This window comes from Cypionkella psychrotolerans, from assembly GCF_001294535.1.
Classification (GTDB): Bacteria; Pseudomonadota; Alphaproteobacteria; order Rhodobacterales; family Rhodobacteraceae; genus Cypionkella; species Cypionkella psychrotolerans.
On the sequence record NZ_LGIC01000088.1, the window covers coordinates 1 to 112,754 of the forward strand.

104 protein-coding genes, 1 tRNA gene and 1 pseudogene (1 of these 106 running past the window's edge) are annotated in these 112,754 nt (G+C 60.2%); 50 read left to right on the forward strand and 56 right to left on the reverse strand.

The window, feature by feature from the left end:
* Nucleotides 1–555: pseudogene (locus tag AKV04_RS27370) on the reverse strand (transposase); the annotation flags it as partial.
* 53 nt (nt 556–608) lie between these two features.
* Entirely contained in the window at nt 609–809 is a 201-nt protein-coding gene (locus AKV04_RS26360; protein ID WP_156317769.1) for a hypothetical protein, read from the reverse strand.
* A 217-nt stretch (nt 810–1,026) separates the two neighbouring features.
* On the opposite strand from AKV04_RS26360, the gene AKV04_RS26365 reads away from it, so the two are divergent.
* From AKV04_RS26365 to AKV04_RS22590, 5 genes are all read left to right on the forward strand, one after another.
* On the forward strand, nt 1,027–1,197 hold the full coding sequence (locus tag AKV04_RS26365; RefSeq protein ID WP_156317771.1) for a hypothetical protein: 171 nt from the start codon (nt 1,027–1,029) through the stop codon (nt 1,195–1,197).
* 100 nt (nt 1,198–1,297) lie between these two features.
* Nucleotides 1,298–1,843, forward strand: a complete 546-nt coding sequence (locus AKV04_RS22575) for a hypothetical protein (RefSeq protein ID WP_054008670.1) — start codon at nt 1,298–1,300, stop codon at nt 1,841–1,843.
* A gap of 22 nt (nt 1,844–1,865) precedes the next feature.
* Nucleotides 1,866–2,471, forward strand: coding sequence for a hypothetical protein (locus tag AKV04_RS22580; protein ID WP_156317773.1), 606 nt, complete (start codon nt 1,866–1,868; stop codon nt 2,469–2,471).
* On the forward strand, nt 2,468–2,749 hold the full coding sequence (locus AKV04_RS22585) for a hypothetical protein (RefSeq protein ID WP_054008672.1): 282 nt from the start codon (nt 2,468–2,470) through the stop codon (nt 2,747–2,749). The genes AKV04_RS22580 and AKV04_RS22585 overlap by 4 nt, the downstream gene beginning before the upstream one ends.
* A gap of 111 nt (nt 2,750–2,860) precedes the next feature.
* The gene (locus tag AKV04_RS22590) at nt 2,861–3,058 is read left to right on the forward strand and encodes a hypothetical protein (RefSeq protein WP_054008673.1); all 198 of its coding nucleotides are present in this window, start codon (nt 2,861–2,863) and stop codon (nt 3,056–3,058) included.
* Here AKV04_RS22590 and AKV04_RS22595 read toward each other — a convergent pair.
* On the reverse strand, nt 3,040–4,359 hold the full coding sequence (locus tag AKV04_RS22595; RefSeq protein ID WP_328287165.1) for a tyrosine-type recombinase/integrase: 1,320 nt from the start codon (nt 4,357–4,359) through the stop codon (nt 3,040–3,042). The two genes, AKV04_RS22590 and AKV04_RS22595, sit on opposite strands and share 19 nt — an antisense overlap.
* Nucleotides 4,360–4,441: 82 nt before the next feature.
* Nucleotides 4,442–4,525 (reverse strand) — tRNA-Tyr (locus tag AKV04_RS22600).
* Between the two features lie 131 nt (nt 4,526–4,656).
* Between AKV04_RS22600 and rlmB the strand changes: the two genes are divergently transcribed.
* Nucleotides 4,657–5,442 (forward strand): 23S rRNA (guanosine(2251)-2'-O)-methyltransferase RlmB, encoded by a 786-nt coding sequence (gene rlmB, locus AKV04_RS22605; protein ID WP_054008674.1) that lies wholly within the window; start codon nt 4,657–4,659, stop codon nt 5,440–5,442.
* Between the two features lie 303 nt (nt 5,443–5,745).
* Nucleotides 5,746–6,180 carry a CoA-binding protein gene (locus AKV04_RS22610; RefSeq protein ID WP_054008675.1) on the forward strand — a complete coding sequence of 145 codons (435 nt, stop codon included), beginning with the start codon at nt 5,746–5,748 and terminating at the stop codon, nt 6,178–6,180.
* Nucleotides 6,181–6,214: 34 nt separating this feature from the next.
* Here the strand turns inward: AKV04_RS22610 and AKV04_RS22615 are convergent, their stop codons facing one another.
* From AKV04_RS22615 to AKV04_RS22625, 3 genes are all read right to left on the reverse strand, one after another.
* A complete protein-coding gene (locus tag AKV04_RS22615) occupies nt 6,215–6,469 on the reverse strand; it encodes an Ada metal-binding domain-containing protein (RefSeq protein ID WP_054008676.1) in 255 nt (84 codons plus the stop codon).
* A complete protein-coding gene (locus tag AKV04_RS22620; protein WP_054008677.1) occupies nt 6,460–7,332 on the reverse strand; it encodes a DMT family transporter in 873 nt (290 codons plus the stop codon). The genes AKV04_RS22615 and AKV04_RS22620 overlap by 10 nt, the downstream gene beginning before the upstream one ends.
* A 79-nt stretch (nt 7,333–7,411) precedes the next feature.
* Entirely contained in the window at nt 7,412–7,804 is a 393-nt protein-coding gene (locus tag AKV04_RS22625) for a DUF2147 domain-containing protein (protein WP_054008678.1), read from the reverse strand.
* Nucleotides 7,805–7,936: 132 nt separating this feature from the next.
* Between AKV04_RS22625 and hisA the strand changes: the two genes are divergently transcribed.
* From hisA to AKV04_RS22640, 3 genes are all read left to right on the forward strand, one after another.
* Nucleotides 7,937–8,656, forward strand: coding sequence for a 1-(5-phosphoribosyl)-5-[(5-phosphoribosylamino)methylideneamino]imidazole-4-carboxamide isomerase (hisA, locus tag AKV04_RS22630; RefSeq protein ID WP_054008679.1), 720 nt, complete (start codon nt 7,937–7,939; stop codon nt 8,654–8,656).
* A 93-nt stretch (nt 8,657–8,749) separates the two neighbouring features.
* Nucleotides 8,750–9,511, forward strand: a complete 762-nt coding sequence (gene hisF / locus AKV04_RS22635) for an imidazole glycerol phosphate synthase subunit HisF (protein WP_054008680.1) — start codon at nt 8,750–8,752, stop codon at nt 9,509–9,511.
* Nucleotides 9,508–9,816: a phosphoribosyl-ATP diphosphatase gene (locus AKV04_RS22640; protein ID WP_054008681.1), complete on the forward strand. Its 309-nt coding sequence runs from the start codon at nt 9,508–9,510 to the stop codon at nt 9,814–9,816. The genes hisF and AKV04_RS22640 overlap by 4 nt, the downstream gene beginning before the upstream one ends.
* 152 nt (nt 9,817–9,968) lie before the next feature.
* Here AKV04_RS22640 and AKV04_RS22645 read toward each other — a convergent pair whose 3' ends face one another.
* The 3 genes from AKV04_RS22645 to hisB all read right to left on the reverse strand — a co-directional run bounded on the left by AKV04_RS22645 (nt 9,969) and on the right by hisB (nt 12,193).
* Nucleotides 9,969–10,874 carry a glutaminase gene (locus tag AKV04_RS22645; RefSeq protein WP_054008682.1) on the reverse strand — a complete coding sequence of 302 codons (906 nt, stop codon included), beginning with the start codon at nt 10,872–10,874 and terminating at the stop codon, nt 9,969–9,971.
* Between the two features lie 3 nt (nt 10,875–10,877).
* Nucleotides 10,878–11,516, reverse strand: coding sequence for an imidazole glycerol phosphate synthase subunit HisH (gene hisH, locus AKV04_RS22650; protein ID WP_054008683.1), 639 nt, complete (start codon nt 11,514–11,516; stop codon nt 10,878–10,880).
* A gap of 89 nt (nt 11,517–11,605) precedes the next feature.
* Complete coding sequence (gene hisB / locus AKV04_RS22655; protein WP_054008684.1) at nt 11,606–12,193, reverse strand: imidazoleglycerol-phosphate dehydratase HisB; 588 nt, start codon at nt 12,191–12,193, stop codon at nt 11,606–11,608.
* A 128-nt stretch (nt 12,194–12,321) separates the two neighbouring features.
* Between hisB and AKV04_RS22660 the strand changes: the two genes are divergently transcribed.
* On the forward strand, nt 12,322–13,695 hold the full coding sequence (locus AKV04_RS22660; protein ID WP_054008685.1) for a phosphohexomutase domain-containing protein: 1,374 nt from the start codon (nt 12,322–12,324) through the stop codon (nt 13,693–13,695).
* Between the two features lie 122 nt (nt 13,696–13,817).
* On the opposite strand, the gene AKV04_RS22665 is transcribed toward AKV04_RS22660, so the two are convergent.
* Nucleotides 13,818–15,341, reverse strand: coding sequence for a UxaA family hydrolase (locus AKV04_RS22665; protein WP_054008686.1), 1,524 nt, complete (start codon nt 15,339–15,341; stop codon nt 13,818–13,820).
* A 52-nt stretch (nt 15,342–15,393) separates the two neighbouring features.
* On the opposite strand from AKV04_RS22665, the gene AKV04_RS22670 reads away from it, so the two are divergent.
* Complete coding sequence (locus tag AKV04_RS22670) at nt 15,394–16,125, forward strand: GntR family transcriptional regulator (protein ID WP_054008687.1); 732 nt, start codon at nt 15,394–15,396, stop codon at nt 16,123–16,125.
* 112 nt (nt 16,126–16,237) lie between these two features.
* Here AKV04_RS22670 and AKV04_RS22675 read toward each other — a convergent pair whose 3' ends face one another.
* Entirely contained in the window at nt 16,238–17,257 is a 1,020-nt protein-coding gene (locus AKV04_RS22675) for an aldo/keto reductase (RefSeq protein WP_054008814.1), read from the reverse strand.
* A 93-nt stretch (nt 17,258–17,350) separates the two neighbouring features.
* Between AKV04_RS22675 and AKV04_RS22680 the strand changes: the two genes are divergently transcribed.
* The 4 genes from AKV04_RS22680 to AKV04_RS22695 are packed head-to-tail and all read left to right on the forward strand — an operon-like array spanning nt 17,351 to nt 21,280.
* Nucleotides 17,351–18,160, forward strand: a complete 810-nt coding sequence (locus AKV04_RS22680) for a BtpA/SgcQ family protein (RefSeq protein ID WP_054008688.1) — start codon at nt 17,351–17,353, stop codon at nt 18,158–18,160.
* The gene (locus AKV04_RS22685; protein ID WP_235815743.1) at nt 18,160–19,245 is read left to right on the forward strand and encodes a M42 family metallopeptidase; all 1,086 of its coding nucleotides are present in this window, start codon (nt 18,160–18,162) and stop codon (nt 19,243–19,245) included. Before AKV04_RS22680 ends, AKV04_RS22685 begins: the two co-directional genes overlap by 1 nt.
* Complete coding sequence (locus AKV04_RS22690; protein WP_054008690.1) at nt 19,242–20,735, forward strand: FGGY-family carbohydrate kinase; 1,494 nt, start codon at nt 19,242–19,244, stop codon at nt 20,733–20,735. Before AKV04_RS22685 ends, AKV04_RS22690 begins: the two co-directional genes overlap by 4 nt.
* Nucleotides 20,732–21,280, forward strand: coding sequence for a phosphoheptose isomerase family protein (locus tag AKV04_RS22695; RefSeq protein WP_202905672.1), 549 nt, complete (start codon nt 20,732–20,734; stop codon nt 21,278–21,280). The genes AKV04_RS22690 and AKV04_RS22695 overlap by 4 nt, the downstream gene beginning before the upstream one ends.
* 225 nt (nt 21,281–21,505) lie before the next feature.
* Here AKV04_RS22695 and AKV04_RS22700 read toward each other — a convergent pair whose 3' ends face one another.
* Genes AKV04_RS22700 through AKV04_RS22710 form a run of 3 tightly spaced genes read right to left on the reverse strand, consistent with a single transcriptional unit; the run spans nt 21,506 to nt 23,996 of the window.
* Complete coding sequence (locus tag AKV04_RS22700) at nt 21,506–22,441, reverse strand: ribokinase (protein ID WP_054008691.1); 936 nt, start codon at nt 22,439–22,441, stop codon at nt 21,506–21,508.
* Nucleotide 22,442: 1 nt separating this feature from the next.
* Nucleotides 22,443–22,898, reverse strand: a complete 456-nt coding sequence (locus AKV04_RS22705) for an RbsD/FucU family protein (RefSeq protein WP_054008692.1) — start codon at nt 22,896–22,898, stop codon at nt 22,443–22,445.
* A gap of 45 nt (nt 22,899–22,943) precedes the next feature.
* A complete protein-coding gene (locus tag AKV04_RS22710; RefSeq protein WP_054008693.1) occupies nt 22,944–23,996 on the reverse strand; it encodes an ABC transporter ATP-binding protein in 1,053 nt (350 codons plus the stop codon).
* Nucleotides 23,997–24,263: 267 nt separating this feature from the next.
* Here AKV04_RS22710 and AKV04_RS22715 point away from each other — a divergent pair, with 267 nt between their 5' ends.
* The 4 genes from AKV04_RS22715 (at nt 24,264) to AKV04_RS22730 (ending at nt 28,534) form a co-directional block, all read left to right on the forward strand.
* Nucleotides 24,264–25,901, forward strand: coding sequence for an extracellular solute-binding protein (locus tag AKV04_RS22715; RefSeq protein ID WP_054008694.1), 1,638 nt, complete (start codon nt 24,264–24,266; stop codon nt 25,899–25,901).
* Nucleotides 25,902–26,028: 127 nt separating this feature from the next.
* Nucleotides 26,029–27,135, forward strand: a complete 1,107-nt coding sequence (locus AKV04_RS22720) for a carbohydrate ABC transporter permease (protein WP_054008695.1) — start codon at nt 26,029–26,031, stop codon at nt 27,133–27,135.
* Nucleotides 27,132–28,079 carry a carbohydrate ABC transporter permease gene (locus AKV04_RS22725; protein WP_235815744.1) on the forward strand — a complete coding sequence of 316 codons (948 nt, stop codon included), beginning with the start codon at nt 27,132–27,134 and terminating at the stop codon, nt 28,077–28,079. Before AKV04_RS22720 ends, AKV04_RS22725 begins: the two co-directional genes overlap by 4 nt.
* Nucleotides 28,079–28,534, forward strand: a complete 456-nt coding sequence (locus tag AKV04_RS22730; RefSeq protein WP_054008696.1) for an RbsD/FucU family protein — start codon at nt 28,079–28,081, stop codon at nt 28,532–28,534. The genes AKV04_RS22725 and AKV04_RS22730 overlap by 1 nt, the downstream gene beginning before the upstream one ends.
* Here the strand turns inward: AKV04_RS22730 and AKV04_RS22735 are convergent.
* From AKV04_RS22735 to AKV04_RS22760, 6 genes are all read right to left on the reverse strand, one after another.
* Complete coding sequence (locus tag AKV04_RS22735; protein ID WP_054008697.1) at nt 28,531–29,346, reverse strand: ATP-binding cassette domain-containing protein; 816 nt, start codon at nt 29,344–29,346, stop codon at nt 28,531–28,533. The genes AKV04_RS22730 and AKV04_RS22735 overlap by 4 nt on opposite strands.
* Nucleotides 29,339–30,208, reverse strand: coding sequence for an ABC transporter ATP-binding protein (locus tag AKV04_RS22740; RefSeq protein ID WP_054008698.1), 870 nt, complete (start codon nt 30,206–30,208; stop codon nt 29,339–29,341). Before AKV04_RS22740 ends, AKV04_RS22735 begins: the two co-directional genes overlap by 8 nt.
* On the reverse strand, nt 30,205–31,056 hold the full coding sequence (locus AKV04_RS22745; RefSeq protein WP_054008699.1) for an ABC transporter permease: 852 nt from the start codon (nt 31,054–31,056) through the stop codon (nt 30,205–30,207). Before AKV04_RS22745 ends, AKV04_RS22740 begins: the two co-directional genes overlap by 4 nt.
* Nucleotides 31,049–32,059: an ABC transporter permease gene (locus tag AKV04_RS22750; RefSeq protein WP_054008700.1), complete on the reverse strand. Its 1,011-nt coding sequence runs from the start codon at nt 32,057–32,059 to the stop codon at nt 31,049–31,051. Before AKV04_RS22750 ends, AKV04_RS22745 begins: the two co-directional genes overlap by 8 nt.
* Nucleotides 32,060–32,193: 134 nt before the next feature.
* The gene (locus tag AKV04_RS22755) at nt 32,194–33,714 is read right to left on the reverse strand and encodes an ABC transporter substrate-binding protein (protein WP_054008701.1); all 1,521 of its coding nucleotides are present in this window, start codon (nt 33,712–33,714) and stop codon (nt 32,194–32,196) included.
* Nucleotides 33,715–33,747: 33 nt separating this feature from the next.
* On the reverse strand, nt 33,748–35,313 hold the full coding sequence (locus AKV04_RS22760) for a phytoene desaturase family protein (RefSeq protein WP_054008702.1): 1,566 nt from the start codon (nt 35,311–35,313) through the stop codon (nt 33,748–33,750).
* 99 nt (nt 35,314–35,412) lie between these two features.
* Between AKV04_RS22760 and AKV04_RS22765 the strand changes: the two genes are divergently transcribed.
* From AKV04_RS22765 to AKV04_RS22815, 11 genes are all read left to right on the forward strand, one after another.
* Nucleotides 35,413–36,201, forward strand: a complete 789-nt coding sequence (locus AKV04_RS22765; RefSeq protein WP_054008703.1) for a cyclase family protein — start codon at nt 35,413–35,415, stop codon at nt 36,199–36,201.
* 3 nt (nt 36,202–36,204) lie between these two features.
* A complete protein-coding gene (locus tag AKV04_RS22770) occupies nt 36,205–37,776 on the forward strand; it encodes a phytoene desaturase family protein (protein WP_054008704.1) in 1,572 nt (523 codons plus the stop codon).
* Complete coding sequence (locus tag AKV04_RS22775; RefSeq protein ID WP_054008705.1) at nt 37,773–38,243, forward strand: MarR family winged helix-turn-helix transcriptional regulator; 471 nt, start codon at nt 37,773–37,775, stop codon at nt 38,241–38,243. The genes AKV04_RS22770 and AKV04_RS22775 overlap by 4 nt, the downstream gene beginning before the upstream one ends.
* Nucleotides 38,244–40,388, forward strand: coding sequence for a thiamine pyrophosphate-dependent enzyme (locus AKV04_RS22780; protein ID WP_054008706.1), 2,145 nt, complete (start codon nt 38,244–38,246; stop codon nt 40,386–40,388).
* The gene (locus AKV04_RS22785) at nt 40,385–41,911 is read left to right on the forward strand and encodes an indolepyruvate oxidoreductase subunit beta family protein (RefSeq protein ID WP_054008707.1); all 1,527 of its coding nucleotides are present in this window, start codon (nt 40,385–40,387) and stop codon (nt 41,909–41,911) included. The genes AKV04_RS22780 and AKV04_RS22785 overlap by 4 nt, the downstream gene beginning before the upstream one ends.
* Nucleotides 41,912–42,422: 511 nt before the next feature.
* Nucleotides 42,423–43,391, forward strand: coding sequence for a galactofuranose ABC transporter, galactofuranose-binding protein YtfQ (gene ytfQ, locus AKV04_RS22790; protein ID WP_156317775.1), 969 nt, complete (start codon nt 42,423–42,425; stop codon nt 43,389–43,391).
* Between the two features lie 100 nt (nt 43,392–43,491).
* On the forward strand, nt 43,492–45,027 hold the full coding sequence (locus AKV04_RS22795; RefSeq protein ID WP_054008708.1) for a sugar ABC transporter ATP-binding protein: 1,536 nt from the start codon (nt 43,492–43,494) through the stop codon (nt 45,025–45,027).
* Nucleotides 45,024–46,022, forward strand: coding sequence for an ABC transporter permease (locus AKV04_RS22800; RefSeq protein ID WP_054008709.1), 999 nt, complete (start codon nt 45,024–45,026; stop codon nt 46,020–46,022). The genes AKV04_RS22795 and AKV04_RS22800 overlap by 4 nt, the downstream gene beginning before the upstream one ends.
* Nucleotides 46,019–46,996: a galactofuranose ABC transporter, permease protein YjfF gene (gene yjfF, locus AKV04_RS22805; RefSeq protein WP_054008710.1), complete on the forward strand. Its 978-nt coding sequence runs from the start codon at nt 46,019–46,021 to the stop codon at nt 46,994–46,996. The genes AKV04_RS22800 and yjfF overlap by 4 nt, the downstream gene beginning before the upstream one ends.
* 1 nt (nt 46,997) lies before the next feature.
* Nucleotides 46,998–47,732, forward strand: coding sequence for a FadR/GntR family transcriptional regulator (locus AKV04_RS22810; protein WP_054008711.1), 735 nt, complete (start codon nt 46,998–47,000; stop codon nt 47,730–47,732).
* A gap of 3 nt (nt 47,733–47,735) precedes the next feature.
* Complete coding sequence (locus AKV04_RS22815; RefSeq protein WP_054008712.1) at nt 47,736–48,716, forward strand: aldose epimerase family protein; 981 nt, start codon at nt 47,736–47,738, stop codon at nt 48,714–48,716.
* Here the strand turns inward: AKV04_RS22815 and AKV04_RS22820 are convergent.
* The 5 genes from AKV04_RS22820 to AKV04_RS22840 all read right to left on the reverse strand — a co-directional run bounded on the left by AKV04_RS22820 (nt 48,713) and on the right by AKV04_RS22840 (nt 54,994).
* A complete protein-coding gene (locus AKV04_RS22820) occupies nt 48,713–50,284 on the reverse strand; it encodes a CRTAC1 family protein (RefSeq protein WP_054008713.1) in 1,572 nt (523 codons plus the stop codon). The two genes, AKV04_RS22815 and AKV04_RS22820, sit on opposite strands and share 4 nt — an antisense overlap.
* A 3-nt stretch (nt 50,285–50,287) precedes the next feature.
* Nucleotides 50,288–51,586 carry a vanadium-dependent haloperoxidase gene (locus AKV04_RS22825; RefSeq protein ID WP_054008714.1) on the reverse strand — a complete coding sequence of 433 codons (1,299 nt, stop codon included), beginning with the start codon at nt 51,584–51,586 and terminating at the stop codon, nt 50,288–50,290.
* A 63-nt stretch (nt 51,587–51,649) separates the two neighbouring features.
* Nucleotides 51,650–52,408 carry an ATP-binding cassette domain-containing protein gene (locus AKV04_RS22830; RefSeq protein WP_054008715.1) on the reverse strand — a complete coding sequence of 253 codons (759 nt, stop codon included), beginning with the start codon at nt 52,406–52,408 and terminating at the stop codon, nt 51,650–51,652.
* Between the two features lie 11 nt (nt 52,409–52,419).
* Complete coding sequence (locus AKV04_RS22835; protein WP_054008716.1) at nt 52,420–53,775, reverse strand: sugar ABC transporter permease; 1,356 nt, start codon at nt 53,773–53,775, stop codon at nt 52,420–52,422.
* A gap of 193 nt (nt 53,776–53,968) precedes the next feature.
* Nucleotides 53,969–54,994 carry a substrate-binding domain-containing protein gene (locus AKV04_RS22840; RefSeq protein WP_054008717.1) on the reverse strand — a complete coding sequence of 342 codons (1,026 nt, stop codon included), beginning with the start codon at nt 54,992–54,994 and terminating at the stop codon, nt 53,969–53,971.
* A gap of 213 nt (nt 54,995–55,207) precedes the next feature.
* Here AKV04_RS22840 and AKV04_RS22845 point away from each other — a divergent pair, with 213 nt between their 5' ends.
* Nucleotides 55,208–56,485 (forward strand): ROK family transcriptional regulator, encoded by a 1,278-nt coding sequence (locus AKV04_RS22845; RefSeq protein ID WP_054008718.1) that lies wholly within the window; start codon nt 55,208–55,210, stop codon nt 56,483–56,485.
* 84 nt (nt 56,486–56,569) lie between these two features.
* On the opposite strand, the gene AKV04_RS22850 is transcribed toward AKV04_RS22845, so the two are convergent.
* Nucleotides 56,570–57,508: an NAD(P)-dependent oxidoreductase gene (locus AKV04_RS22850; RefSeq protein ID WP_268871819.1), complete on the reverse strand. Its 939-nt coding sequence runs from the start codon at nt 57,506–57,508 to the stop codon at nt 56,570–56,572.
* An 86-nt stretch (nt 57,509–57,594) separates the two neighbouring features.
* Entirely contained in the window at nt 57,595–57,753 is a 159-nt protein-coding gene (locus tag AKV04_RS26370; RefSeq protein WP_156317777.1) for a hypothetical protein, read from the reverse strand.
* Between the two features lie 300 nt (nt 57,754–58,053).
* On the opposite strand from AKV04_RS26370, the gene AKV04_RS22855 reads away from it, so the two are divergent.
* Entirely contained in the window at nt 58,054–58,518 is a 465-nt protein-coding gene (locus AKV04_RS22855; RefSeq protein WP_054008720.1) for an RrF2 family transcriptional regulator, read from the forward strand.
* Nucleotides 58,519–58,530: 12 nt separating this feature from the next.
* Here AKV04_RS22855 and AKV04_RS22860 read toward each other — a convergent pair whose 3' ends face one another.
* The 5 genes from AKV04_RS22860 to AKV04_RS22880 form a co-directional block, all read right to left on the reverse strand.
* Nucleotides 58,531–60,594 (reverse strand): oxidoreductase, encoded by a 2,064-nt coding sequence (locus AKV04_RS22860; RefSeq protein WP_054008721.1) that lies wholly within the window; start codon nt 60,592–60,594, stop codon nt 58,531–58,533.
* Between the two features lie 90 nt (nt 60,595–60,684).
* Entirely contained in the window at nt 60,685–61,629 is a 945-nt protein-coding gene (locus AKV04_RS22865) for a LysR substrate-binding domain-containing protein (protein WP_054008722.1), read from the reverse strand.
* A gap of 63 nt (nt 61,630–61,692) precedes the next feature.
* Nucleotides 61,693–62,364: a DUF1028 domain-containing protein gene (locus AKV04_RS22870; protein WP_054008723.1), complete on the reverse strand. Its 672-nt coding sequence runs from the start codon at nt 62,362–62,364 to the stop codon at nt 61,693–61,695.
* 90 nt (nt 62,365–62,454) lie between these two features.
* Nucleotides 62,455–62,871, reverse strand: coding sequence for a RidA family protein (locus tag AKV04_RS22875; protein WP_054008724.1), 417 nt, complete (start codon nt 62,869–62,871; stop codon nt 62,455–62,457).
* A 30-nt stretch (nt 62,872–62,901) separates the two neighbouring features.
* Nucleotides 62,902–64,035, reverse strand: coding sequence for an aromatic ring-hydroxylating oxygenase subunit alpha (locus tag AKV04_RS22880; RefSeq protein ID WP_054008725.1), 1,134 nt, complete (start codon nt 64,033–64,035; stop codon nt 62,902–62,904).
* Between the two features lie 237 nt (nt 64,036–64,272).
* Between AKV04_RS22880 and AKV04_RS22885 the strand changes: the two genes are divergently transcribed.
* On the forward strand, nt 64,273–65,490 hold the full coding sequence (locus AKV04_RS22885; RefSeq protein ID WP_054008726.1) for a flavin-containing monooxygenase: 1,218 nt from the start codon (nt 64,273–64,275) through the stop codon (nt 65,488–65,490).
* Nucleotides 65,491–65,564: 74 nt separating this feature from the next.
* Here the strand turns inward: AKV04_RS22885 and AKV04_RS22890 are convergent, their stop codons facing one another.
* The 3 genes from AKV04_RS22890 to AKV04_RS22900 all read right to left on the reverse strand — a co-directional run bounded on the left by AKV04_RS22890 (nt 65,565) and on the right by AKV04_RS22900 (nt 70,225).
* Nucleotides 65,565–66,914: an SPFH domain-containing protein gene (locus tag AKV04_RS22890; RefSeq protein WP_082351811.1), complete on the reverse strand. Its 1,350-nt coding sequence runs from the start codon at nt 66,912–66,914 to the stop codon at nt 65,565–65,567.
* A gap of 114 nt (nt 66,915–67,028) precedes the next feature.
* Complete coding sequence (locus AKV04_RS22895) at nt 67,029–68,048, reverse strand: ACP S-malonyltransferase (protein ID WP_054008727.1); 1,020 nt, start codon at nt 68,046–68,048, stop codon at nt 67,029–67,031.
* Nucleotides 68,045–70,225, reverse strand: a complete 2,181-nt coding sequence (locus AKV04_RS22900; protein ID WP_054008728.1) for a dehydrogenase E1 component subunit alpha/beta — start codon at nt 70,223–70,225, stop codon at nt 68,045–68,047. Before AKV04_RS22900 ends, AKV04_RS22895 begins: the two co-directional genes overlap by 4 nt.
* Before the next feature lie 202 nt (nt 70,226–70,427).
* On the opposite strand from AKV04_RS22900, the gene tpa reads away from it, so the two are divergent.
* The 10 genes from tpa to AKV04_RS22955 all read left to right on the forward strand — a co-directional run bounded on the left by tpa (nt 70,428) and on the right by AKV04_RS22955 (nt 85,424).
* Entirely contained in the window at nt 70,428–71,810 is a 1,383-nt protein-coding gene (gene tpa, locus AKV04_RS22905) for a hypotaurine--pyruvate aminotransferase Tpa (protein WP_054008729.1), read from the forward strand.
* A gap of 522 nt (nt 71,811–72,332) precedes the next feature.
* Entirely contained in the window at nt 72,333–73,793 is a 1,461-nt protein-coding gene (pdxR, locus tag AKV04_RS22915) for a MocR-like pyridoxine biosynthesis transcription factor PdxR (protein ID WP_054008731.1), read from the forward strand.
* Nucleotides 73,794–73,983: 190 nt separating this feature from the next.
* The gene (gene xsc, locus AKV04_RS22920; RefSeq protein WP_054008732.1) at nt 73,984–75,756 is read left to right on the forward strand and encodes a sulfoacetaldehyde acetyltransferase; all 1,773 of its coding nucleotides are present in this window, start codon (nt 73,984–73,986) and stop codon (nt 75,754–75,756) included.
* Nucleotides 75,756–76,496, forward strand: coding sequence for a sulfite exporter TauE/SafE family protein (locus tag AKV04_RS22925; protein ID WP_054008733.1), 741 nt, complete (start codon nt 75,756–75,758; stop codon nt 76,494–76,496). Before xsc ends, AKV04_RS22925 begins: the two co-directional genes overlap by 1 nt.
* A 1-nt stretch (nt 76,497) precedes the next feature.
* Complete coding sequence (locus AKV04_RS22930; RefSeq protein WP_054008734.1) at nt 76,498–77,568, forward strand: acetate/propionate family kinase; 1,071 nt, start codon at nt 76,498–76,500, stop codon at nt 77,566–77,568.
* A 148-nt stretch (nt 77,569–77,716) separates the two neighbouring features.
* Nucleotides 77,717–80,500 (forward strand): molybdopterin-dependent oxidoreductase, encoded by a 2,784-nt coding sequence (locus AKV04_RS22935; protein WP_054008735.1) that lies wholly within the window; start codon nt 77,717–77,719, stop codon nt 80,498–80,500.
* Nucleotides 80,497–81,234, forward strand: a complete 738-nt coding sequence (locus tag AKV04_RS22940; RefSeq protein WP_054008736.1) for a 4Fe-4S dicluster domain-containing protein — start codon at nt 80,497–80,499, stop codon at nt 81,232–81,234. The genes AKV04_RS22935 and AKV04_RS22940 overlap by 4 nt, the downstream gene beginning before the upstream one ends.
* Entirely contained in the window at nt 81,234–82,103 is an 870-nt protein-coding gene (locus AKV04_RS22945; protein WP_054008737.1) for a dimethyl sulfoxide reductase anchor subunit family protein, read from the forward strand. Before AKV04_RS22940 ends, AKV04_RS22945 begins: the two co-directional genes overlap by 1 nt.
* 8 nt (nt 82,104–82,111) lie before the next feature.
* The gene (locus AKV04_RS22950; protein WP_054008738.1) at nt 82,112–82,984 is read left to right on the forward strand and encodes a choline/ethanolamine kinase family protein; all 873 of its coding nucleotides are present in this window, start codon (nt 82,112–82,114) and stop codon (nt 82,982–82,984) included.
* Nucleotides 82,985–82,991: 7 nt separating this feature from the next.
* On the forward strand, nt 82,992–85,424 hold the full coding sequence (locus AKV04_RS22955) for a GcvT family protein (protein WP_054008818.1): 2,433 nt from the start codon (nt 82,992–82,994) through the stop codon (nt 85,422–85,424).
* A gap of 2 nt (nt 85,425–85,426) precedes the next feature.
* On the opposite strand, the gene AKV04_RS22960 is transcribed toward AKV04_RS22955, so the two are convergent.
* The 11 genes from AKV04_RS22960 to AKV04_RS23010 all read right to left on the reverse strand — a co-directional run bounded on the left by AKV04_RS22960 (nt 85,427) and on the right by AKV04_RS23010 (nt 95,793).
* A complete protein-coding gene (locus tag AKV04_RS22960) occupies nt 85,427–85,741 on the reverse strand; it encodes an L-rhamnose mutarotase (RefSeq protein WP_054008739.1) in 315 nt (104 codons plus the stop codon).
* Nucleotides 85,742–85,743: 2 nt separating this feature from the next.
* On the reverse strand, nt 85,744–86,553 hold the full coding sequence (locus tag AKV04_RS22965; RefSeq protein WP_054008740.1) for a sugar phosphate isomerase/epimerase family protein: 810 nt from the start codon (nt 86,551–86,553) through the stop codon (nt 85,744–85,746).
* Between the two features lies 1 nt (nt 86,554).
* A complete protein-coding gene (locus AKV04_RS22970; RefSeq protein WP_054008741.1) occupies nt 86,555–87,604 on the reverse strand; it encodes a Gfo/Idh/MocA family protein in 1,050 nt (349 codons plus the stop codon).
* 1 nt (nt 87,605) lies between these two features.
* Nucleotides 87,606–88,322 carry a FadR/GntR family transcriptional regulator gene (locus AKV04_RS22975; RefSeq protein WP_054008742.1) on the reverse strand — a complete coding sequence of 239 codons (717 nt, stop codon included), beginning with the start codon at nt 88,320–88,322 and terminating at the stop codon, nt 87,606–87,608.
* A complete protein-coding gene (locus tag AKV04_RS22980; RefSeq protein WP_054008743.1) occupies nt 88,319–89,278 on the reverse strand; it encodes an ABC transporter permease in 960 nt (319 codons plus the stop codon). The genes AKV04_RS22975 and AKV04_RS22980 overlap by 4 nt, the downstream gene beginning before the upstream one ends.
* Nucleotides 89,275–90,291, reverse strand: a complete 1,017-nt coding sequence (locus AKV04_RS22985; protein ID WP_054008744.1) for an ABC transporter permease — start codon at nt 90,289–90,291, stop codon at nt 89,275–89,277. The genes AKV04_RS22980 and AKV04_RS22985 overlap by 4 nt, the downstream gene beginning before the upstream one ends.
* Complete coding sequence (locus AKV04_RS22990; RefSeq protein ID WP_054008745.1) at nt 90,291–91,790, reverse strand: sugar ABC transporter ATP-binding protein; 1,500 nt, start codon at nt 91,788–91,790, stop codon at nt 90,291–90,293. Before AKV04_RS22990 ends, AKV04_RS22985 begins: the two co-directional genes overlap by 1 nt.
* Before the next feature lie 57 nt (nt 91,791–91,847).
* Complete coding sequence (locus tag AKV04_RS22995; RefSeq protein ID WP_054008746.1) at nt 91,848–92,888, reverse strand: rhamnose ABC transporter substrate-binding protein; 1,041 nt, start codon at nt 92,886–92,888, stop codon at nt 91,848–91,850.
* 66 nt (nt 92,889–92,954) lie between these two features.
* Nucleotides 92,955–93,908 (reverse strand): C-terminal binding protein, encoded by a 954-nt coding sequence (locus AKV04_RS23000; RefSeq protein ID WP_054008747.1) that lies wholly within the window; start codon nt 93,906–93,908, stop codon nt 92,955–92,957.
* A complete protein-coding gene (locus AKV04_RS23005; RefSeq protein ID WP_054008748.1) occupies nt 93,905–94,669 on the reverse strand; it encodes an acetoacetate decarboxylase family protein in 765 nt (254 codons plus the stop codon). Before AKV04_RS23005 ends, AKV04_RS23000 begins: the two co-directional genes overlap by 4 nt.
* Nucleotides 94,666–95,793, reverse strand: coding sequence for a mandelate racemase/muconate lactonizing enzyme family protein (locus AKV04_RS23010; protein WP_054008749.1), 1,128 nt, complete (start codon nt 95,791–95,793; stop codon nt 94,666–94,668). The genes AKV04_RS23005 and AKV04_RS23010 overlap by 4 nt, the downstream gene beginning before the upstream one ends.
* A gap of 110 nt (nt 95,794–95,903) precedes the next feature.
* Between AKV04_RS23010 and AKV04_RS23015 the strand changes: the two genes are divergently transcribed.
* The 4 genes from AKV04_RS23015 to AKV04_RS23030 are packed head-to-tail and all read left to right on the forward strand — an operon-like array spanning nt 95,904 to nt 99,175.
* Nucleotides 95,904–96,665, forward strand: a complete 762-nt coding sequence (locus AKV04_RS23015) for an SDR family oxidoreductase (protein WP_054008750.1) — start codon at nt 95,904–95,906, stop codon at nt 96,663–96,665.
* A 35-nt stretch (nt 96,666–96,700) separates the two neighbouring features.
* Nucleotides 96,701–97,435, forward strand: a complete 735-nt coding sequence (locus tag AKV04_RS23020) for an SDR family oxidoreductase (protein ID WP_054008751.1) — start codon at nt 96,701–96,703, stop codon at nt 97,433–97,435.
* Nucleotides 97,436–97,444: 9 nt separating this feature from the next.
* Nucleotides 97,445–98,284 (forward strand): fumarylacetoacetate hydrolase family protein, encoded by an 840-nt coding sequence (locus tag AKV04_RS23025; RefSeq protein ID WP_054008752.1) that lies wholly within the window; start codon nt 97,445–97,447, stop codon nt 98,282–98,284.
* 51 nt (nt 98,285–98,335) lie between these two features.
* A complete protein-coding gene (locus AKV04_RS23030; RefSeq protein ID WP_054008753.1) occupies nt 98,336–99,175 on the forward strand; it encodes an amidohydrolase family protein in 840 nt (279 codons plus the stop codon).
* Between the two features lie 83 nt (nt 99,176–99,258).
* On the opposite strand, the gene melA (AKV04_RS23035) is transcribed toward AKV04_RS23030, so the two are convergent.
* The 6 genes from melA (AKV04_RS23035) to AKV04_RS23060 all read right to left on the reverse strand — a co-directional run bounded on the left by melA (AKV04_RS23035) (nt 99,259) and on the right by AKV04_RS23060 (nt 108,053).
* Entirely contained in the window at nt 99,259–100,752 is a 1,494-nt protein-coding gene (melA, locus tag AKV04_RS23035) for an alpha-glucosidase/alpha-galactosidase (protein WP_054008754.1), read from the reverse strand.
* Between the two features lies 1 nt (nt 100,753).
* On the reverse strand, nt 100,754–102,121 hold the full coding sequence (melA, locus tag AKV04_RS23040) for an alpha-glucosidase/alpha-galactosidase (protein ID WP_054008819.1): 1,368 nt from the start codon (nt 102,119–102,121) through the stop codon (nt 100,754–100,756).
* Between the two features lie 7 nt (nt 102,122–102,128).
* Nucleotides 102,129–103,742, reverse strand: a complete 1,614-nt coding sequence (locus tag AKV04_RS23045; protein ID WP_054008755.1) for an ABC transporter ATP-binding protein — start codon at nt 103,740–103,742, stop codon at nt 102,129–102,131.
* Between the two features lie 9 nt (nt 103,743–103,751).
* The gene (locus AKV04_RS23050) at nt 103,752–104,882 is read right to left on the reverse strand and encodes an ABC transporter permease (RefSeq protein WP_082351812.1); all 1,131 of its coding nucleotides are present in this window, start codon (nt 104,880–104,882) and stop codon (nt 103,752–103,754) included.
* Nucleotides 104,879–105,907, reverse strand: coding sequence for an ABC transporter permease (locus AKV04_RS23055; RefSeq protein WP_054008756.1), 1,029 nt, complete (start codon nt 105,905–105,907; stop codon nt 104,879–104,881). The genes AKV04_RS23050 and AKV04_RS23055 overlap by 4 nt, the downstream gene beginning before the upstream one ends.
* A 73-nt stretch (nt 105,908–105,980) precedes the next feature.
* Nucleotides 105,981–108,053 (reverse strand): ABC transporter substrate-binding protein, encoded by a 2,073-nt coding sequence (locus tag AKV04_RS23060; RefSeq protein ID WP_054008757.1) that lies wholly within the window; start codon nt 108,051–108,053, stop codon nt 105,981–105,983.
* Nucleotides 108,054–108,246: 193 nt separating this feature from the next.
* Here AKV04_RS23060 and AKV04_RS23065 point away from each other — a divergent pair, with 193 nt between their 5' ends.
* Nucleotides 108,247–109,161, forward strand: coding sequence for a helix-turn-helix domain-containing protein (locus AKV04_RS23065; protein ID WP_082351813.1), 915 nt, complete (start codon nt 108,247–108,249; stop codon nt 109,159–109,161).
* Between the two features lie 89 nt (nt 109,162–109,250).
* Complete coding sequence (locus AKV04_RS23070; protein ID WP_054008759.1) at nt 109,251–110,669, forward strand: trehalase family glycosidase; 1,419 nt, start codon at nt 109,251–109,253, stop codon at nt 110,667–110,669.
* Nucleotides 110,670–110,809: 140 nt separating this feature from the next.
* Here the strand turns inward: AKV04_RS23070 and AKV04_RS23075 are convergent, their stop codons facing one another.
* The 3 genes from AKV04_RS23075 to AKV04_RS23085 form a co-directional block, all read right to left on the reverse strand.
* On the reverse strand, nt 110,810–111,811 hold the full coding sequence (locus AKV04_RS23075; RefSeq protein WP_054008821.1) for an Lnb N-terminal periplasmic domain-containing protein: 1,002 nt from the start codon (nt 111,809–111,811) through the stop codon (nt 110,810–110,812).
* Nucleotides 111,812–111,901: 90 nt separating this feature from the next.
* Nucleotides 111,902–112,183: a YiaA/YiaB family inner membrane protein gene (locus tag AKV04_RS23080; RefSeq protein WP_054008760.1), complete on the reverse strand. Its 282-nt coding sequence runs from the start codon at nt 112,181–112,183 to the stop codon at nt 111,902–111,904.
* 45 nt (nt 112,184–112,228) lie between these two features.
* Nucleotides 112,229–112,754: the 3' portion of a PspA/IM30 family protein gene (locus AKV04_RS23085; RefSeq protein ID WP_054008761.1), read on the reverse strand. It continues 143 nt past the right edge of the window; 526 of the gene's 669 nt are visible here — the last part of the coding sequence; its start codon lies off the right edge, out of view — the gene reads right to left on this strand; the stop codon is at nt 112,229–112,231.

Sequence of the window (112,754 nt, forward strand, 5' to 3'; positions counted from 1 at the left end):
CCCTTATCCCTGCTAGACGCGCCAAACGCCAAGCCCTGTTGGGGCTGATGTCTTCGCCCATGTCGCACAGATCATCATGCAACTTGCGGTATCCATAGACCTCGCCGCTGTCATCCCAAGCCTGCTTCAACAGCACCGTTTGGCGCTGATCCTCCAGCGCACGCTGACAAAAAGGTTCACGCAGCCATGCATAGAAGCCGCTCGGATGAACGGCCAGCATCCGGCACATAGCCCTGACGGCAAAGATTGGCCGGTGTTCGGCGATAAACGCATACCTCACCGGGATTCCCTGGCGAAGTATGCGGTCGCCTTTTTTAGGATGTCCCGTTCCTCCGTGACCCGCAGCAGATCTCGCTTCAACCGGCGGATCTCATCAGCTTGCGCATCGACCTCTTGGATCACCTTTGCGGGCCGCGAAAACTGCTTCTGCCATGTGTAGATCGACTTGGTGCTGACCCCCAATCGCTCGGCCACCTCGCGCACCGGGTAGCCCCGATCCTCGACCTGTGCGACCGCATCGCGCTTGAACTCATCTGTGAATTTGTTCGTGGACATATCGTCCTCCTTGCTTCCAAAATTACCAAGCAAGGCGTCTACAAATCTAGGGGCTATTCAAATTGGCTTGCGCGAATCTTGCCGCTACAATCCAGACCGGCCCCCGAAAGTCGGTATTCTTCCATGTAACCGGCACCCAAAATTCGCTCAACAGTGGCACCGGAAGGATCAACGGCTTGGTGTTGCTGCGTAACGCAGGCAGCAAGAAGTGGAAAAAGCAGGGCGACCGGGCAGAGGTAAAGTTTCGGCTTCATGGTATCTCCAACGTGCATGTTCTTCACTCTGTCACCAAAAGCCTTGCACCGAAAGTGGCTAGATAGCTGTTTCCGGCCCATCCCGTTCAAGTGGTAAGTAAGTGCTTATTCACTATAAGTATTTGATATAATTGAAAAATTTATGAAGAATGACTCTTGCGCACAGATTCCCGGTCTGTTTAGATTCAGGCATCGAACAGCACAAGGAACCGAACCGATGCCGAACTTCATTCCCGACGCCACCTATGACCGCCTTCTGCCTGATCTGCGCGAAGCCGCCTTGTCAGGCGACTGGCGCAGCGCCCTAGCCGAAGTGCTTGGGGCCGCCGACGTGCTGCCCGAGGTTTGCCGGGGTGATTTTGTGGAGGGTGTGCGGCTGGTGGCTTAGTTGACGTAACGTCATATGCTGTCCGGTGCATTTGATCCTTGCATATGGTAACTAAACGTGTTACCAATTAAGTGACCGATACCAAAGCAAGGCGAACCAAATGGCACTTACCCCGGCTGACAAGCAACGTCGTTACAGGGAGCGCGTGCGCAAACAAGAGACGCAAGAAAGTCTGAACACTACTGAACCCTTCAAAGAGCCTTTCTTTGAGTTCTGGGGTTATGGTGCAGATTGGAGTGCGTTTGAACTTCCACTTGCCTTGGCTGGCATCGTCGCGCCGGATTTTAAGGATGATCGTGGACCGAAGGACTTTGTGCTGCCTCACGCTACCGATGGCCTGACCGCCCCATTTGATCCCAACGATCCCTTTGATCGTCGGTCTGTTGTTTCCGGGCAGGGTTCGCTTGGCCGGGCGGAAGTCATGATTGATTGCCTTTTGGACGCGGCGGTTGCGCTATCCGGGGCTGTCCAGAGCTACAAGACGCGCGAGATCATGAAGCGCCTTGCAGAAATCGAGGCTTCCGACCTGTCGGATACCGAAGCGAAGAAGTCCGCGCTTAAAGAGGCTGCAAGGCTGCAAAAGATGCTGGACCAGCTTGAAAAGCAGGTTCGCTGGACCTTCCCGCAATGGAAGGTGACGGGCTGAAAAACGCCTAAAGAGAAGGACAGTGGCGGCGGCGCTCAAACTCATCCGCCACTGTCCAAAAACTACCGTCATCCACAGAAGGATTAAAAAGATGACCGCACTTGTTGATGTTACCACGACCACTACCCCGGCGGCAACCTTGTCGCTTGTTGAGCGTATCAAGGGCTATCTTGACACCTATAATCAGGCTGCCGCTGACGCTGATGCTGAGTATCGGCGCGAAGATCCCGACGCCCCCCCTGCACCTGTTTACGGCATCGCAGATGTGGTAAAGGGTGTGTCCGCCTCTGACATCCGCAACGGCTTGGGCTTGGATGGGCATGATGCGATGGAGTGCATTGTGGATGAAATCATGCGCGAGATCGCAGGTGACGAATATGACCCGTGGCCCGAGTTGACGAAGCAAGAATTGCGCTTCCTCATTGGTGAGAGGAGGAGCAGTTTACAGTGTCCCTATCGCCTCTTCACCGCAGCTTGGTTTGATGAACAAAAGCCTCTGACCTTTGCAGAGAGGGTTCTGGCGGATCGCCACCGCGCATGGCTGGAAAAGGATAGCTACGATAAGCGCAAGCGGCTGGCAAAGGCGCAAGCTGAGGTTGCCAAGCTGACCGGAACGGCCGCGTCATGAGCAGCACCAGCAGCCAGACCGTTGCCGCAGCGGATACCTTCGCGTTTTTCCTCTATGATGGCAGGCCGCGCGCACAACCCAACAGTGGCGGGATTATTTTCAGGCACCCCATCGTCCGTATCGGCTTCGAGGGCAAATTTACCATCAAGCGCGACACCATCACCGTTACTTTCGGTTCAAAGAAGAAGACGACCCAGCTTGGTGGAATGGACCCGCTCAACCTTGCTGAAATGCTGATGTCTGAACTGATGCGCGAAGTTCACGCAGACGCTGCCTAACCCTTACCACGACAAGCGGGCATCTTCGGATGCCCGTTTTTCTTTCCCATCCCAACAAACAGATTCAGCCAGCGACACTAAAGACTTAGGGTAACAACCCTGAGTATCAAAATGCCTGCAACCGCCACCCCGTCCGATCTGCAAAGACTACGCGCAGCACTCGCTAAAGTCGCCAAGCTGGTGATCGTGGACCCGGCTTTCTCGCCAATCTTCGCGCGTCTGGAACAAGAGATTGCACTCGCTGAGGCCGAGGGTGATCTGATCAGCCGCGCCCGAGCCGTGGCAGCGCGTCACAGCGCTATGGCTTGAATTAGCGTGTGGAGGTGTTCCAGATCAGCGCCTTCACCATAGCGTTCGCGGGTGAGCCGGTGGCCCATAAGGTCGCGCCGTATCCGTTCATCTACACCGACTTTCAACATGCGATCTTCAAACGAGTGCCGAAGTGAATAGAGGCTATGCGCTGCTGTTTCGCGCAGACCGTTCGCGGTCAGATAGTCACTGATCGCTTTTGATAGCCCTTCGCTTTCCCGGTAACGCGGAAAGCCATCGGGGAAGGCGCGCAACGCCTCTAGGCTGACACCGACAAGCGGTATCTTGCGCCGCGCATGTTTGGTTTTCAGTTTCCGACCATCCGGCTCAATGCTGATATACGGCACGTTGGAACTGAGATTGATCGTGCTTGCGGTCAGGGCGCAAATTTCCGAAGGCCGCGCGCCGGTGTTCACCATGACAAGCAAGACTGCGCGCGCTTCGGCGTCTAGCCCATCTAGCGCGCCACGTTTCAACAGCTTGTTTTTGATCCAGTCCAGAGAGAAGGGCGGGCGGGTGTTCTTTTCGCCTTCCTCTAAGCGCAACCCGCCAAGAGGTAGCGTAAGCCCGAGGCGCTTTTCTTCGTTGACCAGTTTCAGCACCTTGCCGAAGTGATCCATATTCTTGTTGACGGTGGTAGGGTTCAAATCTTCGGTTTCGATCCGTTCAAGCCACCAGTCGCGAAACGCGCGGACATCATCGCGGCTGATCTCGCCAATCGCCTTATCACCGACAACGGCAATGAAGTCGCGGATGGCCTGCTTGATCGGGCTTTTCCATTTTTTGACCTGCGCTTCTGACTTCCCGAGCGTTTTGGCCTTCGCCAGCGTCCAAAACAGTTCCAGCGCACGGGAAACCTTGATCGGCGGTTCTGCTATGGTGCCTAAGACCGCCGCCGCTTCGATCAGGTGAAGTTCATTGCCAAGAGTCTGCACGGCTTCAACCCGCTGCAAAAGTTCATGGCGTTCCAGCTTGGCAACGCGGGCCGCTGGCATGTAGCGAAAGCCACGCACGGCAGCGAGTTCCTTAGCCGCCTCAAACCGAGATTCGGCATCGGTGCTGTCACCAGCCAATCGCGCTTCCCAAGCCTCGATCATCTGCGCCCAAGCCATTGGCGCTTTTGCCTTGGCAACTGACTCGCTGTCGGTGTGAAGGCTTATCCAAACGGTTTCGCGCGCCTCTACCGGCTGGTAGCGCCGGGGAACACGTTTCACGAGTTGGTATATCTTGCCGCGTTGTTTGATGTTCATGCTGGAATGATGCACCGGAATCGCTTCAAAGCCAAGCTGAGCGCATAGCATTTTGTGTAGTAAAATGTGCAGCACTTTTGAACAAAACAAAAGGCAGTTTTTTGCAAAACTGCCGTAAGTCCTTGAAATCATTTGGTGGGCGATCTTGGAATCGAACCAAGCATGAGTCGCCTCGGCGGAGTTACAGTCCGCTGCCGCACCTTGCAGCATATCGCCCACTGCGGCGGTGATTACCGAAGCCCCAAGCGGGCGTCAAGGGCGGAAAGCGGGATTTCTGAAAGCTTTCGCCTTGCGCCCAAACCGCGCAACCCGCATTGTCGCGACCGCATGATATGGGGCTGATACGCGATGTCGGGTGATAAAAAACCAACTTGGGTTGTGGACAAAGAACGCAACCGCCGGGCTGAGGCGCGCGAAACCGTCTGGCTGTTCGGCCTGCACGCGGTGCGTGACGCGCTGATGAACCCCGCGCGCGAGAAAATCCGTCTGGTTGTCACCAAGAACGCGCTCGACAAGTTGGAGGAAGCGGTGGCTTTCGCCAAGATGGAGCCTGAACTTTCCGATCCGCGCAGTTTCTCGGTGCCGATCGACGAAGGCTCGGTGCACCAAGGCGCGGCACTTGAAGTCAAAGCGCTGAACTGGGGCAAACTGGCCGATGTGGCGATTTCGGGGGCAGGTGAGCCGCTGATCGTGCTTCTGGACCGCGTCACCGATCCGCATAACGTCGGCGCGATCCTGCGCTCGGCCGAGGTGTTTGGCGCGCGTGCCGTCGTCGCCCCCCGCCACCATTCCGCCCCGGAAACCGGTGCTTTGGCCAAAACCGCCAGCGGCGCTTTGGAGCGTCAGCCTTACCTAAAAGTCACCAACTTGGCCGAAGCGATGGTTGAGCTGAAAGCCATGGGTTACACTCTGGTCGGCCTTGATGGTGATGGCACGGTGGAGTTGTCCGAAGCGATGGCCTCCGTCGGCAAGCGCCCCGTCGCCTTGGTCTTGGGTGCCGAAGGCCCCGGCCTGCGTGAGAAAACCCGCGAAACCTGCGATATGATCGCCCGCATTCCGTTCGTGGGGGAATTTGGCAGCCTCAACGTCTCGAACGCAGCAGCGGTGGGCCTCTACGCTGCCGCCACTCGCTAAACTTTATCTAAATTGTTATCCTCTGCGCGTAAATATCCTTGGGTGCGTAGAAGTTTGCTCCGAAGGAGCGAAGAAACGTCGTAGCGGCGGGCTAGCCGCTCAGGCTTTGCCGCAGCTGCATCATCACAAATGCGCGACCGCCTCTTAAATCCGGCGCTGTGGTATCCATATCATCATGACGCGAGCCGGAACTCTCGCGGTGCCTGTTTACTGTCCCTCGTTCCACACCTTGACGTCCGGCCCACGGGTTGATCCTGTGCCCCGGACGTCTTTTTATTCACAGCCTACACTCTGGAGCCTGCCATGCTGCACAGCACCGATGCCGAAATCCGCGATATCTTAAGCACAGTGCAGACCATCGCCGTCGTTGGCTGGTCGCCGAACCCCGACCGCCCGAGCCATGGCGTGGCGCGGTTTTTGGCGCAGCAGGGCTATCGGGTGATCCCGGTCAATCCGGGGCAGGCGGGACAGGTGGCCTTGGGTGAAGTGGTCCGTGCCAGCCTGTCCGAGATCGAAGGCGGTGTGGATATGGTCGATATCTTCCGCCGCTCGGAAGAAGCGGGTGCGGTGGTGGATCAGGCTTTGGCAGCTTTTCCCAACCTCAAAGCCGTCTGGATGCAGCTAGGCGTGACAGATGCCGAGGCCGCCAAGCGCGCCGAAGCCCGCGGGGTAACAGCGATCATGAACCGCTGCCCCGCCATCGAAATTCCCCGCCTCGGCATCGCGCGAAAATCTTAACAAGCGGTAAACGCCCGACCGTAACCTATTGATTTTATATAGGAGCAGCCTCTGTCCACGCGTGGACATCCCGTGCCGCACAGCGCTTGCACCGCCGATAGCCGCCGGCCTCAGCCTGCTCTGCGGCTGCAAAAACCCGCAAATTCTTCCGCAGCGGCGGGCGCGAGGGGCAGCCGAAATCACAATAAATCCCGGTGCTCGCCACCCCATAAAACCCCGCCCGCGCGACCTTGCCCAGCAAATCCTGCCAGTCCTGATCCAAAGCCTCGCATCCGCCCGTCAAAGCCATTTCAAAACCCGCCCATCCAATGCCACCAATCCCGCCGCGATCAATCCAAACCCGGCCAACTGCCGCCCCGAGATCGCATCCCCTAGAAACACCGCCCCCAGCAGGCAAGCCGACACCGGCACCAAAAACGTCACCAGCATCAGATTGGTCGGCCCGGCTGACGCCAGCAGACGGAAATAAATCAGATAGGCCAGCGCCGTGGAAAACGCCGCAATCGCCAGCACAGCCGCGATGACGGGAAGCCCCGGCACCGGCAGGCTCCACGGTCGATCCACCACCAGCCAGATCGGCAGCAACAGCACCGCCGCCGAAATCACCTGCCCGAAAGCCGTCGCCAGTGGCGGCACCCCTAAGCTTCGAAACCGCCGCCCCCAAATCCCCGCCAGCCCATAAGAAAACGCCGCCCCCAGACAAGCAAGACTGGCCCAGAGATCGCCCACAGCCGCCCCGCCCATCATCACCACCACGCCGGCAAAGCCGCAAGCCAGCCCTGCGGCCTTCGGAACAGTGATCTTCTCATCGGTCAACAGATGCGCCAACAGGACGCCCCAGAGCGGCGTGGTGGCGTTCAGGATCGAGGCCATCCCGCCACTGATCCGCCCCTGTGCCAGCACAAACAGCGTGAACGGGATCGCATTGTTCAGCAGCCCCATCACTGCAAGCGCCCGCCACACCGGAACGCCTTTCGGAAACGCTGTGCCACTGACCCACAAAGCCAGCGCGAGAAAGCCGGTGCCAAGCCCAACCCGCCCCCACACGACACTCAACGTCGGCAGGCCGTGCAGTGCGATCGCCACAAAGAAAAACGACCCGCCCCACAGCAGGGACAGGATCGCCAGACGAAACCAATCTTTAGCGGACATTGCAGGCTCCCTTCACAGGTCGCCAGATAAACCGGACCGCCCCAGAAAAGCGACCCGCTTTATGCTATTTCTTCCGCAGCTACTTCACCCGGGTCCAAGTGCCGCCATCGCGGCAAATCCCGAACACGCAACCCCGCACCGCCAGCTTGTTACCCGCCAGCATCATGTCCGAATTATAGGTCTTGTCGCGGTCCGGCGACCAGATCTGGCCATCGTCGTAAAGCCCGTCCGAGTAGGCGACCATATCCCAGACGATCTTCTTGCCGACGTTCTCACTGGCTTTTTCTTTGCCATCCGCGCCAAACGCCTTGATCAACGTGCCACAAAACGTCGCGCCACAGGGCTTGATCTGCACATAACCGAAATTGCCATTGTCATCGGGCTTGGTTTTCCAAATCCCCTCCACCGGGTCGGCGAAAGCCGCGCTTGCGCCAAAGGTCAGCGTGGCGGCGAGTATCAGTTTCTTCAGCATGGTTTCCTCCCTCAAGGTCTTTCACAGGTTTGCGCGCAATCTTGGGCAAATCAACACTGACGTGGGGTCGCGCGGGTCTTGGCAATCGCGTCCGAGCACCCTAAAGCCTGCGGCAGAGATACGGAGGCTGTGATGATCCTATACCCGGCGATTGATCTGAAAGACGGCCAATGCGTGCGGCTGCTGCGCGGTGAGATGTCAGAGGCCACGGTGTTTGGCGATGACCCGGCGGCGCAGGCGCTGAAGTTTCAGGACGCGGGCTGCGCATGGCTGCATCTGGTCGATCTGAACGGCGCGTTTGCCGGGGCTCCGGTCAATGCGGCGGCGGTTGAGGCGATCTTGGCCCGCGTGCGCGTGCCTGCGCAGTTGGGCGGCGGTATCCGCGACATGGCGACGATTGCGATGTGGCTGGAAAAGGGCCTGTCGAGGGTGATTTTGGGCACGGTGGCGGTGGAAAATCCGGCGCTGGTGCGTGTGGCGGCAAAGGCGTTCCCCGGTCAGGTTGCGGTGGGGATCGACGCCCGCAAAGGCTTCGTGGCGACCAAAGGCTGGGCGGTCGAAACCACAGTGAAAGTCACTGACCTCGCCCGCAGTTTTGAAGATGCTGGCGTCGCTGCGATCATCTACACCGACATCGACCGTGACGGCGCGATGCAGGGCCCGAACATCGAGGCGACCGAGGCTTTAGCACGGGCCGTCAGCATCCCGGTGATCGCGAGCGGGGGCGTCAGCCGGATGGAGGACTTGATCGCTTTGCGTGATACGGGTGTTATCGCGGGTGCGATCTCGGGGCGGGCGCTGTATGACGGGGCGATTGATCTGACCGCCGCGCTGAAGGTTCTGAGCCACTAGGTCATCCTCTGTGCTCAAATATCCTCAGGGTGAGGCGAAGCCGAGGGAGCGAGCCCCCTTTCGCCGCGCCGTCGCAAGCGATAAGGTCAAATCATGCTGAAAACCCGCCTGATCCCCTGCCTTGATGTCGCCGATGGCCGCGTGGTCAAGGGGGTGAATTTTGTCTCCCTGCGCGACGCGGGCGATCCGGTGGAAGCCGCGCGCGCCTATGATGCGGCGGGGGCGGATGAGCTGTGTTTTCTCGACATCCACGCGACGCACGAAAATCGCGGCACCATGTTTGATCTGGTGACGCGGACGGCTGAGGCTTGCTTCATGCCGCTGACCGTGGGCGGCGGGGTGCGCACGCATGAAGACGTGCGGGCGTTGCTGTTGGCGGGGGCGGATAAGGTGTCGTTCAACTCGGCAGCGGTGGCGAACCCGGATGTGGTGGCCGAGGCGGCGGATCGGTTTGGGTCGCAGTGCATCGTGGTGGCGATTGATGCCAAGACCGTCAGCCCCGGCAAATGGGAGATTTTCACCCATGGCGGGCGTAACGCCACCGGGATTGATGCGGTGGAATTTGCGCGGTTGGTGGTGGCGAAGGGGGCGGGGGAAATCCTGCTGACCTCGATGGACCGCGATGGCACGCGGGCGGGGTTCAATCTGGGCCTGACGCGGGCGGTGTCGGATGCGGTCACGGTGCCGGTGATTGCCTCGGGCGGAGTGGGGACATTGGAGCATCTGGTGGAGGGTGTCACCAAGGGCGGTGCTTCGGCAGTGCTGGCGGCGTCGATCTTTCATTTCGGCGAGTTTTCGATTGGCGAGGCGAAGCAGTACATGGCTGCGGCGGGTATTCCGATGAGGTTGGCATGAGCGCGCTGGAGCGGTTGAGCGAGACGATTTTAACCCGCAGATCGGCGGACCCGGAGAGTTCTTGGACAGCGAAATTGCTGGCCAAGGGACCGGAGAAATGCGCTGAGAAGTTCGGGGAAGAAGCCATTGAGGCGATTATTGAGGCGGTGAAGGGGGACCGCGTCAAGCTGACCTCGGAGGCGGCGGATGTGGTCTATCATTTGCTGGTGATGTTGGCGGCGCGGGACGTTTCGTTGGGGGATGTTCTGGCGGAATTGGAGCGGCGCGAGGGGGTTTCGGGGATTGTGGAGAAGGCGGCTCGGTAGGTGGTCCCGAGTTGGGACCGTGAGGGGTATTGAACAATATCAATGCGTTGTATTTTCGATTTAGAGATTTTTAACGATTGCGCTGGGTGAGGTGGTGGAGCCTCCGGCGGGGATATTTAGGCCAAGATGAAATTGTTAAGGGGGTTGCGGGTTTAGCCGAATACCGACCAACCCATGCCGCGCGCCAGTTTTTCCACCGCGATGGAGCCGAGTTTGGAGTTGCCATAGTCGTTCAGACCCGGCGACCAGACCGCGATTGAGGCTTTGCCGGGGGCGATCGCCAGAATACCGCCGCCGACCCCGGATTTGCCGGGAAGGCCGACGCGATAGGCGAATTCGCCCGAGGCGTCGTAGTGGCCGCAGGTCATCATCAACGCGTTGATGCGGCGGATGCGGGCGATTGAGACGAGGCGAGGGCAACCGGGCGCACCGAGCAGGAAGCGGCCCGCGCGGGCGAGTTGGGCGGTGGTCATCTCAACCGCGCATTGGTGGACATAGGTGCCGATGGCAAGCGCGGTTGGATTGCGCAGATTGCCCATCGCGGCCATGAACGAGGCGAGGGCGATGTTGCGATGCGCGGTGGCTTGTTCGGAGGCCGCCACCGCTTTGTTGATGCTGATCGTTTCATCCTCGGCGGCGGCTTGGATGAAACGGAGGAGTTCAGCCAGAACTTCGCGCGGTTGGCGACCTTGCAGAATAGCATCGGTGACGGCGATGGCCCCGGCGTTGACGAACGGATTGCGCGGGATGCCGTTTTCTTGCTCCAACTGCAGGATCGAGTTGAAGGCGAGGCCAGATGGCTCGCGGCCAACCCGCGTCCAGATTTGATCGCCCAAGCGCCCCAAGGCGATGGCGAGGGTGAAGACCTTGGAGATTGACTGGATCGAGAACGGTGTCGCGGCGTCGCCTGCGGTGAGGGTTTCGCCTGAAGGCAATGCCACCGCGATGCCAAATTGCTGCGGGTCGATTTTCGCCAGTTCGGGGATGTAGTTGGCGACTGTGCCGCGATCTGTGGCATCGTGCATCTCGGCGGCGATCTGGTCGAGCAGAGCCTGCATCACTTACGGCTTCCAGCGCAGGAAATTGCCGATCAGGCGCAGGCCAGTGGCTTGGCTTTTCTCGGGGTGGAACTGCATCCCCAGCATGGTGTCGCGGCCGATGATCGCGGTGATGTCGCCCGCGTAATCAACATGGGCGAGTCGTTCGCCGGGGTTTTCAACGCGGAAATGGTAGGAGTGGACGAAATAGGCGTGGTCGCCGGTTTTGATTCCTTCGAGCACCGGGTGCGGGTGGTCGATGATCAGGTCGTTCCAGCCCATATGCGGGACCTTTAGGCTCGGATCGCTGGGGGTGATTTTCACCACTTCGCCCGGAATCCACGCGAAGCCCTTGGTGTCTTCGTATTCGCGGCCCCATGTGGCCATCATCTGCATGCCGACACAGATGCCCAAGAACGGACGGGCGCGGCGTGTGACGGCTTCCTCAATGGCCTCAAACAGCCCGCCGTAAGTGCCCAAGGCGCGGCGGCAGGCGGGGAAGGCGCCGTCACCAGGCAGCACGATCCGGTCGGCGCGGGCGACATCCTCGGGGCGGGAGGAGACCAGCACTTCGCCCGCATCGGTTTCCAGCGCCATGCGTTGGAACGCCTTTTCAGCCGAGTGCAGGTTGCCGGAATCGTAGTCTACGAGGACGGTGAGCATTTTGACGGGCCTTGGGTTGCTGGGGCGTCGGATGCCTCCGGCGGGGATATTTGAGCGCAGAGGATGGGTTGAGCGGCAAAAAGCAGGGGCTAGAGTGCGCCTTTGGTGGAAGGCAGGACGCCTGCCATGCGGGGGTCGGGTTCGACGGCTTCGCGTAAGGCCCGCGCGACGGATTTGAAGGCGGCTTCGGCGATGTGGTGGCTGTTGATGCCGTGGATCAGATCGACATGCAGGGTGATGCCGCCGTGGGTGGCGAGGGCTTGGAAGAATTCGCGCACCAGTTCGGTGTCAAACGTGCCGATTTTGGCGGCGGTGAAGGCGATATTCCAGACGAGGAAGGGGCGTGCGGAGAGGTCTAACGCGCAGGCGACTTGGGTGTCGTCCATCGCCAGCTGGAAATGGCCGTAGCGGCGTATGCCTTTCTTGTCGCCCAAAGCGCGGGTCAGGGCTTGGCCGAGGGCGATGCCGACGTCTTCGACGGTATGGTGATCGTCGATGTGCAGATCGCCCGTGGCCTGAACGGTGAGGTCGATCAGCGAATGGCGGGCGAGTTGATCGAGCATGTGGTCGAAGAAGCCGACGCCGGTTTTGATCTTGGCTTGGCCGGAACCGTCGAGGTTGATGGCGACTTCGATCTTGGTCTCATTGGTGTTGCGGGTGATCTCGGCTGTGCGCATCGGCGGCTCCGGTGTCAGGGTTGCGGCCTTATAGGGCGGGGGGGGCGGTTTGGAAAGGCTTTGGCTGCTGGACCTTTGGCGCAGGCCGCCTATTGTGGCGCGGATATTTGGCGGCAATCTGGTGAGACATGACAACTTATACCTGCTTCAAGGCCTATGACATTCGCGGCAAGCTCGGCGACGAGCTAAATGCAGATATTGCGCGGCGGATCGGACGGGCGTTTGCCGAGGGCTTGGGGGCAAAGCGCGTGGTGCTGGGGCAGGATTGCCGGGCGTCCTCGGCGGAACTGGCGCAGGCTGTGGCCGAGGGGCTGGTGGCGGCGGGGGGCGAGGTGATGGATCTGGGCCTGTGCGGCACCGAGGAGATGTATTTTGCCACCACGGCGCTGGAGGCGGATGGTGGCATCGAGGTGACGGCCTCGCACAATCCGATGGATTACAATGGCATGAAGATGGTGCGGCGGGGGTCTGCGCCGTTGGATGCTGCGACTGGGCTGGCGCGGATCAAGGCTTTGGCGGAGAGCGGGGCATTTGCTGAGGCGTTGCCTGCGGGGCGTGTGGTCGATGCTAGCGGGACTCGGGCGGGGTTTGTCGAGCGCGTGTTGTCGTTTGTTGATGTGGGCGCGCTGCGACCTTTGAAGATCGTGGTGAACGCGGGCAATGGCGCGGCGGGGCCGACGTTTGATGCGATTGCTGAGGCTTTGGCGGCGGCGGGGGCTCCGCTGGAGTTTGTGCGAATGCATCATCAGCCGGACGGCAGTTTTCCGAACGGCATCCCGAACCCGTTGTTGCCGGAAAACCAACCGGTGACGGCGGCGGCGGTCGTTGCGGCGGGGGCGGATATGGGCGTGGCTTGGGATGGCGATTTCGACCGTTGCTTCTTGTTCGATGCGAGCGGTGGCTTTGTGGCCGGGGAATATCTCGTCGGGTTGTTGGCGGAAGTGTTTTTGGCGAAAGAGCCGGGGGCCGTGATCATCCATGACCCGCGGGTGATCTGGAACACGCAGGATGTGGTGGCGCGGGCGGGCGGGACCACGGTAGCGGCACCGACAGGGCACGCGTTTCTGAAGCAGGCGTTGCGCGATACCGGGGCGATTTATGGCGGCGAGATGTCGGCGCACCACTATTTCCGCGATTTCATGGCCTGCGATTCTGGGATGATCCCGTGGCTGTTGGTGGCGGAGCTGATGGGGCGGTCGGGGCTTTCGCTCGCCGATCTGCTGGCGGCGCGGCGGGCGGCGTTTCCGTCTTCGGGTGAGATCAACTTTCGGGTCAAGGACGCCAAGGCCACGGTGGCGCGGATCGAGGCGGTTTATGCGCCGCAAGCGGTCGGGCGGCAGGATATCGACGGGTTGTCGCTGGAGTTTGGCGATTGGCGGTTCAATTTGCGGTCTTCCAACACCGAGCCGTTGCTGCGGCTGAACGTGGAATCGCACGGGCGGCTGGATCTGGTAGAAAAGGCCGTGGCGGAGATTTCGGCTTTGATCGGGTCGGTGGGCTGAGATGCCGGATGCCTCCGGCTAGCCGGAATGCTTTAGCATTCCGGACTGGATATTTGGGCCAAGATGAAAGCCCCGAAGGGATTTTCTCTTTCTTAAATACTCCCGCCAGAGGCTCTTTCTTGTTACATCACCGCACCGATTTGCCATGGCACGAACTCGGCCCCACCAAAGCCGAGGTCTTCCGAGAAGGTGCGCTGTCCTGACGCCACAGCGATGACTTTCTCAAGGATTTCAGCACCTTTCGCGGCGATGCTCACACCGTTTGTGAGGATGTCGCCGCAGTTGATGTCCATATCTTCGGCCATGCGGGCATACATTTCACTGTTGGTCGCAAGCTTGATGCAGGGGCTGGGTTTATAGCCGGAGACTGAGCCGCGTCCGGTGGTGAAGATGATCATCGTGGCCCCGGAGGCGATTTGTCCGGTGACGGAACAGGGATCATAGCCGGGGCTGTCCATATAGGTGAAGCCGGGGGTGGTGATCGGTTCGGCGAATTTATAGACGCCGACGAGGGGGGCTGTGCCGCCTTTGGCGACGGCGCCGAGGGATTTCTCCAGGATCGTGGTCAAGCCGCCCTTTTTGTTGCCGGGGGAAGGGTTGTTGTCCATCTCGCCGCCGTTGCGGGCGGTGTAATCTTCCCACCACTGGATGCGTTCCAGCAGTTTCTCGCCAACCTCTTTCGAGACGGCGCGGCGGGTCAGCAGGTGTTCGGCACCGTAAATCTCGGGGGTTTCTGACAGGATTGTAGTGCCGCCCATCTGCACCAGCAAGTCGGACATATGTCCAAGTGCCGGATTGGCGGTGATGCCGGAATAACCGTCCGAGCCGCCGCATTGCAACCCGATGATCAGCTTGGAGACTGGCGCAGGGGCGCGGCCGGTATGGCTGGCGACCTCGGCCATCTCGCGCAGAACCTTCAGTCCCGCGGCAATCGTGGCGCGGGTGCCGCCGGTTTGCTGGATGGTCATGTAGCGGAAATTGCCATCGGGGCGCAGGCGGCCTTGGCCGACGAGGTCTGGCACCTGCATCACTTCGCAGCCCAACCCCACCAGCAGGATGCCGCCGAAATTGGCGTTGCGGGCGTAGCCTTTAAGGGTGCGCATCAGGGTGTCGTAGCCCTCATTCACGCCAGACATGCCACATCCGGTATTGTGCACGATGGGCACAAAGCCGTCGATATTCGGCATTGCCGACAGCACCGGGTCTTTCTCGGCGGCTTCGGCGATAAAGCGGGCGACCGAGCCGGAGCAGTTCACCGAGGTGAGGATGCCGATGTAATTGCGGGTGCCGACTTGGCCATCGGCGCGGTGGTAGCCCAAGAATTCACGCGGCGGCAAAGCGGGCAGCGGGTGGCTTTCGCTGCCGATGGCGTAATCGTCGGTATGTGGCCCCATGCCGAGATTGTGGCTGTGAATATGCGCGCCGGGGGGGATATCGACCAAGGCTTGACCGATGATCTGGCCGTAGCGGATCACCTGCTCGCCCGCAGCAATCGGGCGGGTGGCGATTTTGTGGCCACGGGGAATCGCTTGGGTGGTGGCAATCTCCAGCCCGCCCGGCTGCGCCCCTGCGGGCAGATCGACCAAGGCGATCACCAGATTATCGGCTGGATTTAACCGTATCACACTTTGATTGCTTTGTAACATTTTGCTGTCGCCTTTGCTTGATCCCGAGGCTTGGCTCGGCTAACATGTTAGCATGTTACAGCTCGATGACGCCTTCTCACAAGACCCGATCGCGGATAATCCCCGCTTGCAACCGCTTGAAGCGTTCTCTGGATCGCTGGGCGCGAAGGTCTATCAAACGCTGCGGCAGGCGATTTTATCGCTGAGTTACCGCCCCGGTGAAATTCTGCGCAAGCCCGAGATTTGCGCGGAATTGGGGGTGTCGCGCAGCCCGGTGTCGGATGCGGTGGCGCGGCTGGCGGGGGAAGGGCTGGTCGATGTGGTGCCGCAAGCGGGCACCTATGTGGCGCGATTCTCGATGGCCGAAATCCGCGAGGGCGCGTTTCTGCGTGAGGCGATTGAGTTGCAGGCGATCGAGCTGGTGGCCGACAGCATAAGCGATGAGCAGTTGGTGACCTTGCGGCGCAATATCACCGTGCAGGCGGCGCTGCTGGCCGATGGCGATTTTCCGGGGTTTTATCAACTCGATGGCGAGATGCACGAGTTGATCCGCAGCTTTACCGGCTTTCGCAAGCTGTCGGCGGTGGCAGAAACCGCTTGGGTGCATGTCGAACGCGCGCGGCGGTTGGTGCTGCCGGTGGATGGGAGGGTGGCGGCGACTTTGGAAGAGCACCGCGCGATTCTGTCGGCATTGGAGGCGCGTGATCCGCAGGCAGCGCGGGCGGCGATGCGGCTGCATTTGCGGAAATTGGTGACCTATCTGGAGCCATTGGAGCGCAGCCACCCGGAGTTGTTTAATCCTTAACGCGCGATCTCGCTGCGGGCGTGGGACCGGGGGCACCCCCCCGCGTGGCGCAGGGCCGCTTTCCCCGCGGGATATTTGTGCATAGAGGATGAAGTTTTTAGGTAGATTTTAGTCAAACCGGAGCGTCCGGGTGCAGCAGGCCTTGTGCCTTCAGATCGGCCCAGAGAGCGGGCGGAATCTCGGTCTGTGCTGCGGTGACGTTGCTGTCCATTTCGGCCACACCCTGACCGCCGGGGATGTTTGAGATCACCGCTGGATGGAGCAAAGGAAACTGAAAGGCGGCATCGACGAGGCGGACGCCATGGGTTTGGCAGGCGGCTTGCAGGGCGGTGACGCGGGCGAGAATGTGGTCTGGCGCGGGGTCGTAGTTATAGAACGCGCCGGGTTTTGGCCCGGTGGCGAGGATGCCGGAGTTGTAGGGGCCTCCGATGATGATACCGACGCCGCGTTTTGTGGCGAGCGGCAGGAAGCTCGCGAGGGGGGCTTGTTCGAGCAGCGTATAGCGGCCCGCGAGCAGGAACAGGTCGAAATCGCCGCGCTCGAGCAGCCATTGGCAGGGTTGCCATTCGTTGACGCCCGCGCCGAAGGCTTTGATCACGCCTTGGTCACGCAATTCGATCAGGGCGCGGTAGCCGCCGGACATGAACTCGGACAGTTTGGCGTCAAGACCGGATTGCGAGCGATGGTTGGTGACGTCGAGATCATGGGCGTAGAGCACGTCGATGCGGTCCAGTCCCGTGCGTTCGAGCGAGGCGTCAAGCGAGCGCATCACGCCGTCATAGCTGTAATCGTAGACCTCATTGCGCGCGGGCACCTCGAACCATTTGCCCATACCGTCACGCTGATCGGGCGGGCAGGGGCGCAGATGGCGGCCGATTTTGGTTGAGATAACATAGCTGTCACGGGGCTTGCTGCGCAGGAAATGGTTCAGCCGGGTCTCGGACAGGCCCAGACCGTATAGGGGTGCGGTGTCGAAGTAGCGCACGCCAGCCTCCCAAGCGCGGGTCAGCACGGCTTGGGCGTCGGCTTCGGAAATCGCGCGGTAGAGGTTGCCGATTGGCGCGGCACCAAAGCCTAGTTCGGTGAAGTTCAACCCGCCATTGCCCAAACGATCCCAGTGTCTGATCCGCATCTTCGTCCCCTCAATTTTCACTGACATGCTAGTATGTTCTGCCTTCCCGGCCAATGGCTTTCGCGCTAGCCTTTGCAAAACGGGAGGGTTTTTATGACACGCTTTGCGCAGGTGTTTGGGGCGAAGAAGCCGGTGATTGCGATGGTGCATCTGGGGGCAATGCCAGGAACGCCGCTGCATGATCCCGAGGCCGGGGTGGAGGGGATCATCGCCGGGGCCTTGGCGGATTTGGCGGCGCTGCAGGCGGCGGGCTTTGATGCGGTGATGTTTGGCAATGAGAATGACCGACCCTATGAATTGAAGGTCGATCAGGCCAGCACGGTGACGATGGGCTATGTGATAGGCCGCCTGCACAGCCAGATCACGGTGCCGTTTGGGGTGAATGTTTTGTGGGACCCGATGGCGACGATGGCTTTGGCGGCGGCGACGGGGGCGGCTTTCGTGCGGGAGATTTTCACCGGCACTTATGCCAGCGATATGGGGGTTTGGGCACCGGATGCCGGGGCGGCTTTGCGCTATGGTCAGCGGATTGGCGCGGGCGGTGTGGCGAAATTGTATAACGTTTCGGCAGAGTTCGCTGGATCTTTGGATCCGCGCAGCTTGCCGGATCGGGCGCGTTCGGCGGTGTTTTCTTCGATCCCCGACGCGGTGCTGGTGTCGGGAGCGATCACTGGCGAAGCTGCGAAGATGGTCGATCTGGAGGCGGTGAAGCGGGTATTGCCCAATACGCCCGTGCTCGCGAATACGGGCGTCAAGCATGACACCGTGGCAGAGGTGCTGCGGGTGGCGGATGGTTGCATCGTCGGCTCGGCGTTGAAGCAGGGCGGCGATACTTGGGCGGCGGTGGACCCTGCGCGGGCGCGGGATTTCATGGACCGCGTGCGCGCGGTGCGGGGGGCATGATGCGGGCGCTTTTGACCGAATTGATGCTGGTCCCCGGTCTGTCGGGCTATGAGGAGCGGGTGGCGGGCTGCATCGGGCGGCATCTCGATGGCTTGGGGATCGCGCATCGCAGCGACCGTTTGGGCAATCTGATCGCGACCTTGCCGGGTGATCCGGAGGCACCCTCGGTGATGGTGTTCACCCATATGGATCAGTTGGGCTTTATTATCCGCAAGGTCGAGGAGTCTGGCCTGATCCGGCTGGAGAGATTGGGCGGAGTGCCGGAACGCGCTTTGGCCGCGCAGGCGGTGCTGATCTGCACCGAACAGGGCGATCTGCCGGGGCTGATTGCCAACAAAAGCCACCACGCCACGACACCGGACGAAAAATACCGGGTGGTGCCCTATGCGGAACTTTACGTCGATGCGGGTTTCGCCAGCCGTGCCGAAGCCGAGGCGGCAGGGGTGAAAATTGGCTGCCCGGTGGTCTATCTGCCGCGCGTGATTGACCTCGCGGGCGAGCGTTTGGCGGGCACCTCGGTCGATGATCGCGCGGGCTGTGCGGCGCTGATTGATCTGGGGCGACGTCTGGTGGGGCGGAAATCAGGCCCGACGGTGCATCTGGTCTGGTCGGTGCAAGAGGAATACAACCTGCGCGGCGTGTTGCCTGCGGCGACCGCCTGCGCGCCGGATATTGCCCTGCAGATTGATCTGCTGCTGGCCTGTGACACCCCGGATATGACCCAGCGCGGCGAAGTGACTTTGGGCGGAGGGCCGGGAATTTCGCTGTATTCTTTCCACGGACGCGGCACCTTGAACGGGGTTATTCCGCATCCAGCATTGGTGAAGCTGTTCGAGGCTGCGGCCGAGGCGCGCGGACTGCCGCTGCAACGCTCGGCCCATACCGGGGCGCTGACCGATCTGTCTTATATTCAGTTCATGGGGACCGAAGGGGTTGCCTGTTTGGATGTGGGATTTCCGATGCGTTACAGTCACTCCGCTCTGGAAGTGCTGGATATGGCTGATCTTTCGGGGATGGTCGACTTGTTGGAACAAGCTTTGTCGCAGATTGGTCCGGGCTTTGATCTGAGCCGGAGGCCGCGATGAGCTACACCCTCGGCGTCGACATTGGCACGTTTGAGACCAAAGGCGTGCTGGTAGATGCCTCGGGTGTCATCGTCGCACAAGCCACGCGGTCGCATAAAATGCTGGTGCCGCAGTCTGGCTGGGCGGAGCATCGCGCTGAAGAAGATTGGTGGGGTGATTTTGTTTTTGTTACCAAGGTGTTGTTGGTAGAATCTCAGGTAAAACCTGAAGACATTGTGGCGGTGGCCTGCTCGGCCATTGGCCCCTGTATGCTGCCGGTGGACGCGTCAGGCAAGCCTTTGATGAATGGCGTGCTCTACGGCGTGGACACGCGGGCGGCGGCGCAGATCACCGAGCTGACCGAAAAGATTGGTGCTGATCTGATCATGGCGCGCTGCGGCAATGCACTGACCTCGCAATCGGTGGGGCCGAAGATTTTGTGGCTGAAACAAGAGCGCCCCGAGATTTACGCCCAAACCGCGATGGTGCTGTCGGCGACGCCATATCTGACATGGAAGCTGACCGGGGACTATGTGATCGACCATTATACGGCGGCGAATTTCTCGCCACTGTATGATGTGAACCGCTTGGCTTGGACGGATGAACTCGCCGCCGATATCCTGCCGTTGAACCGCCTGCCGCGTCTTGCGTGGAGCACCGAAATTGCGGGCCATGTGACGGCGCAAGCGGCGGCGGAAACCGGGTTGGCCGTGGGGACGCCGGTGACAGTTGGCACGATTGATGCGGCGGCAGAGGCGGTTTCGGTGGGGGTGAAAGACCCGGGCGAAATGATGATGATGTATGGCTCGACCATCTTCATCATCCAACTCACGGCGCTTCCAGTGCGCGACCCTCGGATGTGGTACGCGCCGTGGCTTTATCCCGGCCAGCACGCGTCGATGGCGGGGTTAGCTACCTCGGGCACACTGACGCATTGGTTTCGCGATCAGTTTGCCCGCGACTTGGGTGAGAGGGCGTTTGGGATTTTGGCGCGCGAGGCGGCGGCCAGCCCGAAAGGGGCGAAGGGGCTGCTGTGCCTGCCGTATTTCTCAGGGGAACGCACGCCGATTCATGATCCGCAGGCGGTGGGGGCGTTCTTTGGGCTAAACCTGACTCATAGCCGAGGCGATCTGTTCCGCGCGGTGTTGGAGGGGATCGCGTCGGGGACGGCGCATGTGATGGAGGTGTGTCGCGAATTGGGGGCGGAACCTGTGCGGGTGCTCGCGGTCGGCGGTGGCACCAAGAATGCGGTCTGGATGCAGGCCACCTCCGATCTGGGCGGGGTGCCGCAGATTGTGGCGGAAAAGACCATCGGCGCGAGTTATGGCGATGCGTTTTTAGCGGCGGTGGCGGTGGGGCGAGTGTTGCCGGAGGAAATCGCTGAGTGGAACCCGGTTGCGCGGGTGGTGCAGCCTTTGGCCGAAGCGGTCTATGCGCGGCAATATCCGTTGTGGAAGCGGCTCTATCAGCAAACTCGCGATATTGCGCAGGAATTGGGGGGCGGGGCGTGAAGGACTTGATGCGGGGGGCGCTGGCGGAATTGGCGGCGGTGGCGGATCGGGTGAATCAGGTGGCGGTGGAGGCGGCTTGCGCGCGGATTTTGGGCGCGCGCCGGGTGATGCTCTATGGCTGCGGGCGTGAGGGGCTGATGATGCGGGCGCTGGCGATGCGGCTGTATCATCTCGGGGTGGCGGTCTCGATGCAGGGCGACCTGACCGCGCCGCCTTTGGGGGTGGGGGATTTGTTTTTCGCCGCTTGTGGGCCGGGGGAGCTATCGACTGTCACGGCTTTGGCGGGAGTGGCGCGGGCGGCTGGGGCGGGGGTTTTGATGGTGACAGCGGAGGCTTCGGGGGCCTCGCTCGCGCTGGCGGATCAGGTTTTGGTGATTCCGGCGCAGACGATGGCGCGGGATGTAGGCGGGGATTCGGTGCTGCCGATGGGGTCGCTGTTTGAGGGGGCGATGTTTTTGGTGTTTGAAATTATGGTGCTGCGGCTGCGGCAGATGAAAGGTGAGGCTGCGGAAGCGATGCGGGCGCGGCATACCAATATGGAGTGATGTCCACGCGTGGACAGTGTCGGCATCTTAGGGAAATCAATAGGTTAGAGTGGTGTTATTCACCCTTCGTTAACCTGTGCTCCGGGGGGCAGATTTCAAGTCGGATCGGCTTTGATAGGTGGTGGACCCTCCGGGGGGAGTATTTCAAAAAGAGCAAATATGGGTTCTTTGCATTGCTCTTTTTGAAATACTCCCGCGCGGCGCGCTCCTGCGCCAGCCAAAGGATCAGGCGTTTTTCGCCAGCAGTGCGTCGATCTCGGCGCGGGACGGCATCGAAGGGGCTGTGCCTGCGCGGGTGACCGAAATCCCTGCCGTGGCGCAGCCGAAACGCACCGCTTCCACCATGTCGCGGCCTTCTGACAGGGCGACTGCAAAGCCGCCGTTGAAGGCGTCGCCTGCGCCGGTGGTTTCCACGACTTTGCCTGCCGACATCACGGGGACGTGGACGGAGCGGGTGCGGTCGCGGTAGAGCGCGCCTTTGTCACCGAGAGTCATCACCACGGCACCGACGCCGCGGCCCAGCAAAGCGTCGGCCGCGATTTCCGCTTCGGAAATCGTTGTCACAGGGAGCCCCGTCAGGGCCTCGGTCTCGGTTTCATTCGGGGTGACGTAATCGCAGAGGGCCAGAATGTCATCGCCCAAGGTCGCTGCGGGGGCGGGGTTGAGGATGGTGGTGACGCCAGCGGCACGGGCGATTTCCAGCGCGCGTTTGGCGGCGGGGATCGGTTGTTCCAACTGCGTCACGAAGATCGCGGCAGAGCGGATCAGATCGGCTTTTTCTTCAACGTCTTGCACCGAGACGCGGCCAGCGGCACCGGGGGATACGATGATGGCGTTGTTGCCAGTGGCTTCTTCGATGAAGATATAGGCCGCCCCGGTGTAGCTTTCGGCGTCGATTTTTACTTCCGGGATCACGCCCGCCTTCGCCCAGGTGGAGCGCGCGATTTCGGCGAAGGCGTCATCGCCGAGGCGGGTGATGAAATGGGTTTTACCGCCCGCCATCGCGGCAGCGACGGCTTGGTTGGAGCCTTTTCCGCCCGGCCCCAAGACGAAGGAATTGCCCAAGATCGTCTCGCCCATTTTGGGCTGACGGGCGGCGCGATAGGCGGTGTCGGCAACGAAAATGCCAAGGATAACAATCGGTTTTGCGGCTTTATTCATCTCATTTGACCTCTGGCGGGATCACGCCTTTACGGAACATGAAGCAGCCGTAGAAGCGGCGCTCTCCGGTTTGGATCACCGCATAGGCCTCGCGGGCGATGTCGTAGAAGGCGAAACGCTCGATGGAGATCATCGGGCGATCAGAGCCTTCGGCGGCGTTGATTTCGGCTTGGACCTCGGCTTGCACCGCGGGGATTTCATCGGGGCTGCCTACGACTTCCATGCGGCCCGCGAAATCGGCCACGAAAGTGTCGAGCGGATAGACCGAGAGGATCGCTTGGGCCGCTTCGGCGCAGGTAAGGTTTTCCATCCTGAGCAGTTTGCCCGTGACCGTGGCGCGGGCCACCGAATCCGACGGGAAATTGGTATCAGCCAAGATCAGCACATCGCCGTGGCCCATCGCGCGCAGGCAATGCAGCACTTCCGCGTTCAAGCGCGGGTCAATTCCTTTGAGCATGGTGCCCTCCCTTTTGCGGCTAATGTGCTGGATTTCCGCGAAGGGTCAAGCCAGCCTTTGCCCGCTGGCTTTGTCGAAGATATGCGATTGGGTGGCGTCGGGGGCGAGGGTGATGCTTTCGCCGGGGCGGAAGCTGACACGCTCGCGGAATACGGCGGTGACTTCGCGGCTTGGGGTTCGCACGACGACATGGGTTTCTGAGCCTGTGGGTTCCACCACGGCGATGGTGCCTTTCAGACCTTCACTGCCTGCGGTGAAGGTCTCGGGACGCACACCGTAGACGATCTTTTGGCCCTCGGTCGCGGTCGATCCGGGCGGCAAAGCCAGTCGCGCGCCGTCCACATCAACCATGCCGCCTTTCACCACACCGTCGATCAGGTTCATCGAGGGTGAGCCGATGAAAGAGGCGACGAAGATATTGGCGGGACGGTCGTAAAGTTCCAAGGGTGCGCCGACTTGTTCGATGCGGCCGCCCTGCATGACGACGATTTTATCGGCCATGGTCATCGCTTCGATCTGATCGTGGGTCACATAGACAGTGGTGGTTTTCAGGCGCTGGTGCAGTTCTTTGATCTCGGTCCGCATTTGCACCCGCAGTTTGGCGTCGAGGTTGGAGAGCGGCTCGTCAAACAGGAACACTTTGGGGTCACGCACGATGGCGCGGCCCATGGCGACACGCTGGCGCTGCCCACCCGAAAGCGCGCGTGGGAAGCGGTCGAGATAGGGGGTGAGGCCAAGAATTTCGCCCGCCCGCTCGACCTTCTGGCGAATCGCACCGGCCTCCATACCGCGCATTTTCAGCGCAAAGCCCATGTTGGCGGCGACGGTTTTATGCGGGTAAAGCGCGTAGTTCTGGAACACCATGGCGATGTCGCGCTCGGACGGCGGCAGGTTGTTGACGCGGGCGGTGCCGATGCTGATATCGCCTGCCGAAATCTCCTCCAGCCCCGCTAGCATGCGTAAAAGCGTGGACTTGCCGCAGCCGGAGGGGCCGACGAGCACCACGAACTCGCCATCCTTGATATCCAAGTTCAGGCCATGAATCACCTGCACCCCGCCATAAGCCTTGCGCAGATCGCGGATTGTGACTTCAGCCATGTGGTTCCCCCTCGTTGTTGCCGCAAGAATAGTCACGCCGGGGGGCGCTGTCTATCTGCTGATCATACTAACATGTTAGAATCTTGACAGGGGCATTGCCACAGGCCAAGCTAAGGCCAAGGAAGGTGTTTGCGGTGGGAGGGGAGGCCTGCATGCAGGGTGTGCCGGACGGGCCACCGGGTTCCAAAAGTTTAGCGGTTCCAAAGTTTCGACAGATAACAGCTCGGCGGTCTTTGACCGCGCAAGGGCAAAAAGGGAGGAGACGTCTTGAAAGTAGAACTTTATCAGGCCGCAGTTCAGGCCACGCTCAGCCGCCGTCGCATGTTGCAAGGGGCGACGGCGCTGACCGCACTCGCGGTGATGCCGAAGGTGATGGGCTATGGCCCCGCCATGGCACAAGATTCGGTGCGCGCACAGATTTTGCAAATTCCGGGTGTGGGCAAAGGCTCGCCCACCGATGCGGATTGGCAGAAGGTCGGCGAGATGTGTCTGGCTGAGACCAAGGCCAATGTGGCCGAGGGCGAGTTTGCAGGCGTCGAGCTGGCGTTCTTCGGCATCAATAACAACGGCTTGCACAACATCCTGTTCCGGGGCCTGTTGAAGGGCTGGGAGGCTTACACTGGCGCCAAGATCAACTGGATTGACCTTGCGCAGGCTGATTATAACCCGCGTCTGCAGCAAAGTATCGCCACCGGAACGGTCGATTTCGACATTCTCGCGATGGGTGCGCCGCTGGAGGGCGATACCGCCAGCAAAGGCCTGCTGGATGAGATGCCGGATTGGGTCAAGACCCAGATCGACATGGATGATTATGTGAACTACCTGAAGGCTCCGGTTGGGACATGGGATGGCAAGACCTACCGGATCTCGATCGACGGTGACTGCCATACCTTCGCCTATCGGACCGATTATTTCGGTGAGGGCGCTATTTCTGGCATGGCTGAGCCGCCGAAGACCTGGCAAGAGGTCAACGCCTATTCCAAGGCGATCGTCGGCAAGACCGATCCGCTGACCGGGCAGCCAGCGATTGGCTATCTGGACCCGTTGAAGGGCTGGGGCGGCTTTGGCTTCTACTTCCTTGAGAACCGCGCGGCGGCTTATGTGAAGCATCCGTCCGATCCGGCTTGGCTGTTCGATCCTGAAACGATGAAACCGCGCGTCAACAATCCGGGTTGGGTGCAGGCCATTCAAGACGTGATGGACCTGATCGCAACCCCGGGTGCTTATCCGGCAGACCAGATCAACGCCGATCCGGGCACTACAGCGTTCTCGCAATTCCTTGCCGGCACCGGGTCCAGCCTGATGTGGTGGGGCGATGTGGGGTCCAACGCGCGCACGTCGGATACTTCGGTGGTCGGTGACGTGGTGGGCTTTGGCATCAACCGCGGTTCCGACAAGGTCTATAACGCCAAAACCTCGGCTTGGGAGGAGACCTATAACGAGTCGCCGAACATGGCCTTCCTCGGTTGGGGCGTCTATGTGACCAACCGCGTCTCGGCGGATGAGAAAAAGCGCAAGGCGGCGTGGTCGGCGGCGGCGCATCTGGGTGGCAAGGATATTTCGCTGTGGATGGCGGCCTATCCTTCGGGCTTCCAACCCTACCGCAACAGCCAGTTCCAATACGACGAATGGGTGGCCGCAGGCTATGACAAGGCGTTCATCGAGGATTACCTCGGCTCGAACCTTGACAGCTATAACCACCCCAACGCCGCGATTGAACCGCGTATCCCCGGCATCTTCCAATACTATTCGGTCGCCGAGGATGAACTCGCCAAGGGCTATTCCGGCCAATACAAATCGGCACAGGAAACCGCTGATGCGATTGCGGCGGCTTGGGAGAAAATCACCGACCAGATCGGCCGTGACAGCCAGATTGCGCTGTATAAGGCCAGCTTGGGGATGTGATTTCGGCGTGGTGGTGGGGTGAAACCCTCACCCTACGATAATCGCATAGGGATTTTTAACCTTATGCTGGCATGACTGAGGGTGCGCATGGCTTGCGCACCCTAATTTTCCCAAGCGGGGCGATGCGGTGAGCAGTTCAGGCGATCTTCTACACGTTGTCAGCAATGACAATATCTCGGATCAGCGTCGCGCGCTGGGGCGGGGCATCATCTGGGGCTCGGCGGCGTTGATGGCGCTGGTGGCTTTGGTGCAGCTTTTGCAGGTGCAGGGTCTGCATGACTTCGGCCTGACGAGTTGGCGGCCAACGCTTTACGCTTATATCTTCTGGGCGATTTGCCTCAGCTGGGGGCAGGTTTTGCTGCATGGTGAGCATGGCAAGCGTACTTTGTTCGTGCTGCCTGCGGCGTTGTTTGTGATCTCGCTGACGGTGTTTCCGTTGCTGTTCGGCTTGGTGATTGCGTTTTCCGATTGGAACCTATCGAGCCCGGATGGCCGGCATTTTAACGGACTGACCAATGTGCGGCAGATGTGGGCCGATCCGTTCTACTGGAACGCGCTACTGAACATGGTCTGGTATGTGCTTGCGATCCTTGTGGAATATGCGATTGCCTTCGGGCTGGCTTTGGCTTTGAACGCCGAGATCCGGGCGCGGAAGTTCTTCCGGGTGGCGTTTCTGCTGCCGTTGATGCTGAGCCCCGTGGCGGTCAGTTGGATGATCGGCAAGTCGATGCTGGAGGCGCGGTTTGGCCCGGTCGCGCGGTTGGCGCGGTTTCTGGGCTGGGAGACGCCGTCGTTCTTTGGCACCCCCGGCGTGGCTAAGGCAACGATCATGCTGATGGATGCGTGGACCTTCATTCCGTTTATGATGATCATGATTTTGGCGGGCTTGCAGGCGATCCCGAAAGAGTTGAACGAGGCGGCCAAGGTCGATGGCGCGAATGGCTGGCGGGCGTTTTGGGAGGTCACGTTCCCGATGATGCTGCCAGTGTCGATCACCGCCATCCTGATCCGGATTATCTTCAAGCTGAAGCTGGCCGATATCGTGATTGCAGTCACGTCCGGTGGGCCGGGCGGGGCGACCGATACGGTGACTTCGTTCATTTTCCGTGAGTATAGGGACCGCTCGAACGTCGGCTACGGCACGCTTCTGGCGATGTTCTATTTGGTGCTGATCATCATCGTGATGACGATTTTGATGAAGCTTGCGGATCGGTTTGCGAGGCCCCGGACATGAGTAAAGCTGGCATGAGTGAGGCCAATATGAACGGGCAGATTTTCAAGGATTCGGCCGCCGACCGCAGCTTTCGCCCAAAATGGTTCACCGGGCGGCTGTTCGTTTATGGCCTGCTGATCCTGTGGGCATTTATCTGTTTATTTCCAATCTATTGGACGCTGACCACCAGCTTCAAAATGGCCCCCGACGTGATGAAGGGCAATCTGATACCGTGGCTTGATTTCACTCCGAAATGGCTGGGTTGGAAGTCTTTGGGTCTGTCGCCCGATACGATTGGCGCCGATAGCACGGTGCGCGATGAGTTTATGAAGCGCTTCACCAATTCGGCGATCACCTCGGTGACATCCTCGGTTCTGGCGGTGATGCTGGGGTCGCTGGCGGCTTATGGGTTGAGCCGCTTTAACTATAAATTCCTGTGGATGGGCAATAGCGACATTTCATTCTTTTTCCTAAGCCAGTTGATCCTGCCGCCGGTAGTTTTGGCGCTGCCGATGCTGGTGCTGTATAAAGAACTGGCGCTGCTGGATACGCGCATCGGCTTGATTTTGCTCTATACCCTGTCGGTGCTGCCGATCGTGATCTGGATCATGCGCGACCAGTTTTCCTCTATTCCGACCGAGTTGGAGGAGGCGGCATTGGTCGATGGCCTGTCGATCTGGGGCGCGTTTATCACCATCATTCTGCCGATTGCATTGCCGGGGATGGTGGCGGCGTTCATTCTGTCACTGGTGCTGACGTGGAACGAGTATTTCTTCGCGGCGCTGCTGACCTCAACCCATGCCAACACTTTGCCGGTGATGGTGGCCTCGCAAACCGGGTCACAGGGGATTTCGTGGTGGTCGATGGCGGCGCTGTCGTGGGCCGCGATCTTGCCGCTTATTGTGATCGGCGTGGTGCTGGAGCGCTATATTATCAAGGGCATGGCGGCTGGGGCGATTAAGTAATGCTCAAAGGCATTGATCGACATCTGTCGGCGGAACTGGTGCATGTGCTGATGCTGATGGGGCATGGTGACGCGCTGGTGATCTGCGATGTGAACCATCCGGCGGCGACGATTGCGGCGAAGACCACGCATGGCCGGGTGGTGGATATGGTCGGCTGTGATATTCCGATAGGGCTGGCCGCGATCCTGACACTGATGCCGCTGGATACATTTGTGGATACGCCTGTCGCGCGGATGCAGGTGGTCGGCGATGCGGGGGCTGAGATGCCGATATTCGGGTTGGTGCAGGGCGTGATTGACGCCGCCGAGGGGCGAGCGGTGCCGATGCAAGCGCTGGAGCGGTTTGCGTTTTATGAGGCCGCCGGGCGCGCCTTTGCCATCGTGCGCACCTCTGATCCGGGGCCCTATGGTTGCTTTATCCTGAAGAAGGGCGTGGTGGATTTGGCGCGGCTTTAGACCCAGATTTGGTTAGGGTCGGGCAGTGGGATCGCGTCTAGCAGATCGCGGGTATAAGCTGCTTGCGGGTTAGCGAACAGCTCGGCGGTGGCGGCATTTTCCACGATCTGACCTTGGTGCAGCACGAGGATGCGGGTGCAGAGACGGCGGATCACGCTTAGGTCGTGGCTGATGAAAGCCAGTGTCAGGCCAAGATCTTTCACCAAGGATTCCAGCAGGTTGAGAATTTGTGCTTGGCTGGAAACATCAAGGCCAGAGACGATCTCATCCGCCAGAATGAACTCGGGTTTCAACGCAATGGCGCGGGCGATGCCGATGCGCTGGCGTTGACCACCCGAGAGTTCATGCGGGAAGCGCGCGGCGAAAGCGCGGGGCAGGCCGACGTGATCAAGCGCCTCAAAAGCCCGCTGTTTGGGATTGTTAAAGTCGTGCAAAGACAGCGGGGCGGCGATGATTTGGCCGATACGGTGGCGCGGATTGAGGCTGCTCATCGGGTCTTGGAAGATCATCTGAAAGCGGCGGCGCAGCGGGCGTAAGTCACGTTCGGTGAGGTGGGTGATATCTTGGCCGTCGAACTTTATCGTGCCGCCCGAGGGCTCTAGCAGGCGCACCAAAGCGCGGCCAAGCGTGGATTTGCCGGAACCGGAACCGCCGACGATGCCAAGGATTTCGCCTTTTGGGATGCTGAAGCTGAGCCCCTTGAGGATTTCGAGCCGGGGTGCCGCCCCGACCAGCGGTTTTTGTGTCATATCGGCCAGTGACAGCCGCAAATTATCAATTTGGTAAAGGTTTGGGGGGTAGATTTCAGACATGCGCGCTCCGATCTGCGGCTTCGACTTCGGCGCGGGTGGCTGCGATCACGGCATCGGACACCGGGGTCAGGCTGCCGTCGGGGTCGGTGTATTTGGGAGTCGCGGCCAGCAGAGCGCGGGAATAGGGGTGTTTGGGGGCATGAAAGAATTCAGGGATCGTGCTGTCTTCCAGCACATAGCCCGCATAAAGCACCGACAGGCTTTGGCACACCTTGGAGACCACGCCCAGATCATGGGTGACAAACAGCAAAGCGGTGCCGTGGCGGGCCTGCATCGCGGCGATCAACTTCAGGATTTGCTTTTGCACGGTGACATCAAGGGCTGTGGTCGGCTCATCGGCGATGATCAGTTTGGGTTCGGCAGCAAAGGCGGATGCGATCAGGATGCGTTGCCGCATCCCGCCGGAAAGTTCATGCGGATAGCTGCGCATCACCCGCTCGGGGTCGGGGATTTGCACCTCGGCCAAAAGATCACGGGCGCGTTTTTCGGCATCGGCGCGGCTCCAGTGCAGGATATCGACCAGACGGTTGGTGATCTGCGGCCCGATGCGGCGCGACGGGTTCAGCGCGGTCAGCGGGTCTTGCGGAATCAACGCACATTTCGCCCCGATCAAAGTGCGGCGCTGTGCGGCGGGCAGGGCGAGCAGATCGGTGCCGTCAAGGATGATTTGCCCGCCGGTGATCTCTACCGATTGCGGCAGGGTGCCAAGAATAGCTTTGCCGATCATCGACTTACCCGCGCCGGACTCGCCGACCAGACCGCGCACCTCGCCGGCGGCCACCTCCAGCGACACCCGGCGCAGGATTTGATCGGGCCGGCCTTTCAGGCGGGCCGAGAGATTGCGGATCGAAAGGTAGCTCATCGCAGCACCGGATCGAAGCGGTCTTTCAGCCCTTCGCCCAGTTGCGAAAAGCTTAATACGGTCAGGAACAACGTGATCAGCGGGAACACCAGAACCCACCAGGCCTGGTGGATGCTGGCGCGACCTTCGGCGATCATGCCGCCCCAGGTGGGGTCATCGGTGGAGATGGACAGGTTGACGAACGACAGGATGGCTTCGACGATGATGGAAATCCCCATTTCAAGCGTAAGCAGAACGACGATGGTGGGCAGCACGTTGGGCAGAATCTCGGTGACCATGGTCGACAGCCGGGTGCGGCCCGCGACTTGGGCGGAGGCGACGTAATCCATCGCACCTTGGGTCATCGCTTCGGCCCGGATCACGCGGGCGAAGCGGGTCCAATCGATCACCACGATGGCGATGATGATCGAGGTCAGGCTGGGGCCAAGTACAGCGATGAGCAGGATCGAGAACAGAACCGGCGGGAAGGCCATCCAGATATCAATCGCGCGGCTGATCAGGATATCGACCCAACCGCGCAGAAATCCGGCGAGCAGGCCCATGGTGGCGCCGATGATGCAGGTGATTGTTCCGGCTGTCAGAGCCACGGTCAGGGCCAGTCGCGCGCCATAGAGGATGCGGCTGAGCACGTCGCGGCCTAGGGAGTCAGTGCCGAGAAGATAGCCAGGCTCGTGCCCCTGCAGCCAGAACGGCGGCAACTGACCTAGGAACAGGTCTTGGGCGAGCGGGTCTTTCGGCGCGATCAGCGGCGCGCAGATGGCGGCAAGCGTCAGCAGGGTTAGCCATGTGGCTGACAAAACCAGCCGCGCGGGCAGTTTGCGCCTGATCGCGCTGCGTCCGTCAAGCATGGCGCAACCTCGGGTTCAAAGCGGCATAAGTCAGGTCTACCAATAGGTTAACTCCGGTGAAGATCACCGCGAACAGGATGACGATGCCTTGGATCAGCGGCAGATCGCGGTTGATCACCGCATCAATCGCCATATTGCCGAGGCCCTCGTAGGAAAACAGCCGCTCGATGATAACCGTGCCACCGATCAAGAAGGTGAACTGCACGCCGACCAGCGTCAGGGTCGGCAGGATGGCATTCGGCAGCGCCTCGCGCAGGATGACATGGGTTTCTGAATAGCCCTTGGTGCGGGCAAGGGTGACGTAATCCAAATGCATGGTCTCTTTAAGCGATTGTTTAAGAAGTTGGCTGATGATGGCCGCAAGGGGAATCGCAAGGGCCAGGGCCGGCATGAACATATGGGCTGCGATATCCAGCCATAGATCGAAGCGCAGGCGCAGTAGGGATTCGGTCAGGTAGAAATTTGTGCTGAACGGCAGGGGGAGTGAGGGGGTGACGCGGCCCGAGATGTGAAAGATCGGGATCAGCACGCCGAAGGCAAGGATCAGGATCAGCCCCCAAAGGAAATCGGGCACCGACAGCGCCATGCCATTGCCGATGTCTATCGCGGCTTCGGTTTTGCTGCCGCGCAGGCGGGTGCCTGTCAGCGCCATGAAACCGCCGATGATGATGGCGATGATCAGCGCCATCACCGAAAGCTCTAAAGTCGCGGGGAGGCGGCTGAGCACCAGCTGCAACACCGGTTGTTTGGTGGTGATCGAGGTGCCAAAATCACCTTGCACCACACCGGACAACCAGATCAGAAATTGCTGCGGGATGGATTTATCCAGCCCGTAAAGCGCTGTCAGCCGGGCGACATCTGCCTCGGTCGCGCCGGGGGGAAGCATCATGGCGATCGGGTTGCCGGGCACCACGCGGATGACGAAAAACACGATCACTGCCACGCCTGCCAGCGTGATCAGGGTGGTGCATAATCGCAGAAGCACCGATTGGAGAAATTGCATAGGCGGGGGCTTCCTAGGTGGTCGTGCAGGGATCAAACGGTTTCGACTGCTTTTTCAGGAACGGAACTATCCCGTAGGGGGACTGGGGGACGCGAAGTCCCCCAGCCGTTGACAGGAAAGTTAAGCGAAATCAGCTACGCCCGCTTCATCAGATAGGGCAGCAGCGCCCCAGAGGCATGTGGCGTCACGACAACGCCCTTGGCCGACAGGATCGGCTGCACATATTGCAGCAGCGGGATCACCAGCGCGTTCTCGGCGATGAAAGCGTCGACCTTTTTCCAGCCGTCGATGCGCTTTGCCTCATCCTTTTCGCCCCAGAGCGGGCCGATCATGTCGATCAGATCCTTGCCATCCCAGACCGAATGTGGGCTTGGGCCGAACATCGCAAACCCGGTTGAAGTGGTCGGATCGCCTACCGAATTGCCCCAGTTGTAGAAGGCGGCGGGGGCGAGTTGGTCTGCGGCGCGCAGTTCATAGTGCTTGGCGATCTCGTAGACCTCGATCTCGGCCTCAATGCCAACCTTGCGCCACAACCCGACGATGGCTTGGATCATCTCATAGTCTTTGGGTTTGAAGCCCTTGGTGGTTTGAATTTTGAATTTCACCGGATTATCAATGGAATAACCCGAGTCCGCCAACAGTTTCACCGCCAGATCAGGATCGTAGGGTACCTTGATGCTGGCATCATAGGCGTCGTATTGCGGGGTTTCCAGCGTATCAATCGCCACGCCGTAACCCTTGAGCAGACGGTCGATGATGGTCTGTTTGTCGATGGCATGGGCGGCGGCTTTGCGCACATTCGGGTCCAGCATCACCTCGATATCGTTGAGGAAAATCATGCCGATGTCGGAAATTGGTGTTGCGGTTCCGGTCAGCGTGGCCTTCAGGCGGTCATATTCCTCGTATGGCACCTCCAAAGTGACATGGGAATTGCCGGATTCGACCTCGGCCACGCGGGCGGCGGCGTCGGTGACGAATTTGATCGTAACGGTTTCAAACTCCGGCTTGCCGCCCCAGTAATTCGCGTTGGCTTTCAGCCGCACGAAGGCGTCGCGCTCAAATTTCTCCACCATATAGGGGCCAGAGCCGATCGGGGCAGCCTCAAAGCCTTCGGCGCCAACCTTGGTGTAATAGGCTTTCGGCAGCACATAACCGGTCAGGAAATACATCCATTTGAAGATGGTGGGGTCGAATTGCGCGACATCGGCCAGCACTTTGTTGCCCTCAACGCGGTGATTGGTCAGCGTGCCCCAGACAAACTGGATCGGGCTGCCAGTGGCCGGATCGGCGACACGGGCAAGGCTCCACGCCACATCTTCCGCGGTGAGGGGCGAGCCATCATGCCATGTCACGCCGTCGCGGACGGTCATCCAGACTTGGGTTTTGTCGTCATTCCAGCCCCATTCAGTCAGAATGCCGGGGGCTGGTTTCAGATCGGGTTGTTGCAGAATGTATTGGTCAAACACCGACTGATAGATGCCCTGAATCGTCGGATTAACCGCCGAAGGCCCGGTCGTCGGATCCCAGGCGGGCAGGTTGACGTTATAGGCGATCACCAGTTCTGCGATGGCCTGCGCACGAAGCGGCAGGCTGAAGGCCGCAAGCGCGACACTCGCGGCGGAGAGTTGTAAAAGCGCACGACGGTTGAGTTTCATAGCAATTCCCTGAGGTTATGGATGAAGCCGGGGTTATTTCCCGGTCAGTTTTTGGGCGAGAAGATAGCCAGATCCGGCCCCCAGACCCGCACCGGGCCAAACGGCGGCTCCGGTCAGGTGCAGGTTTCGGATCGGAGTGGAGCCGTCCGCAAACCCACGCACCGGGCGGAACAGAAAGTTCTGCGCAAGGTGGTGGCTGCCGCAAATCTGATCGCCGCCGACCAGATTGGGGTTGTCGGATTCAAGTTCGGTCGGCGGCACGACGCGCAGACCGAGGATTTTGGCCCGGGTGCCTGGGGCGTAGGTCTCCAGAATATCCAGCGCGCGTTGGGCGAAGGGTTCGGCGGCCTGCGGCCAATCCGTAGCGCTGATTTCGCCTTTGGCGTCACCTTTGATTGCGCCCGGTGCCATGCGGATTTGCAACCAAAGCGTGTGCTTGCCCTCAGGCGCGCGGCTTGGGTCAACGCTGGTGGGTTGGCCGACAACGATAATCGGCTCGTCCGGCAACAGGCCCGCTTTGGCCTGCTGATAGGTGCGCGCCATTTGATCAAGGCTGGGGGAAAGATGCACATAAGCGAATGATTTCAGATCATTGCCAGATTTCCAATCGGGTAAATCGGACAAAGCCAGATGGATCATCATCGTGCCGGGGGCGTGGGTGAAGGCGGTCAGGTTGGCGTCAAAATCGCTGGTGGTCCCGGTCAGACGTGGCAGGGCACGCGGCGCAACATTGGCGATCACGGCGCGGCGGGCGGTGATTTCGCGGCCATCCGCCAGCACGATTCCGGTGGCTTTGCCGTTGGTGTGCAGGATGCGGTTGACGGTTTGGTTGGTTTCAATATGCCCGCCGCGCGCGGTGATCGCGGCAACCAGCGCGCGGATGATCGTATCCGAGCCACCCTTGCCCAAAACCATGCCAAAAGCTTGGCCCGCCATGCCCTCCAAATAGGGAAACAGCGCGCCGCCCGCGACATCGGGGGCGAAATCGAGATGCATGCCCCATGCGCCGAGCATCGCCTGGACTTTGGGCGACTCAAAGGTCTGCGTCAGCCATTGGCGGGGCGATTGCAGCAGGAACCTGGTCACGTCCAGTGTGCCACCAAGGCCTTTGGTGCGGAGTGTTTTGAACACGAAATATGCAAGCGCATGTAATTTCATCCGTGCGCCAAGAAGGCCAAACAGATGTGGGGCTTCAGACGCGAAACCTTCCGTCAGCCGCGTCCAAGTGGCAGCATCCGCTTGCGACAGCTTTGCAATGCGGGCGCGGGTGGCGGCGGCATCGGTGGAGACGCCGCACCATGTGCCGTCGGGGAATACAGAGGAGAAGGGGCTGGCAACAGGCGCAAATTCCAACCCATGTTGTGCCAATTCCGCGCCATAGACCTTCATAAAGGGTGATCCGGCAAACAGAGACAGGTTCATCGCCGCCCAGTCATGCTGAAATCCCGGCAGCGTATAGGCGCCGGATTTCACCGCTCCGCCTGCAACTGCAGCCTGTTCAAACACGGCCACTTTCCAGCCGGAAGCGGACAGATGCAGGGCAGAGGCAAGGCTATTATGGCCCGCGCCGATGAAGACCGCGTCGTAGCGTTCGGACATATTTCGCTCCGGTTGACTTAAGGATATTTGCAAATGCATTTAATTCTGTCTAGTCTTATTCCGTAAGGCGGGACAGCCGCCGCAATCAGGGAGATAGCGATGAGTTCAGCTGATGTGTTGGCCGGTCTGGCCGGAATGCTCGCCTCGGGCGGGGTGGAAGTGGTCGATTGCACTGGGGTGCTGGGGCCGAACACGCCGCTGTTGAAGCTGCCGCCCGATTTCGCCAAGGACACGCCCGCGATCGAGATTCACCGGATTTCGGAATACGACGCCGATGGCCCGTTCTGGGCGTGGAACTGGTTGAAGGTTGGTGAACATTCCGGCACGCATTTTGATGCGCCGCACCATTGGATCACTGGCAAGGATTATGCTGACGGTTATACCGACACGTTGCCAGTGCAGCGCTTGGTTGCTCCCGTTAACGTTTTGGATTTTGCGGCGGAATGTGGGGCGAACCCGGATTTCCTGCTGACGATTGAACATGTGAAGGCGTGGGAAGCCAAGCATGGCGCGATTGGCGCGGGCGAATGGGTGGTTTTGCGCTCGGATTGGGACAAGCGCAGCCATGACGAAGCGCTGTTCCTGAACGCCAATGAAACCGGACCACACACGCCGGGGCCAACCGCTGAAGTGATTGAGTATCTGATTTCAAAGGGAATTGTCGGCTGGGGCAGCCAGTGCATCGGCACCGATGCGGGGCAGGCAGGCGGGATGACTCCACCGTTCCCGGCGCATAATCTGCTGCACAAGAACAACTGCTATGGTCTGGCGTCCTTGGCCAATCTGGACCGGCTGCCTGCCAAGGGGGCGATCCTGATTGCGGCACCGCTGAAGATTGAGAACGGCACTGGCTCGCCCATTCGGGCCTTGGCGCTGGTGGCGCGTTAAGCAATGGCCGCCGATCTGGGGAAATTCGATCACGTCATCATCGGCTCGGGCATCAACGGGCTGGTGGCGGCCAGCATGCTGGCGCTGAAGGGCGCGCGCGTGCTGGTGTTGGAGCGGGAAGACCGGATCGGCGGCTGTCTTTTGACCGAGGAAGTGACCCTGCTGGGGTTCCGCCACGACGTGATGGCGGCGACCTTTGTGTTGTTCATGACCTCGTCTGCGGGGGCTGCTTTGGGACCGCATCTGGCGCGGCATGGCTTTGAATATTGCCATTCGCCGCATCCAACGGCGGTGCTGCGACCGGATGGGACAGCGCTGGTTTTGACGATGGATGCGGCGAAGAATGTGCGTTCTTTCAATGCCTTGTCGGCGGGAGATGGCGATCAGCATGCGCGGGATGTTGGTGGCATTGCAGCCGATGCGCCGTTCCTGTTCGCGCTGTTGGGTGGGAATCTATGGTCTTGGGCCACAGCGAAACTGCTGTTTGGGCAGGTGAGAAAGCGCGGATTGCGCGGCCTTGCGGCCTGGATGGGGAGTGCTTTGACCCCGGCGCGGGGTTGGTTGCAGAGCAATTATCAAAGCCCGCTGGTGCAGGCGTTGTGGGCGCCTTGGGTGTTGCATTGTGGGTTAACGCCAGAGTCCACCTATTCGGCGCAGATGGGCAAAGTGATTGCTTTCGCGCTGGAAGCGGCGGGCGCGCCGATCTCGAAAGGCGGGGCGGGGCAGGCCGCTTTGGCGTTTCGGCGGTTGATTGAGGCGCATGGTGGGGTGATCCGTACGGGCACTGACGTTGAGAAAATCACCACGCACGATGGTCGGGTGACGGGGGTGCGGCTGGCAGGCGGCGAGGCGATTGCTTGCGCGTCTGTGCTGGCTTCGGTCGCGCCGGATCAGCTTTACGGGCGGTTTCTGGATGTGAACCTGCCGGAAGAACAGGCGGCGGTGCGGCAGTTCCGGCATGGGCGTGGCAACTTCCAGTTGCATTATGCACTGGATCGGCATCCTGAATGGTTAACGGCTGGCTTGGATGATGTGGCGCTGATCCATCTGGCGGATGGTGTGGATTCGGTGTCGAAATCCGCCAATGAGGCCGAGCGCGGGATGCTGCCCGCCACCCCCACGATCTGCGTAGGGCAACCGCATCGGTTGGATCCAAGCCGCTGTCCTGAAGGCAAGGCAATCTTGTGGTTGCAGATCCCCGATGCGCCACGCGTGATCAAGGGTGACGCAAGCGGTGAGATTGCAACGCAGGATTGGGAGGGCGCGCGGGAAGCGTTTGCGGACAGGATTGAAGTGATTTTATCACGCCATATCAAAGATTTCGACAAGATCAAACTGGCGCGGAAAGCCTATTCCCCCGCTGATTTGGAGAGGATGAATTGCAACCTTGTCGGCGGCGACCCCTATGGCGGGGCGTGCAGCATTGATCAGTTTTTCATCTGGCGGCCGTTTGCCCATTCGACGAATGGCACAGGCCCGGTGCGCGGGTTGATCCATATTGGTGCCTCGACCCATCCGGGGCCGGGCTTGGGTGGTGGCTCGGGATTTAACGCGGCAAAGAGGTTGGGCGCATGAACGATGAAACCCCCGCAGTGCCGCGTTTGGGTGAGATTGGCTTAACTAATTTCGCCCCCTATCTGATGAACCGCATCATGGGGCGCTACAACGCCAGCTTGCGCGATGAGATGGCCGATCTGGGGCTTTCCACGCCGAAGATGCGCGCGCTGGCGGTGCTTTCGGTGGTTGAAGGCCCGCTGATCCGGGAGCTCGCGATCTATACGGTGGTGGATCCCTCCACCCTCAGCCGCAGTTTGGACCAGTTGCAGGCGGATGGGCTGATCCGGCGGGAGATCGACAGTGCGGACAGCCGCGCGGTGCGGGTGTTCGTCACCGAGACAGGGCGCAGCACGTTTGAGTCGCTCTGGCCGCATATGGCGAAGGCGCAGGCGCGGATGTTCAGGGGAATCCCCGAGGCTGAACGGCAGGCCTTCACCGCTACCCTTCAGAAAATGCTGACAAATATCAGAAAGCACGAGATTTAGATGGCAGAGCGTTCGTTCAAAGCCGAAGTCGAAGACCTGCGTTTGGGCGCGGGCGAAACCTTCACCGGCGAGGGGATTTTGGCGCTGACCAAGGCGCTTTTGGAAAACGGCGTCGCCTATGTCGGCGGCTATCAGGGCGCGCCGATCTCGCATCTGATGGATGTTTTGGCCGATGCGCAGGATTTGTTGGGTGAACTCGGCGTGCGGTTTGAAGCCAATGCCAATGAAGCGGCGGCGGCGGCGATGCTGGCGGCGTCGGTGCATTATCCGATGCGCGGCGCGGTGACGTTCAAGGGTTCGGTCGGGGTGAATGTGGCCTCGGATGCTTTGGCGAATTTGGCGTCATCGGGGGTGACCGGCGGCGCTTTGGTGATTGTCGGCGAGGATTACGGCGAGGGTTCCAGCATTATGCAGGAGCGCACCCATGCTTTTGCGATGAAATCACAGTTTTGGCTGCTGGATCCGCGCCCGAACCTGCCCAGCATAGTGCAGGCGGTTTCCGACGGGTTTGAGCTGTCGGAAGTCAGCAATACGCCTGTCATGTTGATGGTCCGTATCCGGTCGTGCCACGTCACCGGATCGTTTCAAACCCGCGACAACCAGCGCCCGAAGCTGACGGTAAAAGACGCCTTGTCGAACCCACGCAGCGATTTCGCGCGGGTGGTTTTGCCGCCGATGTCTTTCGCGCATGAGCAGGATAAGGTGAAAAGCCGCTGGCCTGCGGCGGAGAAATTCATCCGTGAGCGGGGGCTGAATGAGGTGTTTGGTCCGAAATCCGACTTTGGCATCGTGGTGCAGGGCGGGATGTATAACGGGCTGATTCGGGCGTTGCAGCGGCTTGGCTTGGCGGATATTTACGGCGACAGCCAAGTGCCGATCTATGTGCTGAACGTGACTTACCCATTGATTTCCGGGGAGTTTCTGGAATTCTGTGCTGGCAAGGATAATGTGTTGGTGATCGAGGAGGGCCAGCCGGAGTTTATCGAAACCCAGCTGGGAAGCTTCCTCTATCGGGCGGAATCGGCGGTGAAATTGCACGGTAAAGGGCTGTTTCCTCTGGCCGGGGAATACACGGGCGCTGTGATGCTGGAGGCGGTGACGGGCTTTCTGAAAACTGCCGCCCCCGCGATGCTGGCAGCAGTCGTGCGCGCCCCAAATATCGACCGTCCCGCGATTCCTGACCTGTCAAAAACCGTGCCGATCCGTCCGCCGGGGTTCTGCACCGGTTGCCCGGAACGCCCGATCTTCTCGGCGATGAAGCTGGTGGAAAAGGAACTCGGCAAGCACCAGATTGCTGCCGATATTGGCTGCCATTTGTTCGCGAGCCTGCCACCGTTTGAGATTGGCGGGGCGACGATGGGCTATGGTCTTGGCCCTGCGGCGAATGCGGCCTTTGATGGCGGTGGCGAGCGGCGTCCGATTGCGATCATCGGCGACGGCGGGTTTTGGCACAACGGATTGAGCTCGTCGTTTACCAATATGGCGTTCAATAAATCCGATGGCGTGGCGATTGTGGTCGACAATTTCTACTCGGCGGCGACGGGCGGGCAGGATGTTATGTCCAGCCGCGCGGACAATGCGACCAAGGCGACGAAGAACCCGATTTCCAAGGCTTTGGCCGGCATCGGGATTGAGTGGGTCCGCCAGATTGACCACACTTATGACGTCAAAAAGATGCGCGATACGATCCGCGAGGCGCTGACCACAGATGCGCCGGGGCCGAAGGTGATCGTGGCCTCAAGCGAGTGTATGCTGAACAAACAGCGCCGCGAAAAGCCGCTGCGGGCGGCGGCGATCAAATCAGGCCGACGGGTGGAAAGCCCACGTTTTGGCATTGATGAGGCGGTGTGTACTGGCGATCACGCCTGTATCCGGCTGTCGGGCTGCCCGTCTTTGTCGTTGAAAAAGCTTGATGATCCGCTGCGTGATGATCCGGTGGCCTCGATTGACCAATCCTGCGTCGGCTGTGGCAACTGCGGTGAAGTGGCCGATGCGGCGGTACTGTGCCCCAGCTTTTATCGCGCCGATGTGGTGCATAATCCAAGCGCGTTTGAGCGGCGTTTGGCCGGATTTCGCGGCAGGATGATCGGCTGGCTGCAACGGCGACGCGATGCGAAACGCTTGGTATTCGGGGGGGCGGCATGAGTTTGCATCAGGCGATTCCAGCGGGCGGCAAGGGTATGGACGGCGTTATCAAACTTGCCCTTTTGGCGGTGGGCGGGCAGGGCGGCGGCGTACTGACGGGCTGGATCGAGGCGGTGGCGCGGGCAAATGGCTATGTCTGTCAGGCGACTTCGGTGGCTGGGGTGGCGCAGCGGACGGGCGCTACGGTTTACTATGTTGAGATGGCCCCCACTGGCCCGCGTGCGCCAGTGTTCTCGCTGATGCCAGCGGCGGGCGATGTCGATATCATGGTGACGGCCGAGATGATGGAGGCTGGCCGCTCGATCATGCGCGGCTTTGTGACCCCGGATCGCACGACTCTGATCACCTCGACGCATCGGGCCTTGGCGGTCTCGGAAAAGATGGTGCCGGGGGATGGCATTGCGTCGTCTGAAGAGGTGATTGCGGCGGCGGAAGTGGCAGCGCGCAGGTTTATCGCTGCGGATTTCGATGCATTGGCGATCGCGCAGGGCTCGGTGATTTCGGCGAGCCTGTTTGGCGCGCTGGCAGGGGCCGAGGTGCTGCCGTTCGCGCGTGAAGCGTTTGAGGCGGCGATCAAATCGGGGGGTAAGGGGGCCGAGGCGTCTTTGCGGGCGTTTGCGGCCGGCTATGCGGCGGCGCAGGGGCCGATTGCGATGCCGGTTGTTGCGGTGGCGATTGCGGCGGCTCCGATTGGGTCGGCGCGGTTGCTGGCGGCCTGGCAGGCACTGGTGGATCGGGCGGGGCGGATGCCAGAAGCGGTTGCCGAGATGGCGGTTTTGGGCCTGCGCAAAGTCGTGGAGTTTCAGGATCTCCCCTATGGCGCGGTCTACTTGGATCGGGTGGAGGCGGTACTGGCGCGGGACAGAAGCCCGTTTGAACTCTCAAAGCAGGCGGCGAAGTATATCGCCAATGCAATGGCCTATGATGATGTGATCCGGGTGGCTGACCTCAAAACTCGCGCCGGGCGGGCGGAGCGGATTGCGCTTGAGATGGGGGCGAAGGCTGGCAATGTGGTGCAGCTGACCGAGTTTCTGCATCCTCGGGCCGAGGAGATTGTCGGGCTGTTTCCTTCGAGACTTGGGGCGAAACTGGAGGCCAGTCCGGTTTGGATGGCGCGGCTGGATCGTTGGTTCAACAAGGGGCGCCGGATGCGGACGGATAGTCTGCGGGCCTATCTGATGCTGTATGTTTTGGGCGGGATGAAACGGCGGCGGTTGGGGTCGCTGCGGCACGCGCAGGAAGTGGCGCATCTGGAGCACTGGTTGGCGGTGGCTTTGGGGTATTTGCCTGTGAATTATGATCTCGCGGTCGAGGTGATCCGGTGTCGGCGGCTGGTGAAGGGCTATTCGGACACCCATGCGCGTGGGCTTTCCAAGTTTGATCGGGTTCTGGATGGTATCGCTTTGGTGGCGGGCAGACCCGATGCGGCGGATTGGGCGCGGCGGTTGCGGGAGGCGGCTTTGATGGATGAAGAGGGCAAGGCTTTGGATGGGGCTTTGGAGACGGTTCGGAGCTTTGTTTAAGGCGGTCCCAACTCGGGACCCTATTTAATTTATTAATTACAATGTGTTGATGGTGCGCGGTAAAGGGATTTTTAACCTTTGGGCGGCTGAAAGCTAGGGAGCCTCCGGCGGGAGTATTTTGAAAAGAGCAACTGATGGGGCAGTCCCTTGGAATTGCTCTTTCCTAAATACTCCCGCCGGAGGCTTCTGATTTTAAGGCGGCCAAGCACGCTCTCAGAATGAAATCATTTTTCAGAATGAAGGAATCTCGTGGCTTTCGGTGATTCTCTTGCTTGACTCCGGCATGGCATATGCGGAGCTCGCTGCGCTGCGGCTGGAAAATGCTGCGGATGCGCCCGCTGTCGCCGCGTTTAAGCTTCTGTGATTTCGCAACAGGTTAGCTTCACGGATCGCCCAAAATATCGGCAAAAACATCCCTCAAACTTCGTATTTTACATATAGTAATACTTTTGCTAGCCTTGTCTCAGGCCGGTGAGGGAAGACACCTGCCACAAAATCCTAGGGAGGGATCATGTCCATTATCAAAAAACTCGCGCTGGCCGCGGGTGTCAGCGCCCTATTGTCTTCGGCGGCCTATGCCGACCTGTCGGGCAAAGTGATCGGCTTTTCGCAGATTGGCTCGGAATCGGGCTGGCGGGCGGCGGAGACGTCGGTGACCAAATCCGAGGCTGAAAAGCTGGGGATTGATCTGAAATTCGCCGATGCGCAGCAGAAACAAGAGAACCAAATCAAGGCGATCCGGGGCTTTATCGCGCAGGGCGTTGCGGCGATTCTGGTGGCTCCGGTGGTCTCAACCGGCTGGGAAGAAGTGCTGACCGAGGCGAAGGAAGCCAATATTCCGGTCATCCTGCTCGACCGTGGTATTGATGCGCCGCAGGATCTGTATCTGACCTCGGTGGCGTCGGATCAGGTTAAGGAAGGTCATGTGGCGGGCGATTGGCTGGTGAAAACCGTCGCCGACAAAGACTGTAAAATCGTGGAACTTCAAGGCACTGTCGGCTCATCGCCTGCGATCAACCGCAAAAAAGGCTTCGAAGATGCGCTGGCGGGCCATGCGAACCTTTCGATCATCCGCAGCCAAACTGGCGATTTCACCCGCGCCAAAGGCAAGGAAGTGATGGAAGGTTTCCTGAAAGCCGAAGACGGCGGAAAGGGCATCTGCGCGGTTTATGCGCATAACGACGATATGGCAGTTGGGGCGATTCAGGCGATCAAAGACGCGGGCCTGAAGCCGGGGACCGATATTCTGGTGGTGTCGATCGACGGCGTGCCGGATATTTTCCAAGCGTTTGTGGCGGGCGAAGCCAATGCGACGGTCGAGCTGACGCCGAACATGGCGGGCCCGGCGTTTGCGGCGCTGGACGCTTATCTGACTGCGGGCACAGTGCCCGAGAAGTTCATCATCACCGAGTCGAAGCTGTATACGCCTGCGGATGATGCGCAGGGCGAATACGACCGCCGCAAAGGTCTGGGCTATTAAGCTGAGGTAAGCTGACAGCGTCGGCCGGAGCGATCTGGCCGGCGTTGCTTTATCTGGGCTTTCGCGCAGAGTGGGGGGCAGGGTTTTGAGGAGCAGGTCTATGGTGGAGGGCGCAGAGCCAGTCGTGCAAGCGCGCGGCATTGTGAAGATTTTCGGCCAGCATCGGGCTTTGGACGGCGTTGATTTTGAAGTGCGCCCCGGTGAGGTTCATGCACTGCTGGGTGAGAATGGCGCCGGAAAGTCTACACTTATCAAGATCTTGACCGGAGCCTATCAGCCGGATGGCGGCGAGGTTTTGCTGGAAGGCGCGCCTGTGCGGTTCTCGGACCCGCTGGATGCGCAGCGCCATGGCATCGGTACAGTATACCAAGAAGTGAACCTGTTGCCGAACCGGTCGGTGGCTGAAAATCTTTTTCTCGGCCATCAGCCGACGCGGTTTGGCATCGTGCAGCGTAAGGTGATTGAGGCGCGGGCGCGGGATTTGCTAGCGGGTTACGGTTTGGAAATCGACGTGAAGGCGGAACTCGGCAGCTATTCGGTGGCGGTGCAGCAAATCGTGGCGATTGCGCGGGCGGTGGAATTGTCGGGCAAGGTTCTGGTGCTGGATGAGCCGACCGCGAGCCTAGACCGCAATGAAGTGGCGAAAATGTTTGAGGTGGTCGGGCGTCTGAAGGCGCGCGGGCTTGGCATTATCTTCATCACGCATTTTCTCGATCAGGTGTTTGAGATTGCCGACCGGGTGACGATCCTGCGCAATGGCCGTCTGATCGGCACCAAAGTGCTGTCGGAGGTGACGGCGACGGATGTGGTGCGGATGATGCTGGGCAAGGATCTGGCGTTTGATCATGGCGGTGTCGGCGTGGCGGAAGCTATGCAAGGTCCGGTGCGGGTGGAGTTTAAGTCTTTGGGGCGGCAGGGAAAAGTGGCTCCTTTTAGCCTGGCTTTGCATGAGGGCGAGGTTGTTGGGGTGGCGGGATTGTTGGGGTCTGGCCGTACTGAGATGGCGCGGTTGATGTTTGGGGTGGACCCGGCGGATTGCGGCGAGATTTCGGTGGGCGGGCGGGTTGTGAATATCCGCAACCCGGCGCAAGCGGTGGCGGCGGGGTTCGGGTTTTGCCCGGAGGACCGCAAGCTGGATGGAATTTTCGGCGATTTGTCGGTGCGCGAGAATATCATTATCGCGTTGCAGGCGAAATTGGGCTGGTTCCGGGCGCTGAACCGCGATGAGCAGATCGAGATTGCCGGCAATTATGCCGAGGCGTTGGATATTCGGGCGGCAAACCATGAGATGCCGGTGAAGCTTTTGTCGGGAGGCAATCAGCAGAAAGTGATCCTTGCGCGCTGGCTGGCGATTGACCCGAATTTCCTGATATTGGACGAACCGACGCGGGGGATCGACGTGGGAGCCCATGCCGAAATTGTGCGCACAATCAATCGGTTGCGCGAAGAAGGGTTGGCTTTGCTGGTGATCTCATCCGAGTTGGACGAGGTGGTGGCCTATTCCAACCGCATCGTGGTGATGCGGGACCGCGAGATGGTGGCGGAACTCAGCGGCGCCGATATTGCGCCCTCGGTGATTGTGGCGGCGATTGCGGATAATCCTGGAGCCAAAGTTACGGCGGAGGTGGGGGCATGAGGCGGATCGACTGGCGGGGCGCGCTGCTGCGGCCGCAATTTATGGCGCTGGCGGCGGTGTTGGGGATCAACTGGCTGCTGTTTCCGGGGTTTTTCGACATCACTTTGCAGGATGGCCGGCTGTTTGGCAGCGTGATTGACGTGCTGAACCGCGGCGCTCCGGTGGCGATTTTGGCGATTGGCATGACGGCGGTGATCGCGACCAAGGGCGTTGATCTGTCGGTCGGTGCGGTGATGGCGATTGCAGGCGCAGTTGCGGCGGTGCTGGTGACGGGCGGGTCGTCGGCGATTGTGGCGGTGGGTGCTGCGCTATTGGTGGGGCTTTTGTGTGGGCTCTGGAACGGGATATTGGTGACCTATCTCGAAATCCAACCAATCATCGCGACGCTGGTGTTGATGGTGGCGGGGCGCGGATTGGCGCAGCTGGTGACGGAAGGGTCGATCGTGACATTCTCCGACCCCGTGCTGATTTTCATCGGCACGGGGTCGCTGTTCGGGATGCCGATGCCGATTGTGATCGCTGCGGTTTTGGCGATTGGGGCGACGCTGATCGTGCGCAAAACCGCGTTGGGATTGTTGATTGAGGCGGTGGGGGTGAACCGCTCGGCTGCCAGATTTTCGGGCATTTCCAGTGGCTTGCTGCTGGTGGTGGTCTATACGTTTGCCGGGTTTTGTGCGGCCACTTCGGGGCTGATCGTGGCGGGGGATATTCGCGGCGCGGATGCCAATAACGCCGGGTTGTGGCTGGAGTTGGATGCTATTTTGGCTGTGGTGATCGGCGGCACCTCGCTGCTGGGGGGGCGGTTTTCGATCCCGATGTCGGTGGTGGGGGCCTTGATCATTCAGGCGATGAACACCGGGATTTTGATTTCGGGCTTCTCGCCAGAGTTCAATCTGGTGGTGAAATCCGGCGTGATCATTCTGATTTTGGTGTTGCAAGCGCCGATGACCAGCCAATGGCTGCGCAAGCGCATGTCGGAAGGGAAAGCCCAATGAACCGCGCTTTACGGCCTTTGGTGGCCACAACGGCGATCTTTGCGCTGGCCTATCTTGCCGCCGTTATCCAGTTTCCGGCGATGCTGTCGACGCGGGTGCTGGGCAATTTCCTGACCGATAATGCCTTTCTGGGCATCGCGGCGGTGGGGATGACCTTTGTGATCATCTCGGGGGGGATTGACCTTTCTGTGGGTGCGGTGATTGGCTTCACCACGGTGCTGAATGCGGTGTTGATCATGTGGCTGGGGCTGCATCCGCTGTTGGCTTTTGCGATTTCGCTGATGGTGGCGGCGGCGTTTGGCGCGGTGATGGGGGCGGCTATTCACTATCTGAAGGTGCCGTCGTTTATCGTAACATTGGCGGGGATGTTTCTGGCGCGCGGCGGCGCATCCGTGCTTTCCTCCGACAGCATTGGCATCAAGCATGAGCTTTATACTACGATATCAAAAAGCTACATCCTGTTGCCCGGTGGCGGGCGGCTGACGGTGATCGGGATGATCATGCTGTTGGTGTTCGTATTCGGCATCATCTTGGCACATCGCACGCGGTTTGGCTCGTATGTCTACGCGCTTGGTGGGTCGGAGGTTTCGGCAGGATTGATGGGCGTTCCGGTCGCGCGCACTACGATTTTGATCTACACGTTGTCGGCAACTTTGGCGGGGCTCGCGGGGATTGTGTTCTCGCTCTACACCTCGGCGGGCTATTCGCTGTCGGCTTTGGGGGTGGAGTTGGACGCCATCGCGGCGGTGGTGATTGGGGGTACCTTGCTGACCGGGGGCTACGGGTTCATTGCGGGCACGTTTATAGGGGTGATGTTGCAGGGGTTGGTGCAAACCTACATTGTGTTCGACGGCAGCCTGTCGAGTTGGTGGACTAAAATCGTGATCGGCGGCTTGCTTTTCCTGTTCATTTTGTTGCAAAGGCTGGTGTTCTCGGCGGCATCTCCGCGCAGGAAAGTGTTTTGGAAAACCTAGCATGAGCGAACCCGGCAGCCTTGTCCGCGCGCTGTCTGGGCGGCAGGTGGCACGCAATTTTCATTCCTATGTGATCAGCGAAGTCGGCATCGGCATCGCTTCGGGGCGGCTTGCGGTGGGCTCGATCCTGCCGAATGATGCCGAAATGATGGACACCTACAACGTCTCGCGCACGGTTTTGCGTGAGGCGCTCAAGACGCTGGAGGCCAAGGGATTGGTCGAGGCGCGCGCCAAGGTCGGCACGCGGGTGCTGCCCCGCAGCCGGTGGAATCTTTATGATCGTCAAGTGCTTGGCTGGATTCAAGAGGCGGGGCCGGGGTTGGTTTTTCTGCAATCCTATGTCGAGTTGCGCGAGATGATTGAGATGCAAACCGCGCGATTGGCGGCGCAGAGGCGCTCTGCCGAGCAGGTGCGGATGCTTTTGTACTGGCTGAACCAGCGCAGCATGACGGCGGCCTTGGCCGAGCCTTTCGCGCTGGCGGAGTTTGAATTTCACCGGATGCTTTGTGAGGCGAGCCAGAATCCGTTTCTGCGCGCGGCCTCGGCTTTGGTGGAATTCGGCGTGGTGCAGGCGATTGCGCCGCAACTGCGGGCGGGGCTGGCAGATTTTGCTGTGGCAAAAGCGGCGATGTATCAGGCTTTGGCCGATGCGGTGGGGCTTGGCGCGGCCGACGCGGCAGGCGCGGCGATGGCGGATATTCTGGCGGTAGATCGGGTTTGGATTTTGGGGGCTTGAAGAATGGATGCGGAGGTTTTCATAATCAGCGATGGGGCGGATTGTTCAGCGGTTTTAAGCTCTTATGGGGCAAGGCTGATGCAGTTGTGGGTTCCTGGGCGGGGCGGCGCTTTGGCTGACATTGTGCTGGGGCATGATGATGTGCAGGGCTATCTCGACCATCCGGGGACGTATTTTGGCGCGACCTGCGGGCGCTATGCCAACCGGATTGCGGGCGGGCGGTTTGCGTGGGCGGGCGGCGTGGTGCAGCTCGACTGCAACGAGGGCGTTAACCATTTGCACGGCGGCGCGCTTGGGTTTGATAAGCGGGCGTGGGAGGTGCTGCGGGCGGATGCGCGGGGCGTGACGTTTGGACTACATTCGCCTGATGGTGAGATGGGGTTTCCGGGCGCTTTGGAGGTTGAGGTGCGGTACGAGTTTACCGCGCCGGGGCGGTTGCAGATTGTGATGCTGGCGTGGGCGGCGGCGGATACCGTGGTTAATCTGGTCAACCACGCCTATTTCAACATGGCGGGGCAGGGCAGTGGGGCGGCGGATGGCCAGCTGTTGCAGATCGGCGCGGATTGGTATTTGCCCGTCGATGCTGCGTTGCTGCCGTTGGGTGCGCCTGTCGACGTGGCGGGAACACCGTTTGATTTCAGAGAGTTACGAGCGATTGGCGCGGATGTGCCTGCGGGTGGGTTTGATCACAACTTTTGTCTGAAGGACGGGGCGGGGCCCGCGGTGGTGGCGGTTGATCCGGTGTCGGGGCGGGGGATGCGGCTGTTTACCAATCAGCCGGGCGTGCAGCTTTACACTGGATCTTATCTGCCGGAGGGGCTGCCGGGCAAAGTGGGTGCTGCTTATGGCGCGCGGGCCGGGTTTACGCTGGAGACGCAAGTTTGGCCGGATAGCCCGAACCATGCCGCGTATCCCTCGGCCGTGGTGAAGGCCGGAGGGGTTGATCGGCATGAGATGGCGTTTGAATTCTTCGTGGCCGATTAGGGCTTTTGCAAGTGATACGCTGCGTTGGCGTTAAGCATTTCCCACGCGCCTGTCGTGCCATCCGGCCAGATCACCCGGACCTCGGCCTGCGCCAGATCGCCTAGACCGAAATGGCGGGGGCCGAGATTGCCGCCGGCTTGACCGCCACCGATGGTGATTTCACGGCGCTGGATATGGTCGGGCATCTTCACCTCGACCCAAGCGCCGATGGCATCGGTGTTGGGGGCAGTTTGAGTGAGCGTCAAATCAAGCCAGTGGTTGGGGGATTTGGTGGTGTTGCGCCAGATTTGCGCAGGCTCGCGGCGGTTAACCACGACCAGATCGACCAGGCCATCGGCGTTCAGATCGGCGAGGGCGGCACCGCGCGACAGGCCGGTTGCAGCAACGCCCGCGCGGTCACCGGATTCTTCAAACGTGCCATCGGCGCGTTGTAGCAGCAGGTTGTTGGGATCCTTTAGAGCGAAATCCGGCATCGCATCGACGTTGCCTTTGGCGATAAACAGGTCGGCGAGGCCGTCATTGTTGACGTCTTCAAACTGGGCGTGCCAGCCAGTTGAGGGGTTGAGATCGTCTCCGGTATAGGGGCGTTGCGCGATGGCGTGTTTGGGATAGGCCACGTCTTTAAAGGTGGCTTTGGGGGCGCCGTCGGATGGGATTTCTGTCAATGTTTGCAGCTTGTTATCGGCCATTGAGGTGACGAAATACTCTGGGTATCCGTCGAAGTTCAGATCGTAGCTGGCGAGCCCCATGCCCCAGATGCGCAGGCGTTTCCAACCTTCTTTCTCGGTGTAAAGCACGGGTTCCTTGCCGGGGTCGATGTGCCAGAGTTGCTCTTGCCCGCCTTTGTAATATTCGCGGTCGTTGGCGACGCGCAAGCTGGGGGTGCCGGAGCGGTTCCAGTCGGAGAACAGCATCGACAGCGCGCAGAAGCTGCGTTTGAGCGGGGTGGGCGGGGCGAATTTTTGGCCGTCGGGGCGGTGTAGCCAGTTGTCGGTGCAGGAGCCCCAAGGGAACATGTCTTGGGTGACGTCGATGTAGTTACCGATGGCCAAGGTGGGCCAGGATTGGTCTTTTTCCCAAGTGGCGGCGAAGGCGGCGGACCAGGCTTTGCCGCCATCGAAGCCCCAAGCCTCATTCGCGCGTTCAAATTTGCAGTTGCCGAGGCCCTTCATCACTTCGTTTTCGCCTTGGCGCAGCAGGACGATGTCGGGGATGGTGTCGCTGTCGATGTCGATGGGATAGGCACCGAGGACGTCCGTGCGCTCTAAACCGCTTGGGGTTTCGGTAAAGCTAAGATCGCCGCCGTTTTCGCTTTGGTTGACGAACAGTTTCGCCGGATTGGCGCCGCCTGCGATGATCAGATCGGGGCGGGAGTCGGCGTTGCAGTCGAAGGTTGAGACGCCGCCGCCGACCATATATTCCCAATCGCCTGCGTAGATATGATTGACGCCTGCGGTGGCGGTTTGTTCGGTGAAGCTGGGGACCAAGGGTGCGGGTGGTGGCGGTGGGGTGGTTTCGGCGTAAGCCGCGAGGGGCAGCAGCGTGAGGGCGAGGCTTGCGATTTTCATGGATCAGGCCAGTGTTTTCAAGGCGTTGATGAAACCGCCGACTTCGACGCCCTGGCGCAGACCGTTCTCGTTTGCAGCGCGGAAATGGATGCCGCCGTAGAGGCGGGAGATTGCGGCCTCGGCGGCAGCGCTTTGGAAATCGGCGAAATGGCGCGGTTTGATGCCGTCATCGGCGTGGGTGGCATCGTCAAACGCGAAGTTCTCACTGAACACCGCTGTCAGCACCTCGGCGGCGGCACCCGATTGGGTGGAATGGCCCGAGGGATATTCGGCGAAGGGCGGGGTAATCAGCAAAGGCTCCCAGGTTTTATCAATCACCCGCTTGATATAGGTGACCGGGCGGATGCGGTTATAGTGGATTTTGTCGGCCCAGCAGGCGATGAAAGCGTCGTTCACCACCATGCCGACACGGGCCAAAGCGTCGGCGGCGTGCAGGGCATCGGGGCTGTCGCGGTGCAGGATTTGCAGGGTGATCGAGATCCAATGGCCGGGCGGGGTGGGCGACAGCATCGGGTCATCCGACCAGAACCGCGCGATGGCTTTCTGCTCATCCGTCAGGGTTTTCGAGGTGTCGTAGACCTCCATCGCCTGTTTGTAGAACTCGGAAGTGTGGTCTTCGGAATAGGCGGGTGGATCACCTGCGGTGCAGGGTTTATCCACCGGCATCGCGAAGGGGCGGTTTTTGCCCCATTCGGGCAATAAGGGGGCTTGTTGTTGGACGATCAGGCTGGTGGGCACCCAGAACTCGGGGCCTTTTTGCAGGGTCCATTGCATCGGGAATCCCATGTTTTTCACATCATGGCCGCCGTCTGATTTACTATATTCCTCAATATGTTGTGCTACGGCGAGGCCATAGGCGGCAGAGCGGGCGGCGACATCCTCGGCGACGCCTTCGTGCAATTTTGCGCCCAGTTTGTCGCGCATCGCGGCCATGGCGCGTTGGCCGGTGGGGCCGGTGTTGCCGAAGAAGGTCTCGACGGCTTCGGACATCACAGCGTGCAGAACGAAGGATTCGTCGTAAGTGCCTTCGGGACGGGCTGGCAGGGCGGTGAGGCCGTTGATCTGGCCGGCAAGGCTGGTGGCCCCGGTGGCCGAGGCGAGGGATTCGTAGGCAGCGACACCTAGATAACCGAAGGCGCGGGCGGCGACTGGGGGGGTGTAGGTGGCGGTATGGCGGACCAGTTCCAGCACCAGTTTGTACCATGTCAGCAGGGTATCGCTGGGACTGGTGGCCGCGTTCAAGGGCAAAGCCGGAAGGGCGAAAGCGGCCCCGGTCAGGGCGAGGAAATGACGGCGCTGCATGGGGGCTCCTGATCGGGGATCGTGATAGAGAAAGGGCGCGAGGTTGCCCCCGCGCCCGAAGTTTCAGACAGCTTGCGGCGGTTTTTTGCCCATGATGATCATGCCAAGGATGTCTTCGTCGGTGACTTCATTGACGTTCACCGTGCCGACGCGATGGCCGTTTTTCATCACCACGGCGCGGTCGCACAGATCCATCACGGCGTGAATGTCGTGTTCGATCAAGAAGATACCGAGGCCTTGCTTCTTCAGTTCTTGGATCAACTCGGCCACCATCTGGGTTTCTTGCGGGCCCAAAGCGGCGGTGGGTTCATCCATGATCAGGATTTTGGCGTTGAAATACACCGCGCGGGCGATGGCGACGGATTGGCGTTGGCCACCCGACAGGGCGCTGACTGGCACGTTGAACTTGCGGAAGTTCGGGTTGAGGCGTGCCATGATCTTGCGGGTTTCAGCCTCCATCGCGCTGTCGTCGAGAAAGCCGCCAGCGCCAACAATTTCGCGACCCAGAAACAAGTTCGAGGCAGCGTTGAGGTTATCGGCCAGCGCGAGGGTCTGGTAGATCGTCTCGATATTATACTCACGGGCGTCGCGGGGGTTGTTGATGTCAACCTTCGCGCCGTTGATGTAAATCTCGCCCGCGTCGGCTTTATACGCGCCCGAGAGACACTTGATCAGCGTCGATTTTCCCGCGCCATTGTGGCCCAAGAGCCCTACGACTTCGCCGGGATGCAGATCAATCGAGACATGATCAACGGCCTTGATGCCGCCGAACGCGATGGAAATGTCGCGCATCTCGACCAGAGGAGTGCCTGTGTTTGCCATGGTGTCACCCCTCACTTGGTTTTCTTGCGATACAGATTGTCGAGATAGACGGCCAGAACCAGCGCCACGCCGACGGCGATCATCCGGTACGATCCATCGCCGTAACCGATCAGCACCATGCCGGTTTGCAAGCTTTGCATCACCAAAGCGCCGATGATCGCGCCGTAGATGGTGCCGACACCGCCCGCAAGCGAGGTGCCGCCGACGACCGCCGAGGCGATGACGTACAATTCATCCAGCGTTCCCAAGGCGTTGGTGGCGGCGTTGAGACGGGCCGAAGCCACGACGGCGGCGAGGCCCGAGAGCAGGCCCATCAGCGAGAAGATCTTCAGCGTCATCCATTTGGTGTTGATGCCAGACAAAGCTGCGGCCTCGGGGTTGCCACCGATGGCGAAGACGTAGCGGCCAAAGCGGGTGCGGGTCATCAGGATGGTCATCAGGATGCCGACGACGATCAGGATCAGCACCGGGATCGCAAAGCCGGTCGAGATTTGCAGACCACCCTCGGGGACGACCACGTCGGGGTTGGCTTTGACATAGGCGTCGACAATGCCTTTCGGCCAAGTGTAGGCGTTAACCACCAGAACAGCGCCGATCAGCACGCCGCAGCCGAGCAGCGCCAAGACGCCTTCGGCCCACATCGGGCGCTGTGGGAAGCCGTGTTTGGTGCGGGTTTTGCGGCCGGCTTGGATGATCCAGAGTACGGCGATGCAGCCGAGGATACCGACGATCCAGCTGCCAACCGCGCCGACGGAGCCACTCGGGCCACCGCCGAGCAGGGCGAAGGTGGTGTCGACCGGTGCGATGGTTTTGCCGTCAGCAGTCAGGAAGGCAGCACCACGCCAGACCAACATGCCACCCAAGGTGACGATGAACGAGGGGATCGCGCGGTAGGCGATCAGCCAGCCGTGGAATGCGCCGATCAGCGCGCCCAGAACGATGCCGATCAGGGCGGTGATGATCCAGATCACCGGGCTGCCAAGCCCGAGCATCGGCGGCAGAATGTTGACCTGCACGATGCCCATGACCATGCCGGTGACACCGACAATGGAACCGACCGAGAGGTCAATGTTGCGGGTGATGATCACCAGCACCATCCCCGTCGCCATGATCCCGGTCATCGAGGTTTGCACCGACAGGTTCCACAGGTTGCGCGGGGTGATGAACAGGCCCGCGCCCATGTTCAGGCCGTTGCCGCTGAAAAGGCCCGCAATAATCGGATAAAAGTGAAACGCCGACCAGATCAGCAGCAGTGCGCCGACCATGCCAAGCATCCGGGTGTCAAGTTCGGTGTCGCGGATAAAACGCGCGATGGGGCCAAGTTTGGCATCGCTGCCCTGAGGGGCGTGGGTGGGGGTGTCTGTCATATCCTCGTCCGGCTTGTGAGAGGGGGGGCGACGCGGGCTGCCAAATCTGGCTTTGACCCTTTGCAAATAGCCCTTGATCAGGCTGCGGCTTTGCGTCTTGGGAAAAGCCCGGCGTCAGCACAAAGTCTGACGCCGGACCGTTAGTTTCGTGCGTTGGCAGACCCGCATTGCGCAGATCTGCCTGTTGCGCCGCTTATTGGCAGGCAGCAACGCCTTCCATAGCGCCTTCGCAGGCTTCGGCTTTCGAGATATGGCCGCCGTCGATTGCGAGGTTCAGCGTGTCTTTGGTGATCGCGGTCGGGGTCAGCAGGATCGCGTTCATCTCGACATGCTTCTCGCCGTCGCTGAACTTGGTAGCACCAGCAATCGCGTCAATCGCGGTGCCGCCAGCCAGTTGAGCCGCGATTTCGCCAGCCGCTTTGCCGAGTTGACGCGAGTCTTTCCAAACCGAAACGGTCTGGGTGCCACGTGCCACACGATTGATTGCTGCCAAATCGCCGTCTTGGCCGCCCAACGGAACCACAAGACCCTGTGCCGCCAAAGCAGCAGATGCGCCGCCCGCCATACCGTCGTTTTCAGCCAGAACGGCATCAACGGCGTTGTTGTTGGCGGTCAGGATTTGCTCCATATTCTTCTGAGCATTCTCTGGCTTCCAGCCATCGGTGTAGACTTCGCCGACGATCTTGATGGTGCCAGCTTTCACAGCCTCACCAATGACTTGCTCCATGCCGGAACGCAGGAAGTCCGCGTTCGGATCACCGGGATCGCCCTTGATGATGGCGTAGTTGCCATCGGGTTTGGCCTTCATGACTTCTTCGGCGATGATTTTGCCGACGCCGACGTTGTCGAAGGTCAGATAGAAGGCGCGGGCGTCTTCTATCAGACGGTCGTAGCCGACAACCGGGATACCTTCGGCAGCGGCTTTCTCAATGGCTGGGCCAATGGCGTCTTTGTCCCATGCATTGATGATCAGAACATTGGCGCCCTGAGCGATCAGCGCGTCAACATCGGACAGTTGTTTCTCTGATGACGACTGCGCGTCAGCCGAGATATATTCGTCGCCAGCGGCTTCGATCGCGGCCTTCATTGCGGCTTCGTCGATCTTCCAACGCTCTTCTTGGAACTGCGCCCAAGACACGCCAATTTTCTTGCCTTCTGCCAAAGCAGCCGACGAAAAACCCGCTGCGGCGATGACCGCAAGCATAATGACCTTACGCATTTTTATCCTCCCTATGGATTCGGCCAGCGTATGACCTGTTCCGCAGATTCGCTAGAACTGTGCGAAAATTGCCGCGAATAAATTCAGTTGTCAAAATAAAACTGATAGGCGAGAACAGAAGCGCCGGAATATCTCGCAAATCTGCGCTGCATTGCAGCAATAATAGATCGTGTGAGAACAATTTCGCCTTGTTTTTGTTCGGAGATCAAATAAATGGCGGGTTTTGGCGGCGCAGAAACGGCAAAAGCGGGGGGCTTGGGTTGTGGCCCACTGATTGCTCCGTTGTCCGAATCAATGCGACCCTTGCGCCAGCAGGTGTTTGAGCGGGTGCGCGCTGCAGGGCTGATTGCAAGGGTGCAGGTGGCGAAAGATTTGGGCGTCTCGCCGGCCTCGGTGACGACGATTACCTCGGAATTGATTGAGGCCGGGTTGATCGAGGAGGTCAGCGCGCCGCGGGACCCTGAACTGGGGCGGGGGCGGCCAGCGGTGGCTTTGGGGGTACGCGCACAGGCGCATCTGGTGGCGGGCATGAAGATGTCCGACCGCGAACATTCTGCCGTGATCGTCGATTTCGCGGGCAATCTGCTGGCGAATGAGGTGGTGCCGCGCAGGCCCGGCCCGATGCCCGTGGCGGAAATGCTGGACGCGATGGAGGCTTTGCTGAACCGGGTGTGTGAGAACGCCGGGATCGCGCGGGCGGCTTTGTCGGGGGTGGGGGTCGGCCTGCCGGGGTTTGTCGATCAGGCGGAGGGTGTGGTGCTCTGGTCCTCGACCCTGACCGAGCGCGCGGTGCCTTTGGCACTGGCTGCGCAAGAGCGGCTGGGTCTGCCTGTGAGCATCGACAACGACGCCAATCTGGTGGCTTTGGCGGAATTATGGTTCGGGGCAGGGCGGAGTTTGGCGGATTTCGCTGTGGTGACGTTTGAGCATGGCGTGGGCATGGGCTTTGTGATGAACCACCGGATTTATCGCGGCGCGCAACGCCTGGGGTTGGAGTTGGGCCATACCAAGGTGCAGCTCGATGGCGCTTTGTGTCGCTGTGGGCAAAGGGGCTGTCTGGAGGCTTATGTCGCCGATTACGCCTTGGCGCGCGAGGCGACCACGGCGCTGAATTGGGGGCATCGCGATGGTCAGTCGATTTCGGTGCTTTTGGAGAGTCTTTATGATCACGCGCAGGCGGGCGATGCCACGGCGCGCAGCATTTTTCGACGGGCTGGGCGGTATCTGGCGGTGGGGTTGGCGAATGTGGTCAATCTATTTGATCCGGCGCTGATCATTCTGTCGGGTGAGCGGCTGAAGTTTGACTACCTTTATGCGGCGGAGACTTTGGCTGAGATGGACAATCTGGTGATCAACACCGGGCGTCCGCGGCCGCCGATTGAGATCCACGCTTGGGGCGATCTGCTCTGGGCGCATGGCGCGGCGGCTTTGGCTTTGTCTGCGGTGACCGAGCGGATTTTGACCGCCCCGCGCGAGTTGGCGGCGCAGTAGGTTTGCGGGGTTGAACTGGGGGTTTCACACCCCCAGACCCCCGTGGGATATTTGAGCACAGAGGATGATAATTTTAGTCAAAGTTTAGGGAATGCCGTTCAGCTTGGCGGTGAAATCGGCGAGATGCGGGACATAATCTGCTGGGCCATCGCCGCCATTGGCCATCGCATAGGTGAAGGCGTTTTTCGCGGCAGAGGCCATGCTGGTGACCACTTTGGCATCGTTCGCCATTGATTCCAGATAGCGCAAGTCTTTGTAAGCATTGCTGATGGTGAAGCGATGCGACTCGCGGTTGCCCTCCAAAGCACAGGCCATAAAGGTTTGATAAAAGCCGCAGTCCATCCGACCGCCGCGAATAACGCTGTCAAGCGCCGCAATCGGGATGCCGACCTTTTCCGACAGCGCAATCGCCTCGGCATAGATCGCGGCATAGCCGAGTGAGATGAAATTGTTCAGAAGTTTCATGCGGTGGCCATCGCCGACCCCTCCAATATGCACGATCTTGCCCGCCCAAGTTGCGATGATCGGCTGGATGCGGGCGAACACCTCAGGCGTGGCCCCCACCATGCAATCGAGCGTGCCCGCCCAAGCCTCTTTCGGGGTGCGGCTGAGCGGGGCGTCGGCGAAATTAACGCCGATGGCTGCCAGATCGCGGGCCAAACTTTCGGTCACCACCGGGTCTGAGGTGGAGCAGTCGACCAGCACCGCACCGGGGGCAAGGCCGGGTTTAAGGGCGGCCACCACCTCGGTCACCTGCGGCGAGCCGGACAGGCAGAGGAAGATCACATCGCAAGCACGAGCGAGGTCGGCCAAGGATGTGGCCTCGGCCGCACCACGGGCGATCAGATCCTCGACGGGCGCGCGGTTGCGATGGGCGTGGACAACCAGCGGATAGCCCTTAGCCACGATATTCGCGGCCATGCCCTGACCCATCAGGCCCAAACCGACAAATCCCACCCGCACCTGTGCCATGATCGCCCCCAATGTTTGGGGCAGAGTTACATCGCGGCGGCGGAGTTTCAAGCTGGGTGTTGTTTGACGCAGCGCGTCAAGCGGGGCCTGAACGCAAAAGGCAGGCCGCGCTGGCCTGCCTTTCGTGATGGATCAAGTTATTCGGTCTGCTCTGCCGACATCAGCGGGTTGCGGCTGGAAAGGCTGCCTTCGGGGGCGAAAATGATCACCATCACGCCGATATAGGCCAAACCAAACACAACCAGAGCAAGATACGTTGCGCGCCGCGACGGGCGCTGAGACATGGTCTGAGTCATTTGAACATCCTGTGCAGCTTTGGATGGATCGTGCCACTACATTATCAAGCTTTTGTGAGTCGCGAAAGCATTATTAATCTATCAAATATATCGTGATTGATTCGGGTGACGCGGATGGGCGGTTTTCGCAGTGATTTCTGGGGTTTCAGGGCTGCTGATCCATCGGCGATTGTTGGCTTGCGGCGGGCTCAGGCGGCCATCTCCCGCAAAACCGTCACGCAGGGGCTTTCGTGTCAAGTTTTTTTACAATCCCGCCTCGCGCGGATTGATTCCTTTTTCCACGCCAGTTAGGTCTTGGAGATGATTACACAAAAGATGAAATATGCGTTGAAGGCGCTGTTGGTGTTGGCGGATGCGGCAGCGATGCCCGCGCCCGAGGCCTTGACGATCGAAGCGATCGCCAAGCGCTCTGGCACGCCGAAACGGTTTTTGGAGCATATTCTGCTGGAAGTGCGCAACGCGGGTATTATCGCGTCAACCCGCGGGCGCTCGGGCGGCTATCAGCTGATCAAACCACCTGCGGAGATTTCGATTTCCGAGCTGCTGCGGCTGATCGACGGCCCGATTGCGCCGTTGCCGTGCCTGTCGCGCCGCGCTTATCAGCGTTGCGAGGATTGTGTTGACGAGGAAAGCTGCCGCATCCGCAAGGTATTTGCCGATATTTTCTGGTCATACCTGCTGCTGATTGAATCGCTGACCTTGGCGGATATGCTGCGCTCGGGTGCGGTGGCTGCCCAAGTGCTAAGCGAGCCGTTGGCGTCTTAAGCGTCGCTGGGTTTAGTCTTGCAACGCCGTGACTTCGCGGCGGAACGGCAGGGCGTCGCCGAGATCGGGCATATCCAATTCGCGGGCATAGCGATGACCGGCATAGGTTGCCCAAGCAATCGGGCCGGGGGCGCAGGCATCGCCGATCAGCTTGACCGACAGGATGCCCGCATCGGCCCAATCCGCCGCGCGGGCTTGCAGATCGCGGTAAAGCTGGTCTTGTGCGATGCGGCTGGCAACCATCACGACGGCTTCCGCGTCGATATGGCCTTCACTGCCGGTGTAGACGCAGGCGGTGGTAACGCCTTGATCATTCAGCGCAATCACCCCGGTGTTCAGCACGATCTTGACGCCAGCCGCTGCCAGTTTGCGATGGATCGAAGCTTGTTCGAGGGTGTTCAGCGTCCAATCCGATACATAGGCCGAGGGGGTGATCAGTGTCACCTCGCAGCCGTTTTGTGCCAGAAGTTCCGCCAAAACCCCGCCCATATAGTAGTGATCGTCATCAAACACCGTGACGCGTCCGGTGGGCAGGCGACCCGCCATCAGATCATCCGGGGTATAGACGGGCAGGCCTTGGCTCGGGATTGGTTCGACATGCATCCGCGCGACGCCATCTGCCCGCCAGAGCGCACCTGTGGCGATGGCGATATGCTGGAAGCCAAAGCCGAGGATGTCTTCGGCACTCAGGCGGCTTTCGAAATAGGTCTGCACATTCGGGCGCTGGCTGATCTGATAGGCGCGATAATCGGCAACACGACCCCAAGCCGACAGCCCCGGTAGCAGGCGTTCCTTGGCGACGCGGCCGCCGAGGGTTGTGCCTGCTTCGGCCAAAGCCACATCATAGCCGCGCAGTGACAGGGCGCGGGCGGCTTCCAGACCCGCCGGACCAGCGCCGACGATCAGCACGTTTTGGCTGGGACCTTTGGCGTTCATCGTCTCGGGATGCCAGCCTTTGCGCCATTCTTCCATGAAGGTCGGGTTCTGCGTGCAGCGGCTGATGCTTTGGGTCATGTCGCCGGCGACGCAAATATTGCAGCCGATGCATTCGCGGATATCTTCGATGCGGCCTTCCTCGATCTTTTTTGGCAGGAACGGATCGGCGATCGAGGGCCGCGCACAGCCGATGAAATCGAGCGTGCCTTGGCGGATCATTTTCGCCATCACATCAGGGCTGGTGAAGCGACCGACGCCCACGACCGGGCGGCTGGTCAGCTCGCGAATGCCTTTGACAAGGGTTTCTTGCGCGGCTTCCTCTCTGAAACGACTTGGGCCAGAGCAATCCTCCCAAGTGCCTTGTGCCAGATCCCAAAGGTCGGGCAGATCGCCATTCATTGCGATGAAATCACGCAGTTCGGCATTGGAAAAGCCAAGCTTTCCAATTTGTTCATCGAGGCTGACCCGCATGGTCAAAGCCATCGTATCGCCCACGGCGTCGCGCATATCGGACAGCACTTCGCGGGCGAAGCGCGAACGGTTCTCCAGGCTGCCACCATATTCATCGCTGCGCTGGTTGGTGGCGCGGGATAGGAAATGTTGAAAGATGCCAAAGCCATGCGCGCCGTAAAGACAGATCAGATCGAAGCCCGCCAGTTTGGAGCGTTTCGCCGCATTCACGAACCAACGCCGCAGGTTTTTGATGTCGGTCTTGTCCAGGCCGCGCGCCTGCACCGGATCATTGGTGAAGGTGCGGATCGGGCCGGGCGAGACCGCCATCGGCACCTCTTTGGTGTAGAAATTCGGGCCGTTGATGCCCGAATATGCGAGTTGAATCCCCGCTAGACCGCCGTGGGTTTTCATCGCGGCTGCCATCTTGGCGATGGCCGGAATGTCCTGATCCTCCCATAGCCGCAGCTCAATAAACGGTGTGATTTCAGAGGTATGGTGCATTTCGGTCTGTTCGGTAAAGATCACCCCCCAGCCGCCCTCGGCCTTGATGCCGCGCATCGCCGCTGCGGCAGAGGGGTCGCGGTAGCCAGCACCATTGCAATGCGGTACCTGATAGAAGCGGTTTTTTGCGATCAACGGACCAATGGCTTGTGGCTGAAACAGAATGTCATAACGAGGGTCGCGCATGGTCCGGCCTTTCGGGTGGGGTCGCAGCACTTTGGCCAGCTTGGATCTGGCATAAAGCACGCGTTGGTGAAGCGTGACTTAGGCTACGCCTTATCTGCTGCGCGGCACTTTCAGATGCAGGCCGGGGGTGGAATCCAGCGTGATCTCGGCGCGGGCGTGGTCGATAAAGGCTTGCACGGTTAACGAAATCCCGGCGCCTTCGGCCAAAGCGAGGCCAAGTTTCATCGGACGCACCGCCCCTGTGAGCGGCACATAGCGCAGGCGGCGGCCATCGGGGGCGGCGTCGGTCAAGGGGCGGATATTGGCGATGGAATAGCCAAAACCATTGGCGACCATCGACTGCATCACGCCCATGTCACGCGTGCGCTCGACGATATTGGGGCGCAGGTTGTTGGCGCTGAAATGTGACAGAAAATAGTCGGACGACAGCGGCAGATCGAGCAGGATCATCGGATATTCCGCCAGATCGCGCGGGGTGACGTGATCGCGCTGTGCAAGCGGGTGATGCAGGGGCATCACCGCGTAGGGCGGCAGCGTGACAAGCGGGACGAAGCTGAGATCAGAGGGAATATCAAGATCATAGGTCAGCGCGATGTCGAGATTGGCCGAGCGCAGGGCGGCGAAGATTTCGACTTGGTTCAGCTCGACTTGGGTGAAATCCACCTCGGGGAAGGCCTGCACAAAGCTGTGGCGCAGTTGCGGCAGAACCATCTGCGCGAAGGTGACGAGGCAGCCGACGGAAAGTGGGCCGCGCACTTTGCCAGTGATCTGATTGGCAAGTTCGTTCAGCTTTCCGGCCTCGGTCAGCACCTGCTTGGCCTGGGCGACGAATTGCTTGCCGCCTTGGGTCAAGGATAGGCCGTGCGCGTGTTTGCGCACGAACAGGGCGAGGCCAAATTCCGCCTCCAGCTGTGAGATCGCGGCGGAGATCGAGGGGCTGGAGACGTTAACCTTTTCCGCCGCAAGCGCGATCGAACCGCTATCGCCGACGGCGACGAGGTATTCCAACTGACGAAGCGTGAAGCGAAGCGGCATCTGGGGCTGTTCCCGGTTTTGGATTAGGGACAGCCTAAGCATATTGCGATACCCGCGGCAAATCTATTCGTCGCCGGGCACACCGTAAGACGGGGCTTGAGTAGGATCTTGCGCGCGCTGAACATAGGCTGCCATCTGCGGGCGGTAAATTTTCCAAGCAATTTCAAGGTCTTGGATCGGGGTGCCGGACCAATCAATCCGCAGATCGACCAAGGGCCAATCGAGTGTGTCGGCGATTTTCATCCCCGCCGAATGAACCGGGCCAGCCTCGCCGCCCGCCGCCTGACCTGCGGTCAGTGCGGCCATCAGGCGGCCGCCGAGATGGCCTTTAGCGGTTTCAAAGGCGGTAATCATCGCGGCCGGGATAGTCGCGTTTGCCAGCAGATTGCCGCCTGCGGCGCAGTCTTTGCCTTGGGCTTCACCCCAGATGCCGAGGACTTGAGTGCCGGAATGGATGGCGGTATTCCCTGCGGCATCAATGACCAGAAGTTGTCTGTAATCAATATGTTGACGGTCTTTTGTGATGTGGATCAGTGCCTGATCTGCGGACTTGCCCTTCGCCAGTGCGTCCAGCAACAACGGGCCCAAAGCCGGGTCGGTGATGTTCTGGCTGGCGACCGCGCCAACCCCCGCCCGCACATGCGCGCAGCGGGCGGCGACGGCGGGCGAGGACGACGAGATCACCATGCCGAATTGTCCGGTTTTGGCGCAGCGGGCGATGAGGGAGAAGGTCATATGTCGTCCTTTTGGCCAAGCGCCGGGGGTTTCACACCCCCCGGACCCCTGTGGGATATTTGGGCAGAGAGGGTGAACCTTTGCAATGGCTTAGTCTGGAATCACAGCGGTCGCGTCAATTTCGACCAGCCAATCCGGGCGGGCCAAAGCCACCACGGTTAACCCCGTGCAAACCGGATGCACGCCTTTGATGTATTCGCCCATCACGCGGTAGACGGGTTCGCGGTGGCGCACGTCGGTAAGGTAGACGACAAGCTTGACCAGATGCTCCATCCGCCCGCCAGCTTCTTCGATCATCTGTTTGATATTGCTCATGACTTTATGGGCTTGCTCGGCGGGGTCATGGCTGCCGAGGTTCTCGGCGGTATCCAAGTCTTGCGGGCAGGCGCCGCGAAAATACAGCGTGGTGCCGCCACGGGTGGCGACAAGATGGCAGAGATCGTTGTCGAGGTTTTGCTCGGGGTAGGTGACTTTGGTGTTGAATTTACGGTAGCGGGTGATGGTCATTTTGTCCTGCTGGGTTGGGGCGTTTTCGGGTCAGGCCGGTATGCGGCTGGCGAGGTATTGCGCGAATTCGTAGTTTGGCCGCTCGAGATGCGACAGCGGACCGGGGGTTCCCATACCGGACAACAGGCCGCGATAGACTTTCTCGGTGCAGCCTTTGTCCTCGATATTCACATCATCAAGCAGGGCTTTGACCTTTGCCAGATGCGCCGGGGCTTCGGGGTCGGCCAGCCAATCGGCGCTCATCCCCATGCCGAACAGCACGTTGACGCGACCGGGGCCATCGGGGGTTAGCGACAAATACCAGAAATAGCCCGGCGTGAGGGTGATCAGCAGCGAGGGGTAAATCGCCAGCAGCCAGGTCTTGCGCCGATCATCGCCTTGCAACGTGGTGTTGGCGGGATGGGCGAGGGCGAGGGGAACGGAATCGTTTTTCAGAATCCAGTGATAGTTGAAGGCTTCGGTGCCTTCGGGGCAGGTCATTTCATCCAGCTTTGTCGCGCCGCCAATGGTGCCCGCGTGGCACATCGGCAGGTGGTAGGATTCCATGAAATTTTCGGCCAGAACCTTCCAGTTCGTCGCCCAGTTAAAGCTTTCCTGATACGTCTCGGTATAGGTGGACATATCCAGATTGGGGATCAGATCGCGCACCCCGGCGAGGGCGATTTCGGGATCGGGCGCATCGGGGTTCAGGCTGACCATGATCCAGCCTTGCCAGACTTGGCAGCGGATCTGTGGCAGCGACAGCTGGTCTTTGCAGAAGCCCTCGTTCAACGTCATCGCCGCGGCCCCGCGCAGAGTGCCGTCGAGATTATAGGTCCAGGCGTGATAGGGGCAGACGATGGCGCGGGTCGTGCCACGGCCTTGCAGCAGCGTGGACATCCGGTGGCGGCAGACGTTGGACATCGCGCGGATTTCACCGTCACGGTCGCGCAGCACGATCACCGGCTCGCCTGCGATCTGCATGGTCAGGTAATCGCCGGGGTTGGCAAGGGTTTCGGCGCGGCCGGCGCAAAGCCATTCCTGCGCGAAGATGTATTTCTGCTCCTGCGCGAGGAAGGCGTCGCTGGTGTAAAGCGATTTTGGCATCGCATGGGCCTGATTGAACGGCACCGAGACATTGGCGTGCAACGCGGCGGCGGGGGGGAGGCTGTGATGCTGGTTCATGGCGTGCTCGCGGCTGAGGGTGCTCGGGGGTCAGAAGCTGAACTTTGCCCGAAAGCGACGGTGCGAGCCATCAGTGTTTTGCTCAGCTTTGCTTAGGCGGGGCTTAAGCCAATCTGCGGCGTGGCTTTGGGCCTAGCCTAATCAATGCTGCGTGAAATCCTTATTTGCGCTGGGCGGTGTCTGTCTTACAGGATGGGGAACTGCCGATGAGGCCACCCACAGCAAAAGGACGCCGCGATGCCCACCGAACATATTGACACGCTGATCATTGGCGGCGGGCAGGCCGGGCTTGCGATGAGCGCGCAGTTGCGGGAGCGCGGGGTGCCGCATCTGGTGCTGGAGCGGCACAGGATTGCCGAACGGTGGCGCACGGAACGTTGGGATTCGCTGGTGGCGAATGGCCCGGCTTGGCACGACCGCTTTCCGATCCTGACCTTTGACGAGATCGACCCGGATGCTTTCGCGCCGAAAGAGCAGATTGCGGCGTATTTTGAGGCGGTGGCCGAGAAGATCGCAGCGCCGATCCGCTGCGGGGTTGAGGTGACCTCGTTGGAGCCTTCGAGCGCGGGGTTTGTGGCTGAGACTTCGGCGGGGCGGGTTGATGCTCGCAATGTGGTGGTGGCGACGGGGCCGTTTCAGAAGCCACTGATCCCAACTTTGGTGCCGGAAAGCGCTGGCATCGTGCAGATGCATTCCAACGCCTACCGCAATCCGGGGCAGTTGCCGGAGGGCGCTGTGCTGGTGGTGGGGGCGGGGTCTTCGGGCGCGCAGATTGCTGACGAATTGATGCGGGCGGGGAAGAAAGTGTATCTGTCGGTTGGGCCGCATGACCGCCCGCCGCGCGCCTACCGGGGTAAGGATTTTGTCTGGTGGTTGGGGGTGCTGGGGCAGTGGGACGCGCGCGCGAAAGAGCCGGGGACCGAGCATGTCACGATCGCGGTTTCGGGCGCGCGGGGCGGGCATACGGTGGATTTCCGGCGATTGGCGGCGGGGGGGATGACCTTGCTGGGCCGTGTTGGTGAATATCGCGACGGGGTGTTGCAGGTGGGCGGCGATCTGGGCGCGAATATTCGGCGGGGCGATGAGAACTATCTCGCGACGCTGGATCTGGCGGACGCTTACGCGGCGGCTGAGGGGTTGGATCTGCCTTTGGAGCCGGAGGCGCGGCTGATTGGGCCGGACCCGGACTGTGTGAGCAATCCGATTTTGGCGCTGGATTTGCAGGCGGCGGGGATTTCGTCGATCATTTGGGCGACCGGGTTTGGCTTGGATTATGGTTGGTTGAAGCTGGATGCGTTCGATGAAAAGGGCAGGCCTGCGCATGATCGCGGGGTGGCAGCGGTTCCGGGATTGTATTTTCTGGGGCTGCCCTGGCTGTCGCGGCGGGCTTCTCCGTTCATTTGGGGGGTCTGGCATGATGCGGATTATTTGGCGGGGCATATCGCGGCAAGGTAGTGTCCACGCGTGGACAGAAAGCGCCGCAAGTGAAATCAATCACTTGCGGCGTGTCGTTCAGGATTTGTTAAGCTTTAGGCGTTTGATATGACATCGGGCGGGCTGTCTGGCGCGTTTGCTGGGGCGGGCGTCACAATAGGCGTGGCGGGCGGGGCAACGGGTTTGATCGCCTTATCCAGAAACGCCTTGCCCAGCGGGCTTTGCGCGAAAGCCTCGACCGAAGCGGCCAGATGCGTGCCGCCTTTTGAGGTAAACAGATCCATCACCGAACTCATCCCCTCAGCGGGATTTCCGGTATTGGCGATCACCTTGACATCGGCGCTTTGCAGCGCGCGGGCCTGTTCGCCACCGACGACAATATAGCCTTTGATGCCCTCGATCGTCATCAGATATTGCTGGTAGCTGGCATTCTCGCCGATCTCTTTGGCCAGCACGATTTGCGCCTCAACCGGGGCGAGTTGCATGGCTTTTTCGGCGGCGGCGCGGGCCTCGCCCAAGGCCTGAATACCCTCAGCTTCGCGCTGTTGGGCGGCGAGATTGCCCTCGGCGATGATCACCGTGGTTTGCTTGTCTTGCTCGGCGGCGACGACCTGTTTGTCGCGCTCAATCTCGGCGCGGCGGACCTCATCGACGCGGGTGACGGCCATGTGACGCTCGCGGGTTTCCTTTTCTTGGGTCAGAATTTCCTGCCGCGCCTGTTCCTGCGCGATGCCGACCGCCTTTTGCTTTTCGGCGGTCTTCTCGCCTACCGCGCGCTCGGCTTCCTGCTTGCGCATGTCAATCTCGCGCTGCGCTTCAATCTCAGCAGTTTCTGCGGCGCGCTTGTTTTCGGCCACTTCGCGGCGGCTTTCCATCTCGATATGCGAGATTTTCTTCGCCATGATACTCGAGATCACTTTTGAACCGCTGGCGTCGCGAATATCCATCAACTCCATAGACTTGACGGGTTCAACGCCCCATTGCTTGAGCTGCTCGATCACTTCAGAGGTAAACGCCGCGCCGAATTTGGAACGTTCCAGCATGATGGCGTCGATCTTGTCCGAGGCCAGCACTTTGCGCACAGCGCCTTGCACGATCTGCATCAACTGCTCTTTCAAAGCCGCAATGGAATCAACGCGCTGCGCGGCTATCGCGGTGTCGGCGATGCGGAAAAACGAGGTGACATGCACCATGAACGGCACGCGATCGGTGTCATAAGCTTCATAATCCTCCAGCGTCAGATCGAAGTTGCTGACCGGCAGTTGGATCACATTGACGCCAAAGCGCGGAATCCACGACGGCCACGCGTAATAGACGTTTCCGGCATCGGGGTTGGTGCCATAGGGCGTGGTGGCGCGGCCGCGCTGGATGATGTGCACGACATTGGTGCTGACCACGCGGCGAAACAGGATTGCCAGCAGGAGGGCAAGTACGACCAGCGCCACGGGGGGCGAGGATCAAAGGCAATAGCGGCATAGCAATCTCCAGAAGTGAATGGCCGGAGTTTGCGATGGGTCGGGTTAAAATACAATCAAGGCGGAGGGGGAGTTTTGCGCGGGTTAAGTCACCATCGCGCGTTGCTCGGGCAGGCCCATGGAGATGACGAGGGGGTTTTGGGCTTGGCGGGTTTGGAAATCTTGTTTGCTGGCAAGGTGTTGGTGGTTGGCTAGGATCAGGCTTTGCGCGACCGCGCCGCCCAATGTGGTGCCGGGGCCCGGGATGATGAACAGATCGGGGGCAAATTCGCGGGCGGCGGTGCGGATGGCGGCGGTGAAATCGTAGGGTTCGGTGACTTGGTGGCCGAGGGTGTAGGCGTGGAGTTGGTCGGTTTTGGTGGCGCCGGGCCACCAGATGCTGCCGCGCCCGTCGATCAGCGGTTTTTGGGGCTGTTGGAAGAGGGCTGCGGGGAGTTGGGCGCGGCCTTGCGCGGCGACTGGCGCTTGCAGGGTGGTGTGGAAAGCCGCGTGGTTGGCAAGGCGCATAGGGAAGCGGGATTGTTCGGGCGGGACGGCGGATTCGAAGGCTTTTAAGCCCGCTTCGTTGCCTGCGAGGACGAGCATTCCGCCGAGGTCGATGGAGAGGGTGAGGGTGTGGTCGGGGCGGGTGTTGATTTCGGCAGCTAGGCGCAACAGTTCGGCTTTGCGCCTCGGGTTCGGGAGCCAGTTTTCACCGAGGAACGGATGGATGATCTGGCCGCCGATCAGGCTTTGCTGCATCAGCGTGCCCATGGTGTTGACGACCTCAAAGCCGTTCTCGGGGGTGAGCGCGCCTGCGCAGGCGAGGGCGGAATACCAGCCCATGGAATTGCCGGTAACGGCTGTAATTTCAATGTCTTTTAGGGAAAGCGCATCGCCCAGAGTGCAGGCATAGATCAGGGCGGAGGCGTTGTCGCCTCGGGTGTGTTTTGACACTGAGTAGGTGGCGGCGCTATCGAGCGCGGTCAGGGTTTCTTGGTTCAAGACGCTGCGGCGGGCGTCGAAATGCGCCAGCAGTTTAGCGTCGGGGAAGCGGGTAAGGCTGCCCAATTCGGTCTTGGTATAGGTGCCACGGCCGGGGCAGATCAGGACGGCTGTTCTCATTTGCAAAGCTCCACGGCGGCGGCGGTTATCGAGGCGGCGGAGGGCATGGTGGCGGCATAGGCGGGGCCGGTGGCGATGAAGCTGTCAGTTGCTGTCAGGCGGGCGAGGTTGGTGGGCGGGCCTTCGTGAAACAGCGCCATCAGGGCTTCGGCCACACCGCCGGAATGGCGGGTTTCATCGACGATCAGGATGTTTTTGCAGCCTTTGGTGGCGGCGAGGAGGGCCTCGACAGGCAAGGGAGAAAGCCAGCGGGTGTCGATGATGCGGGTCTTGATGCCTGCGGCTTCGATCTGCGGAAGCGCTTGATGTGATAGGTAATTGCCGTTGCCGAAGGTGACGATGGCGAGGTCGGTGCCGTCGCCGTTGATGCCGACTTCACCGAAAGGGATGGTTTGATCGGGGGCGGGGTAGCGCTGCATCCATCCACCGTCTTTGTCGGTATGCAGGTTGCGCATGGGATAGAGCGCGATGGGTTCGAGGAAGACGACAAGCCGCTGTTCTTCGCGGGCAAGCCGGGCACATTCGCGCAGCATTTTGGCGGCATCGGCGCCGTTGGAGGGCACGGCGAGGATCAGGCCGGGGATGTCGCGCAGCACGGCGACCGAGTTGTCGTTGTGGAAATGGCCGCCGAAGCCTTTTTGATAGCCCAGCCCCGCGATGCGCAGCACCATCGGGTTGCTGTATTGGCCGTTGGAGAAGAACGGCAGAGTGGCGGCCTCACCCCGAAGCTGGTCTTCGGCGTTGTGAAGATAGGCGAGGAACTGGATTTCCGGGAACGGGATGAAGCCGTTTTGCGCCATGCCGATGGCAAGGCCAAGGATGCTTTGTTCATCCAGCAGGGTGTCGATCATCCGGGCGGGGCCGAAGCGCTGGGTCAGCTTTTGGGTCACGCCGTAAACGCCGCCTTTGCGGCCGACATCCTCGCCCATCATCACGATTTCGGGGTGGGTGAGCATCAGATCGGTCAGCGCCCAGTTGATCAGGCGCGACATGATTTGCGGCTCGTCCATCTGTTTGAGGTCGCCTCCGAAAGCCGTGGCGCGGGCGTCGGGGTTGGGGCCGTTGCTGGGCTTGCAGGGGCGGTGCGGCGGGATGATGGCGGCCATCACTTCCGTAGCGGTTTTCAGATGTGGGCGGGTGGTAGCCTCGGCTGCGATACGGGTGATGCGCTGGGCGGTCTCGTTATAGATTTCAAGGGCTTGGGCGGCGGGCATGGCGCTTGCTTGGTCGAGTTGGCGGACCATATGCAGCAGGGGGTCATGGGCTTCCTCGGCCTCGACCTCCTCGCGCGGCAGATAGGTGGTGGGCATATCGGCTCCGGCGTGGCCGTAGAGGCGGATGGTTTTCAGGTGCAGGAAGGCGGGTTTGCGGCGGGTGCGGACGTAAGCGGCGGCTTCTTGGGCGACGCGGTACGTCTCGTAAATATCAAGGCCATTGGCGTGAAAATACTTCAGGCCGGGGCGGTGTTTGAAGGAATTGGCGATCCAGCCGGTGGGGGTTTTGGTGGAAATGCCGATGCCGTTGTCCTCGCAGACGAACAGCAGGGGGAGGGGGAGGCTTTGGTAGGAGGTCCAGCCTGCGGCGTTGAAGGCGCCTTGGGCGGTGGAATGGTTGGCGGAGGCATCGCCGAAGCTGCAATAGACGATGGCATCATCGGGAAGCTGCGCATGCTCGGGGCGGTTTTTCTTGGCAGCGCCAATGGCATAGGCGGCGCCGACGGCTTTAGGCAAATGCGAGGCGATGGTGGAGGTTTGCGGTGGAATGTTCAAAGATTTGCTGCCCAGAACCTTGTGCCGCCCGCCGGAAATTGGATCATCTGACGAAGCGGCAAAGCTGAGCAGCATGTCATAGGCGATGGTTTGGCCCGGCACTTGCCCCGCGCGGGCGATCTGGAAGGCGGCATCGCGGTAGTGCAGGAAGGCCATGTCGGTGGGGCGCAAGGCGAGGGCAACTGCCGCCAGCCCCTCATGCCCCGACGAGCCGATGGTGTAAAACCCGGTGCCTTGGCGCTGCATTTCGCGCGAGGTGCGGTCCAGCGCGCGGCTGGTGCAGGCGGCGCGGTAGATCGCGACAGCATCTTCGGGGGTAAGGGGGCCAGTGGCGGGATTGCCGGGCGGAAAATCGCGGGCAGCCACCCGGCGCAGGAAGTTTTCGTGAACGATGACAGAGCGGCCCATATTTCCCCCATTTTGCCCAATGTTTAGCCGATTGTCGGCGGGGGAGGAAACGAGAAGAAGGCATGGGGCTATGTGGAAACGGCATAGATCCGCTCTGGCCTTATCGGCCCTTGCGGTCTGGACATAAGAGGAAGCCGGATGATCCCGGATTATGGCGCGAAATCTGACCGCACGGGGCGGTCTAGCAAAGTGAGGTTCGGCCATGCAAGGCTATACAAACGCCAATGACATTTCTGCGGTGGTGGCCGCCGACAAGGCGCATGTCTGGCACCATCTGAGCCAGCACAAGGGCTACGAGAGCCCTGATGTTGACCCTCGGATCATCGTTGAGGGCAAGGGTCTGCGGGTCTGGGATGCGCGCGGCAAGGAATATATCGACGCGGTGTCTGGCGCGGTCTGGACGGTGAACGTCGGCTACGGGCGTGAAAGCATCGCCAATGCGGTGCGCGATACCTTGTTGAAAATGAACTATTTTGCCGGGGTTGGCGGATCTATTCCGGGGGCTTTGTTTGCCGAACGGCTGATTTCGAAGATGCCGGGGCTAAGCCGGGTCTATTATTCGAACTCGGGGTCCGAGGCGAATGAGAAGGTCTATAAGATGGTGCGCCAGATCGCGCACAAGCATCACGGCGGCAAGAAGTGGAAGATCCTGTACCGCGAGCGGGATTACCACGGCACCACGATTGGCACGCTTGCCACCAGCGGCCAGTTGGAGCGGGCGGCGCAGTATGGGCCTTACCCGGATGGCTTCGTGATGGTGCCGCACTGCTTGGAGTATCGCAAGCAATGGGATGTTGAGAACTACGGCGAGCGCGCGGCGGATGCGATTGAGGAAGTCATTCTGCGTGAAGGCGCGGATACCATTGGTGCGCTGGTGCTGGAGCCTGTGACCGCAGGTGGTGGTGTGATCACGCCTCCGACCGGGTATTGGGAGCGGGTTCAGGAAATCTGCAAGAAATACAATATCTTGCTGCATATTGATGAAGTGGTTTGTGGCGTCGGCCGCACCGGGACGTGGTTTGGCTATCAGCACTACGGCATCAAGCCGGATTTCGTGACGATGGCAAAGGGCGTGGCCTCGGGCTATGCGGCGATTTCTTGCACGGTGACCACCGAAGCGGTGTTCGACATGTTCAAGGATGCCGGCGATCATATGTCGTATTTCCGTGACATTTCGACCTTCGGCGGGTGCACGGCGGGGCCAGCGGCGGCGCTGGAGAATATGCGGATCATCGAGGATGAGGGGCTGCTCGACAACACCCTGAAGATGGGTGCGCGGGTGATGGATAACCTTAACGCTTTGATGGAAAAACACAAAGTCATCGGCGATGTGCGCGGTAAGGGGCTGTTCTGCGGTGCGGAGCTGGTGGCGGACCGGGTGACAAAAGAGCCGATGGACGAGAAAAAGGTCGCCGCCGTGGTGGCTGCCTGCAACGCGCAGGGCGTGATCATCGGCATGACCAACCGCTCGATCCCCGGTCTGAACAACACGCTTTGCCTGTCGCCTGCGCTGATCGCCACGCCGGATGACATTGATCAGATCACCGGGGCGATTGATAACGCGCTGACGACGGTTTTTGGTTAAATTAACATCCTTGCAGCCGGGGCATCATTAGTCCCGGCTGCGCAGGACCCTTGCTAGCACGGAGCCTGCGTAAATGAGCAGGATGAGTGGGAGCAAAGGTGCCACGACCAAGAACCTTACAAGGATCTCAGGCCCCAAGGGTCCGTTACAGATGCTTAACGTATTCAAGACGCTTCCGTCGCACAGCAGTTCCGGCAGCGATATCATGATGATCGCAAAGAACCACAGGACCACAAGTGCAGACGTGAGTTTCTTGATGGTGGGTGAGCCACGCCATAGCGCCTCTGCCCAAAGCATGAGCGGCAAAATGCCAAGCACAGCAATCGCGACAACTGTCGGACCAAAATCTTGCATCGTAGGGAAAGTCCTTCTTTGAACGATATTACAGCATGGGTGCCGAAAGTTTCCAACTTTCATAGTTAATTGAAGGGCTGCCTTGTTTGATTTCAAGCGGGGCGGTGGTTGACTTGCGGGGCGTAACTGCGACTTATAAGTCCAGAAATCCGCAGCCATGAGGCCAGAATGTCGATCCCCGCCGAAGCTTTCGTGCTGCCGCCCGCTGCGCGCGGTACGTTGCAGCAACGCATCCGGCAGATGGTGACGGAAGGGGTGTTGTCGGGGCGGTTTCGCGCCGGGCAGAAGATGCCGTCGTCGCGGGGCTTGGCCGAACATCTGGGGATTTCGCGGATCACGGTGACGTTGTCTTATGCCGAGCTGGTCAGTGCCGATTATCTGATGGCGCGGGGACGGTCGGGGTATTTCATATCCGAGAACGCGCCGCGCGCGCCGGAGTTGCAGGCGCGCGCGCCACGGGCCGAGGGGGTGGATTTTGCGACCCTGACCGGCGGGCGGTTTTCGCGGTTGGCGACGGTGAAGCGGCCCTTGGATTGGGAAAATTACCAGTATCCGTTTATTTACGGGCAGGCTGATGCGAGTTTGTTTGATCATCAGAATTGGCGTTTGTGTGCGTTGCGCGCGTTGGGGCGCAAGGATTTCGCGGCGCTGACTTCTGATATGTATGACCGCGATGATCCGTTGTTGATCGAGCATTTGCTGCGCTCGATCCTGCCGCGACGTGGCATTGCGGCGCGGGAGGATGAGGTGTTGCTGACGATGGGGGCGCAGAACGCGTTGTGGATCACCACGGCGGTTTTGCTGGGGGCGGGGCGGCGGGCGGTGGTGGAGAATCCGGGCTATTCGGGCCTGCGCGGAGTGTTGGAGCCTTCGGGGACGGAAGTGATCTCGGTCGATGTCGATGCTGATGGGCTGCCGCCGGATCGGTTACCTGCGGGGGGGGATGTGGTGTTTACCACCGCCAGCCATCAATGCCCGACCAATGCGACCATGCCGTTGGAGCGGCGGCTGGCGCTGTTGGAGGCGGCGTCGCGCGAGGATTTTGTGATTGTGGAGGACGATTACGAGTTTGAGATGTCTTTCCTCAAACCCGTGTCGCCCGCGCTAAAGTCTTTGGATAGCGAGGGGCGGGTGATCTATGCGGGGTCGTTCAGCAAATCGGTGTTTCCGGGGATGCGGCTGGGCTATCTGGTGGGGCCTGCGAGTTTTATCCGCGAGGCGCGGGCGTTGCGGTTGATGATGCTGCGGCATCCGCCGGGGCATATTCAGCGCACGGTGGCGTATTTTCTAAGCCTTGGGCATTATGATGCACTGATCAATCGGATGCGGAACGCGTATCGGCGCCGTCGGCAGGTGATGGAGGAGGCGATCCGCGACAATGGCTTGACGGTGGCCGGGCAGGGGGGCTTTGGCGGATCGAGTTTTTGGATGCGAGCCCCTGCGGGGGTGGATACGGAAGCGTTGGCTGAGGGATTGCGGGCGGAAGGCGTGTTGATCGAGCCGGGGCGGGCATTTTTTGACCCCGCGCAGGCGCCGCGGAATTTCTATCGGCTGGGGTATTCCTCGATTTCGCCCGCGAAGATCCCGGAGGGGATTGCGCGGATTGGGCGGGCGATCCGGGGGGCGTGAGGGAGTGTCCGCGCGTGGACGTGAATTTTAATCTAGGTTTGGCAATGGCTTAATCTGTCATCTTCAGGATTTGCTAAGAGATTGCGCCCGCCGTGTTATCTGGACTTACCACGGTATTCCTTCTGGCCCTAAGGCGGGATTGGACGGAGGGATAGAACGAGCTTAACCACAGAATTTCAGGAGATGCGCGATGCGGATGACCACGGAAGAAGCTTTTGTCAAAGTGCTGCAAATGCATGGCATTGAGCACGCGTTTGGGATCATCGGCTCGGCGTTCATGCCGATCTCGGATTTGTTTCCGCGTGCGGGCATTACGTTCTGGGACTGCGCACATGAAGGTTCGGGCGGGATGATGGCGGATGGCTACACCCGTGCGACCGGCAAGATGAGCATGATGATCGCGCAGAACGGGCCGGGGATTACCAACTTCGTCACGGCGGTGAAAACCGCCTATTGGAACCACACGCCGCTGTTGTTGGTCACGCCACAGGCGGCGAATAAGACGATCGGGATGGGGGGATTCCAAGAGGTTGAGCAGATGGCTTTGTTCGCCGATATGGTCGCCTATCAGGAAGAAGTGCGCGATCCGAGTCGGGTGGCAGAGGTGCTGAACCGGGTGATCATCAATGCCAAGCGGGCGAGTGCGCCTGCGCAGATCAACATGCCGCGCGATTACTGGACGCAGGTGATCGACATTGACCTGCCCGCGATTGTCGAATTTGAGCGGCCTTCGGGCGGCGAGGCGGCGATTGCGGCTGCGGCGGAATTGCTGTCATCGGCGAAGTTTCCGGTGATCTTGAATGGGGCTGGTGTGGTTTTGGGCGGGGCAATTCCTGCGAGCATGGCGCTGGCCGAAAGGTTGGATGCGCCGGTCTGTGTGGGCTATCAGCACAACGATGCATTTCCAGGCAGCCACCCGCTGTTTGCCGGGCCTTTGGGCTACAATGGCAGCAAAGCGGCAATGGAGTTGATTTCTGCTGCGGATGTGGTATTCTGTTTGGGTACCCGATTGAACCCGTTCTCAACGCTTCCCGGATACGCGCTGGACTATTGGCCTAAACAGGCCAAGATCATCCAAGTCGATATTAACCCTGATCGGATCGGGTTAACGAAGAAGGTGACTGTTGGCATTGTCGGCGACTCGAAAAAGGTCGCCGAGGCGGTTTTGGCGCGATTGGCCTCTACCGCCGGTGACCATGCGCGCAGCGAACGCAAAGCCAAGATTGCACAGACCAAATCGGCATGGGCGCAGGCTTTGTCCTCGATGGACCATGAGGAAGACGACGCGGGCACCACATGGAATCAGCGCGCACGGGCGGATAAGCCAGAGTGGATGAGCCCCCGGATGGCGTGGCGGGCGATTCAGGCGGCTTTGCCGAAAGAGGCGATTATTTCTTCCGACATTGGCAATAACTGCGCGATTGGTAATGCCTATCCGACGTTTGAGGCGGGGCGGAAGTATCTGGCTCCGGGCCTGTTCGGGCCTTGCGGTTATGGTCTGCCTGCGGTGGTGGGGGCGAAAATCGGTTGCCCGGATGTGCCGGTGGTGGGGTTCTCGGGCGATGGCGCCTTTGGCATTGCGGTGACGGAATTGACCGCGATTGGCCGGGGCGAGTGGCCTGCGATCACCCAAGTGGTGTTCCGCAACTATCAATGGGGCGCGGAGAAGCGCAACTCGACCTTGTGGTATGACGACAACTTTGTCGGCACCGAATTGGATACGCAGGTGTCTTATGCAGGCATTGCAAAGGCTTGCGGGCTGCAAGGTGTGGTGGCACGGACGATGGACGAGCTGACGGCGGCACTGCGGCAAGCGATCATCGACCAGAAGGCGGGTAAGACCACGCTGATTGAGGCGATGATCAATCAGGAGTTGGGCGAGCCGTTCCGCCGCGATGCGATGAAGAAACCCGTGGCGGTGGCGGGGATTTCTGCGGCTGATATGCGCCAGCAGGTTGTTTGATGCCGTTTGATCTCGGGCTGGGGGCTTCGATCTGGATGGCGGTGGCGATCCTGATCGCGGCCTTCATCCGGGGCTATTCCGGCTTTGGCTATTCGGCGATGGTGATTGCAGCTTCGGGTGTGGTCACCAATCCGCTGCATTTCGTGGCCGTGGTGGTCATTCTGGAAACCGCGATGAGCCTGCAAGCCGCGCGCGGAATCGGTGGCGATGTCGATTGGCGCAGGGTTTGGCTGATGATGGCGGGGGCAGCGGTTGGCCTGCCGCTGGGCTTGTGGGCGCTGACGGGGATCAGCGAGGAAGCGGCGCGGGCGGCGATTTCGGTCTATATTCTGGTGATGTGTGGGGTGTTGCTGGCAGGTTGGCGGCTGCGCGCGGAGGTGCGGGGGGCGGGCAATCTGGCAGCGGGGGTGGTCTCGGGTCTGGCCAATGCGCCGGGGATGGGCGGCTTGCCGATTGCGGCTTTCTTTGCCGCGCAGCCGATGCAAGCGGCGACGTTTCGCGCCACATTGATCGCGTTTTTCCCGCTGCTCGATCTCTATTCCGGCCCTTTGTATTGGTGGCATGGCTTGGTGACGTGGGACACGCTTTGGGCGGCACTGGCCGCTTTGCCGCTGACGTTCTTGGGCAACTGGCTGGGATCACGGCATTTTCTGAACACCGATCCGCAGGATTTCCGCCGCTTTGCGATTTTGCTGCTGGGCGGCCTGGCGGTGATGGGGCTGATCAAGGCGGTGCTGTAAGATGTTGCTGGTGGTCAATGCCGGGTCATCCTCGGTCAAGCTGGCGGTGTTTGACGCGGATTTGCGCGAGGTTCTGGCGGGGTCGGTGACCGAGATTGGCGGGGCGGGACGGCTGAAAATCGGCACTGTCGGTCAGGATTGTGCGGTGGCCGATCACCAAGCGGCTTTGGCGCTGGCGCTCAAGGCGATGGCAGCGCAGGGCGTTGGTTTGGGTGATCTGACGGCGGCGGCTCATCGGGTGGTGCATGGCGGTGAGGCTTTGGTGCGGCCGATGCGGGTGACAGATGCGGTGATTGCGGGGATTGAGGCTTGTGTGCCGCTGGCCCCGCTGCACAACCCTGGCAATCTGACGGCCATTCGGGCGCTGCAGGCACTGGCCTCCGATCTGCCGCAGTTTGTCAGCTTTGACACTGCATTTCATGCCAGCAACCCGGCGGTGGCGGTGACTTATGCGCTGCCTGTGGCAGAGCGGGCGCGCGGGCTGCGGCGCTATGGCTTTCACGGCATCAGTTACGGCGGTCTGGTGCGGCATTTGCAGGGCTTGGGCGCTTTGCCCGAGCGGTTGCTGGCGCTGCATCTGGGCAATGGCGCGTCGCTTTGTGCGATCCGGGGCGGCGTGTCGGTGGCAACGACGATGGGCTATTCGCCGCTGGACGGCATCACCATGGGCACGCGGACAGGCGGCATAGACGGCAATGCAGTGTTACGGCTGGCGGAGCTGCACGGGATCGCGGGCGCGGGGCAGATTTTGAACCGCGAGAGTGGGTTGCTGGGCCTTGGCGGGTATAGCGACATGCGGGCGTTGCACGCGGCGGGCACGCCAGAGGCGGCGTTTGCGGTCGAGCATTTCTGCTATTGGGCGGTGCGGCACGCGGGCAGCATGATTGCGGCGATGGGCGGACTCGATGCCATCGCCTTCACCGGTGGCATTGGCGAGAATGACGCGATGGTGCGCGGGCAGATTGTGCGCGGTTTGGCATGGGCCGGGGATGCTCCCGTGCATATCGTGGAGGCTGAGGAAGAACGCTCGATTGCGGTTGAGGCCTTGGCGCTGCTGCGGTCTGGTGCGTAACCACATGGGGGCGTGGGTTTTTCCGGTTTTACGAGGGCGGGGCGGAGGTTTTTCCGAGATTGCGGCGAATGTCGTGACCCTGTGTCGCAATCGGGCTTGTTTGGTGGAAAACTTCCGTCCAGATTGACGGTAGACGCTTGGGGGGAAGATGACTGTTCAGCCGAAGATTGACACCTCGCCCCCGGTTTCGGACGAAATCCGCAAGACCACCTGCTATATGTGCGCCTGCCGCTGCGGCATCAATGTGCATCTGAAGGAGGGCCGCGTCAGCTATATCGAGGGCAATCGCGACCATCCGATCAACAAGGGCGTGCTTTGTGCCAAGGGTGCGTCGGGGATCATGCAGGTGACGGCGCCGTCGCGGTTGCGCGCGCCTTTGCGCCGCGTCGGGCCGCGTGGATCGGGGGCGTTTGAGGAGATTTCCTGGGACGAGGCTTTGGCTTTGGCAGTGTCCTGGATGAAGCCGTTGCGAGAAACCGCACCGGAAAAGCTGGCGTTTTTCACCGGGCGCGATCAGTCGCAAAGCTTTACCGGCTGGTGGGCGCAGGCGTTCGGCACGCCGAATTATGCAGCCCACGGCGGGTTTTGCTCGGTGAACATGGCGGCGGGCGGGATTTACACTATCGGCGGCGCGTTCTGGGAATTTGGCGCGCCAGATTGGGAGCGCACCAAGCTGTTCGTGCTGTTCGGTGTGGCGGAAGATCACGATAGCAACCCAATCAAGATCGGTCTGGGCAAGTTGAAAGAACGCGGAGCCCGCGTGATCGGCGTTAACCCTATTCGCACCGGCTATAATGCGGTCGCCGATGACTGGCTGGGCATCACGCCCGGCACCGATGGGCTGTTGATCCTGTCGCTGATCCACTGTCTGCTTGCGGCGGGCAAGGTCGATCTGGAGTATCTGGCACGCTACACCAACGCGCCTTTGCTGGTGGTGGAGGATGGCCCGGAAAAGGGGCTGATCGCCAAGAATGCCGAGAGCCAACCCTTTGTGATTGATCGCAGAACCGGTGCGCCAGCGCCTTGGGACGGCAAGGGCGTGCAGCCTGATCTGGGGGCTAGCTATCAGGGCAACCGGACGGTGTTTCAGCATATGGCCGAGAAATATCTGGCCGGCGAATATGCTCCCGAAGCGGTGGCCGCGCGCTGTGGTATTGCGGCAGATCGCATCCGGGCTTTGGCTGCCGAACTGGCACATGTGGCCTTTGATCAGGCGATTGAGATTAAGCAATCCTGGACGGATTTTCGCGGCGATTTCCACGAAACCATGCCGGGGCGGCCCGTGTCTTTCCACGCCATGCGCGGGATTTCGGCGCATTCCAATGGCTTTCAAACCGCCCGCGCTTTGCATCTGTTGCAGATCGTTTTGGGCACGGTTGAGGTGCCGGGTGGCTACCGCCTGAAGCCGCCGTATCCGAAACCGATGGAGGCGCATCCGACACCGCATTTTGTCACTGCTCCGGGCAAGCCGCTGTCTGGGCCGCATTTGGGCTATGTGCGCGGGCCGGAAAATCTGGCGTTGAAGGAAGACGGCTCGCCTGTGCGCATTGATAAGGCGTTTACGTGGGAGAACCCGTTTTCGGCGCATGGGCTGATGCATATGCTGATCCCGAATGCCCATGCCGGTGATCCGTATCGCATCGATACACTGTTTCTCTATATGGCCAATATGGCGTGGAATTCTTCGATGAATTCGGCTAAGGTCATGGAAATGCTAACAGATAAAACGCCGGATGGCGAATATGTCATCCCCCGCATCATCTATTCCGACGCCTACGCCAGCGAAATGGTGGCCTATGCCGACCTGATCCTGCCCGACACCACCTATCTGGAGCGGCACGATTGCATTTCTCTGCTCGACCGCCCGATTTCCGAACCGGATGCGGCTGGGGATTCTATTCGCTGGCCAGTGGTGGAGCCCGACCGCGATGTGCGACCGTTCCAGTCGGTGTTGCTGGATCTGGGCGCGCGGCTGGGGCTGGCGCCGATGGTTAAGGAAGATGGCACGCCGAAGTACAAGGACTACGCCGATTACATCGTGAACCACATTCGCCGCCCCGGCGTCGGGCCGCTGATCGGCTTTCGCGGCGATGGTACGGCAGAGGGGCGCGGTGATGCCAACCCCGACCAGCTGGCGCGCTACATCGAAAACGGCGGGTTTTATCAAGCCCATGTGCCGGAGGAGGGGGCCTTCTACAAACCGTGGAATATGGCCTATCAGGATTGGGCGGTAAAAACCTCGTTTTACGAGTCTCCGCAGCCCTATCTGTTCTCAATCTGGTCGGAACCGATGCGCAAATTCCAGATGGCCGCCGAGGGGTTGGGGCCGATACAGCCGCCCGATCACCTGCGCGCGCGGCTGAAACAAGCGATGGAGCCGCTGCCGATCTGGTATCCGCCGTTTGGCGATCTGGAGGCCACTGGCTGGGGCTATCCGATCCACGCGATCACGCAGCGCCCGATGGATATGTATCATTCCTGGGGCAGTCAGAACGCGTGGCTGCGGCAAATTCGGGGCACGAATTTTCTCTATCTGCCGACGAAAATCTGGGTTGAGCAAGGCTTTGTCGAGGGCGATTATGCAAGGGTGATCTCGCCCAATGGCGGCATTACAGTGCCTGTCGCGCATATGGCGGCACTGAACGAGCACACGGTCTGGACGTGGAATGCGATTGGCAAACGCAAGGGCGCTTGGGCGTTGGACGCGGGTGCTTCCGAGGCCACGACGGGGTTTTTGCTGAACCATTTGATTTCCGAACTTTTGCCGGACAAGGGCGATGGTGCGCGGCTGTCGAACTCTGATCCGGTGACGGGACAGGCCGCGTGGTTCGATTTGCGGGTGCGGATTGAGCGGGTTGGCGCAAAGACGCAATCTGAACCAAGCTTCGCGCCGATCCCGCGCGTGGTGCCGCAAGGGGGGGAGCGTGCATGACCAGTTTACCCGTTTCGACAGAAAAGCGGCTGGGTCTGGCAATCGATCTGGACACTTGCGTCGGATGTCAGGCTTGCGTGACGGCTTGCAAGGGCTGGAACGATCAGGGCTATGGCGTGCCTTTGTCAGATCAAAATCCTTATGGTGCAGAGCCTTCCGGGGTATTCTTAAATCGGGTTCACAGCTATGCCGTGCAACCTATTGATGGCGCTGCACAAACGATAAATTTCCCGCGTTCCTGCCTGCATTGCGAAGATGCGCCCTGCGTCACCGTTTGCCCAACCGGGGCCAGCTATAAGCGCAGCGAAGATGGCATCGTCTTGGTAAACGAGGATGCCTGCATCGGCTGCGGTCTATGCGCTTGGGCCTGCCCTTATGGCGCGCGCGAGATGGACGCGGCAGCGGGGGTGATGAAGAAATGCACGCTGTGTGTGGATCGGATTTACAATGAAAACCTGCCCGAAGAAGACCGCGAGCCCGCCTGCGTGCGCGGCTGCCCAACAGGCGCGCGGCATTTTGGCGATTTTGCCGACCCGGACAGCAAGGTCAGCCGTTTGAGTGCCGCGCGCGGGGGCTATGCTTTGATGCCCGATCTGGGGACCAAACCGGTTAACCGCTATCTGCCGCCACGTAAGAAGGATGTGCGGCAGGATGCCAGCATTCTGGCACCTCTGTTGGACATTAAGGCCAGTGGTTTTGCCGGATGGCTTGACCGCGTGTTGGGGAAGATCTGATGCATCCGGCACCTTCGGTTATTGTGTTTTCGGTGCTGTCGGGGGCGGGGTTTGGACTGCTGTTCTACTTTGGGTTTGGCTTTGCACATCCGTCCGGGCTCATGGCCTTTCTGTGGTGGGGCTTGGGCTATAGCCTTGCGGTGATTGGTCTTTTGGCCTCGACCTTCCATTTGGGCAATCCAAAGCGGGCGTGGCGGGCGTTCACGCAATGGCGGACAAGCTGGCTTTCGCGCGAGGCTTGGGCTTCGGTTGCGGCCTTGGTATTGTTGGCTCCGATGGCGCTGTCGGATTGGTTGGATTTGGGCCTGCCGCGCCCGTTCGGCTGGCTTGGTGGGGCGTTGGCGCTGCTGACGGTGTTCACGACTTCGATGATTTATACGCAGATCAAAGCGGTGCCGCGCTGGCATCATTGGTTAACACCCGTGATGTTTTTAAGCTTTGCGCTGGCAGGGGGGGCGGTGCTGGCGGGGCAAAGCTTTGCTGCAGTGTTTCTGGCTGCTCTGGTCGTGATGTTGCTGGCGATTTGGCAGGTGGGCGATGGCCAATTTGCGCGTCGGGCACAGACTTTGGGCACCGCGACCGGGCTTGATCGGATCGGCGACGTGACGGTGTTTGAGCAGGCGCATACGGCGGGAAATTATCTGCTGCGCGAGATGATTTTCGTGGTGGGCCGCAAACATGCACAGAAATTACGGGCGATTGCATTGGCGCTGGCGGCGGTAATTCCGGCGGGTTTGCTGGCGATTTCGGGCGAGGTTTGGGCTTTTGCCTTGGCTGCGATATGCCATTTGATCGGCGCTTTGGCCGCCCGCTGGTTGTTCTTTGCAGAGGCCGAGCATGTGGTAGGCTTGTTTTACGGCAAACGCTAGGAGGAGCGATGACTCCGCTGCAAAGGGTGCAAAATCTGCCGATCTGGCAAGGGGTGGTGCGGGTGGAACCCCTCGGCGGTGGCATCACCAATCTGAACTTTATCGTGGAAGATGATGCACAAAAGGTGGTGGTGCGGATCGGCGACGACATTCCGCTGCACCAGATCTTGCGGTTCAATGAATTGTCGGCCAGCCGCGCGGCCCATGCGGCGGGAGTATCACCAGCGGTGATTTACCATGAACCGGGGGCTCTGGTGATAACCCATATCCAGGGCCGCACCATGACGCCTGCGGATTTTGCCGATGATGCGGTGCTGGATCAGGCCTTGGCCTTGGTGGCGCGGGCACATCGCGAAATTCCGCTGCATTTACGGGGGCCTGCGCTGGTGTTCTGGGTGTTTCATGTGCTGCGCGACTATGCCGGGACGCTGCGGGATGCGGGATCGGGCTATGCCTCGGCGCTGCCGGAATTGTTGGCGCAGGCTGCGCTGCTAGAGGTTGCGGTGGGGCAGATTGACTTGGTGTTTGGGCATAACGATCTGCTTGCCGCGAATTTCCTGCATGATGGCACGCGGATGTGGTTAATCGACTGGGATTATGCCGGGTTTAACGCGCCATTGTTTGATCTCGGCGGGCTGGCGGCGAACACTAGCCTGACTGCGGCGCAAGAAGCGCGGATGCTGGGGGCCTATTTTGATCGGGCGCCAGACGGTGATTTATGGCGCAAATACAAAGCGATGAAGGCGGCGGCGGCGCTGCGCGAGACGCTGTGGAGCATGGTGTCTGAGATATATTCCGAGATTAATTTCGACTATGCCGCCTATACTGCGCAAAATCTTTCCACCTATCGGGCAGCGTTTGCAGCCTTTGAAACCGCTTGAGGATAACATGGTTGACTTACCCACGACCGCGCGAGCTGTCATCATTGGCGGCGGGATTATTGGCTGCTCGACCGCCTATTACATGGGGAAATTGGGCTGGACTGACACGGTTTTGCTGGAAAGGAAAAAGCTAACCTCGGGGACGACGTTTCATGCGGCGGGGTTGGTGGGGCAGCTCAGAACATCGGCTAACATCACGCAATTATTGGGCTATTCGGTGGAGTTGTACAAACGTCTTGAATCCGAGACGGGGTTGCAAACCGGTTGGAAAATGAACGGCGGCCTGCGTTTGGCCTGCAATGAGGCGCGCTGGACGGAGGTGAAACGTCAGGCGACGACGGCGAAATCTTTCGGTCTGGAAATGCACTTGCTGACGCCGCAAGAGGCGCAGGATTTGTGGCCATTGATGACGATTGAGGACCTTGTTGGGGCGGCTTACCTGCCGACGGATGGGCAGGCGAACCCTTCAGATATCACGCAAAGCCTCGCGAAAGGCGCGCGGATGGCGGGGGTGAAGATTTTTGAAGACACGCCGGTGACGCGGGTGATCGTTGAAAATGGCCGGATTCGGGGGGTGGAAACGCCGTATGGCGTGGTGGAATGCGAGAAGGTGATTTGCTGCGCCGGACAGTGGACTCGAATTTTGGCGGGCTCGGTGGGGGTGAATGTGCCGCTGGTTTCGGTGGAACATCAGTATATGATTACCGAGCGTATTGAAGGGGTTACACCGGGTCTGCCAACCCTGCGCGACCCGGATCGGCTGACCTATTGGAAAGAAGATGTCGGTGGTTTGGTCTGGGGTGGCTATGAGCCAAACCCGAAACCCTGGGCGGTAAAGGGCATCCCAGAGGACTTTCATTTCGATCTGCTGACCTCGGATTTTGACCATTACAGCCAGTTCATGGAGGACGCGATTGCGCGGGTGCCTGCGCTGGCGACGGCGGGGGTGAAGCAGCTGTTGAACGGGCCAGAGAGCTTCACGCCGGATGGCAATTTCATCTTGGGCGAAGCACCAGAGTTGAAGAATTTCTATGTGGGCGCAGGTTTTAATGCCTTTGGCATCGCCTCGGCTGGCGGCGCAGGCATGGCTTTGGCGGAATGGGCGGCGAAGGGGGAAGCGCCGTATGATCTGTGGCCGGTGGACATTCGCCGCTTTGGCCGTGTGCATCAGTCGACCGATTGGGTGCGGACGCGGACACTGGAGGCTTACGGCAAACATTACACCATCGCTTGGCCGTCTGAGGAAATGCAGTCGGCGCGGCCGACACGACGCTCGGCTTTGTACGGGCATTTGCAGGCGGCGGGGGCGTGTTTTGGCGAGAAATTGGGCTGGGAGCGCCCGAATTGGTTCGCCGATCTGTCAGTTGGCGAAGTACCGGTCGATTGCTATTCCTACCAGCGCCCCGGTTGGTGGGATCAGGTGCGGCGCGAACATTTGGCGTGCCGGGAAGGAGCGGTGCTGATTGATCAAAGCTCGTTCGCGAAGTTTGTGCTGAAAGGGCCGGATGCAGCCAAGGCATTGAATTATATTGCAGCGGGGGATGTGGATCGGGCGGTGGGGGGGCTGACCTATACGCAGTTGTTGAACGCGCGCGGCGGGATTGAAGCTGATGTGACGGTGGCTCGGACAGCTTGGGATGAGTTTTACATTGTCACCGGCACCGGCTTTGCGGCGCATGATTTCGACTGGATTTCACGCAATTTGACCGGGAATTGTCAGTTGGTCGACGTGACCTCGGGCTCGGCGGTGCTGTCGCTGATGGGGCCGGAGGCGCGCCGCGTTTTGGCGCGGGTGTGCCCGGATGATCTGTCGAATGAGGGGTTCAAATTTGGCACCGCGCGGCAGGTTTCGGTGGCGGGTTGCCCGGTTCTGGCGTTGCGGGTGACCTATGTCGGCGAGCTCGGCTGGGAATTGCACATGCCGACCGATGCGGCAGTGACGGTGTATGAGGCGCTGATGGCGGTCGGCGGTGTGGTGAACGCAGGCTACCGCGCGATTGAAACCTTGCGATTGGAGAAGGGGTATCGGGCTTGGGGTGCGGATATTGGGCCGGATCATACGCCGGTTGAGGCAGGTTTGCTTTGGGCCTGCAAGATGAAATCCGGGGTGGATTTTCTGGGCCGTGCGGCGCTGGCAGCACAGCTTTCGGGCGGGGTTAAGAAGCGGTTGGCGGCGTTTACCGTCGATGATCCCTCGGTGATTTTGCTTGGGCGGGAAACAATCTACCGCAATGGCGAGCGGGTGGGTTGGCTGTCTTCGGGCGGGTTTGGCCACACGATCGGCAAGCCGATTGGCTATGGTTATGTGCGCCACGCGGGCGTGGACGAGACGTTCATGACAAGCGGCAGCTATGAGCTGGAGGTCGCGTCAGAGCGGGTCGCGGCCAAGCTGCATCTGGGTGCGCTTTATGATCCGACGGGGGCGCGGATCAAGGCGTAAGATCACGCCATGTAGAACTGTTTTGGCAGCAAATACGGGTAGTTGGTGGTGGGGTCGATCTCGATTTTCATGATTGGGGCCATCCATTCACCCCAGCGTTTGTCGACGGGCGATGTCCGCAGATAAGCTTTGGTGGCCTCTAAATCATCGGTTTCAAAGAAGCCGAACAGGGTTAATCCGTGGCGGAAAATGTTGTAGTTGCGGATGCCGGCTGCGCGCAGGGTCTCCAACATTTCGGGCCAGATTTCGTCATGGCGCTTGAGGTATTCAACCTCGTATCCGGGGCGGACTTCCAGCACCCAAGCGTATCCGGGCATGGTTAACCTTTCCAATTCTGGAAACAATCCCGCAGCAGGATGGTTTCGGTCAGCACGTCTTCGGTGAGCGTGTTCATATAGTCTTGATGGACCGCTTCCAGCGCCAGATAACCCTGATAGCCCGCATCGCGCAGTGTGGCAAACATGGCAGGAAAGTTGAGCGTGCCTTGGGCGAATTTGGTTTGCAAATGACCCATTTTGGCTTGGCGCAGATGGACATGGGTGGCGTGTTTGGCGAGCGGGTCGATTTCGTCCTGGCGGTAGCCGAGGCAGGTGAAGTGGCTGTAATCTAACGCCAATCCGATGCCGGTCTGGTCGATCAGGCGTTGGGTCAGGGCAGGGCTTTCGGCCCAACTTTGCACATGGGGCTCAACGCAGAGTTTGGCGTTGTGGTGGGTCGCGACTTCCAGCAGGGCTTTGATCGATTCGGTGGCTTGCTGGGCGGCTTGATCGCGGGATTGGCCGGGATTGATGATGCCGGGCAGGATGAACACCGAGGCGATATCGGCAGCATCGGCAAAGGCCAGAACGGAGTCTATATCTTTGATATTTAGGGAGATTGTGCCGGGGAGGGAGAGGTTTTGGCCGCTGAGGCCTTCGCCAAACAGATGGTAATAGTTCGGGATGGTGACGCCGAGGTTGCGCAGCGGCTCTGCCGCCGCTTTCGGATCGGCAAGAATTTCCGATTTGTTAAGACCTGAGCGGTAAGACAGACCCACATCCAGTGCGCCGATGCCCAAAGCGCGGCTGATGGCGGCACATTCTTGCAAATTACAAGCGGGGAACGACCATGACGTAAGTGACAGTTTCATCTTAACCCTCGATCTGCACGGCAGCGCCTGCGGCCGCAGAGGCATACATCGCGGCGATTGCCTCGGTGACGCGGGCGCCATTTTCGCCGTTTGCCGGGTTGCCGACGGGTTGTCCGGCGCAGAGGGCGGCGAAATGCGTGACGGGGAGTGTGCCGTCATAATCGGCCTCTCCGGGGGCCATTGCGTAGGTTTCATTGCTGCCGTCAAGACGCGACAGTTCAAGCCGGGCGCGGCCGGATTCGCAATCAAACCAGATGACGCCTTCGGTGCCGTAAAGGCGGATGTCGGTGTGCATGCCGCGTTGTTTCGGCACGGTGGAGGAACCGGATAGGGCCACGGTCGCGCCATTGGTGCAGCGTCCCACGGCGGCGTCGTAGTAATCGACCCCGGTTTTTGATTTGCCATCAAGGCAGTAGATGGATTGGAATTTCACATCGGCGACATGACAGAGCCATGCCAGCGAATGGCTCATCTGGCCCCAAGCGTAACCGCCAGCTTTCGCCGGATCAGACCATGTCGAGGCCGGGGGACGGAACAGGTGGTTGGCGGTTTCCAGCATCGGCTCACCCGCCATCAGATCATCCAGCGCGCTGCCCATTTGGCAGACGGCGTGGCGGATCTGGCCGATTTTGCCGCTGCGCACCCATGTGGCGGCTTGGGCGGTGAAGCTTGTGTAGTTGAGGCCGGTGGAGATCAGAACTTCTCGGTTGGCCGCAATTCCGGCGGCGGCTATGGCACGGCCATCGGCGGCGGATGTGGCCATCGGCTTTTCGACCAGAACATGCGCGCCAACTTGCAGAGCGGCGATGGCGGGGCGGGTGTGGGCGACGTGGGGGGTGGAGATGATCACGCCGTCGAGGGCTTCGGCTTTGATCATTGCGGCCACATCGCTGTAGCGCGCGGTGATGCCGAATTGGTCGCCGACTTGTTGCAGGCGCGCTGGATCAAGATCACAAATGGCGATTTTGTCAACGTTGCCAGAGGCTTGCAGCGCAGGAATATGATTGAAGCAGGCCCACCAGCCGATGCCGACGACTCCGATTTTCGCCATGTTAATCTTCCTGTGCAACGGTGGATTGGTAAACGTTCTGCATATGCGCCTCGGCTGCTGCTGCCGCCGCTGCCGGGTCGCGGGCTTTCAGGGCGTCCAGAAGGCGGCGGTGGTCTTGCAGCGATTGATCCAGAACGCCGGGGCGTTCCGAGGCGCGTTTGCGGAACTCTAGCCCAATGACGTTCAAGGTTTCGCCGATGCGTTTCAGGAAAGCGTTGCCGGAACCGATCCAGATGATTTCGTGGAACTCAAAGTCGGATTTACGGAAGGCCAGCGCATCGCCAATGGTGTCGTGTTGGGCGGTGAGGACGGCCTCAAGCCGGGCCAGATCGGCGTCTGTGATGTTGACGGCGGCGCGGCGGGCGACGTCGGATTCGATCAAGCTGCGGGCGTCGTAAAGCTCGCGGATGTTCATCTGTTCGAGCGACAGGTAGAACTGGATCGGGCCAAGCAGAGCATCGGGGCCAAGATCAGAGATATACGCACCGCCGCCTTGGCGCGATTTCACCACGCCCAACACCGCCAGCCCCCGCATCGCCTCGCGCACCGAGGGGCGCGAGACGTCCAGCGACAGCGCCAGATCACGCTCGGGCGGCAGGGCGTCTCCGGCTTTCAGCACGCCGGATTTTACCATGTCGAGGACGCGGCGGACCACCATTTCGGCGACGGATTCGCGCTGAATCGGGGTTTCAAATTCGATGCGGATCGGGTCGGTCATGTTGCAACCTCGGGCTTGAGGGACCTAGGGGTAGGGAGTTTGATGCGCGGGATCACTACGGATGCGATCAACAATAGGCCAATCACCCCGGTTTGGATATGGCCGGTGATGCTGAGCAGCGCCATGCCATTGCGCAGGTTTAGCACGATCAGGATTGAGAGCAGGGTGCCGATCAAGGTGCCTTTGCCGCCGAAGATGCTGACGCCGCCCAAGAGGACGATGGTGATCACGTCAAGCTCAAAGCCGGAAGCGACATCGCCGCGCACGGCCCCTACGCGGGCGGCATAGAGCAGGCCTGCGAAAGCGGCGGCGGTGCCGGACATGGTGAAGATGATGATCTTGTGGCGGGCGGTGTCGATGCCTGCAAAGTCGGCGACGTCACGGTTTGAGCCGATGACATAGGTTTTGCGCCCGAAACCGGAGCGTTCGAGCAGGATATAGAGCAGGACGAACAGCACGATGAAGGCGATCAGGGCGAAGGGCACCGGGCCGATCAAGCCCTTTTGGCCCAAGGCTGCGAACCAATCGGGGAAACTGCCGATGCCGCGATCTTCCAGCATGACGCGGGCGAGGCCGCGAAAGCCGATCAGGGTGGCGAGGGTGACGACAAGGCTGGGCAGGCCCAAATGGGCGACAAACCAACCGTTGAACAGGCCGCCTGCAACGCCGATGCAGAGGCAGATCAGGATCACCAGCGGCGCGGGGACGCCCATTTGGTAAAGATAGCCGAAGGTGCAGGCGGAAAGCCCCATCATCGAGCCAACCGAGAGGTCAATCTCGGCGTTAATGATCACGAAGGTCATCACGAGGGCGAGGATGATTTTTTCAATCGACAGTTGGAACAGGTTGATTTGGTTTGATATGCCAAGGAAATCCGGGGCAGCGATGGCGTTGAAGGTGAAGATCGCCACGAGGCATGCGAACAGGAAGCCTTCCCAGCTGAACAGACGGCTCATTTTGCAGTCTCCTTGGATTTTTTGGCGCGGAGTTTGGCGAGGCGGCGCGACAGGATGGTGTCGGTGGCGACGGCGAGCAGGATGAGCGCGCCAAGCACCGCTTCGCGCCAGAACTCGCTGACCACGGCCCAACGAACGAGGGAGGTTTCCAACAGATCGACGAGGATTGCGCCGAGGAACGCGCCGATCACCGAACCCGATCCGCCGAAGATATTGACGCCGCCGACGACCGATGAGGCGACGGATTTCAGCTCAAACCCCAGCCCCGCGACCACGGTGATATTGCCGAAACGGGCGAGGAACATGAAGCCCGCAAGGCCCGCCATCAGGCCGGAAAGGGCGAAGGCGGCGAAAACCACGCGCTTGGCGTCGATGCCGGCCATGTCGGCTGCTTCGGGGTTGGAGCCGACCGCGAATAACGCGCGGGCGGGCCGCAGGCGGGTCAGGCAGAGGTGGACGAGGATCACCACGACGAGGCTCGCGGTGAAGCCGGCGCGGAATTCCAGACTGCCGATCGAGAACACCGGCAGGTTGGGGAAATCGGTCAGCCATGCGGGTAGGCTGTCGGACGTGATGGATTTGGCGTTGGAATATTCGACGAGAAACGAGCGAAACAGCGCCATGGTGGCGAGGGTGACGATGATCGAGGGCACGCGGGCGTAGGCCACGAGCAGGCCGTTGACGATGCCAAAGCTGGTGCCGACGAGGGCGGCGTAGAGCAGCAAAAGCAAGGGGTTAAGCTCGGGGTGGTTGGTGATGATGGACCCGGTGGCGAAGGCAGTAAAGCCCACAACAGAGCCGACAGAGAGGTCGATATTGCGGGTCAGGATCACCAAGGTTTGCCCAGTGGCGATCAGCGCCATGATCGCCACCGACGACGAAATTCGGTTGAACAGACGGCCGTTCAGGTAGCCTTCGATCTGGGAGGCGAAGAACAAAATGACGATGGCAAGCACCGCGAGCAGCGCAAGGATGCGCAAAGCGGCGGGGGAGAGGCGGGAAAGCAGAGCCATCAGGCGGCGTCCTTTTGTCCGGTGGCAAGTGCCATGATGGATTCCTGGCTGGCGTCGTCGTGGTTAAGGATCGCCATCTGACGACCCTCGCGCATCACCAGAATACGGTCGCCGAGGGCGAGGACTTCAGGCAAATCCGAGGAAATCACCAAGGCGGTGCCGCCTGCTGCAGTGAAGGCGCGGATCAGGGCGTGGACCTCGGCTTTGGCACCGACGTCGATGCCACGGGTGGGTTCATCGACGATTAGCAGGTCGGGCTCCATGTTCAGCCATTTCGCCAGCATCACCTTTTGCTGGTTGCCTCCCGAGAGATTGCCTACGGCGATATCGGTGTTCGGCGTACGAATGTTCAGTTTTTGCTTGTAGTCCCAAGCGGTTGCGATCTCGGCATGGGTGTTGATCAGACCCATGGGAGTCAGGTATTTCTGCAAGGTCGCAAGGCTGATGTTCCAGCGGATCGGCAGCGCCATCGCCAGACCCAGCTTGCGGCGATCTTCGGACACATAAGCGATGCCTGCGTCAATCGCCTGCCGCGACGAGGTGACTTTCAAAGGCGCGCCTTTGTAGGTGACCGTCTCCGCGCTGGTTTTGAGCATCCCGAACAGGGCCAAGGCCACATCGGTGCGACGTGCACCGATCAGGCCCGCCATCGCGAGGATTTCACCGCGTTTTATGTCGAAAGAGATGTCGTGAAACACACTATCGACGCTAAGGCCCTGCACAGACAGCAAAGTTTCCGATGTGGCGGTCGAGGGCATCTTGGTGAAATAATTGCCAACCTCACGTCCGACCATCTCGGCGATGAGGGTTTGCGGATCGGTGTCGGCGATCCGTTTGGTCGAGATATGCTTGCCATCGCGGATCACCGAAACCCGGTCCGCAAGCTGAAAAACCTCCTCCAATCGGTGCGAGATATAGACGATGGACACGCCATCATCGGCCAAAGCGCGGGCGATGCGGCGCAACTCCTGCGCTTCATGCGCCGAAAGGCTGGCGGTGGGCTCGTCCATGATCAGCACGCGCACGTCTTGGCTGAGGGCGCGGGCGATTTCCACGGCCTGCTGTTCGGCGAGCGACAGGCCCGAGGCGATGCGATCCACATCCAGCGTCATGCCGATACGGGCAATGAGTTCACGCGCGGCGCGGCGCATGGCGGGGCGGTTGAGGAACAGACCGGAAGTGGCTGAAATGAATATGTTTTCGGTGACATCCAGATCGGGAAACACCATCGGTTCTTGGTAAATTGCAGCAATTCCCCGCAACCGGGCGGCTTTCGATCCGTTCAGCACGACGGGGGCACCGTCAACCTCCAGCGCGCCCGAGGAGGGTTGGTGAATGCCGGTCATGATTTTGATCATGGTAGATTTGCCCGCACCATTCTCGCCGACGATGGCGTGAACCTCGCCGGGAAAAAGTTCCAGCGTCATGTCGGTCAAGGCGGCGGTCATCCCGAAATTCTTCGAGACTCCGCGCAGCGCGATCGTGGGGGCTAAGGTCATAGGGTCAATCCGTCGAGAGGGACGCGGCCGAATCTACTCCGGCCGCGCGAAAAATCCTTACTTTGCAGCGGCTTCGACGTTGTCTTTGTTATAGACGGTGAATGGCCCCATCAGGATGCGCTTGGCGCCTTCACGGCCCGGATCGGCCTCAATGGTGTAATCACCCATGCGGCCCGCGGTAAAGGTCTCGCCGATGTCACCCTTGAGCTGGCCCGTGGCCAGACCGTAAGCGGTAAAATAGGTGAGGTAGCCCAGATCACGGAAATCCCACAAAGCGAATTCCGGGGCACAACCGTTCATCGTGTAGCTGACCATTTCAGACGGAAGGCCGAGACCCGACACTTTAACTTTGTCGCACAAACCCTCATCCTGCATAGCTTTTGCCGAAGCTTGGATGCCCACGGTGGTTGGCGACATGATCAGGCCAAGGTCAGGATATTTATCGACCAAAGCCAGCGCGCGGTTGTAGGACACTTCGGCTTGGTCATCGCCATAGACCACGTCGACCAGTTCGATGTCTTTATACTTCGGATCGGCGGCGAGGGCGGCCTTCATCGACTCGATCCAAGCGTTCTGGTTCGAGGCATCTGGGGTCGCCGACAGCACGGCCATTTGACCTTTGCCGCCAAGGATGTTCAGCGCCATATCGGCCATCACGGTGCCGATCGAGCCGAAATCGACCTGTGCGACGAACACGCTTTCGCCTTTGCCGCCGGGGATCGGGCTGTCCCATGTCACGACTTTGGTGCCAGCGGCTTGGGCGGCTTCTGCCGAGGGCACGATCTGGTCGCCCGCGTTGTTCGACAGCATCACCGCGCCCTGTTTTTGGGTGCCGGCGGTGGTCATGATCTCAATTTGGCCAGCGGTGGAATTTTCCGGCGTAGGGCCGGTGAATTCCAGTTTGCCGGGGTTGGCGAGTTCTTTGTGGGCTTCCTGCGCGCCCTCATTGGCCTGATCGAACACCAGAATACCAAGGAATTTCGGCAGCAGAACCATGTTGGTTTCTTTGCCGGGCTCTAGTTTGATGGTGTCGGCATAGGCGAAATTCGCGGTTGTCAGCATCAGGGCTGCGGCTGCGCCGAGTAGAACGTGTTTCATTGTAATCCTCCCAGATTTGGCTGGCACGAACCCCGTGCCGGGTTATTTCCCTTGGTCGCCCGTGGGTTAGTGTGGAACAGGTTTGCGCGGGCCTTGGCCTGCAAGCGCGCGGGTGATGTCTTGGGCCACCAGATATTGCAGCTGATGGATCGCGGCTTCGGAATACCAAGCGGCGTGCGGGGTCAGCAGCAAGTTCGGGGCTGTGCGGAGCGGGCTGTCGGCCTGCAAAGGTTCCACATGGAACACATCGAGGGCGGCGGCGGCGATGGTGCCAGCGGTGAGGGCTGCGGCCAGATCGGATTCGTTGATCAACTGACCTCGGGCAGAATTTACCAGCATCGCATGCGGCTGCATGGTTTTCAGGCGGGTGGCGTTGAAATATTCGGTGGTTTCCGCCGTCGCCGGGGCGTGCAGGCTGATGATATCGGCCTCGCGCAGCAGGGCGTCGGGAGTGACTTTACGGACGCCCATTTCCGCCGCTTGTGCCTCGGTCAGACCGGGATCGGCGGCGAGAAATTGAAAGCCGAAGCCCTTCAGGCGGGCATGTACGGCGCGGCCGATGTTGCCAAGGCCAAAGAATCCGAAGTTGGTTTTATTGAAGGGTTTCATTGGCTTGGCGATTTTCACTGCTGCCCATTCGCCTCGGCGCACCGAATTGTCCATCGCCACCAGTTTGCGCAGCAAGGTCAATGCGGCGGCGGCGGTGTGGTCGGCGACCTCATCAGCGCAATAGTCGGGGACATAGCCGACGCGCAGCCCGTGTTTGGCGCAGGCGGCGAGGTCGATGTTGTTATAGCCAACGCCGTAGCGGATCACGGTGGCACCCGGTTTGACGGCGGCGGCGGCTTCGGGGCCGAAGCTGGCGAATTGCACCACAGCGACATCGGCTCCGGCAACGGCTGCAGCGACTTCCTCGGCGGATTTGCATTGATGTGCTGCGAAATCGGCTCCGGCCGCGCGGGCCGCGGCGGATTCTTGATCCAACGCGGGGAAGGTGTAGTCGGTGACGACGACTTTCATGGGTGAACCTTTAGGTAGTCGTGAATGATCTCGCCGGGGACGAGGGTGAAATCGGCGCGCCAGTAGAAGCCTTGCAAGGGTTCCAGCACGGGCAGGCGGAAGATCGGCATCTGTGCATTGGCGCGCAGTTCCACCGTGCAGGGGCCTTCCCAACATTCATGCACCACCACATCCGACAGCTTACGCGAGGTGAGTTGGCGGATCGCCGGGGTGCCGTCGATGTGGTCGATGGCTTTCAGGTTCAGGTTGGTGGCAAAGTCGAAATAGGGCTTCAGGCGGGCCGGGTCGCAGGGGCGTTGTTTGTAGGGCAAGGTGGTGGTCAGCACGTCAATGCCGTTGCGTTCAACGGTGCCGACGAACAGATCGCCGCGCGCCTCAAGCGTTGGTTTGCCTAGCTTTTTCGGCTGACCATGGATTTCGCGACCATGGGTGACACCGACATCCGAGGACAGCACCAGATAGGGCGAATAGGCGCCTTGCCGATCTTCAAAAGACGCGCCGAACATCACATTGGCCTCGGCATAGGGGCCAAGCCAATCGGTGTCGTTCATCTTGTAGATGTGGCAGCAGGCGATATCGCCTTCCGGGCGCAGGGGCGGCGGCAGCAGGAAGGCCATCGCCGCCGGGTCTGTGCGCCAATACACCGTCAGGATTTCGGCATTGCGAAACCGAAACGGAAACGGCGGGATCATCGGCGCATCCCACGGGGTGGAGAAGCCGCCTTTGCGGATATCGTCCTCGGTGGGAGGCGCTAAAGTCATTGCATCGCAATCCGGCGCACAACGTCTTCTTGCACCTCTATGCCAAGACCGGGGGCGTGGATTGGATAGGCCCAGCCGTCTTTATGCCAGATTTTCTCGGCCAGTAACTCGTCCTGCACGATCACCGGGAAGGGTTTGAATTCAAAGAGTTCGGTGTTGGGGGAAGCCAAGGAAAGATGCAAGGACGCCGCCGTTGTGATACCCGTAGACCAAGCGTGCGCGTTCACTTTCTTGCCGTATTGCATCGCCAAAGCATCGACGCGGCGGAAGCCGGTGATGCCTTCGACGCGGGCGGGGTCGACGCCGTAGACGTCGACAGCTTGGACAAATTCCATCTGGCGGCGATAGCCTGCTTCGGTGAATTCGCGCTCGCCTGAGGCCAAGCGGACCTTGGTATTGGCACGGAGCTTGCGGTAGCCCGCGTCATCGGTGACATAGAGCGGCTCTTCGTACCAGCCGATGCCGAGATCATGCATCCGGTTGGCGACCGAAATCGCGGTATCGACATCCCAACGCACGCCGTTGCCGATATCGACCAGAATTCCCGCATCGGGGCCGAGCGCAGAGCGCAGGGCGCGGATGAAGGAGACATCCACATCCGGGTCGCCGCCGATATTGCTTTCGCCCTTTTTGGCAAAGCCCAGTTTGGTGGAGCGGAAGCCGTTGGCGAAAAAGCCTTCGACATCGGCGACGCAGGCGGCCTCGCCCTTCTTGTTGACATGGCTGGAGGCATTGGCGAGCAAACGGTCATGCTTCAACCCGCCGAACAGCTCATAGAGCGGTTTGCCTTCGATCTTGCCCTTGATATCCCACAAAGCCATATCGACGCCCGAGATCGCCAAGGATGCCACGCCACCCTCGCCATACCACCAGACATGGCGGCGCATCTTCACCCAAAGTGTTTCAATATCAACCGCTTCGCCCAGCAGGATCGGCGTTAACCCTTCGCGGATCACCAAAGCCGTGGCCTTGCACGCCTCGGGCCACATCGCGATGCTTTCACCCCAGCCGACCACGCCGTCATCGGTTTCAACCCGCACCAAAACCGTCCGCCGAATGGTGCCGAAATCATTCGGATCGGGGTATTCAATCGGGATCGGCTCGATCCGCGCTATTTTCGTCATATTCCCCCCTCACCGCGTTTGGCTTTATCTTTGACTTGGTCGCCATATCGCGATACTTCGATAATTGGTAAGGCCAATTAACAACGCTTAGCAATCTGAGGTCAAGAAAAATGTTCAACCTAGCTCCCGTTCCCGTGCCAGATCTGAGTGGCCGCACCGTTTTAGTGACCGGGGCGGGGAAGGGGATTGGCGCGGAATTGGTAAGGATTCTGGTGGCCAACGGGGCAAGGGTGTTCGCTGGAGTGTTCTCGGGCGAAAGCTCGGAAGACCTGCCAGAGGCGGCCACCGTGCTGGTGCTGGATGTGACCAAACAGGCAGATGTGGATGCGGCGATGGCGCGGATTGCCGCCGAATCGGGGCGGTTGGATGTGCTGGTGAACAACGCCGGCATGATAACGCCGATCGGGCCGCTGGCGGAACTGGCGTCGGATGCGCTGGCTCCGGCCTTTGCGGTCAATGTGATCGGGGTGCACCGGATGGCGATTGCGGCGCTGCCACTGCTGCGGGCCTCAAAAGGCGTGATCGTGAATGCGGGGACTGGAGCGGCGACCACGCCGATGGAGGGTTGGACCGTGTATTGCGCCACCAAAGCCGGGATGCGGATGCTGACGCAGATGATGGCGATGGAGCTGGCACCGGATGTGAAAACGTTTTTCGTCGGTATCCCGCCGACCGATACGGCGATGCAGGGCGCGATCCGCGACGCGGGCTTCAATCCGATCAGCAAGATCCCACAAGACAAACTGGTGCGCCCTGCGGTTCCGGCAAGCGTGATGGCTTGGATGTGCGGACCGCAGGCGCGGGACGTCGAGGAGGTTTTGCTCGACGTGCGGCAAGAAATCTTTACCAATTTGATGGACCTGACCGCCTGATGACGGCATGGTGCGCGGCAAAAGCGGAGGGTTACATGGGACGACTTCAGGGTAAACGCGCGCTGATCACGGCGGCGGGGCAGGGCATCGGGCGCGCCTCAGCGCTGATGCTGGCGCGCGAGGGGGCAAAGGTTCTGGCCACCGATGTGAATGAAAAGGCGTTGGCGGAATTGGCGGCAGAGGGCATTGAGACGCGGGTTTTGAACGTGCGCGATCCGGCTGCGATTGCGGCAGCGGCAGCGTTGGGGCCGTTTGACGTGCTGTTCAACTGCGCGGGCTTTGTCGCGGCGGGGTCTATTCTGGACTGTGATGAGGAGCAGTGGGCGTTCAGCCTTGATCTGAACATGACGGCTATGTACCGGATGTGTAAGGCATTTTTACCAGGAATGATTGAGAACGGCGGCGGGTCGATCATCAACATGGCCTCGGTGGCCTCTTCGGTGATCGCAGCGCCGAACCGCTTTGTCTATGGCGCGACCAAGGCCGGGGTAATCGGCCTCACCAAATCCATCGCGGTGGATTTCATCGGCAAGGGCATCCGCTGCAACGCGATCTGCCCCGGCACGGTGGAAAGCCCCTCGCTGGAGCAGCGCCTGCGCGATACCGGTGATTATGAGGCCGCCCGCGCCGCCTTTATCGCCCGCCAACCGATTGGCCGGATTGGCAAAGCCGAAGAAATCGCGGCTTTGGTGACCTATCTCGCTTCCGACGAATCCACCTACACCACCGGCGTCGCGCATGTGATCGACGGCGGTTGGGCCAACGCATAAGGATTAATCATGAAACTGCTTCGTCATGGGCCCGCAGGGGCCGAAAAACCCGGTATTTTGCACAGCGATGGTACGGTGCGCGATCTGTCGGCGATTGTGTCGGACATTGGCGGCGACGTTTTGTCGGATGCTGGCATCGCGAAAGTCCGTGCGGCGGACCCGGCGCGGCTGCCGATTGTGCAGGGCGCGCGGCTGGGGCCTTGCGTGGCGGGCACTGGCAAGTTCATCTGCATCGGGCTGAACTATTCGGATCATGCCGCCGAAACGGGTGCTACGGTGCCGCCCGAGCCGATCATTTTTATGAAGGCCACCAGTGCGATTTGTGGCCCGAACGATCCGATTATCATTCCCCGCACCTCGGAAAAGACCGACTGGGAGGTTGAGCTGGCGGTGATTATCGGCAAGAAGGCCAAATACGTCAGCGAAGCTGAGGCGATGGATTACGTCGCGGGCTATGCGGTGACCAATGACGTGTCGGAGCGGGCTTTCCAGACTGAGCGTTCGGGGCAATGGACCAAGGGTAAATCCTGCGATAATTTCGGCCAGATCGGTCCGTATTTGGTGACGCGGGATGAGGTCGCCGATCCGCAGAATTTGGCGATGTGGCTGACGGTCAATGGCACCAAGATGCAGAACGGCTCCACCAAGACCATGGTGTACGGGGTGAAATATCTGGTCAGTTACCTCAGCCAATTTATGACCTTGCATCCGGGCGATGTGATCTCGACCGGAACGCCTCCGGGTGTGGGCTTGGGGATGAAGCCGCCGAAATACCTGAAGGCCGGGGACGTGGTGGAACTTGCCATCGAAGGCTTGGGCCAGCAGCGGCAAGACGTGATCGCGGATTGAATTCAAGGCCCGGTGGCAACGCCGGGCCTTTTGCCTTTGGGGAGGGCTAAGATGGATCTGATTGACACCCATCAGCATCTGATTTTGCGCGATAAGTTGGGCTATGCTTGGACGACAGGCGTGCCAGCCTTGCAGGGTGATTTTGCGCCCGAGGATTACGCGCGGCTGGTGGCGGGCAAGGGCGTGATCGGCACGGTTTTCATGGAAACCGGGGTCGATGACGGCGACTATCAGGCCGAGGCACGGCTGATCGCGGAGCTGATAGGCTCGGGCGGCATGCTGGGGCAGATCGCCTCTTGTCGGCCCGAGAGTGACGCAGGCTTTGACGATTGGCTGGAGGAGTGTCGCGGGCTTTCGGTGGTGGGGTTCCGGCGCTTGCTGCATGTGGTCGATGATGCGATAAGCCAAAGTGACGGTTTTCGCCGCAATATCCGTAAGATCGGGGCGGCTGGTTATACATACGATATGGTGTTTCATGCGCGCCAACTTGGTATTGCTGAGGCTTTGGCGCGGGCCTGCCCGGATCAGCTGTTGGTGCTAGATCATTGCGGCAACCCGGATGTGGCGGGCGATGGCTTTGACGCTTGGTTGTCGGGGTTAAAGCTGATGGCGGCACTGCCACATATTTGGTTGAAATTCTCTGGCATTACCGTGAATTGTACGCCCGGCACGGCCTCCGTGCCGTTATTGCAGCGCTATACCGATGCGATGCTAGAGGTGTTTGGCCCGGCGCGGATGATCTGGGGTGGCGATTGGCCAGTGGTGAATTTGGCCATAGGGCTGCCGGATTGGATTGACATGAGCCGGGCGATGCTGAGCGATTTGTCAGCGGATGAGCAGAAGATGATTGGCCATCAGAACGCGCGGCGCGTTTATGGGCTGGCGGGCTAAGGGGGGCTTAACGCCCCCCTCGCTGCGCTCCCCCCGTGGGATATTTGCGCGCAGAGGATGACAGTTTTAGATAGATTTTAGGCTTAGCCCATCACCTTGGTGCCCAAACTGTGGCCCTCAGCGGCCTTTTTCTTCGTGCCAGCCGCGCGCAATTCTTCCACCGAGCGCACCTCTAACCGCGCGGCACCGGCCCAGTCGCGGGTCTTCACTTTCGGGGTTTTCAGCCGCTCAATCGCGTCGGGGATCGCATGTGCGTATTGCGGCAGCCATTGCGCTTGGGCGACGAGCAACTCATCGACCATCTGCCAGACCTCCTCCGGCGTGCAGATCGCTCCGACCAGTGGATCGTGCAGAACGGCCTGCTTCAAAAGGTCAACGTCACCCGAAATCGCGGCTTTCATGCCCATCCGCTGCACCGACACCGAGACGTTGCAGGTGGCCGCACAGGCGTCGGGCAGGGTGACACCCTCGATCATATTGATGCCGAAACGGTCGACAAAACCGGGGCTTTCGATGATGCAATCTGTGGGCAAGTTTTTGATAATGCCACCATTTTTCACATTGAAATGGCCGCGATAAGTGCGCCCTGTTTCCAAGGCCTCAAGGATATGCGAGGCATGTTCATCGGTGCGCTGGTAGTCGGAGAGCGGCTTGCCCGCTTCCTCCAGAAACACCGGGAAATCGGTTTCAAACCAGTTGCGATTCTCGGTGGTGTAGCGCAGATAACCGCCGGTTTCGCCGTGAATCCAATCATCCATGCTGATCCAATTCTGGATTTCCTCAGGGCGCTTGCGATACCACGGCAGGTATTCCGACAGATGGCCGTTGCTTTCGGTCGAATAGAAGCCAAAACGTTTCAGCACGTCGATGCGGACTTTTTCCTGTTTTGAAAAAGTCGGATGGCGTTCAAACGCTGCAAGCAGTTCGGTTTGGCTGACTTTGCGGCCCTGATGGCGAATGTCGAGATACCAGGTTTGATGGTTAATGCCGGAACAGATCACATCAACCTCGTCCATCGGCACCCGCAAAGCGGCGGCGATCTGGCGGTGGCCGTTTTGGACGCCGTGACAGAGGCCGACCGTGTTGACGCCGCCATGATCAATCACGGCCCAAGTCATCATCGCCATCGGGTTGGCGTAGTTGAGCAAAAGTGCGCCGGACTCAGATACCTCTTTGATATCCTTGCAAAACTCTAGCACCGCCATAATGCCGCGCTGCGCATACATCAGCCCGCCCGCGCAGATCGTGTCGCCGACGCATTGATCAACGCCGTATTTCAGCGGGATGCGGATATCGTCGGCAAAGGCCTCAAGCCCGCCGATGCGCACCACGTTCATAATATAGCGCGCGTCTTTCAGCGCTTCGCGCCGGTCAGTCGTGGCGGTGACGCGGGCCGGCAGGTTGTTCACCTTCACGATGCGCGAGATGATTTGCTGTACCATTTCAAGATTATGCGCGTTGATATCGGTCAGCGCGATCTCAATCCCCGCGAATTCCGGCACTTTCAGGATGTCCGAGCAGAGTTTTTTGGTGAAGCCGACCGATCCGGCTCCGATGATGGCGATTTTGAAGGTCATCTTAGCCTGCCTTCCGCGCCGAAACCCGCGCCCATTGCGGCAGCCAATCGTCGTGGGCGGCGAGCAGGTCATGGGTCAGGTTCCAGATTTGGTCGAGATCAAGCTCGGCCCCGGTGTGGGGATCAAGCATGGCGGCGTGGTAGATGTGTTCGGGGTTCTCATTGAGCAAGGCCGCGACGGTGAGCTCCTGTACGTTGATATTGGTGCGCATCAGGCCGATCAGTTGCGGTGGAATGTCTTTGACAACAGTGGGTTGCAAGCCGTTGCTGTCGACCAGCGTCGGCACTTCAACAGCGCAGCCTTCGGGGAGTTGCGGGATGAAACCCTTGTTGGCGATGTTGCCGTAGATCACAGAAGGCTCACCTGTGATCACCGAATTGACGATCTGGCTGGCGTATTCGTGGGATTCCTTCAGCTCCACCGTATTGGCAGATTTCAGTGTGGCGGCTTCTTTCTTCCAGCGCGCGATCTGTTCAACACAACGCTTGGGGTATTCATCCAACGGGATGCCGAATTTCTCGATCAGATCGGGGCGGTCGCGTTTGATGAACCACGGAGTGTATTCGGCGAAATGTTCCGAGGATTCGGTGACGAAATAGCCCAGCCGTGTGAGCATTTCATAGCGCACTTTGTTGGGGCAGCGGGGGTTCCAGTGGCTGGGCTTCGGGAAGCGACCCTCACGGTAACCCTTTTGCAGGGCGGGATAAAGATCGACATAGCTGCCATCGGGCTGGCGATGTTCAAAGTTCAGATAGAAGGCCATATGGTTGATGCCTCCGGCGCGGTAGCGGATTTCTTCGACCGGAATGTCGAGATCGCGGGCGAGTTCAAACGCGGTGCCTTGCACGGAATGGCAGAGGCCGACTTGCCGGATTGTCGGATATTTCGCGGCAATCGCCCAAGTGTTGATCGCCATTGGGTTGACGTATTGCAGCAGGATCGCGTTGGGTGCTATGGCGAGCAGGTCTTCGCAGATGTCCCAGAGCACGGGAACAGTGCGCAATCCGCGCATGATGCCGCCGATGCCCAGCGTGTCGGCGATGGTCTGGCGCAGACCATAGGCTTTCGGGATTTCAAAATCGGTGACGGTGCAAGGCTCGTAGCCGCCGACCTGAAAGCAGCAGACCACGAAATCGGCACCTTCCAAAGCGCGGCGCTGGTTGGTGTAGGTTTTGATTGTGGCTTTGCCGCCAAGCGCTTGCGCCAGTTTGCCGACGATGATTTCGGATTCTTCTAAGCGTTGCGGGTTGATGTCCATTAGGCGGACTTCGGCACCGGAAAGGGCAGCGCGTTGCAGGATGTCGCCTGCGATGTTCTTGGTGAATACGGCGGAGCCTGCGCCGATGAAGGTGATGACGGGATTAGCCATGATTTCCTCAGGTTGCGATTTCAAAAGCCGCGCGGACAAGGCGGCGGGTGTAGGCGGTTTGCGGGTTTTCCAGCACGTCAGCGACCGGGCCTTGTTCAACGATCTGGCCGTTTTGCATGACAATAACGCGGTGACACAGGGCGCGCACGACCTTGAGATCGTGGCTGATGAACAGGTAGGACAAGCCCCGGTCGCGCTGAAGTTTGCGTAAGAGCTCAATGATTTGCGCTTGAACAGAGAGGTCCAAGGCAGAGGTCGGCTCATCCAGCAGAATGAATTCCGGCTCCAAAGCGATGGCGCGGGCGATGGCGAGGCGTTGACGTTGGCCGCCAGAAAACTCGTGCGGGAAGCGTGACAGGATGGTGTCGGGCAGGCCCGCATCGCGCAGGGCGGTTTTGACGCGCTCAATGCGTTCGGCGCGGGTTTTGCCGATGCCGTTGACGATCAGGCCTTCTTCGATCAACTGGCGCACCGACATACGGGGATTGAGGCTGCTGAACGGGTCTTGGAACACGATCTGCATGCGCTGGCGGTAGGGTTTCATTCCTGCGCGATCCAAGCTGTCGATGCGGTTGCCGAGGAAATCGACCTCGCCGCCGCTCAGCTTGTTCAACCGCAGCAGGGCTTGGCCGAACGTGGTCTTGCCGGACCCGGATTCACCCACCAAACCAAGGGTTTCACCACGTTTCAGGTTCAGCGAAAGCCCATCGACGGCTCGCAGATCATAAAGGCTGCCGCGGAACGCGCCGCCCTTGCGCAGGGTGTAGGTGACGCGGATATTGCGGCCTGCCAGCACGGTTTCGGGGCTGCCTTGCAGCGCGTTGGCGGTGCCTTTGGGTTCCGAGGACAACAGCCGTTTGGTGTAGGGGTGCTGCGGGTTGGTAAACACGGATTCGGTCGGGCCTTCTTCACGCACCAAGCCGTGTTGCATGACATAGACATGGTCAGCAAACTGGCGCACGACGGTCAGATCGTGGGTGATCAGGATCACCGCCATGCCGTTTTTCTGCTGCAAAGCTTTTATCAGGTTAAGGATTTCGGCTTGCACTGTCACATCCAGCGCCGTGGTCGGCTCATCCGCGATCAGCACATCGGGGTTGTTGGCCAAGGCCATTGCGATCATCACCCGTTGGCGTTGACCGCCGGAGAGTTGGTGCGGGTATTGCCGCACACGCGCTTCCGGGTCGGGGATTTGCACTTCGGCCAGCAGTTCCACCGCGCGTTTTAATGCATTGGCTTTGCTGATCTTTTGGTGGATGCACAGCACTTCGGCCAGTTGCGCGCCGATGGTGTAGACCGGGTTCAGCGACGACATTGGCTCTTGAAAGATCATCGTCAGGCGGTTGCCACGCAAGCCCCGCATTTCGCGATCCGACAGGCGGGCCATGTTTTTTCCGCCGTAGTTGATCTCGGTTTTCTCGGAAACCCGCGCCCGCTTTGACAGCAGTTTCATAATGGCGCGCGCAGTGACGGATTTACCCGAGCCGGATTCCCCGACCAAAGCAATGGTTTGGCCTTTGTGCAGGGTGAATGACACATCCTTGACGGCCTCAATCTGGCCGCCGTCCACTTTGAAGCTGACGCCGATATTGCGGGCCTCAATGGCGATTTCTGTGCTCATGTTCAGGCCTCAATACGGGTCAATGGCGTCGCGCAAACCGTCACCCAGCGCGTTGAAGGCGAAGACGGCAAGCAGCACGAAGCCGACGGGCGACAGTATCCACGGGTAGGAACCGATCACCGAAAAGGTGCCCGCGTCTTGCAGCATCAGGCCCCAAGAGATCAGCGGCGGTTTGACAGCGAAGCCGAGGAAGCCGAGGAAAGACTCGAGCAGAATGATGGTTGGGATGCCAAGGGTGACGGCGACGATGACGTGGCTCATCACATTGGGCAGAATATGCCGCGTGATGATGCGGCGATCAGAGGCCCCCACCGCCATAGCGGCGCGGACGTAATCGACGCGGGCCATCGACATGGTTTTGCCCCTGACTTCGCGGGAAAGTTGCGCCCAGCCGAGGCCGACGATCACCAGAATCACGAAGCTGAGGAAGATGTACGAGGGCGCGGTGACTGGGATCAGGGTGGTTAAAGCGAGGTAGAGCGGCAGTTGCGGGAAGGCGAGGATAATCTCGACAAAGCGTTGAAACCACATGTCAAATCTGCCGCCAAGGTAGCCCGAGGTGATGCCCGCCAAGGTGCCAATCACGGTGATCAGGGTGATCGAGACCAGCGAGATCATCAGGCTGATCCGGCTGCCGACGATGCCGCGTGACAGGATATCGCGCCCCAATTTGTCGGTGCCGAGGATATGCAGCGAGCTGCCGTCGGACACGCCGATAAAGTGGCGGTTGGTCGGGATCAGGCCGAGGAATTTGTAGTCCCAGCCTTTGGCGAACAGGGCCAGCGGGCGAGGGTTTTCCATGTCGGGGCCCATGAGGGGCTGGTAGGTGACGGGATCAAGCTCGGCGCTTTCGGTGATCGCGTAGGCGACGGGCCAAAGCGTGAAGCTGTCTTTGGTGAAGAAGGAAATCTGATCCGGCGGGGCAAACGAGGCGGTGTTGGCGTTGGGGTTCATCGGCGCGAAGAAATTGGCGAAGATGGCGATGATCAGCAGGGCGCAGACCAAAGTGAAGCCGACCATGCCGGGTATGGATTTGCGAAAGCGGCGCCAGACGAGGGCAGGGTAGCTTTGCGAGGTCGAGGGCGCGGTGGAAAGCCGGTCGTCAGCGGCTTCGCCTGCGTGGATATGCGGGGTGCTCATGTATCTGCTCCGACACGAATACGGGGATCAAGGGCCACCAGCAGCAGGTCGGCGATGATATTGCCGATGATCAGGGTGGCACCTAAGACCAGCAAGAGGGTGGCGGTGACATAGACATCACCGATCGCCATTGAGCCGACAATGGCCGGGCCGATGGTGGCGAGGCCGAAGACGATGGCGACCTCGATTTCTCCGGTCAGCATGTAGGGCAGCACGACGCCTTGATAGGCGATCAGCGGGTGCAAAGCGTTTGGCACCGCATGGCGCAGGATCACAGCGCCTTCGCCAAGCCCCTTGGCGCGGGCGGTTTCGACATATTGCGCGTTCAGGGTGTCGAGCAGATTTGCCCGCATAACCCGCATGTTATAGGCCAGCCCGCCGATGGTGGCGACAAGGATCACTGGCCAAATGTGCTGGATCAGGTTCCACAGCTTGGCCCAGTTGAAGTCAAACCAGCCCAGCCAATAGGGTTGCCCACCGAATTTTGACGAATAAAAGCTGCCGATTTCCTGCACGTTCAGTTTGTAGGCCAGCACATAGAGGATGATCAGCGCCAGCAGAAAACGCGGAATGGTCATGCCAAGGAAAGAGATGAACGACAGCACGGTGTCGACCCATGTATATTGCTTAACGGCGGCGAGGATGCCGAAGGAAATCCCCAGCAGCGAGGCCAAGATATGGCAGGTCAAGGCGATGGCGATGGTTGCGGGCAGGCGCTGCATCACCACATCCAGCACGGGTTTGTTATAGGCGTAGGACATGCCGAAATCACCGTGCGCCACGATACCCCAGATCCAGCGGCCATATTGCAGCACCATCGGATCGTTCAGCCCATTGGCGGCGCGGTAAGCATTGGCGGCGGCGGTGGCGGCCTCGGGGGTGGCACCGCCCTGCACGATCATATTGCCGCGGATGAAATCGCCGTAGTCGCCCGGAGGGGCTTGGATGATGGCGAAGGTGATGATGCTCATCACCATCAGCACGGGAATGGATTGCAAAATGCGGGTCACAAGGAAACGCAGCATGGGGCTTGCCTGACGCGATAAGGGGCGGGTCCGGTGGGCAGGCGTGCCCGCCCACCGGGGAGTTATGGCGCGATTACTCGGCCTTAATGGTGCCTTCGCCAAGTTTTCCGGCCAACTCGCCCGGATGCAGCTCGGCACCGATTTGCTTGTCTGCGGGCACGAAAACGCGCTCGCGGATGATGTTGTCTTCCGCCCAGTTGTACATGAAGATCGGCGCGCCCAGCGGGATATTGGCGAAACGCTTGTTGATGATCAGCGCCCCCGGATAGGCGGTCAGGCCCACCGCATTGACGTTTTCGGTGAAGGTTTTCTGATAATCCTTCATCGCATCGGCACGGGTGGCAGCGTCTTGCGTGCTGTTGAACGCGGTGATGTCGTCGACCAGTTTCTGCTCATAGGGCAGCAGATCCAGCTCGCCTTTGGCATTGGCATAGTGCCATGTGGCAGTGGCCGGGCCCGTTGGGGCAAGACGGCTAATGCCTTGCACAACCGAGACAAACTCTTGGTCGTTGCGGCGGATATACCAGTCGTGCTTGCCACCTTCGCGGGCGTTGTCATAGTCTTTGCCCGCAAGGCTGTTCAGCGTCACCTTGACACCCACATCCGCCATCATCGCCACCACGCCTTCGGCGACGTTCTTGTCAGTGGCGTAATCGGCATTGACCAGCAGGGTGACGTTCAGATCCTCGCCGCCGGGCAGGTTCACCACGCCATTGCCGTCGGTGTCTTCCAGCCCAGCCGCCTTTAACGCTTCTTTAGCGCTGTCCAGCGAGAACGGGTAAAACACGGTGGACGCCGGGTCGTAGTAGGAGGTCGATGTCAGCAAACCACCCGCATAAAGCGCGGTAAACGGACCTTTCACCAGACTGTCGCCGATGCGCTGGCGATCCACAGCATAGGTGACGGTTTTGCGGAAATCGAGGTTGCGGTTCAACTCGCGCACGGCTTGGGCGCGGGCATCGGGTTCACCCCAACCATTCGCCGACAGGTTGAAGAACAGCTGATAGCCAATCGAGCGCGGACCAAACGCCAGACGCGCCGGGCTGGAGGGATCGGCGGCTTTCTTCAGGCTTTCGACGAAGTTTTCCGGCTGTTCAAGGTTGGAAAAATCGCCAGTGCCCGCCACAGCCTGCACATCGCGGTCGCCCCATGTCGAGAGCCGATACTGCACCTCATCCAGATAGGGCAGCTGCTGGCCAGATTCGTCAACCTTCCAATAATAGGGGTTGCGGCGGGTGACGATGATGTCATCCGGGCGATGCTCTACCACAACCCAAGCCCCCATCACCGGGAAGTTCATCATATCGGCGGGGAAGGCGTCATGGAACGCGGCATAGCTTTTACCGCCATATTTCGGATGCTGCGGCTTCAGCACATGGCTCGGTCCGGGGCAGAAGTTGCCATAGGCCATCGCGTAAAGCACGGCTTCGGGGAAGGGCGTGGTGAAGTTCATCTTGAAGGTGTAGGCGTCGATAATGTCCAGCGTGGTGCCGACGCCATAGGTTTCCTGCGACGCCCCCATCAGTGGGGTGACTTCCGGGTCCATCACCACATCATTCCAATAGAAATCAATGTCTTCGGTGTCGAACGGGTCGCCGTCTGACCATTTTGCACCTTCAATCAGATGCACGGTCAGCGATTTGCCATCCTCGGCCCATTCCCATGATTTCGCAAGATTCGGCATCGGTTGCAGATCGGCGGCATTGACCTCAAACAGCGGCCCGGTGCGGGTCAGGCATTCGACCAGCGCAATATCAATGCCGCCCCAGCCATAGGTTTGCCCCGCCCAAAAGTTCCAGCCCTCAGGCCGGCCACCGATGACATGGCGCATCACATCGCCATAAACGCCGTTGCCGTCTGGCATGTTGGCGGTCTTGTAAACCATCGGTTCTTTCGGCAGCCGCTCGGCCACTGGCGGCAGCTTGCCCGCATCGACAAAGGCCTTGACCCAAGCCGGCTCGCTATACGCGGGCAGCGCCTTGAACTCGGCGATATCGCTGCGATTGACGTAAACAGGCTCGACCTGAGCGTCGAATTTCGGGGCGTCTGGCGGGGCGGTCGCGGCCATCATCTCGGCCTGCATCGCGGTCGCGGACACACCCAACAGTAGCGCCGCCAAAGCAGCGCGCCGGAGTGGATAGATCATCGTTCCTCCCTTGGCCGCGTTTGGCGGCCGGGTTTCTGTCTGGTTAAGATCGCGTTCTTGATTTTAAGCTTGCCCCAACCGCCGATTCCTCCCGAGGTTGGTGGCATCACTCTGCGGCATCAACGGGCTTTACAACAATATCGGATTGGCAGATTGTTTTCTGGTTTCCTAAGATCAGCCGGGAGGGGAAGCCATGAAGGACGCAACTACGGCACGATCCGGCATGGCGGTGCTCAGCCATGAGCGGCATTTCTACTCGACAAAACGCGCCTTTGGCCGCTTTGGCATCCGCATCTTTGATCCGGTTCTGATGACGCAGCCGCATTGGCACGGCCATATCGAGGCCAATTTCGCCACTGATTTTGAGATGGAATATCAGGTCGACGGGCAGGTGCTGACCCTGCCTGCTAACCGTCTGGTGGTGTTCTGGGCGGGGGTGCCGCATCAGTTGACCAAGATCACCAAGCTGCCGGGATATAGCCATAAATTATGTAATATTTACCTGCCGTTAGATGCGTTTCTGATCATGAACCACATCGCCGGATTGCAGGTGGCTTTACTGGGCGGCGGTATGATCGTACTGCCTGAATCGCTTTGTTCGGCAGAGCAGTTGAAGCGCTGGTATGCTGATTACCGCTCGGGGGATTTTGAGCGCGCCGAGGTGGTGAAGATGGAGCTGAACGCGCTGTTCCGCCGCGCGGCTTTGGGCGAGTTGACCTTCCTGCTGCCGCCGCAACATGATGCTTCCGGCGATCGCGCGCTAAGTTCGGCGCATATAAGACATGTGATCGCGATGGTGCGGCATGTTCTGGAAAATCTAGAAAAGCCGCTGCGCAATTCCGATATCACGGCGGTGACTGGCCTGCATGAGAATTACGCCTTGTCACTGTTCACCCAAGTGATGCGCGCGCCCTTGAAGCAGTTTGTGATCCGCATGCGGCTGATGCGGGCGCGGGCGCTGCTGGTGGAAAGCTCGCTTGCGATTGCGACGGTGGTGGAAGCTTCGGGGTTCTCCTCGATCAGCCAGTTTTACGCACAGTTCAAGGCGGGCTATGGTTTGTCGCCAGCGGCCCTGCGTGAGCAATATTTACGGATGGAGCTGCGCTAGGGGGCGATTTTTGCGCTTGCCAGAAACACCGCCCTTGCGCGCGGAATTTTAATGCGCTTTGGAGAGGATAGACCGCTGCGGAGGACATCTTGGAACATTTAGAGCACAGCTTAGGCGATCTGTTCAAAGACCTGCATCTGTCGGGGATTTGGCCGGATGAGAAGGCGATCTCCGATTCAATCTTGCTGTCGCCAGCACCGGAAATCCTGCGCGCCTATCATGCCGCAAAGGCGCGGGGTGCTGTCGATTTGAAAGCGTTTTATGCCGGTCATTTTCGCCCCGTGGCTGCCTTCGAGGCCGCCTATCACGCCGATCCCACGCATAGCCCCAAACAGCATCTGGCGGCGATCTGGCCGCATCTGATCCGACCCGCCGATGATCCAAACGAACGCTCCAGCCGCTTTGCTTTGCCGCATCCTTACGTTGTGGTCGGCGGGCGGTTCCAAGAGGCGTATTATTGGGACAGCTATTTCACCCAACTCGGCCTGCTGAAAACCGGACAAACCGCGTTGGTGCGCGATATGCTGGAGAATTTCGCCTATGCGATCAAGGAGATCGGCCATATCCCCAACGGCTTTCGCAGCTATTTCCTGACCCGCGCGCAGCCGCCATTCTTCGCGCAAATGGTGCAGGATTATGGCCGCGCCGTGGGCGATCTGCCTGCGGCTTACGCCCGCTATCTGCCTGCGATGCAACGCGAATACGGATATTTCATCCATAGCGACCACACGTATCAAAGCCTTGCACGTTACTGGGATGAAGCCGCGGGCCCGCGTATTGAGATGTATGGCACTGATCTGGAGGCGCAGCACAACGGCGTCGCCGACGGCTATTTTCGCAACCTGCGCGCGGCCTGCGAAAGTGGTTGGGATTTCTCGGCGCGCTGGCTGACCGATCCGCAGGATCTGACCACGATTCGCACCACCGATCTCTGGGCGGTGGATCTGAACTGCTTACTATTGCGCTATGAGGAAATCCTCGCCGAAGCCTCGGGCGACCACTCTTATGCCGCCGTTGCCGACCAGCGGCGCGGCGCAATCTCAAAGCGCTTTTACAGTGCCGAAACGGGCTATTTTCATGATGTACTGATCGCTGATGGCACACCGAATCTGCTGACCACCGCCGCAGGGATGTTTCCGCTTTACGCAGGGGCCGCAACTCAAGCCCAAGCCGAAACCGCTGCTCGTTGGATGGAAAACCATCTGCTGCGCGCTGGGGGATTGCTGACCTCCAACATCACCTCGGGCCAGCAATGGGATAGTCCGAACGGCTGGGCGCCCTTGCAATGGATCGCCGTGCAGGGTCTGCGGCGGTATGGCTTGGATGATCTGGCGGAAACGCTGCGCCTGCGCTGGCTTGCGACCTGCGATGCAGTGTTCCATGCCAGTGGTAAATTCGTTGAGAAATACAATGTGTTAGACCCGCTGGCACCCAGCACAGGCGGCGAATACGCGCTGCAGGACGGCTTTGGCTGGTCGAACGGGGTGTATCTCGATCTCGTGGATTAGCCTCAAAACTCGCTAACCTTATCTAAAAGTATCATCCTCTATGCTCAAATATCCCACGGGGTTTGCCATTGGTTCAAGAGACCAATGGCATGGGTATGTCAACCCTCCGGCTTGGTCGATGCAGTAAAGCTGCGCAAAACCTACTGCCCCCGGATCAGGGCCGAGAAATCCTGCCCGGCCTGCCACGTCTGCGCCAAAGCACTGATCGCCGCCAGCTTGCGACGCTGATCCATCGGCATATCGCCCGGCAGCCCACCCAATTCGTCAATATATTCCGGCAGTTGTCCCGAAAACAGCAACCGAGAGTCCAAGGGCATATCCGGCTTGATCACCTGCACCAGACTGTACACCGTCGAGGCGCAGTTGGCAGTGACTGTGTTGTAAAACACTGGGGCCGCGGCCAGTTGGTTGCCGAAAGCGATATAGCGCAGCAACAACGCGCGGCGTTGCGCGGCGTCAAGTTTGACCGGGAACAGATGCACATCTTCGCCCCGGAAATTGGTGCGAACCTTCACCACATCGGCCTCATCCGCTGCAATCAGCACCAGTTCAAACTGCCGGAAAAACCCGCCGATTGAGGAGAAACCCTCCCCCTTCTCTTTGCGAATCTCGACCGAGAAGGCGACGTGATTGCCGCCCTGAAAGCCAAAGCTGACGATCAGATGCGCGATGTTCGGGTCGCCCCAGGTTGAGGTGATCATATCGACGGTCTCAAGCTTGCTCAGATCGTAGCTGCGGCTTTCCCAACGCGCGCTCGCCTCGGCATCCGAAGTCCAGTCGAAATTGCGCACGTTGTTCAGCGTGACCTGATCGCCTTCGACCACACCCCACACCCCATGTGCGACATCCGGTGCCCAGTCGCGGACTTGCCTTGGATGGATGGTCATGTACCAACCAGCCACCGCCAAGGCCACAATCGCAAAGCCCAGCCAGCCCAAGCGGCGTTTTCCAAAGCGCAAGGTCAGCACTGCCGGCACGGCAAATCCCAAGGCCACCCAAGCGGCGATCTGCACCCAGCCGTGCAGTTGAATATAAAGCGCGGTCGCGGTCCAAGCCATGCCAAGCGCCAGCAGGAGAACAAAGCCAAGATGGCCAAGCCCGCGCCCAAAACGGCGCAGCGGGGTGAGGGGCTGGGGGGGCATCATTATCTCCAACAAAGCACTGTGTCTCGAAAGCGTGGGGTCGCGAAAGCACGAGGCCGCACCGATGGCGCGACCCCGGTTCACCTAATCTTAGCTGCGTGGCGTGTTAACTTCCATCAACAGACGCTCGGTGCGGGCCTCGTCGATCTTGTTGTGCAGGCGCTGCGATTCCTCGGCGTCGCGGATGGATTTGGTGATTGCGGCGGTGGAACTGACCAGCATCAGCGCGGCCATGGCATAAAAGCCCTTGGCGGCAAAGCTGGCCTCAAGGAAATAGATCCCGCCTGCCATCATCACGGCGGCGACGACGAAGTTAAGGTAGGTGAACATGGTCCAGGCGGACGAGGGTTTGGCGGCGAGCACGTCGTTCATTTTCTTAAACCTTTGAATGGGTTGAGGGGATGTCGGCGGCGCGCCTTACGCCGCGCGGGCCTTCAGGCGTTGAAGAACTGACGCCGCATCAGGGCGCAGGGGTGCGCCACAGCCCGCAGCGGCCAGACGGTTCTGCATCGCTTCGGCATTGGTCGAGGCGGAAAGCTCCAACATAGCGGCGCGGGCGGTGTCGAGGTTGGATTGGCGTTCTTGCAGGCGGGCGAGGGTGGCTTCGGCCTCAGTCAAGGTGGCGACGGCTGCTGCCCCATGCCGGCGCTGGGTGTGATCGGTGGCAATCGCAAGGCGTTGGCCGCGTTGCAGATCGCGCAAACGGGTCTCGGCATCAGCCAGAACGGCGCGAAGGTGGGCAATCTCGGCGTCATAGGTCGCCAAAGCGCGGGCGGTGGTGGCAGCCTCAGCCTCCAGTTGCGAAATTGCTCCTGCGGCTTCGGTCGCCAGATCGTCGCGGCTCTGCGCCAAGGCGTCCAATGCGCGGGTTTCCAGATCGGCGAGTTGCGCGCTGATGCGGGCCGAGGCTTTGCGTTCCCGCTCGGCATAGGCCATCACCATC

Coding starts and splice junctions, on each gene's coding strand:
- AKV04_RS26360 (WP_156317769.1), bottom strand. CDS start 809: ATGAAGCCGAAACTTTACCTCTGCCCGGTCGCCCTGCTTTTTCCACTT.
- AKV04_RS26365 (WP_156317771.1), top strand. CDS start 1,027: ATGCCGAACTTCATTCCCGACGCCACCTATGACCGCCTTCTGCCTGAT.
- AKV04_RS22575 (WP_054008670.1), top strand. CDS start 1,298: ATGGCACTTACCCCGGCTGACAAGCAACGTCGTTACAGGGAGCGCGTG.
- AKV04_RS22585 (WP_054008672.1), top strand. CDS start 2,468: ATGAGCAGCACCAGCAGCCAGACCGTTGCCGCAGCGGATACCTTCGCG.
- AKV04_RS22590 (WP_054008673.1), top strand. CDS start 2,861: ATGCCTGCAACCGCCACCCCGTCCGATCTGCAAAGACTACGCGCAGCA.
- AKV04_RS22595 (WP_328287165.1), bottom strand. CDS start 4,359: ATGCTATGCGCTCAGCTTGGCTTTGAAGCGATTCCGGTGCATCATTCC.
- rlmB (WP_054008674.1), top strand. CDS start 4,657: ATGTCGGGTGATAAAAAACCAACTTGGGTTGTGGACAAAGAACGCAAC.
- AKV04_RS22610 (WP_054008675.1), top strand. CDS start 5,746: ATGCTGCACAGCACCGATGCCGAAATCCGCGATATCTTAAGCACAGTG.
- AKV04_RS22615 (WP_054008676.1), bottom strand. CDS start 6,469: ATGGCTTTGACGGGCGGATGCGAGGCTTTGGATCAGGACTGGCAGGAT.
- AKV04_RS22620 (WP_054008677.1), bottom strand. CDS start 7,332: ATGTCCGCTAAAGATTGGTTTCGTCTGGCGATCCTGTCCCTGCTGTGG.
- AKV04_RS22625 (WP_054008678.1), bottom strand. CDS start 7,804: ATGCTGAAGAAACTGATACTCGCCGCCACGCTGACCTTTGGCGCAAGC.
- hisA (WP_054008679.1), top strand. CDS start 7,937: ATGATCCTATACCCGGCGATTGATCTGAAAGACGGCCAATGCGTGCGG.
- hisF (WP_054008680.1), top strand. CDS start 8,750: ATGCTGAAAACCCGCCTGATCCCCTGCCTTGATGTCGCCGATGGCCGC.
- AKV04_RS22640 (WP_054008681.1), top strand. CDS start 9,508: ATGAGCGCGCTGGAGCGGTTGAGCGAGACGATTTTAACCCGCAGATCG.
- AKV04_RS22645 (WP_054008682.1), bottom strand. CDS start 10,874: ATGCAGGCTCTGCTCGACCAGATCGCCGCCGAGATGCACGATGCCACA.
- hisH (WP_054008683.1), bottom strand. CDS start 11,516: ATGCTCACCGTCCTCGTAGACTACGATTCCGGCAACCTGCACTCGGCT.
- hisB (WP_054008684.1), bottom strand. CDS start 12,193: ATGCGCACAGCCGAGATCACCCGCAACACCAATGAGACCAAGATCGAA.
- AKV04_RS22660 (WP_054008685.1), top strand. CDS start 12,322: ATGACAACTTATACCTGCTTCAAGGCCTATGACATTCGCGGCAAGCTC.
- AKV04_RS22665 (WP_054008686.1), bottom strand. CDS start 15,341: ATGTTACAAAGCAATCAAAGTGTGATACGGTTAAATCCAGCCGATAAT.
- AKV04_RS22670 (WP_054008687.1), top strand. CDS start 15,394: ATGTTACAGCTCGATGACGCCTTCTCACAAGACCCGATCGCGGATAAT.
- AKV04_RS22675 (WP_054008814.1), bottom strand. CDS start 17,257: ATGCGGATCAGACACTGGGATCGTTTGGGCAATGGCGGGTTGAACTTC.
- AKV04_RS22680 (WP_054008688.1), top strand. CDS start 17,351: ATGACACGCTTTGCGCAGGTGTTTGGGGCGAAGAAGCCGGTGATTGCG.
- AKV04_RS22685 (WP_235815743.1), top strand. CDS start 18,160: ATGCGGGCGCTTTTGACCGAATTGATGCTGGTCCCCGGTCTGTCGGGC.
- AKV04_RS22690 (WP_054008690.1), top strand. CDS start 19,242: ATGAGCTACACCCTCGGCGTCGACATTGGCACGTTTGAGACCAAAGGC.
- AKV04_RS22700 (WP_054008691.1), bottom strand. CDS start 22,441: ATGAATAAAGCCGCAAAACCGATTGTTATCCTTGGCATTTTCGTTGCC.
- AKV04_RS22705 (WP_054008692.1), bottom strand. CDS start 22,898: ATGCTCAAAGGAATTGACCCGCGCTTGAACGCGGAAGTGCTGCATTGC.
- AKV04_RS22710 (WP_054008693.1), bottom strand. CDS start 23,996: ATGGCTGAAGTCACAATCCGCGATCTGCGCAAGGCTTATGGCGGGGTG.
- AKV04_RS22725 (WP_235815744.1), top strand. CDS start 27,132: ATGAGTAAAGCTGGCATGAGTGAGGCCAATATGAACGGGCAGATTTTC.
- AKV04_RS22730 (WP_054008696.1), top strand. CDS start 28,079: ATGCTCAAAGGCATTGATCGACATCTGTCGGCGGAACTGGTGCATGTG.
- AKV04_RS22735 (WP_054008697.1), bottom strand. CDS start 29,346: ATGTCTGAAATCTACCCCCCAAACCTTTACCAAATTGATAATTTGCGG.
- AKV04_RS22740 (WP_054008698.1), bottom strand. CDS start 30,208: ATGAGCTACCTTTCGATCCGCAATCTCTCGGCCCGCCTGAAAGGCCGG.
- AKV04_RS22745 (WP_054008699.1), bottom strand. CDS start 31,056: ATGCTTGACGGACGCAGCGCGATCAGGCGCAAACTGCCCGCGCGGCTG.
- AKV04_RS22750 (WP_054008700.1), bottom strand. CDS start 32,059: ATGCAATTTCTCCAATCGGTGCTTCTGCGATTATGCACCACCCTGATC.
- AKV04_RS22755 (WP_054008701.1), bottom strand. CDS start 33,714: ATGAAACTCAACCGTCGTGCGCTTTTACAACTCTCCGCCGCGAGTGTC.
- AKV04_RS22760 (WP_054008702.1), bottom strand. CDS start 35,313: ATGTCCGAACGCTACGACGCGGTCTTCATCGGCGCGGGCCATAATAGC.
- AKV04_RS22765 (WP_054008703.1), top strand. CDS start 35,413: ATGAGTTCAGCTGATGTGTTGGCCGGTCTGGCCGGAATGCTCGCCTCG.
- AKV04_RS22770 (WP_054008704.1), top strand. CDS start 36,205: ATGGCCGCCGATCTGGGGAAATTCGATCACGTCATCATCGGCTCGGGC.
- AKV04_RS22775 (WP_054008705.1), top strand. CDS start 37,773: ATGAACGATGAAACCCCCGCAGTGCCGCGTTTGGGTGAGATTGGCTTA.
- AKV04_RS22780 (WP_054008706.1), top strand. CDS start 38,244: ATGGCAGAGCGTTCGTTCAAAGCCGAAGTCGAAGACCTGCGTTTGGGC.
- AKV04_RS22785 (WP_054008707.1), top strand. CDS start 40,385: ATGAGTTTGCATCAGGCGATTCCAGCGGGCGGCAAGGGTATGGACGGC.
- ytfQ (WP_156317775.1), top strand. CDS start 42,423: ATGTCCATTATCAAAAAACTCGCGCTGGCCGCGGGTGTCAGCGCCCTA.
- AKV04_RS22795 (WP_054008708.1), top strand. CDS start 43,492: ATGGTGGAGGGCGCAGAGCCAGTCGTGCAAGCGCGCGGCATTGTGAAG.
- AKV04_RS22800 (WP_054008709.1), top strand. CDS start 45,024: ATGAGGCGGATCGACTGGCGGGGCGCGCTGCTGCGGCCGCAATTTATG.
- yjfF (WP_054008710.1), top strand. CDS start 46,019: ATGAACCGCGCTTTACGGCCTTTGGTGGCCACAACGGCGATCTTTGCG.
- AKV04_RS22810 (WP_054008711.1), top strand. CDS start 46,998: ATGAGCGAACCCGGCAGCCTTGTCCGCGCGCTGTCTGGGCGGCAGGTG.
- AKV04_RS22815 (WP_054008712.1), top strand. CDS start 47,736: ATGGATGCGGAGGTTTTCATAATCAGCGATGGGGCGGATTGTTCAGCG.
- AKV04_RS22820 (WP_054008713.1), bottom strand. CDS start 50,284: ATGAAAATCGCAAGCCTCGCCCTCACGCTGCTGCCCCTCGCGGCTTAC.
- AKV04_RS22825 (WP_054008714.1), bottom strand. CDS start 51,586: ATGCAGCGCCGTCATTTCCTCGCCCTGACCGGGGCCGCTTTCGCCCTT.
- AKV04_RS22830 (WP_054008715.1), bottom strand. CDS start 52,408: ATGGCAAACACAGGCACTCCTCTGGTCGAGATGCGCGACATTTCCATC.
- AKV04_RS22835 (WP_054008716.1), bottom strand. CDS start 53,775: ATGACAGACACCCCCACCCACGCCCCTCAGGGCAGCGATGCCAAACTT.
- AKV04_RS22840 (WP_054008717.1), bottom strand. CDS start 54,994: ATGCGTAAGGTCATTATGCTTGCGGTCATCGCCGCAGCGGGTTTTTCG.
- AKV04_RS22845 (WP_054008718.1), top strand. CDS start 55,208: ATGGCGGGTTTTGGCGGCGCAGAAACGGCAAAAGCGGGGGGCTTGGGT.
- AKV04_RS26370 (WP_156317777.1), bottom strand. CDS start 57,753: ATGACTCAGACCATGTCTCAGCGCCCGTCGCGGCGCGCAACGTATCTT.
- AKV04_RS22855 (WP_054008720.1), top strand. CDS start 58,054: ATGATTACACAAAAGATGAAATATGCGTTGAAGGCGCTGTTGGTGTTG.
- AKV04_RS22860 (WP_054008721.1), bottom strand. CDS start 60,594: ATGCGCGACCCTCGTTATGACATTCTGTTTCAGCCACAAGCCATTGGT.
- AKV04_RS22865 (WP_054008722.1), bottom strand. CDS start 61,629: ATGCCGCTTCGCTTCACGCTTCGTCAGTTGGAATACCTCGTCGCCGTC.
- AKV04_RS22870 (WP_054008723.1), bottom strand. CDS start 62,364: ATGACCTTCTCCCTCATCGCCCGCTGCGCCAAAACCGGACAATTCGGC.
- AKV04_RS22875 (WP_054008724.1), bottom strand. CDS start 62,871: ATGACCATCACCCGCTACCGTAAATTCAACACCAAAGTCACCTACCCC.
- AKV04_RS22880 (WP_054008725.1), bottom strand. CDS start 64,035: ATGAACCAGCATCACAGCCTCCCCCCCGCCGCCGCGTTGCACGCCAAT.
- AKV04_RS22885 (WP_054008726.1), top strand. CDS start 64,273: ATGCCCACCGAACATATTGACACGCTGATCATTGGCGGCGGGCAGGCC.
- AKV04_RS22895 (WP_054008727.1), bottom strand. CDS start 68,048: ATGAGAACAGCCGTCCTGATCTGCCCCGGCCGTGGCACCTATACCAAG.
- AKV04_RS22900 (WP_054008728.1), bottom strand. CDS start 70,225: ATGGGCCGCTCTGTCATCGTTCACGAAAACTTCCTGCGCCGGGTGGCT.
- tpa (WP_054008729.1), top strand. CDS start 70,428: ATGCAAGGCTATACAAACGCCAATGACATTTCTGCGGTGGTGGCCGCC.
- pdxR (WP_054008731.1), top strand. CDS start 72,333: ATGTCGATCCCCGCCGAAGCTTTCGTGCTGCCGCCCGCTGCGCGCGGT.
- xsc (WP_054008732.1), top strand. CDS start 73,984: ATGCGGATGACCACGGAAGAAGCTTTTGTCAAAGTGCTGCAAATGCAT.
- AKV04_RS22925 (WP_054008733.1), top strand. CDS start 75,756: ATGCCGTTTGATCTCGGGCTGGGGGCTTCGATCTGGATGGCGGTGGCG.
- AKV04_RS22930 (WP_054008734.1), top strand. CDS start 76,498: ATGTTGCTGGTGGTCAATGCCGGGTCATCCTCGGTCAAGCTGGCGGTG.
- AKV04_RS22935 (WP_054008735.1), top strand. CDS start 77,717: ATGACTGTTCAGCCGAAGATTGACACCTCGCCCCCGGTTTCGGACGAA.
- AKV04_RS22940 (WP_054008736.1), top strand. CDS start 80,497: ATGACCAGTTTACCCGTTTCGACAGAAAAGCGGCTGGGTCTGGCAATC.
- AKV04_RS22945 (WP_054008737.1), top strand. CDS start 81,234: ATGCATCCGGCACCTTCGGTTATTGTGTTTTCGGTGCTGTCGGGGGCG.
- AKV04_RS22950 (WP_054008738.1), top strand. CDS start 82,112: ATGACTCCGCTGCAAAGGGTGCAAAATCTGCCGATCTGGCAAGGGGTG.
- AKV04_RS22955 (WP_054008818.1), top strand. CDS start 82,992: ATGGTTGACTTACCCACGACCGCGCGAGCTGTCATCATTGGCGGCGGG.
- AKV04_RS22960 (WP_054008739.1), bottom strand. CDS start 85,741: ATGCCCGGATACGCTTGGGTGCTGGAAGTCCGCCCCGGATACGAGGTT.
- AKV04_RS22965 (WP_054008740.1), bottom strand. CDS start 86,553: ATGAAACTGTCACTTACGTCATGGTCGTTCCCCGCTTGTAATTTGCAA.
- AKV04_RS22970 (WP_054008741.1), bottom strand. CDS start 87,604: ATGGCGAAAATCGGAGTCGTCGGCATCGGCTGGTGGGCCTGCTTCAAT.
- AKV04_RS22975 (WP_054008742.1), bottom strand. CDS start 88,322: ATGACCGACCCGATCCGCATCGAATTTGAAACCCCGATTCAGCGCGAA.
- AKV04_RS22980 (WP_054008743.1), bottom strand. CDS start 89,278: ATGAGCCGTCTGTTCAGCTGGGAAGGCTTCCTGTTCGCATGCCTCGTG.
- AKV04_RS22985 (WP_054008744.1), bottom strand. CDS start 90,291: ATGGCTCTGCTTTCCCGCCTCTCCCCCGCCGCTTTGCGCATCCTTGCG.
- AKV04_RS22990 (WP_054008745.1), bottom strand. CDS start 91,790: ATGACCTTAGCCCCCACGATCGCGCTGCGCGGAGTCTCGAAGAATTTC.
- AKV04_RS22995 (WP_054008746.1), bottom strand. CDS start 92,888: ATGAAACACGTTCTACTCGGCGCAGCCGCAGCCCTGATGCTGACAACC.
- AKV04_RS23000 (WP_054008747.1), bottom strand. CDS start 93,908: ATGAAAGTCGTCGTCACCGACTACACCTTCCCCGCGTTGGATCAAGAA.
- AKV04_RS23005 (WP_054008748.1), bottom strand. CDS start 94,669: ATGACTTTAGCGCCTCCCACCGAGGACGATATCCGCAAAGGCGGCTTC.
- AKV04_RS23010 (WP_054008749.1), bottom strand. CDS start 95,793: ATGACGAAAATAGCGCGGATCGAGCCGATCCCGATTGAATACCCCGAT.
- AKV04_RS23015 (WP_054008750.1), top strand. CDS start 95,904: ATGTTCAACCTAGCTCCCGTTCCCGTGCCAGATCTGAGTGGCCGCACC.
- AKV04_RS23020 (WP_054008751.1), top strand. CDS start 96,701: ATGGGACGACTTCAGGGTAAACGCGCGCTGATCACGGCGGCGGGGCAG.
- AKV04_RS23025 (WP_054008752.1), top strand. CDS start 97,445: ATGAAACTGCTTCGTCATGGGCCCGCAGGGGCCGAAAAACCCGGTATT.
- AKV04_RS23030 (WP_054008753.1), top strand. CDS start 98,336: ATGGATCTGATTGACACCCATCAGCATCTGATTTTGCGCGATAAGTTG.
- melA (WP_054008754.1), bottom strand. CDS start 100,752: ATGACCTTCAAAATCGCCATCATCGGAGCCGGATCGGTCGGCTTCACC.
- melA (WP_054008819.1), bottom strand. CDS start 102,121: ATGGCTAATCCCGTCATCACCTTCATCGGCGCAGGCTCCGCCGTATTC.
- AKV04_RS23045 (WP_054008755.1), bottom strand. CDS start 103,742: ATGAGCACAGAAATCGCCATTGAGGCCCGCAATATCGGCGTCAGCTTC.
- AKV04_RS23050 (WP_082351812.1), bottom strand. CDS start 104,882: ATGAGCACCCCGCATATCCACGCAGGCGAAGCCGCTGACGACCGGCTT.
- AKV04_RS23055 (WP_054008756.1), bottom strand. CDS start 105,907: ATGCTGCGTTTCCTTGTGACCCGCATTTTGCAATCCATTCCCGTGCTG.
- AKV04_RS23060 (WP_054008757.1), bottom strand. CDS start 108,053: ATGATCTATCCACTCCGGCGCGCTGCTTTGGCGGCGCTACTGTTGGGT.
- AKV04_RS23065 (WP_082351813.1), top strand. CDS start 108,247: ATGAAGGACGCAACTACGGCACGATCCGGCATGGCGGTGCTCAGCCAT.
- AKV04_RS23075 (WP_054008821.1), bottom strand. CDS start 111,811: ATGCCCCCCCAGCCCCTCACCCCGCTGCGCCGTTTTGGGCGCGGGCTT.
- AKV04_RS23080 (WP_054008760.1), bottom strand. CDS start 112,183: ATGAACGACGTGCTCGCCGCCAAACCCTCGTCCGCCTGGACCATGTTC.